The organism is Glaciecola siphonariae, from assembly GCF_042652645.1.
GTDB classification, from domain to species: domain Bacteria; phylum Pseudomonadota; class Gammaproteobacteria; order Enterobacterales; family Alteromonadaceae; genus Glaciecola; species Glaciecola siphonariae.
The window spans coordinates 287743-403085 of the sequence record NZ_JBHSGU010000005.1; the positions used below are offsets into that span (position 1 = coordinate 287743).

At 44.5% G+C, this 115343-nt stretch carries 91 protein-coding genes and 1 pseudogene (2 of these 92 only partly in view); 42 read left to right on the top strand and 50 right to left on the bottom strand.

What is annotated here, in order from left to right; genetic code table 11:
* Together ACFO4O_RS12455 and ACFO4O_RS12460 are read right to left on the bottom strand one after the other, a co-directional pair.
* Window positions 1–136: the beginning of an efflux RND transporter permease subunit gene (locus tag ACFO4O_RS12455; RefSeq protein ID WP_382409007.1), read on the bottom strand. It extends 3002 nt beyond the left edge of the window; the window shows 136 of its 3138 coding nt (coding positions 1–136); the start codon lies at window positions 134–136; its stop codon lies off the left edge, out of view.
* Window position 137: 1 nt separating this feature from the next.
* Window positions 138–1334: an efflux RND transporter periplasmic adaptor subunit gene (locus ACFO4O_RS12460; protein WP_382409009.1), complete on the bottom strand. Its 1197-nt coding sequence runs from the start codon at window positions 1332–1334 to the stop codon at window positions 138–140.
* A gap of 351 nt (window positions 1335–1685) precedes the next feature.
* Between ACFO4O_RS12460 and ACFO4O_RS12465 the strand changes: the two genes are divergently transcribed.
* From ACFO4O_RS12465 to ACFO4O_RS12475, 3 genes are all read left to right on the top strand, one after another.
* Window positions 1686–2705 (top strand): aspartate carbamoyltransferase, encoded by a 1020-nt coding sequence (locus ACFO4O_RS12465; RefSeq protein ID WP_382409011.1) that lies wholly within the window; start codon window positions 1686–1688, stop codon window positions 2703–2705.
* Between the two features lie 90 nt (window positions 2706–2795).
* Entirely contained in the window at window positions 2796–4082 is a 1287-nt protein-coding gene (gene hemL / locus ACFO4O_RS12470; RefSeq protein WP_382409013.1) for a glutamate-1-semialdehyde 2,1-aminomutase, read from the top strand.
* An 18-nt stretch (window positions 4083–4100) separates the two neighbouring features.
* Window positions 4101–5147 (top strand): adenylate/guanylate cyclase domain-containing protein, encoded by a 1047-nt coding sequence (locus ACFO4O_RS12475; RefSeq protein WP_382409015.1) that lies wholly within the window; start codon window positions 4101–4103, stop codon window positions 5145–5147.
* Window positions 5148–5165: 18 nt separating this feature from the next.
* Here the strand turns inward: ACFO4O_RS12475 and ACFO4O_RS12480 are convergent, their stop codons facing one another.
* Window positions 5166–6083: a Dyp-type peroxidase gene (locus ACFO4O_RS12480; RefSeq protein WP_382409017.1), complete on the bottom strand. Its 918-nt coding sequence runs from the start codon at window positions 6081–6083 to the stop codon at window positions 5166–5168.
* Between the two features lie 56 nt (window positions 6084–6139).
* On the bottom strand, window positions 6140–7870 hold the full coding sequence (gene ggt / locus ACFO4O_RS12485) for a gamma-glutamyltransferase (RefSeq protein WP_382409019.1): 1731 nt from the start codon (window positions 7868–7870) through the stop codon (window positions 6140–6142).
* Between the two features lie 192 nt (window positions 7871–8062).
* Here ggt and ACFO4O_RS12490 point away from each other — a divergent pair, with 192 nt between their 5' ends.
* Window positions 8063–10645, top strand: a complete 2583-nt coding sequence (locus ACFO4O_RS12490; protein WP_382409021.1) for a response regulator — start codon at window positions 8063–8065, stop codon at window positions 10643–10645.
* Window positions 10646–11023: 378 nt separating this feature from the next.
* Complete coding sequence (locus ACFO4O_RS12495; protein WP_382409023.1) at window positions 11024–12073, top strand: LacI family DNA-binding transcriptional regulator; 1050 nt, start codon at window positions 11024–11026, stop codon at window positions 12071–12073.
* Window positions 12074–12223: 150 nt separating this feature from the next.
* On the opposite strand, the gene ACFO4O_RS12500 is transcribed toward ACFO4O_RS12495, so the two are convergent.
* The 3 genes from ACFO4O_RS12500 to mrcB all read right to left on the bottom strand — a co-directional run bounded on the left by ACFO4O_RS12500 (window position 12224) and on the right by mrcB (window position 16405).
* The gene (locus ACFO4O_RS12500; RefSeq protein WP_382409024.1) at window positions 12224–13462 is read right to left on the bottom strand and encodes an ammonium transporter; all 1239 of its coding nucleotides are present in this window, start codon (window positions 13460–13462) and stop codon (window positions 12224–12226) included.
* Window positions 13463–13488: 26 nt separating this feature from the next.
* A complete protein-coding gene (gene glnK / locus ACFO4O_RS12505; RefSeq protein ID WP_382409026.1) occupies window positions 13489–13827 on the bottom strand; it encodes a P-II family nitrogen regulator in 339 nt (112 codons plus the stop codon).
* Between the two features lie 265 nt (window positions 13828–14092).
* Complete coding sequence (mrcB, locus tag ACFO4O_RS12510) at window positions 14093–16405, bottom strand: penicillin-binding protein 1B (protein WP_382409028.1); 2313 nt, start codon at window positions 16403–16405, stop codon at window positions 14093–14095.
* A 148-nt stretch (window positions 16406–16553) separates the two neighbouring features.
* Here mrcB and ACFO4O_RS12515 point away from each other — a divergent pair, with 148 nt between their 5' ends.
* The 7 genes from ACFO4O_RS12515 (at window position 16554) to ACFO4O_RS12545 (ending at window position 23521) form a co-directional block, all read left to right on the top strand.
* Window positions 16554–16817 carry a DUF6489 family protein gene (locus ACFO4O_RS12515; protein WP_382409030.1) on the top strand — a complete coding sequence of 88 codons (264 nt, stop codon included), beginning with the start codon at window positions 16554–16556 and terminating at the stop codon, window positions 16815–16817.
* A 39-nt stretch (window positions 16818–16856) separates the two neighbouring features.
* Window positions 16857–18632 carry a class I poly(R)-hydroxyalkanoic acid synthase gene (gene phaC / locus ACFO4O_RS12520; RefSeq protein ID WP_382409032.1) on the top strand — a complete coding sequence of 592 codons (1776 nt, stop codon included), beginning with the start codon at window positions 16857–16859 and terminating at the stop codon, window positions 18630–18632.
* A gap of 409 nt (window positions 18633–19041) precedes the next feature.
* Window positions 19042–19467, top strand: coding sequence for a polyhydroxyalkanoate synthesis repressor PhaR (gene phaR, locus ACFO4O_RS12525; protein ID WP_382409034.1), 426 nt, complete (start codon window positions 19042–19044; stop codon window positions 19465–19467).
* A 187-nt stretch (window positions 19468–19654) separates the two neighbouring features.
* A complete protein-coding gene (locus tag ACFO4O_RS12530; RefSeq protein WP_382409036.1) occupies window positions 19655–20413 on the top strand; it encodes a phasin family protein in 759 nt (252 codons plus the stop codon).
* Window positions 20414–20457: 44 nt separating this feature from the next.
* On the top strand, window positions 20458–20802 hold the full coding sequence (locus ACFO4O_RS12535) for a phasin family protein (RefSeq protein WP_382409038.1): 345 nt from the start codon (window positions 20458–20460) through the stop codon (window positions 20800–20802).
* 149 nt (window positions 20803–20951) lie between these two features.
* Window positions 20952–22196, top strand: coding sequence for a polyhydroxyalkanoate depolymerase (locus tag ACFO4O_RS12540; protein ID WP_382409040.1), 1245 nt, complete (start codon window positions 20952–20954; stop codon window positions 22194–22196).
* Between the two features lie 104 nt (window positions 22197–22300).
* On the top strand, window positions 22301–23521 hold the full coding sequence (locus tag ACFO4O_RS12545; RefSeq protein WP_382409042.1) for a lytic murein transglycosylase: 1221 nt from the start codon (window positions 22301–22303) through the stop codon (window positions 23519–23521).
* 87 nt (window positions 23522–23608) lie between these two features.
* Here ACFO4O_RS12545 and phbB read toward each other — a convergent pair whose 3' ends face one another.
* Together phbB and ACFO4O_RS12555 are read right to left on the bottom strand one after the other, a co-directional pair.
* On the bottom strand, window positions 23609–24331 hold the full coding sequence (gene phbB, locus ACFO4O_RS12550; RefSeq protein WP_382409044.1) for an acetoacetyl-CoA reductase: 723 nt from the start codon (window positions 24329–24331) through the stop codon (window positions 23609–23611).
* 213 nt (window positions 24332–24544) lie between these two features.
* Window positions 24545–24718 (bottom strand): hypothetical protein, encoded by a 174-nt coding sequence (locus ACFO4O_RS12555; protein WP_382409046.1) that lies wholly within the window; start codon window positions 24716–24718, stop codon window positions 24545–24547.
* A 128-nt stretch (window positions 24719–24846) separates the two neighbouring features.
* Here ACFO4O_RS12555 and purU point away from each other — a divergent pair, with 128 nt between their 5' ends.
* Window positions 24847–25695: a formyltetrahydrofolate deformylase gene (purU, locus tag ACFO4O_RS12560; protein ID WP_382409588.1), complete on the top strand. Its 849-nt coding sequence runs from the start codon at window positions 24847–24849 to the stop codon at window positions 25693–25695.
* A 399-nt stretch (window positions 25696–26094) separates the two neighbouring features.
* Window positions 26095–28281 carry a M3 family metallopeptidase gene (locus ACFO4O_RS12565; protein WP_382409048.1) on the top strand — a complete coding sequence of 729 codons (2187 nt, stop codon included), beginning with the start codon at window positions 26095–26097 and terminating at the stop codon, window positions 28279–28281.
* A gap of 110 nt (window positions 28282–28391) precedes the next feature.
* Here ACFO4O_RS12565 and ACFO4O_RS12570 read toward each other — a convergent pair whose 3' ends face one another.
* Together ACFO4O_RS12570 and ACFO4O_RS12575 are read right to left on the bottom strand one after the other, a co-directional pair.
* The gene (locus ACFO4O_RS12570; protein ID WP_382409050.1) at window positions 28392–28760 is read right to left on the bottom strand and encodes a type II toxin-antitoxin system VapC family toxin; all 369 of its coding nucleotides are present in this window, start codon (window positions 28758–28760) and stop codon (window positions 28392–28394) included.
* 3 nt (window positions 28761–28763) lie between these two features.
* Window positions 28764–28955 (bottom strand): type II toxin-antitoxin system VapB family antitoxin, encoded by a 192-nt coding sequence (locus ACFO4O_RS12575; RefSeq protein WP_382409052.1) that lies wholly within the window; start codon window positions 28953–28955, stop codon window positions 28764–28766.
* 248 nt (window positions 28956–29203) lie between these two features.
* Here ACFO4O_RS12575 and ACFO4O_RS12580 point away from each other — a divergent pair, with 248 nt between their 5' ends.
* Window positions 29204–29671 carry an energy transducer TonB gene (locus tag ACFO4O_RS12580; protein ID WP_382409054.1) on the top strand — a complete coding sequence of 156 codons (468 nt, stop codon included), beginning with the start codon at window positions 29204–29206 and terminating at the stop codon, window positions 29669–29671.
* Between the two features lie 352 nt (window positions 29672–30023).
* Here ACFO4O_RS12580 and ACFO4O_RS12585 read toward each other — a convergent pair whose 3' ends face one another.
* Both ACFO4O_RS12585 and ACFO4O_RS12590 read right to left on the bottom strand, forming a co-directional pair.
* Complete coding sequence (locus ACFO4O_RS12585; protein WP_382409056.1) at window positions 30024–33410, bottom strand: S41 family peptidase; 3387 nt, start codon at window positions 33408–33410, stop codon at window positions 30024–30026.
* Window positions 33411–33688: 278 nt separating this feature from the next.
* Entirely contained in the window at window positions 33689–34882 is a 1194-nt protein-coding gene (locus ACFO4O_RS12590; RefSeq protein WP_382409058.1) for a 3-deoxy-D-manno-octulosonic acid transferase, read from the bottom strand.
* Window positions 34883–35210: 328 nt separating this feature from the next.
* On the opposite strand from ACFO4O_RS12590, the gene ACFO4O_RS12595 reads away from it, so the two are divergent.
* Window positions 35211–38270, top strand: coding sequence for a sigma 54-interacting transcriptional regulator (locus ACFO4O_RS12595; RefSeq protein ID WP_382409060.1), 3060 nt, complete (start codon window positions 35211–35213; stop codon window positions 38268–38270).
* A gap of 53 nt (window positions 38271–38323) precedes the next feature.
* On the opposite strand, the gene ACFO4O_RS12600 is transcribed toward ACFO4O_RS12595, so the two are convergent.
* Both ACFO4O_RS12600 and ACFO4O_RS12605 read right to left on the bottom strand, forming a co-directional pair.
* Window positions 38324–41593: a ligand-binding sensor domain-containing protein gene (locus ACFO4O_RS12600; protein WP_382409062.1), complete on the bottom strand. Its 3270-nt coding sequence runs from the start codon at window positions 41591–41593 to the stop codon at window positions 38324–38326.
* A gap of 122 nt (window positions 41594–41715) precedes the next feature.
* The gene (locus ACFO4O_RS12605; RefSeq protein ID WP_382409064.1) at window positions 41716–43455 is read right to left on the bottom strand and encodes a S8 family peptidase; all 1740 of its coding nucleotides are present in this window, start codon (window positions 43453–43455) and stop codon (window positions 41716–41718) included.
* 303 nt (window positions 43456–43758) lie between these two features.
* On the opposite strand from ACFO4O_RS12605, the gene ACFO4O_RS12610 reads away from it, so the two are divergent.
* Window positions 43759–44601, top strand: coding sequence for a PDZ domain-containing protein (locus ACFO4O_RS12610; RefSeq protein WP_382409066.1), 843 nt, complete (start codon window positions 43759–43761; stop codon window positions 44599–44601).
* A 204-nt stretch (window positions 44602–44805) separates the two neighbouring features.
* On the opposite strand, the gene ACFO4O_RS12615 is transcribed toward ACFO4O_RS12610, so the two are convergent.
* Together ACFO4O_RS12615 and ACFO4O_RS12620 are read right to left on the bottom strand one after the other, a co-directional pair.
* Window positions 44806–45675 carry a spondin domain-containing protein gene (locus ACFO4O_RS12615; RefSeq protein ID WP_382409068.1) on the bottom strand — a complete coding sequence of 290 codons (870 nt, stop codon included), beginning with the start codon at window positions 45673–45675 and terminating at the stop codon, window positions 44806–44808.
* A gap of 13 nt (window positions 45676–45688) precedes the next feature.
* Window positions 45689–46558 (bottom strand): spondin domain-containing protein, encoded by an 870-nt coding sequence (locus ACFO4O_RS12620; RefSeq protein WP_417398458.1) that lies wholly within the window; start codon window positions 46556–46558, stop codon window positions 45689–45691.
* A 244-nt stretch (window positions 46559–46802) separates the two neighbouring features.
* On the opposite strand from ACFO4O_RS12620, the gene ACFO4O_RS12625 reads away from it, so the two are divergent.
* The 16 genes from ACFO4O_RS12625 to rfbH all read left to right on the top strand — a co-directional run bounded on the left by ACFO4O_RS12625 (window position 46803) and on the right by rfbH (window position 66802).
* Window positions 46803–47612, top strand: coding sequence for a thioredoxin domain-containing protein (locus ACFO4O_RS12625; protein WP_382409070.1), 810 nt, complete (start codon window positions 46803–46805; stop codon window positions 47610–47612).
* Window positions 47613–47678: 66 nt separating this feature from the next.
* Entirely contained in the window at window positions 47679–50711 is a 3033-nt protein-coding gene (locus ACFO4O_RS12630) for a hypothetical protein (RefSeq protein ID WP_382409072.1), read from the top strand.
* A 131-nt stretch (window positions 50712–50842) separates the two neighbouring features.
* Window positions 50843–52237, top strand: coding sequence for a hypothetical protein (locus ACFO4O_RS12635; protein ID WP_382409074.1), 1395 nt, complete (start codon window positions 50843–50845; stop codon window positions 52235–52237).
* Between the two features lie 25 nt (window positions 52238–52262).
* On the top strand, window positions 52263–53837 hold the full coding sequence (locus ACFO4O_RS12640; protein ID WP_382409076.1) for a hypothetical protein: 1575 nt from the start codon (window positions 52263–52265) through the stop codon (window positions 53835–53837).
* A complete protein-coding gene (locus ACFO4O_RS12645) occupies window positions 53827–54816 on the top strand; it encodes a sulfotransferase (protein ID WP_382409078.1) in 990 nt (329 codons plus the stop codon). Before ACFO4O_RS12640 ends, ACFO4O_RS12645 begins: the two co-directional genes overlap by 11 nt.
* Window positions 54817–54837: 21 nt before the next feature.
* A complete protein-coding gene (locus tag ACFO4O_RS12650) occupies window positions 54838–55515 on the top strand; it encodes a 6-hydroxymethylpterin diphosphokinase MptE-like protein (RefSeq protein WP_382409080.1) in 678 nt (225 codons plus the stop codon).
* A 189-nt stretch (window positions 55516–55704) separates the two neighbouring features.
* Entirely contained in the window at window positions 55705–56607 is a 903-nt protein-coding gene (locus ACFO4O_RS12655) for an SMP-30/gluconolactonase/LRE family protein (RefSeq protein ID WP_382409082.1), read from the top strand.
* Window positions 56597–57541 carry a glycosyltransferase family 2 protein gene (locus ACFO4O_RS12660; protein WP_382409084.1) on the top strand — a complete coding sequence of 315 codons (945 nt, stop codon included), beginning with the start codon at window positions 56597–56599 and terminating at the stop codon, window positions 57539–57541. Before ACFO4O_RS12655 ends, ACFO4O_RS12660 begins: the two co-directional genes overlap by 11 nt.
* The gene (locus ACFO4O_RS12665; protein ID WP_382409086.1) at window positions 57498–58181 is read left to right on the top strand and encodes an acylneuraminate cytidylyltransferase family protein; all 684 of its coding nucleotides are present in this window, start codon (window positions 57498–57500) and stop codon (window positions 58179–58181) included. Before ACFO4O_RS12660 ends, ACFO4O_RS12665 begins: the two co-directional genes overlap by 44 nt.
* Window positions 58178–59113 carry a phosphoglycerate dehydrogenase gene (locus tag ACFO4O_RS12670; RefSeq protein ID WP_382409088.1) on the top strand — a complete coding sequence of 312 codons (936 nt, stop codon included), beginning with the start codon at window positions 58178–58180 and terminating at the stop codon, window positions 59111–59113. Before ACFO4O_RS12665 ends, ACFO4O_RS12670 begins: the two co-directional genes overlap by 4 nt.
* The gene (locus ACFO4O_RS12675) at window positions 59103–59861 is read left to right on the top strand and encodes an SDR family NAD(P)-dependent oxidoreductase (RefSeq protein WP_382409090.1); all 759 of its coding nucleotides are present in this window, start codon (window positions 59103–59105) and stop codon (window positions 59859–59861) included. Before ACFO4O_RS12670 ends, ACFO4O_RS12675 begins: the two co-directional genes overlap by 11 nt.
* Window positions 59862–59939: 78 nt before the next feature.
* Window positions 59940–62324 (top strand): glycosyltransferase family protein, encoded by a 2385-nt coding sequence (locus ACFO4O_RS12680; protein WP_382409092.1) that lies wholly within the window; start codon window positions 59940–59942, stop codon window positions 62322–62324.
* Window positions 62325–62557: 233 nt separating this feature from the next.
* On the top strand, window positions 62558–63526 hold the full coding sequence (locus ACFO4O_RS12685) for a CDP-6-deoxy-delta-3,4-glucoseen reductase (RefSeq protein ID WP_382409094.1): 969 nt from the start codon (window positions 62558–62560) through the stop codon (window positions 63524–63526).
* 32 nt (window positions 63527–63558) lie between these two features.
* Window positions 63559–64332, top strand: coding sequence for a glucose-1-phosphate cytidylyltransferase (gene rfbF / locus ACFO4O_RS12690; protein WP_382409096.1), 774 nt, complete (start codon window positions 63559–63561; stop codon window positions 64330–64332).
* Window positions 64307–65416: a CDP-glucose 4,6-dehydratase gene (gene rfbG / locus ACFO4O_RS12695; RefSeq protein ID WP_382409098.1), complete on the top strand. Its 1110-nt coding sequence runs from the start codon at window positions 64307–64309 to the stop codon at window positions 65414–65416. Before rfbF ends, rfbG begins: the two co-directional genes overlap by 26 nt.
* 72 nt (window positions 65417–65488) lie before the next feature.
* Window positions 65489–66802: a lipopolysaccharide biosynthesis protein RfbH gene (gene rfbH / locus ACFO4O_RS12700; RefSeq protein ID WP_382409100.1), complete on the top strand. Its 1314-nt coding sequence runs from the start codon at window positions 65489–65491 to the stop codon at window positions 66800–66802.
* A gap of 136 nt (window positions 66803–66938) precedes the next feature.
* On the opposite strand, the gene rfbC is transcribed toward rfbH, so the two are convergent.
* The 3 genes from rfbC to ACFO4O_RS12715 form a co-directional block, all read right to left on the bottom strand.
* Complete coding sequence (rfbC, locus tag ACFO4O_RS12705) at window positions 66939–67475, bottom strand: dTDP-4-dehydrorhamnose 3,5-epimerase (RefSeq protein WP_382409102.1); 537 nt, start codon at window positions 67473–67475, stop codon at window positions 66939–66941.
* Complete coding sequence (locus tag ACFO4O_RS12710; protein WP_382409104.1) at window positions 67462–68397, bottom strand: NAD-dependent epimerase/dehydratase family protein; 936 nt, start codon at window positions 68395–68397, stop codon at window positions 67462–67464. Before ACFO4O_RS12710 ends, rfbC begins: the two co-directional genes overlap by 14 nt.
* A 167-nt stretch (window positions 68398–68564) precedes the next feature.
* A complete protein-coding gene (locus tag ACFO4O_RS12715; protein WP_382409106.1) occupies window positions 68565–69587 on the bottom strand; it encodes a glycosyltransferase family 2 protein in 1023 nt (340 codons plus the stop codon).
* A 795-nt stretch (window positions 69588–70382) separates the two neighbouring features.
* Between ACFO4O_RS12715 and ACFO4O_RS12720 the strand changes: the two are divergent.
* The 6 genes and pseudogenes from ACFO4O_RS12720 to ACFO4O_RS12745 all read left to right on the top strand — a co-directional run.
* A pseudogene (locus ACFO4O_RS12720) lies at window positions 70383–70556 on the top strand (integrase core domain-containing protein); the annotation flags it as partial.
* Window positions 70557–70998: 442 nt separating this feature from the next.
* Complete coding sequence (gmd, locus tag ACFO4O_RS12725; protein ID WP_382409108.1) at window positions 70999–72114, top strand: GDP-mannose 4,6-dehydratase; 1116 nt, start codon at window positions 70999–71001, stop codon at window positions 72112–72114.
* A 48-nt stretch (window positions 72115–72162) separates the two neighbouring features.
* Window positions 72163–74430 (top strand): FkbM family methyltransferase, encoded by a 2268-nt coding sequence (locus ACFO4O_RS12730; protein ID WP_382409110.1) that lies wholly within the window; start codon window positions 72163–72165, stop codon window positions 74428–74430.
* A gap of 65 nt (window positions 74431–74495) precedes the next feature.
* Window positions 74496–75458, top strand: coding sequence for a GDP-L-fucose synthase (gene fcl, locus ACFO4O_RS12735; RefSeq protein ID WP_382409112.1), 963 nt, complete (start codon window positions 74496–74498; stop codon window positions 75456–75458).
* A 91-nt stretch (window positions 75459–75549) separates the two neighbouring features.
* The gene (locus ACFO4O_RS12740; RefSeq protein WP_382409114.1) at window positions 75550–76023 is read left to right on the top strand and encodes a hypothetical protein; all 474 of its coding nucleotides are present in this window, start codon (window positions 75550–75552) and stop codon (window positions 76021–76023) included.
* Window positions 76024–76059: 36 nt separating this feature from the next.
* Window positions 76060–77271 carry a glycosyltransferase family protein gene (locus tag ACFO4O_RS12745; protein WP_382409116.1) on the top strand — a complete coding sequence of 404 codons (1212 nt, stop codon included), beginning with the start codon at window positions 76060–76062 and terminating at the stop codon, window positions 77269–77271.
* A 43-nt stretch (window positions 77272–77314) separates the two neighbouring features.
* Here the strand turns inward: ACFO4O_RS12745 and ACFO4O_RS12750 are convergent, their stop codons facing one another.
* The 16 genes from ACFO4O_RS12750 to rpsJ form a co-directional block, all read right to left on the bottom strand.
* The gene (locus ACFO4O_RS12750) at window positions 77315–78136 is read right to left on the bottom strand and encodes a type II toxin-antitoxin system HipA family toxin (RefSeq protein ID WP_382409592.1); all 822 of its coding nucleotides are present in this window, start codon (window positions 78134–78136) and stop codon (window positions 77315–77317) included.
* A gap of 21 nt (window positions 78137–78157) precedes the next feature.
* Window positions 78158–78478 carry a helix-turn-helix domain-containing protein gene (locus ACFO4O_RS12755; RefSeq protein WP_382409118.1) on the bottom strand — a complete coding sequence of 107 codons (321 nt, stop codon included), beginning with the start codon at window positions 78476–78478 and terminating at the stop codon, window positions 78158–78160.
* Between the two features lie 151 nt (window positions 78479–78629).
* Window positions 78630–81332 carry a glycosyltransferase gene (locus ACFO4O_RS12760; protein ID WP_382409120.1) on the bottom strand — a complete coding sequence of 901 codons (2703 nt, stop codon included), beginning with the start codon at window positions 81330–81332 and terminating at the stop codon, window positions 78630–78632.
* Window positions 81333–81374: 42 nt separating this feature from the next.
* Window positions 81375–82040 (bottom strand): hypothetical protein, encoded by a 666-nt coding sequence (locus ACFO4O_RS12765; protein ID WP_382409122.1) that lies wholly within the window; start codon window positions 82038–82040, stop codon window positions 81375–81377.
* On the bottom strand, window positions 82037–85630 hold the full coding sequence (locus ACFO4O_RS12770) for a glycosyltransferase (RefSeq protein WP_382409124.1): 3594 nt from the start codon (window positions 85628–85630) through the stop codon (window positions 82037–82039). The genes ACFO4O_RS12765 and ACFO4O_RS12770 overlap by 4 nt, the downstream gene beginning before the upstream one ends.
* Window positions 85631–85892: 262 nt before the next feature.
* Window positions 85893–86153, bottom strand: a complete 261-nt coding sequence (rpsQ, locus tag ACFO4O_RS12775) for a 30S ribosomal protein S17 (protein WP_382409126.1) — start codon at window positions 86151–86153, stop codon at window positions 85893–85895.
* Window positions 86153–86344 (bottom strand): 50S ribosomal protein L29, encoded by a 192-nt coding sequence (gene rpmC / locus ACFO4O_RS12780; protein ID WP_382409128.1) that lies wholly within the window; start codon window positions 86342–86344, stop codon window positions 86153–86155. The genes rpsQ and rpmC overlap by 1 nt, the downstream gene beginning before the upstream one ends.
* On the bottom strand, window positions 86344–86757 hold the full coding sequence (gene rplP / locus ACFO4O_RS12785) for a 50S ribosomal protein L16 (protein ID WP_382409130.1): 414 nt from the start codon (window positions 86755–86757) through the stop codon (window positions 86344–86346). The genes rpmC and rplP overlap by 1 nt, the downstream gene beginning before the upstream one ends.
* Window positions 86758–86759: 2 nt before the next feature.
* On the bottom strand, window positions 86760–87461 hold the full coding sequence (gene rpsC, locus ACFO4O_RS12790; RefSeq protein ID WP_382409132.1) for a 30S ribosomal protein S3: 702 nt from the start codon (window positions 87459–87461) through the stop codon (window positions 86760–86762).
* A 9-nt stretch (window positions 87462–87470) separates the two neighbouring features.
* Window positions 87471–87803: a 50S ribosomal protein L22 gene (gene rplV / locus ACFO4O_RS12795; RefSeq protein WP_382409134.1), complete on the bottom strand. Its 333-nt coding sequence runs from the start codon at window positions 87801–87803 to the stop codon at window positions 87471–87473.
* Between the two features lie 10 nt (window positions 87804–87813).
* On the bottom strand, window positions 87814–88089 hold the full coding sequence (gene rpsS / locus ACFO4O_RS12800; RefSeq protein ID WP_207611515.1) for a 30S ribosomal protein S19: 276 nt from the start codon (window positions 88087–88089) through the stop codon (window positions 87814–87816).
* 15 nt (window positions 88090–88104) lie between these two features.
* Window positions 88105–88929: a 50S ribosomal protein L2 gene (gene rplB, locus ACFO4O_RS12805; RefSeq protein ID WP_382409136.1), complete on the bottom strand. Its 825-nt coding sequence runs from the start codon at window positions 88927–88929 to the stop codon at window positions 88105–88107.
* 11 nt (window positions 88930–88940) lie between these two features.
* A complete protein-coding gene (rplW, locus tag ACFO4O_RS12810) occupies window positions 88941–89240 on the bottom strand; it encodes a 50S ribosomal protein L23 (protein WP_382409138.1) in 300 nt (99 codons plus the stop codon).
* A complete protein-coding gene (gene rplD, locus ACFO4O_RS12815; RefSeq protein WP_382409140.1) occupies window positions 89237–89842 on the bottom strand; it encodes a 50S ribosomal protein L4 in 606 nt (201 codons plus the stop codon). Before rplD ends, rplW begins: the two co-directional genes overlap by 4 nt.
* A gap of 14 nt (window positions 89843–89856) precedes the next feature.
* Entirely contained in the window at window positions 89857–90495 is a 639-nt protein-coding gene (gene rplC, locus ACFO4O_RS12820; RefSeq protein ID WP_382409142.1) for a 50S ribosomal protein L3, read from the bottom strand.
* A gap of 18 nt (window positions 90496–90513) precedes the next feature.
* Window positions 90514–90825 carry a 30S ribosomal protein S10 gene (gene rpsJ / locus ACFO4O_RS12825; protein WP_010179497.1) on the bottom strand — a complete coding sequence of 104 codons (312 nt, stop codon included), beginning with the start codon at window positions 90823–90825 and terminating at the stop codon, window positions 90514–90516.
* Between the two features lie 909 nt (window positions 90826–91734).
* Between rpsJ and ACFO4O_RS12830 the strand changes: the two genes are divergently transcribed.
* Window positions 91735–93879 carry an ATPase, T2SS/T4P/T4SS family gene (locus ACFO4O_RS12830; RefSeq protein ID WP_382409594.1) on the top strand — a complete coding sequence of 715 codons (2145 nt, stop codon included), beginning with the start codon at window positions 91735–91737 and terminating at the stop codon, window positions 93877–93879.
* 7 nt (window positions 93880–93886) lie between these two features.
* Here the strand turns inward: ACFO4O_RS12830 and ACFO4O_RS12835 are convergent, their stop codons facing one another.
* Complete coding sequence (locus ACFO4O_RS12835; RefSeq protein ID WP_382409145.1) at window positions 93887–95884, bottom strand: helix-turn-helix domain-containing protein; 1998 nt, start codon at window positions 95882–95884, stop codon at window positions 93887–93889.
* A gap of 212 nt (window positions 95885–96096) precedes the next feature.
* On the bottom strand, window positions 96097–96666 hold the full coding sequence (locus tag ACFO4O_RS12840; protein ID WP_382409147.1) for an HAD family hydrolase: 570 nt from the start codon (window positions 96664–96666) through the stop codon (window positions 96097–96099).
* Between the two features lie 144 nt (window positions 96667–96810).
* On the opposite strand from ACFO4O_RS12840, the gene ACFO4O_RS12845 reads away from it, so the two are divergent.
* Both ACFO4O_RS12845 and ACFO4O_RS12850 read left to right on the top strand, forming a co-directional pair.
* Window positions 96811–97095: a YebG family protein gene (locus ACFO4O_RS12845; RefSeq protein ID WP_382409149.1), complete on the top strand. Its 285-nt coding sequence runs from the start codon at window positions 96811–96813 to the stop codon at window positions 97093–97095.
* A 40-nt stretch (window positions 97096–97135) separates the two neighbouring features.
* Complete coding sequence (locus tag ACFO4O_RS12850; protein ID WP_382409151.1) at window positions 97136–97888, top strand: MBL fold metallo-hydrolase; 753 nt, start codon at window positions 97136–97138, stop codon at window positions 97886–97888.
* 91 nt (window positions 97889–97979) lie between these two features.
* Here ACFO4O_RS12850 and tldD read toward each other — a convergent pair whose 3' ends face one another.
* The 12 genes from tldD to ACFO4O_RS12910 all read right to left on the bottom strand — a co-directional run.
* Window positions 97980–99425, bottom strand: coding sequence for a metalloprotease TldD (tldD, locus tag ACFO4O_RS12855; RefSeq protein WP_382409596.1), 1446 nt, complete (start codon window positions 99423–99425; stop codon window positions 97980–97982).
* Window positions 99418–100245 (bottom strand): carbon-nitrogen hydrolase family protein, encoded by an 828-nt coding sequence (locus tag ACFO4O_RS12860; RefSeq protein ID WP_382409153.1) that lies wholly within the window; start codon window positions 100243–100245, stop codon window positions 99418–99420. The genes tldD and ACFO4O_RS12860 overlap by 8 nt, the downstream gene beginning before the upstream one ends.
* Window positions 100238–104095 carry a YhdP family protein gene (locus ACFO4O_RS12865; protein WP_382409155.1) on the bottom strand — a complete coding sequence of 1286 codons (3858 nt, stop codon included), beginning with the start codon at window positions 104093–104095 and terminating at the stop codon, window positions 100238–100240. Before ACFO4O_RS12865 ends, ACFO4O_RS12860 begins: the two co-directional genes overlap by 8 nt.
* The gene (rng, locus tag ACFO4O_RS12870) at window positions 104092–105558 is read right to left on the bottom strand and encodes a ribonuclease G (protein ID WP_382409598.1); all 1467 of its coding nucleotides are present in this window, start codon (window positions 105556–105558) and stop codon (window positions 104092–104094) included. The genes ACFO4O_RS12865 and rng overlap by 4 nt, the downstream gene beginning before the upstream one ends.
* Window positions 105559–105563: 5 nt before the next feature.
* On the bottom strand, window positions 105564–106142 hold the full coding sequence (locus ACFO4O_RS12875) for a Maf family protein (protein ID WP_382409157.1): 579 nt from the start codon (window positions 106140–106142) through the stop codon (window positions 105564–105566).
* Between the two features lie 5 nt (window positions 106143–106147).
* Complete coding sequence (mreD, locus tag ACFO4O_RS12880; RefSeq protein WP_382409159.1) at window positions 106148–106624, bottom strand: rod shape-determining protein MreD; 477 nt, start codon at window positions 106622–106624, stop codon at window positions 106148–106150.
* Window positions 106614–107501: a rod shape-determining protein MreC gene (gene mreC / locus ACFO4O_RS12885; RefSeq protein ID WP_382409161.1), complete on the bottom strand. Its 888-nt coding sequence runs from the start codon at window positions 107499–107501 to the stop codon at window positions 106614–106616. The genes mreD and mreC overlap by 11 nt, the downstream gene beginning before the upstream one ends.
* 27 nt (window positions 107502–107528) lie before the next feature.
* A complete protein-coding gene (locus ACFO4O_RS12890; protein ID WP_382409163.1) occupies window positions 107529–108572 on the bottom strand; it encodes a rod shape-determining protein in 1044 nt (347 codons plus the stop codon).
* Between the two features lie 133 nt (window positions 108573–108705).
* Window positions 108706–113739: a DUF6701 domain-containing protein gene (locus ACFO4O_RS12895; protein WP_382409165.1), complete on the bottom strand. Its 5034-nt coding sequence runs from the start codon at window positions 113737–113739 to the stop codon at window positions 108706–108708.
* Window positions 113739–114131: a type II secretory pathway component gene (locus ACFO4O_RS12900; RefSeq protein ID WP_382409167.1), complete on the bottom strand. Its 393-nt coding sequence runs from the start codon at window positions 114129–114131 to the stop codon at window positions 113739–113741. Before ACFO4O_RS12900 ends, ACFO4O_RS12895 begins: the two co-directional genes overlap by 1 nt.
* Before the next feature lie 70 nt (window positions 114132–114201).
* Window positions 114202–115089: a prepilin-type N-terminal cleavage/methylation domain-containing protein gene (locus ACFO4O_RS12905; RefSeq protein WP_382409168.1), complete on the bottom strand. Its 888-nt coding sequence runs from the start codon at window positions 115087–115089 to the stop codon at window positions 114202–114204.
* Between the two features lie 20 nt (window positions 115090–115109).
* A protein-coding gene (locus tag ACFO4O_RS12910; protein WP_382409170.1) for a type IV pilus modification PilV family protein crosses the window boundary here: on the bottom strand, window positions 115110–115343 show its 3' end. The gene runs 402 nt beyond the window's last position; 234 of the gene's 636 nt are visible here — the last part of the coding sequence; the start codon falls outside the window, past its right edge; it ends in the stop codon at window positions 115110–115112.

Consider the following 115343-nt stretch of genomic DNA (forward strand, 5'->3'; position numbering starts at 1 on the left):
GCGGGTCTTCAAGGCGAGGTAAATTCTGCACGGCGGATAAACCTGCCACCAGAATGATAATGATACTAAGGGCAAGCAAGTGGCCCTTACGGAAAAATGCGGTGTACCATGGCGGACGTTCGGTAATATTAGCCATACTAGCGAGCTTCTTGTACTTGGGTTTTAGCGTTATCAGGCGCGATTGTGCGCACCTGCAAAACTTTTTGACCCGGCGTAAATCGATGCGTACCGTTTACCACCACCTTATCGCCATCTTGTATAGCCCCTGAAATGTACGCCCGCTCAGCGTCGAGATGCTCAACAGATACCGTGCGGGGTGCAAGGGTGCTGTCTTCAGACTGATATACAAGCACCGTCCATAAACCGCGCACGCCATTTGCAAGTGCACTCAAAGGCACCCATGCGCCGGTTTTATCTACCTCTAGGTCTACCGAAATACTGACTAAATCTCCACTTACCAAGGCTAAGAGCTGGTCAGGAGATAAACTTGCTTGATCTATTGTAAATACCGCGTCAACCGTGCGCGTGGCTAGGGTGCGCAGCTTAGCAATAGACTTTACCGTCGCCATAAACTGCGTGTCTCCCAACGAAAGTGGATAACGCTCCCCAATTTGCAAACCAAACGCGGTGTTTTCAGGTAAACCAAAGCGCGCTTCAAGCGTGTTGGCTGAAATCATTGAAAAAACAGCCTGCCCCGGCCCAAGCACCGTGCCTTCATCAGCAAGCTGTGCAAACACCTGCCCGTCAAACGGTGCCAACAACTGAGACTTTTGTTTTTCAACCTGCACACTGGCCAAGCGAGCCTCTACTTCGGCCACTAAAGCATTGGCCGCATCTAGCGCTGCTTTCGCCTCATCTAAACGCTGTTGAGGTTCGAGTTTAGCGTTTACCAAATCGCGCACTCGATTTAACGACAGTGTTGCAAGCGTAGCGTCAGCTTGTGCCCTTTTTAATGCGGCATCTACTTCATTTGCGCTCGCCTCGAGCCTCGCTAAATCAAGTGAGGCTAATAACTCGCCTTTTGCAACGCTTTGCCCTTCAGTTACGTATAATGACTGCAATACGCCAGCAAGCTCAAAGCCTAGGTTCGATTGTTTGGCCGACTCTACCTGACCATACACAACACGCTGACGGCTAAAACGAGACTGCATGGTGATTTCTTGAACCTCTACCGCAGCATTTTGCACCACTAGCATTTCATCGGCGGTATAGGCCTGTGAGCTGTCACTCCCTGAAAGCAGCATCAGTAAAGCTAGTAAGGCAAAACATAGCGCAGCGAGTGCAATTAATAAACGTTTAGGTCGGCGCAAAATTGCATCCGTGAAGTTACTCATATCGTTTCCTTTGCGCTACTTGTTTACGCATATTAGTCGTGTAGCTCGTCTCGCATATTGGCCATGCAAATTAGCCATGCAGATTAGCCACGCTGTTTTGCCCAAGCAGACCTTAAAACTATTGTCTGATATCTCATTTCGATAATGCTAGAATATAAATACTAGACTGTCTAGTCTAGTATTGTTAAATTTTCGTAAGGCGCGTTTAAGCAGCTGTTCTAATAATTCGAGGGGCGTGCTGATTATTGAACATTTAAGATCAAAAAACAGTGTGTTTGTGAGCTCGAATATTCGCATCTAAACCATAAAATTTGCTACACTGCGAGCACTTTCACTTTATCCCATATCTTTATGTCAGGCTTTACTGGACAACATATTTTAAGCGTTAATCAATTTGACCGCAGCGCGGTTGAACAGGTATTCAAAGTGGCCGATATGATGCTGCCTTATGCCAAACGTGAGAAGCGCACGCAGGTGCTCGACGGTGCTATTTTGGGCAATTTATTTTTTGAGGCCAGTACGCGAACACGTGTAAGCTTTGGAACGGCTTTTAATCTGCTTGGCGGTGAAGTCAGAGAAACAACCGGCATGAGCAGTTCAGCGCTGGCAAAAGGTGAATCACTGTATGACACCGCCAGAGTGCTTAGCGGATACAGCGATATTATTGCCATGCGCCACCCGGTTTCAGGCTCGGTAGCAGAGTTTGCCCATGGTAGCCGAGTACCGGTGATCAACGGTGGTGACGGCGCCAACGAACACCCCACCCAAGCACTGCTCGACCTTTATACCATTGCCAAAGAGCGCGCCTCACAAGGCGCTGGCATCGATCATTTACATATCGCGATGATTGGTGACTTAAAGTTTGGGCGCACGGTGCATTCCCTCGCTAAAATGTTGAGCCTGTTTAACAAGGTTAAATTCACGCTCATTTCACCAAGTGAGCTGTGCATGCCGTCGAGCGTGTGCGACACAATAGTGAATGCAGGCCACGAACTGATTATTACCGAACAGCTCGAAGGCATAGTTGAGGCAGACATTTGTTATCAAACGCGGATACAAGAGGAACGTTTTCCGTCGCAAGATGAGGCCAATAAATACCGCGGTAAATTTCGCTTGAACCAACAGATTTACACGCAGCATTTTAAATCACAGACGGTCATTATGCATCCCCTCCCACGTGACTCACGTGCTGAGGCGAATGAGCTCGACAACGATTTAAACATGCATCCTAATCTCGCCATTTTTAGACAAACTGACAATGGCGTATTGGTGAGGATGGCGCTGTTTGCACTCACTTTAGGAGTTGCCGATAAAGTCAGCGACTTTGACCGACCCGTGCATTGGTTCAGCAACAAACCTTTAGGCAAATAATTCGTAAAGACTAATAGTTAGAAAATATAGCAACGAGCGCCCTTCGCCATTGCAATAGCACTCACAAGCAACGAGAGTAAAATACAATCTATGACAAAATCTGAAATATTGTTCGAACGCGCACAAAAAACCATTCCCGGCGGCGTTAATTCTCCGGTAAGAGCATTTAAAGCGGTTGGCGGCACGCCCCGCTTTATTCAGCGTACCGATGGACCATATATGTGGGACGTTGACGGTAATCGTTACATAGATTACATCCAGTCTTGGGGACCGATGGTTTTAGGCCATAACAACCCAGTTATTCGTCAAGCGGTGATTGACGCATCTGAGTTTGGCCTAAGCTATGGCGCACCAACCGAAGCTGAAGTAGAAATGGCGGAGTTGGTATCGTCTATCGTGCCGTCTATGGAAATGGTGCGCATGGTAAACTCCGGTACCGAGGCCACTATGAGCGCCATCCGCCTTGCACGCGGATACACCAGCAAAAACAAAATTTTAAAATTTGAAGGTTGTTACCACGGTCACGCCGACTCACTGCTTGTTAAAGCCGGCAGCGGCGCGTTAACTTTGGGCGTTCCGAGCTCTCCCGGTGTGCCCGACGATTTTGCAAAACATACTCTTACCGTTGAATTTAACAATATCGAGTCGGTTCAAGCTGCCTTTGACGAGCACGGTGACGATATCGCGTGCATCATTGTAGAACCTGTTGCAGGAAATATGAACTGTATCCCGCCGGTAGACGGGTTCTTGGAAGGCTTGCGAGCGATTTGTGATTCGTATCACAGCGTATTGATATTCGATGAAGTAATGACCGGATTTAGAGTATCTCGCGGCGGTGCACAAGAGCGTTTTGGTGTAATACCTGATTTAACCTGTTTGGGCAAAGTGATTGGCGGCGGCATGCCCGTTGGCGCATTCGGCGGTAAAAAGCATATCTTGACCCACATCGCGCCCACCGGACCGATTTATCAAGCCGGCACGCTCTCAGGTAACCCAGTTGCCATGGCAGCAGGCCTAGCGGCTATTAAACAAATCGCAGCAGACGGTTTTTACGACTCTATTTTCGAGAATACGCGCAATCTTGCAGAAGGCATGCGAGACCTAGCGCACAAACATGGTGTTCCGCTCAGTATCAACGTGGCCGGAAGTATGTTCGGCATTTTCTTCACCGATGTGGAAAAGGTCACTAATTACCAGCAGGCCATTAACTGCAACACAAAGCAGTTTAATCAGTTTTATCATGCCATGCTCGAAAACGGGGTATATTTAGCCCCTGCCTCCTACGAGGCAGGTTTCGTTTCAAAAGCCCACACTGCACAAATTGTTGCTGATACTTTGGCGGCGGCCGATAAAGCATTTGCATCAATAGATAAATAAACTGGGAAGGCGCGATTAGTGCTAGAAGTATTGCTAGGCCTCGTTGTTGTATATGCCGTGATCATTACGCTTGTGTATATTCGCACGTGGAATAATGCTCAAAGCGCCGAATTAACCCAAAAAGCCGCATTTAAAAAACGCCAAGCCATGATGGACGCAACCATTGAGGCAAAAGCAGACGAGGCGATGCGGCTGCATCAGACCTTTCAAAAATTTGTTCCGCGCCAGTTTGTTGAGCACTTCGCAAAAACCGGCGGCACAAGTCTTGAGCTAGGCCGAGCAGACGAAGACCGTGTCGCCATTTTATTTTGCGATATTCGCGGTTTCACTTCACTGTCTGAAAAGATGTCGCCACAAGAGCTGATGTACTTTCTGAATTCCTATTTTTTGCGCATGAATGCGCCCATCCACCAAAACAATGGCTTTATTGACAAGTTTATTGGCGATGCCATTATGGCCTTATTCGACCGCCCCCAGGGCGATGATGCCGACAAAGCCTACGATGCAGTGCGCGCAGCGCTGGAAATTCAAGTAGCGTTAACGCTTTACAATAACCATCGTGCGAGCAGCCAATATGCGCCTGTGAAAAACGGTATTGGTCTGCATTTTGGGCCGGTTGTTCTCGGCACTGTGGGCAGTGATGACCGCATGGACACCACCGTTATTGGCGACACGGTAAACGTCGCTCAGCGTATTGAAAGTCTGTGTCGTTATTTTAATTCAGACATTTTAGCAAGCCACAGCGCCATCTTGCTGGCCTCAAGCAAAACCGAGTTTGAGTACCGACTGCTCGACAATATCGTTTTGAAAGGTAAGTCGGTGGCTACCCCAGTAGTTGAGGTAGTATCGCACCTGCCTGAAGCGGTCAAAGAGCAAAAGCTGCTGGCTGGCGAAGCCATTAAAGACGGCATTAAACTGCGTGAAGACGGTTATCTAAAGACCGCTCTGAGCCACTTTGAGTCTTGCTTAAGTAGTTTTCCTAACGACAGCGCGATAAAGCATCACCTGCGAATATGTAAGCGCGCTGTTAATAATAAAGAATGGGACGGCATGGTTCGCCTTTAAATCAAATTAGCGCTTTGTTTAATCTTCAGCATGAGAGCGAATAAAGGCAATTGAAGGGGCAAAGAACGACGCACCTGTCTCCGCGTTTGAATAGTCTAGCAAACGGTCATAGTGTCCATTCTGATCGCCGTATATTCTGCTGTGTAGCAAGTTTTTAAAGGCATTAGGATGGCTTGCACAGCTCACAAAATACAGGCCTTGCACGCTCATATTGCCATAGGGCATGCTTTGATTGAGCAAAATAGGAAACTGACCATTCGCACCGGTAATTTTTGTGCGAAAGGCATGAGAAGACAGCCCAGAATCAACCACGGGCAAATTATGCTCTTTGGTTTTACCCATTATATCTTCTTGGCGCTTTTCAGACAGTGCCTGCCATCGCGTCATATCATGACGATAGCGCTGCACATGAATATAGCTGCCGCCGATAAAATCAGCATCTTCTTGTCCGACTGTCGCAATCTCAAACTTTTTCATGCCGCGAGGGTTATCGTCGGTAATCACAAATCCGGTCAGGTCTCGCCCGTCTAGGTATCTAAATGCCCGTATTTGTTCTACCAGTTCGGTATGTAAACGCAATATTTCCATAACGCGAATGCCCACCGCATGGCAAATATCGAGGCGGTCGGCGCGTATTTGCACAAACAAATCGCAGGGGATCACCGGCGCACATCTATCTTCTGACTGCATATCAGGAAACGGTGCCAGCGCATTTGGCATAGCCCCAGGATAGAGCTCTGCCCAAAAATTACTGCCCACGCCAATAACGCCCGACACCATCGCCTCGTAATGCTCGTCGTCGAAATGGTCAAACATATCTAAGCATGCTGCAAGCTTGCTGCGCACAGCCGACATGTCGTCGTCTACTACGTTAAACAGCAAGTACTGGGCATGTAAATTGGGCTCGGCGCAGATACCTTTTTGTGGTTGCGTCATAGTGATTAAACAAACTTCCTAATGTTGAGCAAATCTTTGGGCTGTATCGCAAAGGCTCAGTAGCCTGCGGCCTGACCGTCTTTTCGCGATTCTGAGGCTCCATAGTATACCTGATTTTTTGCGTCAAAGAGAATGGCCTGATATCCGCCATACGCGCCGTTTACATCTTGTATGGTATGACCCATTTTCATCAGCTCACGCCGCGTTTTATATGAAAATCCCGATTCCAAACTCACATAACCGCCGTCGGTCATAATGTCACCTTCGGGGGTGCTCGAGCCTGAGTGAAGAATCCGCGGGGCATCTCCGGCTTCTTGTAAGTTCATGCCAAAGTCAATCATGTTCACAATAATCTGCGCATGCATTTGCGGTTGCGTTCCCCCGCCCATCACGCCGAAGCTCATAAGAGGCTCGTTATTGCGGGTGACAAATGCAGGAATAATGGTATGAAACGGACGTTTACCCGGCGCGTATTGATTAAAATGGCCCTCTTTGAGTGCAAACATCTCGCCTCTATTTTGTAACACAAAGCCAAGGTCGGTGGGGATCATGCCCGATCCCATCCCTCTATAGTTACTTTGAATAAGCGAAATCATGTTACCAAACTTATCGGCCACCGTTAGGTAGATGGTATCTCCTTCATGTTTGCCAGCATCAACACGCTTTGCTGCAGTAGTAGGTGAAATGAGCGCTTGGCGCTGTTTTGCATATTCTTTTGAAATAAGCTTTTGGGTGGGGATTTTATTGAAGTTCGGGTCAGCATAAAATTTCGCTCTGTCTTCAAAAGCGAGTTTTTTGGCTTCCACAAATGTGTGCACAAACTCAGCCGAATCACGACCCATTCCTTCAATGTCGTATAGCTCCAGCACGTTTAAAATTTGCAGCGCAGCAATCCCCTGCCCATTTGGCGGAAGCTCCCATACATCGTATCCGCGATAATTGGCTGAGACAGGCTCAATCCATTCTGAATAATGCGCGGCCATATCTTCGTAGCTTAAAAATCCGCCCTGCTCCTGCATAAATGCACCAATCACGCGGGCAATATCGCCTTTATAAAAAGCATCACGCCCTCCTGTGGCAATTTTTTCATAGGTGTTGGCCAACGCCGGATTGCGGAATATCTCGCCCTTTTTGGGTGTTTTTCCATTAATGGTAAACGTCTCTGTAAAACCTGGGTATTGTCCAATACGCTTTTGGTTAAGCTCAAAATAATAAGCAATGAGTTCACTTACCGGAAACCCATTTTTTGCATATTCAATAGATGGCGCTAATAGCTCCTGCATAGGTTTAGTGCCAAAACGCTCCGACAGCATAAACCAACCGTCAACTGCTCCCGGCACCGAAACGGGCAGCGGACCAAACTTTGGAATTTTACTCAAGCCCTTGTCGATAAAATGCGACATTTCTAAGCTTTGCGGTGAGCGCCCAGATGCATTAAGTCCATAGAGCTTTTTGGTTTCTGCATCCCATACAATAGCAAACAAATCGCCGCCAATGCCGCAACCGGTTGGTTCAACTAAGCCCAACATGGCGTTTGCCGCAATAGCGGCATCTATCGCATTTCCGCCCGATTTGAGCACATCTAATGCAACTTGAGTGGCCAGCGGCTGACTGGTAGCTGCCATGCCGTTTTGCGCTATGACCTCAGAGCGGGTGGCAAAAGGCTCGCCGGTAATGCGATCATAAGACAAACTTGCTGCACTGAATGTTAACAACGCGCTAGCAATAACAAGCGGTTTAACAAAGTAATGCCGAAAACAAGGAGCAAAAGTAGATACTAAAAGCATGGGTGACTCGCTATATAAGGTTTGTTGCACTAGGCGGTTTTATATTCATCATTGAGTGTAACCTCAAGGGCTCAACAAAAGAAAGTATTCACGTGAAGATTGACTGTACACAGCGTCTGGTGTGTGTTCAACTATTAAACTAAAGTATAGAATTATTCGGGGTTAACCTTGCAACATCATCCAATGATCAGATTGGCCATATGGTCTTTTGCCCTTTTTTGCATAGGATTGTCGAGCTTTGCCGCCTATTCCTTATGGCGCAGCGAGCGCACCGCCACCGAGAGCGAATTTGTAGAGGAAAGCACCGAACTTAATTATCGTTTGACGACAAAACTCAACGACATTGTGCAAATTGCAGTAAACAATGCCTTTTTAGCGGCCAATAGCCCGCTTCTGTCGCAAAGCCTCAACACGCAATCAAATATTGCGCCGCTGAAACAAGCATGGCAAAACATGTTTTTATCAACACCGAGCCTCTACCAAATCCGCTACCTCAATGAAGTCGGCGATGAGATCTACCGCATGGAGCGTGCTAAAGGCGAGCTCGTTTGGATTGATGAGGACAACCTGCAGGCAAAAGGTGAACGCGATTATTTTCAAAAAGGCATGCTGGGCAGCGAACTGATATACGTGTCGGCCATTGATTTAAATTTGGAGCAAGGGGCAATTGAATTGCCATATCGTCCTACCATTCGCGCGACGGCAAAATACTACGATGGAGAAGTATTGTCTGGACTGGTAGTACTCAATTTTGACTTACGCGCAGCATTTGCGTTTTTCCAGCAGCAGCAAGCACGTTTAGAGCATTGGGTAGCAAAAGACAGTGGCTTCTTTATCTCAACGCCTTCACAAAAAGAATGGGGTTGGTTAATAGAAGAGCCTACATTTAACATCAATAATGTATTTCCCGATTATGCCAATTTAGCCTCACTTAACGAGCTCTCAACATCGCAACTACGCGAACAAGACCGATTTGTTAGCGTATCTAATATTGAGCCGCCCATAAGCAACGTGCGGCTTGAGGAAAGTCGCTTTTGGGTGTTTTCAGTGATGAGCAAGTCTGCGCTGAACAAACTTGAATCGCTCTGGTGGACCTTAGTGATAAGCTTAGCTGTTGTCTGTTTTGTGATTATTGCAGTAGCCCGTTACGTAACCATGCTAGTAAAGCGCATGAACGAAAGCCAAATACTGGCCTTGCAGTTGGCAGAAGATGCGCAAGCCTCAGAGAAAGCCAAAGCTATGTTTTTAGCGCAAATGTCTCATGAAATACGCACTCCAATGAACGGTCTGTTCGGAATGCTGCAATTAACCTATGGTGAGCGCGATCAGCAAAAAATCAATCATAACCTCAAACACGCTATGCGCTCTTTTGAAGGGCTAAAACGCATTATTGATGACATTCTCGACTTTTCAAAAATTGAGGCCGGTAAATTAGAACTCGTTCAGCAGCGTTTTGGACTGGATGTTGCCTTGCGCGATACTGCCCAGATCATGGGCCGTGCGGCGTATGGCAAAAACGTTGATATGTGGATAGACATTGACCCAAATTGTCCTAGGGAAGCGATTGGTGACGTAATTAGATTAAATCAAATCCTATTTAACCTAACAAACAACGCCATCAAATTTACCGAAGAGGGCGAGATAAAACTCATCGTCAAACTGCTGAGCGAGACTAACGATAAAATCAACCTAGGGTTTGTTGTTAAAGATACCGGTATTGGTATGAGTGAAACGCAAGCGGCCGAGGTGTTTAGCGCATTTACACAGGCGAGTACCGATACGCATCGAAAATTTGGCGGCACAGGTCTTGGTTTGAGCATTGTAAAACAGCTCATTAACCTGATGGGCGGTACCATTAGCGTAAGCAGTGAAAGCGCAAAAGGCTCTTTGTTTTCGTTCGATATTTGGCTCAACAAAGCGCCCAATGCCAAACTCTTCAGTCAACCGGAAGTTGGCAATGACAGTGGCTATATCGAAGCCGTTTTAATTACCCCATCGGAAGTCGCGCTGACCATTTTAAAACGAAGCTGCTCCACGCTTGGCTGGATTTCTAGCGCGTTACCATCTTTGAGCGAACTCAAGACACTGCGAACAGGACAAAACGCACAGCGCCAAGTGATTATTATCGACGATAAAACAAAACTAACAGCAAACGACTTCGTTTTACTTAAACGCTACAAGCAAGAAAATGAGAGCACCGTGAGTGTGCTCATTGCTAAAGACGGCAACTTTACCATCAGCCAAGCTGACAAAACTGCGTTCGACAGCATTGTGTCGAAACCCTTCACGCCCTCAACACTGTATGACGCAGTCGTCTCCTCCACAGGTAGCGACAACCTGCGCCATAAGCCGCAAGGCAACATTGTTGACGTCACCAGCAGTAGCTTGAAAAGCAATCATATATTGATTGTAGAAGACAATGAAATTAATCAGATGGTTGCCGCTACCATGCTAGAGAATGCTGGGGCGACGGTTGCGCTGGCCAACAACGGTAAGCATTGCCTTGAGATGCTAGCCGCGCATCCGGGAGCTTTTGATGCCGTTTTGATGGACGTGCAAATGCCCGAAATGGACGGGATTGAAGCTACCCGCTTTATTCGTCAACAGTCTATATATGACAAGGTGCCCATTATCGCATTGACGGCAAACGCAATGGAGCAAGAGCGAAATTCATGTATTGATGCAGGTATGCAGTCGCATGTGGCCAAACCTATCGATAGGGCCGAATTAATTCAAACGATTATGCGCATGATACACGACTACACTGCGCGCTAATCATGGCTTGTCCCTAGATTCCAAACGCTGACATTGCTGGCGCGACATACCGACACGCCACATCATATCGTGTTACTTAAACTTAAATACGATTCGGCGTTCTTCGAACGATTCGAGAAGTGAATTCATAACGAAATCCCTATATTGCAATTTACCCGTAAGAAACATATTAGTTTCTTTTTTCTATAGGCAATATATGAGTTGCTTTATTAAGCTTTAAGCATTTCGGTAGCAAAAAGAAGTTAATATGTTGCTTTATATGAAAGAAATAATGCTGCTTTTAGTGGTAATTAAACTTTTATAATTCAAAAAAGGATGCAACAATTTTTAACATCTTACGTCAGTACATCGGCGAACATTTTATAAAAGGGAGCATTGGTGGCTGCAAAAAAAGCGACTATTAAAGATGTAGCGGCTTTGGCACAAGTATCGATAAAAACGGTGTCGAGGGTGATTAACAACGAACCTAGCGTAGGCGAAAAGACCAAACAGCGAGTGATCGATGCCGTTGACAAGCTAGACTATCAGCCTAATTTGGCGGCACGAAATTTAGCGGCCACGCGCACCTATGCCCTTGGCTTTGTATACGATAATCCTAATGCGTACTACATCATTGATATGCAAAATGGGATCTTAAGCGAGTGCCGTGCAAAGGGCTACGAGCTGGTGATCCATCCATGCAAATCAGACAGCTTTAATATTGTAGAAGAGTTAACCAATATGGTGAGGCGCTCACAACTCGCTGGCATTATTATATCGCCGCCACTGTCTGAAAATGCACAGCTTCTGAATGCTCTCGAGCAGCAGAGCATTCCTTTTGTACGCGTTATTTCAAAAGGAGATGAAACGCCGAGCGCTGCGCCTTGCGTGATGATAGACGACCGTACGGCAGCTTTTAAAATTACCGAACATTTAATTAAGACAGGTCATCGTAACATCGGCTTTCTAAAAGGCGATGCCTCGCATATGTCAAGTCAACAGCGTGAACTTGGCTTCATGGATGCACTGAATAAGCATGATATAAAGTGCACGAGCGATTACCTTATTGAAGGGCAATTTACCTTTGAATTTGGTACCAAAGGCGTAAATCAATTACTTGATTTGTCACAACGCCCGACGGCCATATTCGCGTGTAACGACGAGATAGCCGCCGGCGCGCTGTTCGCGGCAAGGCTAAGAGGGGTGAACATACCTGATCAGTTGGCTATCGCAGGATTTGAAAACAGTCCGTTTTCTCGACAGACCTATCCGAAAATTACCACGGCGGCACAGCCTACTGACGAAATTGCGAAGCTAGCCACCGCATGCCTGATACAGCATATTAAGTCAGATATGGTGTATGTTGCGTCAAGCCATGAAAGCACTACATTTACACCTGAATTAATCGTGAGGGAATCGACATACATAGCATCTACTGGCGATGCATAACAACACCGAAAGTGCTAACGCTCGGATATAAAAAAGCCCCGCAAGTGCGGGGCTGATATTGTCCAACTGTCGTTGGTAGCTACTGTTTATTGCTTGTTGTTATTGTTTTTATTCTTATTATTACAGTAACCGTCTCCCTTCAAAATGGTTTTAAGAGCGCGACTGTGAAAAGTCAGGATAAGCTTCTAAGCCACATTCGCTTAAATCTACACCTTCAAACTCTTCTTCATCGCTGACTCGCACGCCCATTACAGCTTTAATAGCGACCCATACAATTAAGCTTGTCACAAATACCCAAACAAAAATTGTCACGGCACCAATCAACTGACCCGAGAAAGACGAATTGTCGTTTGTAAATGGAACAAGTAATAGTCCTAATAGACCCACTACACCATGCACTGAAATCGCACCAACTGGATCATCGATTTTAAGCTTATCAAGCGTGATGATGCTAAATACTACCAATACACCACCGATGGCACCAAATAAGGTTGCCTGCCAAGCCAATGGGGTTGAAGGCTCTGCGGTAATTGCAACAAGACCTGCCAATGCACCGTTTAAGGCCATTGTGAGGTCGGCTTTACCGAACATAACGCGCGCTAGTAATAGTGCGGCAACTGAACCACCGGCCGCTGCTGCGTTAGTGTTCATAAATACTACGGCTACTGAGTTTGCTGACTCTACAGAAGCGGTCGCAAGCACTGAGCCACCGTTAAAGCCAAACCAGCCCATCCACAGAATGAATGTACCTAGAGTAGCAAGAGGCAAGTTAGCACCTGGGATGGCGTTTATTTTACCATCGGCAGTATATTTGCCTTTACGAGCACCGAGTACAAGCACGCCGGCTAATGCTGCTGATGCGCCAGCCATGTGCACGATGCCTGAACCCGCAAAATCAGAGAAGCCTAAGTCGCCAAGGGTATACATACCAAATACTGGGTTACCGCCCCACGTCCACGAACCTTCCATTGGATAGATAAAACCAGTCATTACCACGGTAAACAACAAAAATGACCATAATTTCATGCGCTCAGCTACCGCGCCAGAAACGATAGACATTGCGGTTGCAACAAATACAACTTGGAAGAAAAAGTCAGCAGATGGCGCATAAGTCGCAGCGTCTTCAGCAACACCCGTTGCGCCGTCGCCATTAATGCCGGTGAGTAAGTAGTCGCCGCCATACATGATGGCATAGCCGCAAATCATATACATGATGCACGCTATCGAATATAGCGCGATATTTTTAGTTAGAATTTCAGTGGTGTTTTTGGCGCGCACTAGGCCCGCTTCTAACATCGCAAAACCTGCGGCCATCCACATAACAAATGCGCCACAAATCAAAAAGTAAAAGGTATCTAATGCATACCCGAGTTCAAATGTAATTTCCATGTTCATTCTCCAAAAAGGTTAAAGGCCTACAGCGCGTCTGAGTCTGCTTCGCCGGTACGAATACGCACCGCTTGCTCAAGGTCGTATACAAACACTTTTCCGTCGCCAATTTTGCCGGTTTTTGCGGCACCAACAATGGCTTCGACTAAACGTTCTACTTGCTCGTCTTGAACGGCAATTTCAAGTTTTACCTTGGGCAAAAAATCAACTTGATATTCTGCGCCGCGGTAGAGTTCTGTATGTCCTTTTTGACGTCCAAAGCCTTTTACCTCTGTGACGGTTAAACCATCAATTCCAATTTCAGAGATTGCTTCACGAACATCATCAAGCTTAAAAGGCTTAATGATTGCAGTGACTAATTTCATAGGTTGCTCCTGCTAGATTGAATGTATTGCTAAGTGGGTTTGACTTACACGGTGCAATACAAAAGCAGTGCCAAGTGCTTAAGCGCTTATTTTTCAGTGAGTTAAGCAATAGAGTATGAAGTATGCTCGAAAAAAACGCACCATTGCGGTGCGTTTGAACCAAATTGGACTGCTTACTCAGCGCGCTTTTTTCATTTTTAGCGCCCTTGTTACCAGCAAAATACGATCAGGCAGATACTGTCAGGCAGATCGTACCGGGCAGCCATTACCATCCGAAAAGCCGCTCTAAAAACGAACGCTCTTTTTTAGGTGGTTCAGGCGGATTGTCTTTTAAGGCTTGGCAGGTCAGTGCTTCACCGAGCGCATCTTTGATTGCCGGCACACTAACCAAATTTGGGCAACCGGCTTGAGTCAGCACGCCAGTATCTTGATTAAAATGCGCGATGGTAAGGGTTGACGGGAAACTGCGCGACAGCGTTTTAGGCGAATTTAGCTTTTGAAATGCCGCGAATATAGGCAAAGCACCGCTGGCTCCTGACATGTTGACCGGCGTGTTGTCATCGTGCCCAACCCACACAGTCGTGACCAAATTGCGATCAAAACCACTGAACCAGCTATCGCGATAGTCGTCGGTAGTGCCGGTTTTTCCGGCCATGTTGAGCGAACCAAATGCTGCGCCAAGTGCCTTGGCAGTACCCTCTTTGGTGACTTTATGCAGTGCGTAGTTTACTAAGTAGCTGGCATCTTCGTCGGCGCGGCGCTGAAAGCTATCGGTGCGCTTCCAAATGAGCTGATTATCGTGGGTGCTAACTGCATTAAGCGCATGTAGAGGTTTGAGCACCCCGGTATTGCTGATCACCTGATAAATCTGGTTCACTTCCAAAGGCGATAGCTCCACAGCACCTAACGCTAATGAAGGAAGTGGCTCCACAGTTTTGTTGTAACCTAAACGCTGCAGGGTTGCACCGACTTCATCAAAACCTATTTGGGCTGCCAAATTTACGCTCGGCACGTTGTAAGACATTACCAAAGCATCTAATAACGAAACTTCGCCGCGAAAGGTCTTGTCGGCGTTTTGTGGGCGCCATTTTTTACCTTCTCTATCGTCAAACTCAACCGGTTCGTCGACTAAACGCGTGGCCAAATGAAAATCATAGGGGTTTTCAAGGGCAGCTAAATACACAACCGGTTTAATAAGCGACCCAATTGGCCGATAGGCGTTTAGCGCACGGTTAAACCCTGCAAACTCTGCTTTTTTTGAGCCAACAATGGCTCTTATTTCACCACTGGCAATATCACTCACCACCATGGCAGCTTCTAGCGCCGGCAGGTTGCGTGCTTGAGACTGACGCGCCACTGTAGTGCTGAGCGCTTCTTCAGCCCTACGTTGGGCGTTAATATCAAGCGTAGTATAAACCTTTACGCCCGATAGCCTTGTTTCGGCGGCAGGCACCACCGAATACAGCTCATCACGCACTTTGTCCATAAAAGCAGGATGCTGACCTGAAGCTAAGCTCGGACTTGAGGAGGTAACGAGCGGCGCGTTAACGGCGCGCTCATATTCACTTCGCGACAGATATTGCCCGTCAAATAATATCCGAAGCACGAGGTTTCTGCGCTCAAGGGTGCGGTCTTTGCGTCTAACCGGATGATAAAAAGACGGTCCTTTTACCATGCCCACTAAGGTCGCGATTTCGGTGATGTCTAGCTCAACAAGCGGCTTGTTAAAATAAAAATGGCTCGCTAGACCAAAGCCATGCACTGCTACGGCTCCGTTTTGCCCCAAAAACACTTCATTAATGTAGGCATTTAAAATTTCTTCTTTACTGTAACGTGCGTCTATCACAATCGCCATTGCCGCCTCGCGAAGCTTGCGAATATAGCTTCGTTCTCGCGTTAGATAGAGATTTTTTACCAACTGCTGGGTAAGCGTGCTGCCACCCTGCACAGTTCGCCCTGCCACAATATTGGCAAATAAGGCCCTGACTATCGACAGCGGAGCGATGCCGTGATGCTCGTAAAAGTCGTTATCTTCTACCTGAATAAGTGCGACTTTCAACATCTCGGGAATATCAGCATCCTGCATGAGCATGCGGTCTTCTGATAAACCGCCTACTAGTCGAGAAATTAGCCATGGCTCAAGCATCACGCTGCGCGCGTTTTCTTTACTATCGAGCAAGCGCAGCTCATCAATGCGTTCACCCTTCCAGTTAATCTTTAAAATACGTTCAGGTGCGCTTAAATCGGCGTACTGGAACGCTCGTCGGTAGATTGTAAGGGTGTTTTTACCAACACTAAATTCGCCTACCGCAGAGGCGTTAGCGACTTGCCGATAACCAAGCAGCGCAAGCTCGTCTTTTACCTCGGCAACGTTAATTTCTTGCTTTAATGTAAGCCGCAGCGGCCGCGCATAAATTTGTGCTGGCACCTCCCACTTATTGCCGGAAAACTGTTTTTTAACTTGCGCATCGATATACACCAAATACGCCGCCACAATAATGAGCATAACAAAGGCAAGCTTGAAGAAATGGCGTTTAAACCAAGCAAAGGGAGAGTATAAAATAGCGGAAATTTTCAAATGTTAAACATACCTATATAACAAAGATTAAGAAACCAAGACGCCAGCGCATTGTAGCAAAACCTAAGCTGATACATTAGTCGAAAAGACTAGACATTGTTCAGGCAGATGCTTAGGCTGAAAGTTCAACAAATGAGCATTAAGGCTGATGATGAAAGTAACCATAGATTTTGACCTTACACCTGCTGAAGCCCGAGAAATCTTCGGACTGCCGGATTTTAGCGGCTTACATCAATCTTTAACAGCAGACATGTTAAAAAAATGCCAGCAAGACCCACAAATGGCCTTTGATACTTTTATAAAGCCTGCAATGGAGCAAGGAATAAGCGGGTTCTCGGCCTATCAAAACCTAATGGCGAGCTTTATGAATCCCCGAGCGGCGAAAAGCGGCACCGGAACAACGAAAGAATAACCCACTACAGTGTGAAACACCTCACAAAAGGATATTAGCATGGGCACTGATGAAGCTGAAATTTTGGCTTATCTCGACAAGTACGCCACCGTATTTAACAAAATGGCGCAAGACATATTAAGCCGCGCCAATAAAGAGGGCATTGACGCCTATCCTAACCCTTTTAATCAGGAGCGACTTGAGCACCTACTTAGCGGTGAGACTAAAATTGATGCCAATAAATTGATGCAGCATCAGTTTGCCTATATGCAAAAGCAGTCTGAATTATGGCAACAGGCCAGTAAGGTCATGTTGGGCGAAGCGGTTAATGCGCCAACTGACACGGCTAAAAAAGACCGTAGATTTGCGCACCAACAGTGGGATGAAAATCCGGTTTATAAGTATATTAGAGACTCTTATTTGATTAATGCTGAAATGGTAACCAATATGGTCGACAGCATTGAGTTTAACGACCCGAAAGCAGCTCAACAGGCTAAGTTTTTTACTCGCCAATATGTTAATTCTCTCTCGCCTACCAACTTTGTATTAACCAATCCTGATGTATGCGAAGAGATTTTAGCCACCAAAGGACAGTCGCTTGTTAAAGGCATGCAGGCTTATTTAGAAGACCTAGAACAAAGCCCCCTTGAAGCGTTTAAAATGCGCCAAACCGATGCAGACGCCTTTACACTCGGAGAAAACTTAGCTTACAGTGCAGGTAAGGTAGTGTATCGAAACGAGCTAATGGAGCTTTTGCACTACACGCCAAAGTCAAAAACCCAGCACAGCATTCCGATGTTGATTACCCCGCCGTTTATTAACAAATACTATGTGCTCGATTTAGAAGAAAAGAAATCGATGGTGCAAGGGCTGCTAGATAGCGGTTACAGTGTGTTTATGATTTCATGGGTGAATGCCGAAAGCGAGCTCGCCGGCAAAGACTTTTTTGACTACATGCGAAAGGGGCCGCTTGAAGCCATTGAGGTGATTAAAGAAATAAGCGCTCAAGATAAAGTTAACCTGACTGGTTTTTGTGTAGGCGGCACCCTTGCTGCGGTGAGCGCCGCTTATCTACGCGCCAAAAACGATGCTAGCATCGCCTCACTTACGCTTTTAACCACCTTGCTTGATTTTTCAGAGCCTGGAGAAGTTGGTAATTATTTTTCAGAAGATATGCTGCCCATGATTGAGCAAAATGCCCAGATGAAAGGCGTTTTTGACGGGCGAATTATTGCCATGAGTTTCAGTCTACTGCGAGAAAACGCCCTGTTTTGGTCCTTTTTCATTGATAACTATCTGAAAGGCAAAGACCCTGCTCCTTTTGATATTCTGTATTGGAACAGTGATTCGACGAATATTCCGGCCGCATGTTTTAAGCAGTATTTGCACATGACTTACTGGGAAAATGCCTTAAAAGATCCAGGCAAAATAGTGGTCGACGGCGTAGCTATTGATTTTGGCAAGATTGATATGCCTACCTACTTTCTTACCACCGTAGCCGACCATATTGTGCTATGGAAAGGCGCATATGCGGGCACTAAACTTGTGTCGGGCGACGTTAGATTTGTATTAGGTGGCTCAGGACACATTGCCGGGGTTATTAATCCAACCAAAGGCGGTAAATACCCACATTGGGTGAATGACGAACTCGGTGATACACCTGAACAGTGGCTCGTAGGAGCAAGCGAGCAGAGCGGTTCATGGTGGCAAGATTGGCATGCTTGGTTAAAACCCTCTGCTGGCAAACGCAAAGCGAGCCTGAGCCCGGGCGCGCATGAAAATTACCCGAGTCTGGATGATGCTCCAGGAAAATATGTGCTCAAACGCGTAGAATGACCCTATCAGACGCTGCACTGAAAAATGGCGGAGCTTTTTTGGGGAATGCATCAACGGTCGTCTTATGGTGCGTTTGTGCGATGGCGCGTTGCTGCGTTGTAGAGTTGTTGCGTTGCTGCATGTGTTCATGCGCCCGATTCAAGTGCTATACTCCAAAAAGAGAGAGCGCATGGTTTGTAAGCAAGTTTCTGTTTTACGGTTTTAGGTAACATTTGCCTTACTAATACCGCTTATGGTCTTGTTAGTTTCTAAGTTTCTGGTTTTTGCCTTTTGTTTTTTAGCTAAGGAGCAATCAGCATGCTCTCACATCAGTTTTTTATCCGTTAAATTTTTTACTCATGAGATTTGTTGCTCATTAAATGTTGTTCATTAAATGTTGCTCATAAAATAATAAAGGCTATCTGCACACGTGATCATTATTAAGAAGTATCCCAATCGACGCTTGTACGACACCACAAAAAGTCAGTATGTGAACCTTGAATACATTAAAACGCTGATTAATGAACGTGATGAGTTTTGCATTGTTGACTCAAAAACCGAAGCCGATATTACTAAGAGTGTTCTGCTACAAATTATTAGCGAGTCTGAAACTAATGAGCATCAGTCGTTATTAACCGACGCTCTGTTGAAAAGCCTCATTCGTTTTTACGACAGTGATATGCAGATTTACGTGCGCCAGTACCTCGAACAATCGCTGGTTCAGTTTATTGAGCAACAAGACAAAATGCAGGGCATGATGAAGAATATGGTCGATAACTCGCCTATGGGAATTTTTACCAAAATGATGGAAAAGAACCTCGAGGCATGGCAGTACGACAAAAGTCGTAAGAAGTAAATACGCTATATAAAACAAACACTTGAACATACTTCCTCTGCTCGATAGAGTATTTTCATAAAAAAATGTTGCACTGCAACAAAATATCTCTTGATCTTTCCCATAGATTGACTATTATTTGAACATTCGCGATGTTGCAGTGCAGCATATTGTGATTTCGCACCCTATAATATTCAATGAGGTCAAAATGATGTTTGGTAACTTGTCTCAACAAATGAAAAAATCTACACAACCAGTCAGTACTTTGCTCGAAATGAATGCGAAAACTCTTGAGCTTGTATCTGAGCAACAAACCGTATTTTTTTCAGGCTTAATGTCTGATTCGAAAAAACTCCTAGCATCTTTGGGCTCGCAAAGTGAGCTAAACGGTGTGTTGGCGGCGCAGTCTGTATATGCAGAATCAGTGCGCGAGCGGTTTACCAGTGCATCAAAAAATACTTACACCGCTATTTCAACGATGAATAGCCAAGCGGCGAGTGTTATGAAGAGCGCACTAGAGCTTGCGGGTGAAGATGCCAAACAGGCGGTCTCGTCTGCCATGACAGCAACTAAAGCGCCTGTCAAAGCGAGCACAAAAAAAACAAGCGTTGCAAAGCCAACTGCTGCTAAAAAATCTGTAAAGGGTAGTGCTGTTAAAGCAAGTGATACTAAGGCGCAAGCTGCAAAGACACTTGAAAAACCTGCGGCCTCAACATCACAAGCTACAGAAAGCAAAGCAAGCACAAAACCTGTTGCTAGAAAAGCGAGCGTTAAAAAAGCGCCCGCTAAAGCCACAACCACGCGCAAAGCTGAGGCGGTAAGCGCCAAGGCTGTAAAAGCAGAAGCACCAAATAAAACAACACAACAACAGGTTAGTAAACCTGTTATTGAAAAGACTCGTCCTCAAAAGGCGGTCGCCCAGTTGAGTCCTGCCGACGTGAAAGCAGACTCAAGCAAAAACGCATAACGCAAAAAAGCTTATATCTACCTTTAATATTTTGGAGAAAAATAATGATTGAACAAATGAACGAACAACTTAAAGAATCACTAAAGCCTGTTACCGAGCTTGCCTCTTTAAACATGAGTGTTTTACAAGAACTTGCTGAAAAGCAAAACGCTTTGTTTACCACCTTATTGTCGAGCGGTGTGTCTTTTGCAGAAACAGCCGGTCAGCAAAAAGATGTGATGAGCCTTGCAGAAGCTCAAAAAGCATATCTTGAGACGCTTCAAGAAACCATTACAACGTCGGCTAAAGAGACTTACACGCTAGTGAGCGGCGCGCAGCAAAAAGCGGGCGCCATGATCAAAGACATTAGCGAAGAAATGACTTCAAAAATGACTGCTGGCGCTAAATAAGTACTGGCATATTAACGTCATTTTTGATTCGGTAAACGTCTTAAATGTGCTAGCATCAAGAGGATTTTGATGCTGTTAAAAAACTCTAATCAGCTGCTCAGTAGTGGACGTTGATTGGAGTTTTTTTTATCACCCTTCGGAGATGAATTATGAACTATCAGGCTTATGATTACCTTGCTCGCACTGGCCAAATGATGAATGAGGGCCTGAGTATCGTTAACGATATCGTGTCACATCCCTCCAACCCATTTTCGTATACGTGGAGTGGACGTTTGACGAAGGCGTCACTTGAAACCGCTATGCGGCTGACCCGCCGATACGACAAGCTTGGCTTTAACATTGATGAAGTGAGTATTAATAATCAACTGTTCAAGGTACGAGAAGACGTGGTAGTGAGTAAGCCCTTTTGCGACCTTACACACTTTAAGACCATTGGGCATACCGACAAAGACAAGGTATTACTCGTAGCACCACTTTCTGGCCATCATGCGACCTTGCTTAAGGGCACGGTAGAAGCGCTTTTACCTGAGCACGAAGTTTACATTACCGATTGGGCAGACGCGCGCGAAGTGCCGTTAGACGAGGGTCCCTTCTCTTTTGATTGTTACGTCAGCTATCTCATTGAATTTTTAAATTATCTGGGTGAAGACACCCACATGATTGCGATTTGTCAGCCCACTGTACAAGCACTTATTGCAACCGCGGTAATGGCCGACGAGAAAAACCCCAATACGCCAAAATCATTAACACTGATGGCAGGGCCTCTCGACACCAGCAAAAACCCAACTCGGGTCAATGAATTTGCTCATCGCCACCCTATGTCGTGGTACAAAAATGTAGCCATCATGACTGTACCGGTAGGTTATCCCGGTGAGGGTCGTCAGGTTTATCCAGGCTTTATGCAGCTAGGCGGGTTTATTTCAATGAACCAAAAAACCCATATGCAGAAGTATCAAAATTATTTTCAAAACCTATTGTTTGGCGAAGATGAAGACGCCGACCGCTTTCGCGCCTTTTACGACGAATATATGGCAGTGCTCGACATGCCCGCAGAGTTTTACTTAGAAACCATTGACCGCATCTTTAAAAACAATGAAATTGCCAACCGCAGCATCACATATCAGGGTAAGCCGGTTAACTTTGACGCCATCGACAATACCGCGCTACTTACGGTTGAAGGCGCGAATGACGACATTTGTGGTTTGGGGCAGACTGAAGCGGCGCAGGATATTTGCACAAAGATTCCTAAACACATGCGCAAACATCACGTTCAGGTAGGCGCCGGCCACTATGGCATATTTAGCGGGTCGATGTACCGCAAAAATATTCGCCCTGTGGTTACCGAGTTTATAAACAAATACGGCGTGAAAGAACAGGCAAGTGTAAGCAATTAAATATCAGTAGCCTGATCAGTTTCAATTGTGTTGGTGAACTAAGTTAGTTAGTCTTTCTCTAACCCAATTCATCAACACAAACGCATGGATAAGGACTATCTACCTTGAAACGCTTTTCTTGCATTGCCCTGATTTTTGTCGCCTTCTCATTTGTAGCTAAAGGCGAGCAGTTGCAACAGTACATTGAGCAACAGCGACAGCTATTTCCCGAGTGCTTAAACGAAAAAGCACAGGCGGCACTAAACGCTGGTGTGAGCGAACAGCGCGTTGAGGCTGAGTTTTCAAAGCTCAACTTTATTCCGCGTGTTATCGAGCTAGACCGCTCACAACCTGAGTTTGTATCGACCTTTCCAGACTACTTCAGTAAACGCGTAAACCAATGGCGCATTGATAAAGGCCGCGAAAAATATCAAATCTATCGCGAATTTTTAGATGAACTCACACAAAAATACGGCGTGCCCGGGCACTATATCGTTTCATTTTGGGGTTTAGAAACCAACTACGGCGGATACAAAGGCAATATGTCGACGCTCGACAGCTTAGCCACCTTGGCCTGTGAACCCAGACGCGCGACCTTTTTTACTCAAGAACTATTTTTAGCGCTGAAGCTCATGGACAGAGAAAATCTTAACAAAGCGCAGATGCAAGGTTCGTGGGCGGGCGCGATGGGTCATACACAGTTTATGCCTACCGCCTATACAAACTATGCCATTGATGGCGATGGAGATGGCGTGATCAATTTATGGGAAAGTGAAAAAGACGCCCTGGCGTCGGCCGCACACTTTCTCTGGAAGCTTGGTTGGACACCGGGACTACGCTGGGGCAGAGAAGTCATGCTACCAGAAGGCTTTGACTATAGCCTTGCCGGTCAAGGCGCAAAAACCGTAAGCCAATGGCAGCAACTGGGCGTAAGCAAAAGCGACGGCACAGCACTTGGGGAGTCAGATATTGAAGCAAAGCTGCTTGTGCCGGCTGGCGCTAGCGGACCTGCCTTTTTAACCTACAAAAACTTTAGAACAATACTGCGCTGGAATAACTCCGAGTTTTATGGCGTGGCGGTAGGGCAACTAGCCAATCGTATCATTGGCGGTCCAGCACTCACAGCAAGCCTACCCGACTTGCCCAAATATAGCATCGCTCAAATGGCTCAGGTACAGCGCAATCTTAATGCGTTAGGCTTTGATGTGGGCGGAGCAGACGGCATCATTGGCCCTGCGACTCGCGCAGGCATTAGAGCCTTTCAAACAAAAAATGGACTGATTGCCGATGGTTTTCCGTCACCCGAAACGGTCACTAAGTTAGCAGAACTGGCGCAAGCACTCTAAATATACTGATGAGGGCAGCTACCAATAATTAGCACAAATGTACTCCGGTAGATGCTCTCATCGCGTTGAATACATCAGCGCAAGCGCTTAGTACATATGCTGGCCGCCGTTAATTGAAAGCGTGGAGCCGGTGATAAAACCAGCCTCATCGCCTACTAAAAAGGCAACACTGTTGGCGATATCTTCAGGTTTCCCTAAGCGCCCCACCGGAATAGTCTTAATTATTTTGGCCAGTACTTCAGCTGGCACCGCTCTTACCATATCGGTATCAACGTAGCCCGGTGCAATAGCGTTCACAGTAATACCCTTGCCTGCGCCCTCAAGCGCCAACGCTTTAGTAAAGCCATGAATACCCGATTTTGCGGCGGCGTAATTCACTTGCCCGTATTGACCCGCCTGCCCGTTTACCGAACCCACATTGATAATTCGGCCAAACTCGCGCGAGCGCATGCCTTCAATTACCGCTCTGCAGGTGTTAAAACAGGAGGCTAAATTGGTTTGAATAACCGCGTCCCATTGCTCAAAGCTCATGCGATGCATGGTCCCGTCGCGGGTGATACCGGCGTTATTTACCAATATATCAACCGGGCCGTAATCGGCTTCAATTTTTGTGATTGCTTCGCTAACAGCATCAAAATCAGAGACATCAAATTTTACTGCTGGGATGCCGGTGCGCTGTGTAAACTCTGCAGCTTTAACATCGTTGCCGCCGTAATTTGCTATTACCGTGTACCCCTTTTCTTTTAACGTGGTGCAAATTGCCTCGCCAATGCCACGGGTACCGCCTGTTACTAATGCTATTCTTGCCATCACAACCTATCCTTTAAAATGTGTGAAAAACTACCATATCACAATCAATGGTCATCAGTTATGGGTTATAGCGGGAATTATTCAAAGAGGTAATGAGACTTTAGTAGGTTAAGAATTAAACACCTCACAACTTTGATATATCGCAAGATTTGTAGGCGCTTAGATGAAAACTAAACCTAAAGCGCTTCAGCGTGCGGGTATAGGTAAAACTCTTTATGCGGCAAAAAACATAATAGGCAGACTGTCAGGCCCGTTTTTCAGAACGAATTGCAAATCATCCGCTGTAAAACCCGCATTGGTCAGGGTAGTATAGGCAAGCTGTCTGGCAATGACTGTTTGCGAGTGATCGCAGTAAGTTTCAAGGGCCTTTTGAATGTATTGATTCATGATGATGCACACATTTATCAGACTAATTTAGAAGGTGTCATTTGATACGCAACATCTGTGCCTGAGCTCAGTATATTTTTTAATCGATTTGTAGATAATTGATTTAATTAGAAATTGGAGTGAATAATTTGTCCGCGTCTATTCGTTTAGTGATTGATTGCCCCGATCAAGTAGGTTTGGTTGCCGCTGTATCTGAATTTCTTGCCGCCCAAAGCGTGAATATTTTAGAGGCGAGTCACCATACCGACCAACATCTAAACCGCTTTTTTATGCGTCACGAAATAGAGGCAGACTCTGTTGCCTTAGATATCAATGAGCTGAGAGAGGCTTTTGCAAAGGTTGCAGCAAAGTACGACATGGAGTGGTCACTGCGTCACTCTAGCGAAAAACGTAAAGTAGCCTTACTTGCCAGCCATGAATCGCATTGTTTAAACGATGTACTGCATCGCTGGCACAGCGGTGAACTTTATTGTGATATCCCATGCATCATCGCCAATCATGAGGCTATGCGCGAGTATGCAAGTTGGTATAAGGTCCCTTTTCACTATATTGATTTTAGCGATAAACCAACGGCATTTGCTAAAATAGATGAGCTACTTAGCCACTACGACATTGATCTCACGGTGCTCGCGCGCTTTATGCAAATTATTCCAGAGGCGATGTGTCAAAAGCATGCGGGTAAAATAATCAATATACATCACAGTTTTTTACCCTCTTTTGCAGGAGCAAAACCCTATCAACAGGCCTACGATAGAGGCGTTAAACTCATCGGTGCAACCTGTCACTACGTAACGTCTGACTTAGATGAAGGACCCATCATTGAACAAGAAGTAATGCGCATTAGTCATAGCGATAGCGCCCAAGATATGGTGAGAAAGGGCAAGCGTTGCGAGGTAAATGCATTGGCAAATGGAATTCGCTATCATTTAGAAGACAGAGTGATAATTTGTCAGCACAAAACGGTTGTGTTTGATTAAGCATATGTTGCTAGCAAGCTTCATTGAGTAGCAAGGGACTGGATTTGAAAATCGCTGTGAACCCATCCATGGGCGCTCGGCAAAATCATCCACGATTTCGATGCTGTTAAACAGGAGTTAGCAATTGAGTAGCAAGGGACTGGATTTGAAAATCGCTGTGAACCCATCCATGGGCGCTCGGCAAAATCATCCATGATTTCGATGCTATTAAACAAGAGTTAGCAATTGAGTAGCAAGGAACTGGATTTGAAAAACGCTGTGAACCCATCCATGGGCGCTCGACGAAATCATCCATGATTTCGACGTTTTCAAATCCAGTCCCTTGCTACTCTTATCATTTGATAATTAAGAAACAAATAGATTTACAACAATAATAAACGACAGAAGGGTTCTAAAACGATGAAAAAACCAATTTACGGCGCCATTGCAGCGTCGGTAATTCTAGCCTTAGGCGCATGCTCTGATGCTGTGCAAAACTCGGCTAACAACAATTCAGTCGCCGATAGTGCGCAGACTCAAAGCATCGATAACGTATTGATGGCCGAGTTTAAAGGCCCGTATGGCGGCGTACCTGCATTTGACAAAATGGATTTGGCTCTGCTTAAACCTGCCCTTGAAAAGGGCATGGCACTGTCATTGGCTGACTATGAAAGCATCGCTAATAACCCAGAGCCGCCCACGTTTGCTAATACCATCGTTGAAATGGAGCGCGCCGGTAAAGAGCTCTCTACGGTGTTTACCTATTGGGGTATTTGGTCGTCAAATAAATCATCGCCAGAATTTAGAGAAATTCAGCGCGAAATGGCACCACAGCTCTCGGCTTACCGCTCAAAAATCACTCAAAACAAAGCCCTTTTTGAACGCGTAAAAGCTGTTTATGAGAGTGAAGAGCTCAGCACGCTTACCGACGAAGAGCAGCGCATTACTTGGATGGCGTACAATAGCTTTGTGCGCAATGGCGCTTTGCTCAATGATGCAGACAAAAAACGCTACGCCGACATAAACCAAGAGCTTGCCGCCCTACATACTCAATTTCAAAACAATGTGCTAGCCGATGAAGAGAACTACGTTTTATACCTAGATGAAAGCCAGCTCGGTGGACTGCCTGAGTCGTTTGTAAAAGCATCTGCAGGAGCCGCTAAAGAAAGAGGCCAAGAAGGTAAGTATGCGATTACTAACACTCGCTCGTCTATGGATCCATTTTTAACCTACTCGACCGACCGAGCCTTGCGTGAAAAAGTGTGGACCACGTACTATAACCGCGGCGACAATGGTGACGAGTATGATAACAACGAATTGATTAAACAAATTCTCACGCTGCGCCATGAGCGCGTTAAGCTCCTTGGTTACGACAACTATGCTCAATGGCGCTTAGAAGACCGCATGGCAAAAAATCCTGAAAACGCAATGGATTTGATGGAGCGCGTATGGCCAGCAGCCATAGCAAGGGTAGAAGAAGAAGTTGCCGATATGCAGGCCATCGCCGATGCACAAGGTGCTGATATTACCATTATGCCTTGGGACTACCGTTTTTACGCTGAGCAAGTGCGCCAAGACAAATATGCACTCGACTCCGACGAAGTAAAACAGTACCTGCAGCTCGACAAACTGCGAGAGGCGATGTTTTATGTAGCTGGCCGTTTGTTTAATTTTGAGTTTACGCCGGTGCCAGATGGCAAAGTGCCTGTGTTTCATGAAGATGTGAAAGTGTGGGAAGTAGCCGATAAAACCAGTGGCAAATTTATTGGCCTTTGGTACTTAGACCCCTTTGCCCGACAAGGCAAGCGGTCTGGCGCGTGGGCAACAACCTACCGCGGCTACACCACCTTTGACGGCGAAAAATCGGTGCTTTCGTCAAATAATTCAAACTTTGTAAAAGGAGCGCCGGGCGAACCTTCTCTTATTTCATGGGACGATGCTGAGACTTATTTTCACGAATTTGGGCATGCGCTTCACTTTTTAGCAGCCGATGTGGAGTATCCATCATCTCACTCTGGTGTGCGTGATTATACTGAGTTTCAATCGCAGTTATTAGAGCGCTGGTTGCTTACCGACGAGGTAATCAATCAGTACCTTGTTCACTATCAAACGGGCGAGCCTATTCCTGCAGATTTAGTGGCAAAGATTAAGCAGGCGTCCACCTTTAACGAGGGCTTCAAAACCACTGAATATATGGCATCTGCCATTATGGATTTGCTCTATCACACTACCGACCCTGCACTTATTGAGCCCGATAGCTTTGAGCGCGATAAGCTGCGTGAGCTCGGGATGCCTGAAGAAGTGGTAATGCGCCATCGTTCAACGCAGTTTGGTCATGTATTTTCTGGTGAAGGTTATGCCGCTGCCTATTACGGCTATATGTGGGCAGAGGTATTAACGTCTGACGCTGCAGAAGCCTTCGCTGAAGCGCCTGGCGGCTTTTACGATAAAGAAGTGGGCGAGCGCTTGGTGAAATATCTGTTTGCTGTACGAAACGCTATGGACCCTGCTGATGCGTATCGCGCCTTCCGTGGCCGAGACGCGAAAGTGGAAGCGCTTATGCGTGACCGCGGTTTTCCGGTAGTTGAAGACGATAAAGGCGATTAAGCCTTAGCGCCTTTAAATAAAAATTAGCCCACAGTAATGAGCTCATATATCTGAGCTCATTTTCGTTAGGTTGTGTTGGGCTGTTTCGCTGGGGTCTTGGCCATGATCTCTCACTTCATATAATTAATATTAAGTTCTTCGGCGAGCTCAGCCAATCTCTTGTCTAGCGTCCAAAGTGTTGTCTCTTCTGATAATAAGGTTGAGGTGAGTAAGGCGATGTCAATATACCCGCAAGCCCTTCCATATAGCTGCTTTTGTTCTATGAAGGTGAGTACTTCATCCATTGTTGCAATGGTAGCGACTCTTAAAACAGATAAGTCGCTTAATGTCTTTTTTCTTGGTTCAGGAGGCGTTCCGCAGGCTAATTCCGCGATTACGAATGGATGGCAACAAACATTGTCTGCATTCAGTAACTCAATCAATTTAACGTTGGAACATTTGAAATGATCTACCCAGACGGATGTATCTACCAGAACCATGATTTAACCTTTGCGTCTTGGTATATTTTTAATCTTTGGGGCCGCTCCACCAAGTTTTGCAAGGCGTTTTGCAGCCTGTAACCTAACAAATGTTTGCATGGCTTCTCTAATGACACTAGCTTTGTCGCTGTTGGGCGGACAAAACTGAGCAGCTTGTTCAAAAAGCTCATCTTCTATGCTTATTGTTGTTCTCATATACTATGTCCATCACGCATCTTTATTGATGCTACACTGTATCATAAATGATGCTAAAATAGTGAGGAGAATAGTCATCATCGCAACGAACATCTAGCCAAACTAGAGCCCGCTGTAACGAAAGGTAGCGTATAGCCTTAGTTTTACTTATACTTTTTTAAACAAAGGCAATGACAAAAGAACAAAATAAGCCGTGATTGTTGGATGAAAAACGGTGTTTGCTGAAACAAAAGGCTAAGGATGGGACCATGTACAGAATGATTTTGTTTATCACGATCTTTGCCCTGTCGGCATGTCAAACAACAGAAGCACCACAATCATCTATTGAAAAGGAGACCGGCGAAGTACCGAAACAATACATTGATCTGACTTCTCCCAATCCAACTCACGCTATCTTGGACTATTGGCAAATAAAGACCAGAGTCGACCCTAGATACCCTAGTACTGCCGCTCGGGATAAGCTTTCTGGTTGCGTTGAAACGATAGTGGGGATTGGCACAGATGGTCGTGCAGCAGAATTAGCCATCAGATTCTCTTATCCTCAAGGCGTATTTGATTCTAGTGCCGTGAAGGCCTTAAAAGAGTGGCGCTGGACGCCTGCGAATACGAATCAAGAAAGACATCCCGTGCTTGCCGTGGTTAAATTATATTTTTCTGTTGCTAATTCTAAAAACAAGAAAGCGGTAGAAACGTATTGTGGGGACAGTGGCCTCTAGCTTGATTGTTTAAGCAATTTTGAAGGTAAAACATTCAGCTTCTAATAAACGTAAAATGCACCTTTGCCGAACGCAAGTGTGGATGAATAGGCGAAAACAAAACTGATGTAAATTCGCAGTTTTTGCCAAGTAATTGTGTTGATGATTAGCTTGCCGACATAAGATGTTTTTATCGTTATGATGTTGAAAGCGGCGTTTGCGAAAACTGCATGCAAGGTGAACAAGCCATTGCTGGTTGTTCGGAAATGTCGTCTTTCGAAGGCATGATAAGGGGCGGAGATGCCGTCTTTCGACGGCATGACATGGGGCACACACCCGGTCGCTCTACACTACTTTTTTCATGTGCTAAGTCTTAATTTGTATTATTTAATATGTCGTCAGCCGCTTCCTTCACCGGCGGGAAAGGCTTTGGTTGTAATTCTGTTACAGGTGATTCAGCAATTTTCGTTTGCAACAGAGCAATTGCTGCTGCAAGTTGAGCGTCTTCACCTTTGTAAGTGGCATGTGGTAAGTTATCAACTTCTATATGGGGTGCAATGCCCTCTGCTTCTGTGATCCAACGCCCGTCCATCGCGAAAACTGGGAATTCAGCCACGCGGGCAATACCGCGGTCTACCAAACGATTACCACCCGACAACCAAACGCCAGCACCTGCTGTTTGCTTACCAATTACGGTGCCCAAATCAAGTGCTTTTATGCCTGCAGTAAAGGTTTCACCGTCTGAATAAGTAAATTGGTCTGCAAGTACAACTAAGTGACCTCTGAATGCTTGTTGCATATTGGTGCTTGTGTACCCGTTAGGCCAACGCCAAAACGACCATGCTCTGCGCATGAGTTTTTCAATAATCACACTGTCGACGTTGCCACCTCGATTACGGCGAACATCTATAATCAAGCCCTGTTTTTCATATTGAGCGTAAAAATCTCGGGCAAATGACGCAATGTCACCGCCGCCCATGGCATATAGGTGTAAGTAACCAATGTCGTTATCAGTAGATTGAACTTTTTTGAGATTTTTATGCACCCAATGCTGACGGCGGTATCTAGTTTCGCGATTTGCTGGTGCAGGGACGACAACGGTTTCAATTTTTTCGGCCTTTCGTCCTTTACCGCGCTGAATACTTAATAATACTTGCTGCCCTTGTTGGTTGTATAAAGCTTGCCGAAGTTGCGCCACATTGTTGACTGCTTGCTTGTTAACCGCGGTGATAATATCGCCATTGGCGGCATTTACGCCGGGTCGAGCAAGTGGTGGAGCTTGATCAAGCAGTTCCGTATCAAACATATAGATAGTGTCAATCAACACACCGTCTTTACTGTCACGTAAACTTGCGCCCAATACCGATGGGTTTGGCGCATTAGGATCGTCTTTGAGGTCGCCGCCGCGCACTTGGGAATGTAGCGAATTAAGCTCGCCCATCATTTGTTCAAATATATCGTTCAAATCTGAGCGCTCGGTCATTCTTGCTAATAAAGGCATATACTTTTCTTTGGTTTTTTGCCAATCAAGTCCGCGCATATTAGCGTCATAAAATGAGTCTCGATGCATTAACCAAGCGTCTTTGAACAACTGCTGCCACTCTTGTTGTGGCTTTATCGTTAGCTGCCATTTACTCAGGTCAATTTTGTGGTCATTCGCTTCAGAGGGAAAAGTATCACTTGCTGGAATGCTAAAAATTTGCGCTTTTTCTCTGGCGCCTTTGAGCACCATGACGTGTTTGCCATTAGCAGAGGCTTCAATGTAATTCACACCGTCAGTCATGTCTTTTAACTTGGCATCATGTTCATAAGCTAGGCTTTTCAGGTGCTGTTCTTGCCGTATGAGCAATGCTTTTTCGTTGGCAATTAGCTGTGCGTAATTGTCGGCAGGGACGTCGACTTTCCATAGCCGCTTGTGTATTTGGTCAAAGTCGATTTCTACTGATTTAGTTTCTTCTTCCTCTTCCTCATCTTGTACATCGCCGCTTTTGTCTTTAGTTGCAATTACACTCAGTTCAGTAGGTGCGGCAAAAGGAAATTCTGCATCTTTGTTAAGGGCTATTGCGTATATTTCTGTGCGTTTGTCAAAAGCTTGCCCCATATTTCTATCACCCCAAGGGCTGCCAGGACTCGGCGTAAAGGACCGGTCAGATAGAAAATAAAGCCACTTAGTATCATCACTAAAACTTGGTGAAAAGGACTGGTATTTTTCACTTGTTAGCAATGCAGCGTTTTTACTTTGTGTATCTTTTAAAAATATACGAGAGCGCTCTTGAGAAAATAAAGTCACTTCAAATGCAAGATAACGGCTATCTGCTGAAAAGGTAAGATTACTGATGCCATTATTGGGTTCATCATAAACCACCGTACTTTTGCCGCTTTTTAAGTTTAAAAACCAAAGCTGACCCGACTTTTCGGTATAAGCCAGTGTTTCGCCGTTTGGCGATAAGTAGAGGCTAGTTTTTAACACGTCGCCGTTAGAGGTGAGCTGTTTGGATTTATTACCGCCTTTTGCGTCAAAACGCCATATCTCATAGTCACCGCTTGCATCGCTAATAGCATAAACATATTTGCCATCATTGCTTATAACGGCGTCACGATTTCTAGAAACAGGGTCGCTTGCAATATTAACTAAGCGAGTCGATTGGTTGTTGGCAAGCGCCATTTTTCCGCGAGCAATCACAACGGCCGATTTGCCGTCGTTGGCGATGCTAGCATCCTCAAAATATTCCATGGGTTTGTTGATGTAGCGTGTGCGCAAATCAACAAAGTCAGATTGCAGGCTAATATCTATATTGCTCACACTTTCATTATTAATATTAAACAATTTAAGGTCAGCACCATGTTGAAATACGATTGAATCGCCATGAATACTGGCGTCTCGTACGGCCCAGTCTTCAAACTGGGTATGTTGTTTTTTATCACTGCCGTCGAGTTTCATCGACCAAATGTTGTCGATGTTATTTTGATTGCTGATAAAGTAAATGCGGTTTTGTGCTTCATTACTTGCTTCAAATAACATCACTGTGCGCGCCGAGCCTTCATGATCTGTGGTCAACCGTGTGGCTTCGTTGTTGCTATTGCGAAAATGTCGAGCTTCTAAATTGAATCGCCAAATCTCCCCCGCTGCACCGCCTTTATAATGATTAGCATTATCAGTAGATACTTGCAGGCCATGTTGTACAAAAACAAGGGTATTTCCATCGCTAGAAATAGAGCCTTCAACAGCATCAGACAATGGCAGGCTTGTGCTTACTAGTGTATTAACATTAACTTTTTTGAGAACCCAACTTGAATGCATACCCGTATCGTGTGTGGTACTAATTAACAGGTGCTCATCATCAATCCAGTTATGTAATTTTGTCGCGCCGAGTTCAAAGGTAATTTGTTTGGCCACGCCACCATTTGTAGGGATAAGGTGCACCGCTTGCATATTATTATACCGTGCGACAAAGGCAATTTGCTCGCCGTTTGGCGAAAAACGAGGACTACTTTCCATATTGGGATGGGTAGTTAAACGCATTGCTGGCGCAGTGCTACCCAGTTGACTTAACCACAGGTCGCTTTGCGCGACAAACACAAGTTTATTGCCATGACGGTTAGGGTCCCGAAAATATCCTATGCTTGAGCTTGAAAATGTACTTTCTGTGTAAGTGTTTGCATTTGCTTGAGCAGTTGCTGACGCTTTAACTGATGTCAGAGTGAGTGAGAATGCTAACAGGGTGAAAACTGCGAGTATTGAGTTGAAGCGAATTGACATATAACTCCACTTTAAATTGGTTGTGATAAGCGCCTTTTGTTATAATATATCAAAGTCTTTTAATAAAATCTTGTTTGTGTAGAACCGTTCATATTACTTTGGTTAATAGACTTCCAAAGGTAATGCAAGGTAAACAAGCTATTGGTGGAGGTCATGCATATGCCATCTTTCAATGGCATGACAAGGGGCAAACGTCCGGTCGCTCTGCACTCAGTGTTCAATTGAATTGACTAAGCCTTTTAAATGGCTGGGTTAAAAGGAATGATAATTCATCCAGCTTATTGCAAAAGAGACGTCACCAAATCAAAGGTTTTATCTACCGCCCCCCCATTTTCTTCGAGCACCTTTTTACCGGCTCGCCCCTGCTCAATCGCTCGCGCTGGAGACGCCATAAAGTCGAGCAGTACACGCTCACAGGCTGCCTCATCTTCAATCAAGATGAGCGCCGAGCGCTGAGTGAGCAGTTCAACAATACCCGGATTATTAAAAATACTGGGCCCCATCATCATAGGTTTTGCATACATCGCTCCCTCAAGGGCATTATGTCCGCCTTTGTCTGCAATACTGCCGCCAATAAAGGCAAAACTGCATATCCGATAACAAGGCGTTAAATAGCCCATCGTGTCTATTAATATGACCTGACTATCGCTTGTTAGCTCATCACTGAAGCGGGCAACACTTAAGCCCATTGATTTAATAGCAAGATAAACTTGCTCAAATCGATGAGGGTGGCGCGGCACAATAACGAGTTTCAGATGCGGGTGCTGCTTAAGCGCTTTTTGATAAACCGACAGCACAAATAACTCTTCGGGCTCATGCGTGCTTGCGGCAAGCCATGTAGCATCTGGCGCTAGCTTATAACGGCTTAGCAAGTGTTCTGCTTTTTGTGCATCGTCGTCACTTGGTGTTAAATCAAATTTCATGTTGTTGGTTAAACGAAGCTGCGACTTATATACGCCCAGCGCTTTAAAGTTGTCGTATGCGTTTTGACTTTGTGCACATATTACATCAAAACTTCGCAGCGCCGGACGCAGTAAAAAACCAAAGCGTTTGTAGGTAGGTAAGGACTCACTAGAGATCCTAGCGTTAATAAGTGCGGTGCGAATACCATGGCGGGCGCAGTAGCGCAGCATATTAGGCCATACCTCAACCTCGGTCACAAGCACCAATTTAGGCTTCAGTTTGGCTAAAAATCGATTCATAAAAAACGGCAAATCGAAGGGTAAGAAAGCATGCTGCACACTGTCTTTATAAAGATTATAGGCTAGCTGGGCTCCCGTGGTAGAGGTTGTAGTGAGGGTAATACTCATCGATGGATAAGCTTTCATGAGCTTGTTCACAAGGTGTACAGACGCATTAAGTTCACCAACTGACACGCAATGAACCAAAATGCCCGAGCCCTTAAAACTTGCAGGTAGCATACCGAAGCGCTCTGAAAAACGTCTTGGCGCGCTACCTGAACTTTTGGGCATGCTAAGTTTCTTTCTGAATAACAGCAATAAGAGTGGCAATGCCAGTGTAAGGAGCAAGGAATACACAAAGCGATACGTGCTTTGCAAGAGAGTTTCCGATTTATTGACTAGCATGATGGCGGTTTAAATATTGGGTAAGCCGAAGATACAAAAATATCGCATTAGCGCGCACTGCAAAGATACCGAGGATATTGATACAACACACCCAAAACGTTAGGTTCAACACGTCACAAGCATATTACAAAAATGCGCATTTTGCTAAGTAAATGAGCTTGTTAGCCGATAGCCAGAGAATGGAAATGACCTTTAGCTCGGCATATCACTGGCGATGAAATTAACTGAAAGCGCTGTATCGCAATTGCTTGCTAGTATTCGTGTGCTTTGCGAATGCGATCATGTGCAAATAAACGACAAAGGCATCCAAAGCTTAGAATATGCTTCAAGCAGCACGGCTGAACATATCGCCATTGAAAACATTCGAAAAATTCAGCATCAGCAAAGCACTCAATTTATCAGCGAGATAAACCACTCACACGGCGAGTATAGTGTGGCCATGTCGATGCCTTGCGATGAACAGATATTAGTCAGCGTTCAGGCGCATGAATCGCCCGAAACACCAAAACATGAACAACGTAAACACGTACGACCTGACTTACAAGATAGCCGCCAACTCGACATTGAGTTAGTTAGCTTAAAAGGATTTCCGCCTTGGTTAAATGCGCTATGCTCCGAATCGCACATCGGCACTGAGTCGCAAACTGGCAGAGAGCGGCAAACAGACAACTCGCAACCCCTCATATTACTGCGCTTATGCGCAAGCTTGTTCAGCAGTTTGAAAGTATTTTCACAATTTCATCTCTTAACTGTAGACGGTTTAACCAAACTGCAAAGCCGAAGTGCTTTGCAAAGAGCCATTGATGAAAACATTGATGTCTCGGGTATTAACCTATGCATGATTCACTGTCGTGATTTTCAAATCGTGAATCGTAAATTTGGCCAAGCTAAAGGCGACCAAGTACTCAACGAAATTGCCAGTATCATTTCACAAAATATTCGCTCGGGTGACTTAGCCTGTCGCTTCGGCGGGGCTTTGTTTGGCATCGCCAGCCATGCTCAAAGCGTAGATGAGGGCCTAAACCTTGCTCAAAAACTGCAGGGAGAGTTACACAACCGCCCGTATTTACAAAACGCTATTCGCCTTTCGTTTAATTTAGGCGTGTCGCATGTTAGCCAAACCGATATCAGCGACGAAGACAGCTCCGCCTCCTCAATGTTAATCAGCCGAGCTGAGCAAGCGCTTAAAGCAGCACAAACGTCTGACAAACCCAGTATCGTGCACTGGGAGGCCGACAAGTTTAAGCACGATGAAAACGAATTTAACTACATCGGAGGGATTTTCACCCCCGACAACGTTACCAACTATCGCAACATGCTTCTGCTTTGGGACATATCCTCCATCATTGCCGATGAACATGAGTTTAGTCGTTTATTGCTGCATGTGGTTGAGCGTTTGGCCTATACCTTTGAGTTCACCGCTGCTGGCATTGTGAGCCTTGATGATGACAAAAGCATTGAACAGGCAATTGCAGTATCCAAAATGGCTGAGGTTAACAACATCGAAGTCAATCAGCTTTCGCACCTAGACAGAATTAGAGAAATTGCCGAGGAAGCGATTAAGCAAAGCCAATATGTTGAGCAACAATACAACAGCGACCGTTTTTTACTTGTGCCCTTAGGAGCCGATTTAAAAGCGTGTTTTTTCTTGGTAGGGCAGCATGCAAACCTTGATTTAACCCGCGATTCAATGATGTTATTTGCGGGTTTTGCACGACAAATTGGCAAAGCCTTAAAGCGTAGTCAGTTAGAAGATGAACTCAACAAGCGTTTAGAGCTACAAAACGCCGAATTAGCACAAGAGCTCAGCACACTAAAATCTGGCCTGCAGTCGAGTGCGCTTGTATATCGGTCGGTGGTGATGCAAAACATTGTTAACCAAACCCAGCGTGCAGCAAAAACAGACACCACAGTGCTTATCACCGGAGAAAGCGGCACGGGCAAAGAAAAGCTCATTCATGCTATTCATAATTTAAGTCCACGTAACAAGCAGCCGCTAGTCATTGTTGATTGCGGCTCTATTCCTGAAACATTGATTGAGTCGGAGCTGTTTGGCTACGTAAAAGGTGCTTTTACCGGCGCACAAAACCACAGCACCGGAAAGATTCAGGCCGCCCACGGCGGTATACTAGTGCTCGATGAAATTGGTGAACTGCCAATGTCGATGCAGCCAAAGCTTCTGAGATTTGTACAAGAAAAACACTTCACGCCGGTGGGCGGCACTAAAGCCAACAAGGTGGATGTAAAAATAGTAGCGGTGACAAATAGAGACTTAGCTGAAGAGGTCAATCGCGGACATTTTAGACAAGATTTATACTATCGCTTGAATGTCCTCAGCTTACACAACCCTCCCCTGCGCGAACGCTTAGAAGACTTGCCCTTATTGTGTCAGCATTTTCTGAGCAAATTTGCCAGTCAGTTTGAAACCAGCCGCAAGTTTGTGCGCCCTGAAACCATTGAAAAAATGCAGCAATACCCATGGCCGGGGAATATTCGTGAGCTCGAAAATAAACTGATGCAGGCGAGTTTAATGTGCCAAGGCGATGAAATTCAGTTTGACGACATCAACATCGAAACTAATGTAACAAACGTCAAAATAGACGTATCCGAACGAGTCAATTTAGTTAACAACAAGGCCTACGACCCTAATCGGGCCGATATGCATGCCCATGACTATGCACAAGAGCATTCCAAGGTTCATGGGCCTTTTCATCAACAAGGCGATAGACCAGGCGATAGACCAGATCATGCACAATCTCGCCAGCAAGAGCATGCAGCAGCATCTTTAGTCTTTGCGCAGAATGAGCAATCTCATCTGGCGCAAACCAGCCTTGAAACATGGCAACAGAGCTTTGTAAAAAGCTTACATGTATTGCTTGATGAAATTATTAGCACGCCCAGTTTGTACCAGTTTGATATAGGGTCGCAGCTCGAGAACGACTTGTTCGCACTATCGCTAGACGCATGCAAAACCAATAAGGATATTGCCAGCCGCCTGCGCATTCCGGTCAGTACCGCAAGAAGAAAAGTGTTAAAGGTAAAAGATGTGAAGCGTCAGAGCGTTTCACCCGCACTGCCGAAGTGCTGGAGTGACGTGCACGCGCACCTTAGCGCGCTCGCTCAAGGGAAAGTGTTGGTAGACGCACCGCTCGATTATTTAAAACGCGCATTGCTCAGCGAAATCCTAAGAAAAAATATGGGTAATATGAGCCATGCGGCGCAGTTGATGGGCGTAAGCGAACCTACACTCTATAAATTAAAACGCCAGCTTTAGGGTTAGCAAGCGCTTCGAACAACATCCTCACGCTTAGCATCAAACACTCACGATTATTTTTTATTACTCACTACCTGAACGTGTCCGTTTTCAATGGCACTTTCAATATTGGAAACGAGCGTATTCATTACAGTAAACGGCACTGACTCCGGCTGCGGCAAGATACCCGTCCAAGCATTACGTCCCGCATCTTTCGAGCGATAAAGAGCAATATCTGCTAGCATATGAGCCTGCTCCCAGCTCAGTGAATCTGGTGAATGATGACTAAATGGATAGGCTGCAAAGCCAATTGAGCTAGACAAATGCATGCGCTGAGAGAGGCCAATATCAAAGCCCTCTTGCTCGATGCTGGCGCGAATGTTTTCTGCTAAATCTAAGATTTCCTGACGAGAGCTTACCTCGCCAATCACCAAAAACTCATCCCCGCCCCAGCGGATAACGATGTCGTTAATGCGGCAGACATTTTTCAGAAGATTGGCCACTTGCTGAATCATTTTATCACCCGCATCATGGCCGTAATTGTCGTTAATTGGCTTAAATCCATCTAAATCAAACATTAAAAATAGCAGGCGCGGACCTAACTCACTGTCGGCTTGCTTGCGCTCAAGCGCTTTTGTGAATTGTCGGTATATTTTACTGGATTTTTTCTCAATGATATCTGTTAAATAGCGCCGATTAAACAAGCCTGTCAATTGGTCGGTGATACTTGCCTCTAACAGCTTATTGTTTAATTCACTGAGCTCTAAGGTACGCTTGCTTACTTCCTTTTCAAGAGATTGACGATAGCGCGTTTCAGCCTCTAGTTTGTTTTTATACGAGCGATACACCAACAAAATAACCGTAATCGCCAGCAAAGTGTACACAGCATATGCATACATTGATGCCCATGGCGCGGGAGTCACGCGCAAATCTACATATGCAGGCTCCATATTCCATACACCATCGCTGTTTGCCGATATCACTTCAAAGCGATATTCGCCAGCGGGTAAGTTTGTATAGGTCGCTCTGGGCACATCCTTAACATCGACCCATTCATCTTCAAACCCCTGAAGACGGTATCGATACAAGTTTTTTTCAGGCGCCACATAATGCAGGGCGGCAAATTCAAATCCAATTAAATAATCACTGTAGTCAACAACGATGTTGTTTTCTTCGTTGACCACCGCGTTTATGTCGCTGTACTTGTCTAATCGCTGGAATGTACTGATGACTGTCTTGGGCTTATTCGCATTCAAGGTAATGTCTTTTGGATAGAATGCAGATACACCATTTGGCCCACCGAATAGCATCTTGCCATCGTGCAGTTTAAGATACGAACCTGAATTAAACTCGTCGCTTTGAAGACCTTGCGCATAAGTAAAGGTTGTCATTTCCAATGTATTAGGGTCAATTTTGCTCAAGCCCTTGTTAGAGCTAGCCCACACATAGCCATTTTCATCTTGCAGCGCACCAAAAACAGCGTTCGAAGTCATGCCGTTTGCTCTTGTTAAGCGCGTGAACTTTATATCCGCTTTATCTAAATCTGACTTTCTCAGCAGATGAATGCCACCGCCTTGAGTACCAATCCAGAAATTACCGTCTTTGTCTTCAAGCACGCTCCAAACAAGGTTTGAGCTCAAACCGGTCTTATCGTCTCGATCAACGCGAATACGAAATGCCGATTCGGTTTGTGGGTTGAATATCGACAAGCCCCCATCCCACGACCCGAGCCACAATCGACCGTCTCGGGCCTGCGTGATAGACATAACGCGGTCACTTGATAATGAATAGATATCGTCAGAATCAAAACGATAGGTTTTAATGGTATCGGAGGGCACATCTAACTTAGAGAGCCCGCCTCCGTAAGTTGCAATCCAGACGGTTTTTTCGTTTTCAGGGTAAATTGCTGTGATGCCATTTACCTGTAAACCCTCGTATGGGTTGTCTGAGGCTCGGTCAACGGTATAGTTTTTGAAGGTTTTTGTTTCGAGATTATATGAATAAAGGCCCGCGCCTCGCGTGCCAAGATAGACCGTATCAGATGATGTACCTGCTATTGACATAACGCGGTTGCGAGATTTAGGAATATCGTTTTTTTGTGGCAATGCCAGTGGCGTAATATTTCCTGTACTTAAATCAAGTATGTCGAGTCCGCTCAAACTAGCAATCCATACTGACTGCTCGCTGATTTGTGCAAGCGCGGTAATATTATTTCCCGTGAGGCTCTTTTGTTTGTCGCTATTTACGTAATAATGATCAAATTGAGTGGTGGCGGTATTCCACTTGTTAAGGCCCTTGAATGTGCCTATCCAAAGCACATCACTGTTATCTTTCATAATGCTAAGTACGGTAGTGTCCGACAGGGAAAACACCTCTTCTTTTTGGTGATTAAACACGCCCGTGTTGCCAGATTTATCTGCATAATGCAGCCCTTGGTCTGTTCCAAACCAAAGCACACCTAAATTATCTTGATAAATATCTCTTATCGAGAGGCCACGCAGGGGCACAAACTCTGTTAGCAACGAATTGAGATTTTTCGCGCGTGGCTTGGTTAAATCGAGCACATGGGCTCCAAGACCAGCCGTGCCAATCCACAGTTGCTGTTGACTATCGATATATAGCGCTCGAATGTTGTCCTTTTTCGTCACACCGTTAGCGGTAAATTCTTTGATGACATGCGTGAACGTTTCATTGCTTGGGTCAAATCGGTAAACGCCGTTTCTGTCAGAGGCTAACCACAATCCTCCTGTGATGTCTTCGGCTATGGCAAAAATATCGGCATCTTTACCGTCGCTACCCGTCAGATTAAAAGGCTTAAACCGCTCTACGCTTGGAAGATATTTATTGATACCTTTACGTGTTGTAACCCAAATTGTACCTTGGTGATCGCGCCATACTTTGCGCACTACCGAATCATTGATGCTGGTATCGCTGCCATCTGAGGTGAAATTTACAAAGGTAGATGTGACTGGGTTAAAGCGGCTCACACCACCACGACTTCCTACCCAAATGTGCCCCTGGGCGTCTTCGGTAATCGATGAAATAAAAGAGTTGATAATGGCGTTAGGATCGTCAAAAGACTGCGTAAACGAGGTGAACTTTCTTCCGTCGTAGCGATTGAGCCCTTCTTGAGTGCCAAACCACATGTAGCCTTTAGAGTCTTGATATATTGCAGTAACGCTCTGTTGAGATAAGCCTTGTTCTACATAAAACCGCTCAAAGCGCACATTTTCTATTGATGCATAAGAGAATTTACACAGTAATAGCGCACATATTAGTGAGCATGCAAGCTTGATTAGAAGGTGCATGCGTTTAGCACTGAAAACGTGTTTAACAATCAACATGATAAAAAGTCTTATGGTTGGCGCGATTCAACGGTATGTAAGGTTAACGGCATAGAGCATCACAGCTTTAACAAAAAAGCCATCTGTAAGACGGCTTTGTAGTCACGACTTAGTGTGCGAGCTTATTGCCACCCTTCTGTCTCAATTGGCACATCGTCACCTTCGGCTTGTGAGTTCGCTTCGGCACTGGTTACCGCTACATCTAAGCCTGCGCTATGCAGTCCTACGCTTTCACTTGTCCAATGCGAGCCCATCGGTTTAACCATTTCATTACTCCAATGTGCACTGTGCATACCTACGCTTTCATTCGACCAATGTGAACCCTCAAGCTCAATTACTTCATTACTCCAGTGAGCGTTGTTTGTATTAACCTTTGAATCGTTCCAATGTTTACCCTGATTTAATACCTTGCCGTTGCTTAACGATACCGTCCAGTAGTTGCTTTTCTTGCCAACTGAGCCTACAAAGTGTTTGCTCCCTGTTAAGTCGCTTCTGATATCAAGACCTTGGTTGGCGCACGCTCTAGCGCTAGTTCTTACTGCATCTAGCGCATTTACCATACCGCTGCCTTGGATTAGTGGCGAGTAAGCATATTTGCTCTTATTGCGTGCTACTTTGGCAGAGTGCAAAATTTTGCATTTCACATCGTCAGGACTAATACCCGGATATGCTTGAATAATTAGTGCGGCAATACCTGAGACGACCGCGGCTGATTGAGACGTACCCGACACCTCTGAATAACCTTCACCGGTGCTGCTTTGTCTTAACTTTTTGCTTAGGTATTTATCTTCTATTTTAACCGCGATATTAGTGCCAGGCGCGACCACATCAGGTTTAACAAAACCTTCGTAGGTAGGTCCTTGAGACGAGAAGCTTGCCACACGGTCATCGCTGGTATTGTAAGGCGAATCGTTATGCGATGAGCTTCCAACCGTGATCACATAAGGGTTATTGCCAGGTACCGTGATCCCCATTTGCTCGCCGTTGTTGCCTGCTGATGTCACTACCGTCACGCCTTTGTACCACAAGTACATAACGGCCTGATTGATGGGGTCATTCCAGTAACGCGACTGAGCTTGTGCGCCTAACGAGAGGTTAACCACTTTTATCTTGTATTTGCTTATATTCTCAGCAATCCAGTTTAATGAATCGAGTATAGCCGAGTAGCTGCTGTTACCGTTTTTATCAAATGCTTTAACCGATACCAAATAAACATCAGGGGCAACGCCGTTAAAATCTCTAGACGCGTCTTGCAGGCTGCTCGCAATAATGCCTGTAACGTGAGAGCCGTGCCCGTTATTGTCATCGTTGTAGTAGTAGGTTTCTTTACTTTCAAAGGCGTTATATTTAACCGCGATACGTTGCTCGCCCTCAGAATCGGCAAAAAGATACTGGCCTGAATCGCCGCCCATATTACTGCCGCTATCGACTACCGCCACCGTTACCCCGCGCCCGGTAATACCCATATCGTGCAATTCGTTGGCGTTTATCTGGGTGGTTACATAGGTGTCGATTGCGTATTTTTTGCTGTTAGACATGGTTTTTACTGTGCGATCATCAAGAATGCGTACGCCGTTTACTGTTTTAATTTGGTCTGCCTGTGCTGGCGTAAGCATCGCGCTGATGGCGTTTATGATAGGGAACTGACGGCTCACATCACCGCCCGCCTGCTCAACAACCGCTACTAGCGTATCGGCGTTACCGCCTTGAATAATGTATGACTTTGGAGCCTGCTGTTCACTGGCAGCCTGCGTGCCCATAAACATCGACGATTCTGACCATAGACCCGTTATTGCACCTACAGAAATACTCGCAACTGCTACTGTCGCGACAATCAAATTAATACGGCCTAAATGTTTCATACGTTTTGCTCCAATCTTAATAAACACACATTGATGTTTAATTCTGCAGAGGGTTTAGCATGATGCGTGCCAAGCTTATAAGTAATTTATAGCGTTGATTTAATTGAATTTTTTTGGAAATAGATTGAATTTAAAATATGAACTTAATAAATGAACCTGATATGTTCATTTATTTAGCCAAATGCGATGTTCAATATTTAATTCACATTCATTTTTTAAGTTTACATTTTAAGTAAACGAGGTATTCAACGTTCTGCTTTTGCCGCCGATAACCTGCCTATTAGGAAAATTGAAGGGGGCAGCGTGGGGCAAAAATTCTCAACCGCAGGTTTATTGCTGTGCCTACTAGCAGCGGTAATTTACTCCTTGGTGTCTTTGCACGAAGACGAGCAGCGCGGTTTAAGCTATTCCTCTTACTCGGGCTCAACGGATGACACCACACGCAGCGCGCGCTTGTCAGCCTCTAGACCGACGAGCGCTCAATATACAGTGCCCGCAAATACTGGCAATCGTGCGGGCAGCGCTAATAACATCGCAGCAAACAACAAACCTGAGCAAAATTCTAATGCCCAATCGCAAAGCAGACTGCCCATTTCTTTGAAGCTCATTGGCACGAATCAAAGCGCACGCAGCTCAGCGCTCATTGAGTCGCAAGGAATTGCGGAGGAGTTTGCATTAGGTGAGTTGATTTTTAACTGGCCAATTCAGCTCGTTACGATTGAGAGTGAGCAGGTAAGTGTAGGCTTTGATAACCAGATTTTTGTTCTTAATCTTGTAGGGCCTAATCTACTAGCAAAGGAGACGCAAGAAGAGGCCTTTGATTTTTATAGGATGAGCGCCGAAGACATTGGCACCCGCCCTAAAATTATTGAGCATATTGTTAACCTAACCCCTACCGACTTTATTGCTGATGGCATGATTGCGTCGGTGGGTATGAACCCAAGCTTGTTTGCACAAGCCGGTTTACAAGAAGACGATGTCATCAAGATGATAAACGGTAAAAGAGTTACGGTAGAAGATGAGCTTGCGGATGTTCAAAGCAGTCTGCAGCATTCAAGCACTATCGTATTTACAGTAGAGCGCAAAGGTCGCATGATTACTCTATACCTCGACATTCCCTCAGAAGCGCTCACCATTACTCGATAGGCCCTTACTTAATATATCTGTCAATAGGCCAGTCGATAGGCCACTCGCGAGGCCGGCAACACGCGCTCAGTAAAGCCTTGCGAACGGTGATCTTATTGGCCTCGCTTACAAAATATAAAAAAGCCGTCCACTGATATTTTATTCAGTTTGAACGGCTTTTGATCTTCTGACTAGGTTCCAGCGCTTTTTTTAGCGAGTCCGGGTTTAGCGGGTACGGGTCACAACGAGCTGTGCGCTAGGGTTATCAAATCGGTCGCTCTGATTGAGCACCGACGTGGCTAAGCCTTCCTTGCTGGCATCATTAGCGTTTGCGTTAGTAACAACACCTGCATGAATTCTAACCGCATCGACCAAATCATCTCGCGCAGCATCAAAACCTGCGCTTGCACCACCACCGCCTGCACCTGATGCTGCTGGTCCCGGCATTGTGGCCGCGGTTTCGGTGTTAGCCTCAGTGCCCGCATCCCATGTTAGCAGGCTGACTATCATGGTTTGCCCAACCGTCATATTGCTAATATCGACATTGCTCATACCAGCAAATGCGTCGTTAGTGTCTACTAGCATGCTGGCAACGCTTAGCCGTAAATTATCTGCATCGAGCGTGGGCACTATAAGTGATACACCGTCACTAGTAGCGCCTGGGCCTAACAGAGCGCCGTTTGTGGCCGCATCTAAAAACTGTACGGCGTCGGCTGCCTCAGACATCAACATGCTCGGGTCGCCACCTTCTGCAAGAATTTCTACGCCTAAACTTGCAGGCTGCGCCGCAGCAAAGGCCTCAAATCCGGGCTCATGGGCAATAAAAGCGGCAGGTGCAAGCGGCTGACCATGGGTTAGATTGGTGATGCTCACCGTATAAGCGGCAACTGCTGATTGCGGACCTTCTGGACCTTGCGGGCCCTCTGGTCCTTGTGGGCCTTCTGGACCTGCCGGACCTTGTGCGCCGGTATCGCCTTGCTCACCCTGAATACCTTGCGGTCCTTGAGGACCTTGCTCTCCATCGTCACCACTACAACCAGCTAATAAGGCAACGCCAATCACGACGGTAAGCGCTTTCAAATGAAATGTTTTCATAACTTACTCCTTATTATGCTGCAGGAACCACAATCGTGACTTTAGCCACAGGGTTTAACCAGCGATGTACGGTTGAATTAAGGTCGCTGGCGCCATCGGTGGCCGATGTATCTCCTAAAGTATTGCGGTGGATATGGACAGGGCCATCGGTGCCGTCAACAACCTCATTAGCGCCAATGGCATTGCCATCAGCATCTTGACCGACTTGCACGGCAACACCTAAACCACCAACACTCATGCTAGGCGCAATCGGTGGAGCGCCTGCTCCAGCTACGCCAGGCGCACCATATCCGCCAAGCGCCGTGCCGCCTACACCAGTAATATCCGTGCGCGTACTGTTTAACTCGTCGTTAAGCTCGGTGCCAGCGTCGTAAGCATTTAGATAATAGCTATAGGTGCCAGGCTCAGTAGGAATTTCAATACTGTCGAGACCCACAAAAGCGTCGTTGGTGGGAATAAGCATAGACGCTAACGACAGCAGAGGCTTATCCATAGTGTCAAAGGTATAGGTGAGCGTGGTGGCAGGTGCAACTAAACCACCAAAGCGATGCCACGTGTTTGAGCCATTGTCGGTATCAGCCGGACCTAAGACCGCTTCAAAATTTTGGCCGGCAGAGGCAGGCTCTTGTGCATCATCAATTACCCCTGCTTCTGCTAGCCATGCTAGCGCAGTGGAGGCCGGCGTGCCTACTTCAAACACATCTGCTGCATCGGTATGTGCAACTACTAAACGCGGAGTAAAGTAATTGCCTTGAGTTAAATTAGTAATGCTTATTTCAAGCTCAACTGCATGAACGCTTGAGAGTGTGCCTAGTGCCAATGCTGTCAAACCTGCGATTTTAGTGACTGCCATGCCGGTGCGTTTTACGTGAGTGTTTTTCATAGAAATTCCTTGTTAGTCGGTTTTGGATACAACAAGGACTACTCTAAAAGCCAGTTATCACTAAAGTGTCACAACTTGTTAACAATTCAACATTGATTTACAAGGTTCCATTCACCGAATTTTTAAGGCTAGTACAGAAGCTAATGCATCGCTGGTGGGCAGTAAGTTTCTTTTAATCTGAGCAAATGTCAGTAGAATAGGATGTGCGCTTATCATCTGCATTTGTTAACTGAAAGGACGCCACATGCAAGCAAGCATCAGCCTCAATGCTCACATTAAACCTCTGTTTTCACTCCCTCTTATATTGCTCAGCTGCGTATTACTATTTTCTGGATGCGCCAGCCATGATGATCAGGCATCACCAAAAGTATTTGTTAGCTCCAGTAATGTTATGGCTGATGTAGATGCCGCAATTTCGCGCGCGCAAAACAATAACACCCTTTTACTCATTGCCATCGGCGCACAGTGGTGCCACGACAGTCGTGGACTTGCCAGTACGTTTGCACAAGCCGACATGGCAGGCGTACTCAAACAATACTACGAAGTGCTTTATATTGACGCAGGTTATTACAAGGATTTACGCCCCGTGAGCCAACGCTTTGGACTCGCCAATTATTATGCAACACCCACCGTGATGATTATTGACCCAAAAACACAGCAGCTCATTAACGCCAACGACATGGCCATGTGGGGCAGCGCTGACTCGGTCGAATTAGACACGTATATTGACTACTTCACAGCTTACGGCAAAGGCGAGCGAGGGAGCTCGCTGCTTACCCAAAATATGAGCGAAGCAAATATCGCCCTAATCAAAGACTTTGAAACTAAGCAAGCAGAGCGTTTGCAATATGCCTACGGCATGCTTGTGCCTGGCATGCTGCGAGAAGATCTACGCGGTGAAACCACCGAAGAATTCACTAAATTATGGTTTGAAGTAAGAAATTACCGAATGCAGTTACAAAATGATATAAAAAGCCTGTATGAACAAGCGCAGCTCTCTCCCGAGAAAAAGGTCAAGGTGCCGAACTACCCCGCTTTTAGCTGGGAGCAGTAACTGAGTGTTAACACCATGCCTGTATACGGTTAATAAGACTTACCGCTCGCCAGTTAGCAAAGAGGCTTGAGCGTGTTTTATTTGTGTACTGGGTTTCATCGTAGCGGCACTTCTTTGTTAGCACAAACGCTGCAGCATAACGGTGTAAATATGGGCGGCGACCTTATGGGCGCCACCTACAGTAACCCACTAGGTCATATTGAAGACATGCCCGTAGTGAGGCTGCACGATAAAGTGTATAAGCTCAACGGCGCCGACTGGCGCTATCATGACTCAAGCCCGCTAATAAAACCGGTATGGTTACCTAACTATATTCAGTCTTACATGCAAAAGCGCAAAGACGAAAGCAGCACAGAGGACGAAATATTAGGCGTTAAAGACCCACGTGCAGTGCATTTTTTAAAAGACTGGCAGGTGGCGTCAGACGGCAAAGTTCGCTACATCTTTATTTTTAGGCACTGGCGTGAGGCGTGCTTTTCATTGTTAAAACGCCATTCTAGACAGTTTTTAAACACTGCTAACCCAATGGAGCGCTCGTCGCTACACTTATCATTTTGGCGCCAGCACGATTTAGCATTCAAAATGTATAAGAGTGCAAATAAGCGGATATTAGATTTTTATACGGCCAACAAAGACAAGGCTATTTTACTATCGCAGGAGGGATTTGTTGCCCTCGCTCAACAAGCAGACACTCATGCTTTTGCTAAGTGCGCGAGCAAGATAGGGCTTGATACTCATTATTTTAATGCACAAACACTGCAAGCCGACCTGCTCACGCAACAGTTACCACCCTACGCAGAAAACGGCATTGACCAAAACCTTGTAAAGGAACTCGATGCCCTTTACGAACGGCTCAATAACGCGGCCGACATTAAGCATTGCTTGAGTATAAATGAGATACAAACACGAATAAGCCCAAGCGCCTATGCATTGCCTAAGCATTTAGCACTTGCGCTTGGCGATGATAAACAAAGCCTTGAGTCTGGCGGCAACGATGCCATTAACGGAGCATCTTCGCCCATAGACAATATTTTTGCCAACGCAGAATTTGATTTTACTGAGCTAAAGTGGGCCGAGTTCAGCGGGGCGCTGTTGCGCTTGCCCATCCCGCGTATTTCCCCTAAGCCATTTTATGCTGCCCTAACCTGCGATTTAGATTTTAGCGGCAACGATAGCGAAGTAAAACCGGTGACTGAGCGCACTGGCGAAGATTATTACAGCCTAGCCAAGGTTGCCCACTACAAAGGGGTATGGCTAGTAGCGTATTTATTCCAAATGCGGGCCATGCTGTGCGATGCTTTTGTAAAAGGCCATGCCCTATGGGATGTGGGGGCTTGGACGATGTTTGCCGACGAACAGCCCGGGTGGTTACATGTGAACGACAGCGAGCTTTTGGGCAACAATCCGTTTAAATTGCAAAAAGCGCATCATTTGCATGAGCGGCAAATAGAAGCAGTGCCTCACTATTTAGATATCGCACACTTATCAAGCGAGGATTTATTTATAGCGGAGACGGAGGCTGGCACTCAAGGCGGCTTAGATGCATGCGCTACATTTCGTTTAAGCATTGATGAAACGCATACGTGGCTAATAACCAACGCTGGGCAAAACGCGCCCGAAGATAATGCGCGTATGTATATGCAAATAGCGAAGCAATGCACTAACAACATGGAGGTGCAGGAGTTTTGTTATATAAAAGCGCTCAGAGCGGCCCACCTGATTGCAGATGCCGGCACTCAAAGGGCTACTGTGCAGCAATGCTTAGCTTTGCTTGCCGCGCTTTACGTTAAAAACAATATGTTTAACTATGCAAAGGCAACATTTAATGCGCTTGGCGCAGCCGAGAACGAAGATGTCTGCGAAGATACGCAAAAGCCTGTGTTTAAAGCGCTACATTTTTTAGTACAAGAGCATCATTTTAGCCTATATGCAGAATGCCTTAATACGGTGACAGGAAAATTAAACAACGCTCGTAAAGCCGAACTGCAAAAAGAGTTGGCGCAGCAAAAGGCTTTGCTCCGGCCTGCATTAGGGCTTAAACACCGCTTTGCGCTGCTGCCCTGCAATCTCTCATATGAAAACATATTGCTTATTGGCAAAGAAAATCCTGAACGCTCCATTAAGCTTGATTTGCTCAACAGGCGACTTAACTTTTTGGCCAAAGATAATATGCAGTGGCTAATGGAGGGTACCCATGGCTTGCCCACCAATGCAAAATACGCTCTGTATCAGCTTATTAGCAAACATTGGCAAAAGCTCTGGCCTGAGGAGGTTTACCAATATGCCTTTCATGAAGCTCCTTCTGTAAGCGCATCGCTGCAAAAAAATACTCGTGTAGACAAAAATACTCACGTGAACAAAAACAATATTGAGGCTACATCGGTTTATACCTTATTAGTGTTTATTAGTGATCTCGACAGCTTTACCGCTTTTTTAGCGCTCCTAGCGGCAAGCAACACATTAACCAACACAGTAAGCAACGCAGCACCCAGCACAATAAATAATACTTCAACATCAGATTCTACACTGCAGTTACACTGCAAACTTATGCCCAGCGCTTCAAAACTTAAAGAAAGCGTAGAAGATACGTTGAGCCAATTTAATGTGAGCGCTTATATGGTTGATACACTTCCCCCGCAACGTGTGCATGAAAGTGTAAAGCGAGAGATATTGGCGTTTAGCGAGCCTAGCGAAAATAGGCCTGCTGAGCCCACCCATAACAAATTTGTTGGTGTTACCTTTTGCGAGCGCCAGAGCAGTCATATTCAAAGGGTAAAACAAATAACAAACTGGTACTGCATGTTAGGCTTTGAATTTAGTGTTAGCGCGATGCTCAGCAACACTCAAGCTGATATGGTAGTGCCTAATTATCACCCAAGTGAGCTGCACAGCATTCAAGACAAACCACTTTTTTACCCCCACATGTATAGCGCATGGTTTAAGCAAACACTCACAAAACACTGCTCAAGCATACAAGCGCCCGGCATAGAGATATTCTGGCGGAAGTTCTTGATGGAGATAAAAAAACAGCAGGCCATTGTAAAAATGAGCAATCAGGCATGTGAGGGTTTATTTGAGAACTCGCACAGCGACGATTAGCTTCTTGATTTGGTGGTATTTAATCATTAAGTTTAGGCCATGAATGCGGTATGCTTATAGCAGTGTTTTGATTTAGCTAAGAAAAAGGCGCGAGGCCTTAAGTAGCGTCGATTGAATTGGAGAATAAGTTCATGCAAAAGCAGGTTTTGCTTTGCCCCGACAGCGTGGTACTAGAGCGTGCTGCAAAAAAAAATGCAGTTGTTAGCGAGGGCGCACTGAGCAAACAATTAGTGTATGCCGAACCAAGCGAAAAGCTCGACCTAGGCAAACTTGTAAATGCTACAAACGGCGAAGTAAAAGTATTCCTTGCTGATTATAGCGAGCAAGCAAAGCTCCCTGTTCATCTCATCATTCCGTCGGTTGCAAGCTATCTTGCCCTGCACATAAGCAACAATGAAGTTGACGCGCCACAAGTAAATACCCTATTAAAAACATGGCAAAGTTACTTTGAGGCTTGTAAACAGCTTTTACTCATGCACCCCGATGCTTTTGTGGCTAAGGGGATTAGTGTCAGTGCCCACATCAATATAAGAGAAGCCGCCCAGCACGCGCTAAATAACGACGATGCCCTACTGCAACTGCACGAAGACTGGTCGACCTTTGTAGCGAAAAAAGACAGAGCACTGCGACCGCTTAACAAATATTTGAGCGAGCTTGGTGCGGACTTGCGTGAAGTCGCGCGTTTGCGTAGTGAGGTGGAGAGGCTTTGTGGGGAGCGGGATGATATAGAGCGTAAGTATATCGATGAGCTGAAATTAAGCGCTTCTGAACTTGCTGAGCTTAAATCTGAGAACGAATTGTTGCTTTTGCAAATTGCGCAATTGCAGGAAGAGCTTGAAGAAGTATATCTTAAAGGCCAATCTCGGGAAAAAGAGGCCCAAGGAGAGATTGCTCGGCTGGAAGCTGAGATAGAGTCTAGTTCTGCAAGTAAAGGCAAACAAGATGAACTCGAGACAGAAAATGAGCTACTTTTGCTACAAATTGCCCAATTGCAAGAAGAGCTAGAGCACTACTTCTTAGAGTACAATAAAGCTATTGCCGGTTCTAAACCGAAAAAACCTAAAGGTCCCAAGAACCAAATAATGATTTTGCAAAGCTCAATTGAGCATGGAAATGAGCGACTTACAATCCGCATTAAAAATTTACATGTGGGCGAACGCACTTTTAACTTGTTCGATTTAAGCATTGGCGCAAAGCGTGTGAGAGACGACGGCTTTAGTAACCTTGGTGTTTTAGAGTTGCGAGTACTTCCGGGCAAAAAAGCGCCTCTACAAGATTGGAAACCGAATAAACGTGACCGTTGGGGGCGGAAGCTTTATTTGGAGGTGAGTAAGCAGCCTGAAATACATCAAAAGACGCAAGTAGAAAAGCTGTCTTTGCAAGACCGTAAGTTCTTGAGGGAGTTACTCGCTCTGATCAGCGAAGGAGCAGACAACATTAGTTTGAACGGAGCTAAGCTGAACCGACCTATGCAGCATTGGCAAAGCCTATTGTTAGACATGAGCACGGCACTTGATGCAAATTAGTTTTGCGACCGTTAGGAGATAGATAGTGAGCGAATTGCTTAAATTAATTGGTGGCTTGCATCAGTCGTTTGATACAGTGGTAGTTGCTGGTAGTACTTATACTAGTAATTTAAAAGCACTTGAAAAGCTCAGTGCAGAAAGAATTATAATTCTAGAGCCTGATAGTAGAGCTTTTGCGAAGCTTGAAAAAGAGGCTAGTAAGCTAGATGCGCCATTAGAAATTAAACAAGTTGCCTTAACAACGAGCAGTGAAGAAAAAGTTTCGTTTCATCAAGCAAACGCTGTTGGATTTAGTTCGACAGAGCTTCCAAATAAAATAAAAAAGTTAAGACCTGGGCTTACGTTCGACAAACAGGATGTTTTTAATATCGATGTTAAAAACGTAAAAAACAGTTTTTCACTAGACGAAAACGCTGCCAATTTACTTATTCTTGACGTGAATGGTGCTGAAGGTGATTTGCTACAGCAGTTAAATCCTCATTTATTTGCAAGTGTTATTGCCCGAGCCAATACACAAGCTTTGTATGGTAAAAGCGAATCAATTAGCAAAATTAACGCTATTTTTTCAGAGAATAGGACGCCAACATTACTTGTCGCCGAAACTATACCTCCATTTGTTAACTGCGTTATTGCTAGGCCAGCCCAATGGCACGGGCTAAAGCAACAATCTGTTTTAAGCGAGCAGGAAAAACAAATAAAAGCTCTAACAACGGAACTAAATGAAGGCCGAGAAGCACGCTTAATCGCTGAAAAACAATTGAGAGAAGAGTTAACGCAAGAGCGCAACAACGCTGAAGAGGCAAAGCACGAAAGCCTAGCTGCAAAGGAAACAAGCGAGAAAAAAATAAAAGAATTAGAGCGTTCGATCGACTTACGGAACGATGAAATTAGCGAATTTAAGAAAAAGGTAACGGAACTTACGTCGTCTAAACTAAACCTTGAGCACGAACATGCTGAACATTCAAAGTCACTTTTAATAAAAATAGATAGTCTATCGACTCAGATAAATGAGCTACAAAGCAAGCTCACTGATGCGGAAGAGAAGAACAGTCAATTACACTTGGAAATTCAGCAATGCAAAAACGAAAATGAGAAGTTAGCGGTTAATGTTGAGGCTTTACAATCGGAAAATGCGACACTGATAACGAATATTGATAGCGAAACTAGTCGCAGTGAAGAACTCCAAGAGAAACTGAAAGAAGAACGAAACATCCAATCGAAACTTGTTGAAGAACACGATAAATTACAAAATGATTCAAAAAACCTGACTCATCAGATTAAAGAGAAAACTACGGATTTAAGTAAGTCAGAATCGCTTGTCGATTCATTGCAGAAAAGAGTCGATACACTCTCACAAAATTTAAAAACATCAAATGAAAAACAAGAAAGTGCGCTACAAACGCTGTCTTTGAATACCAAATTGATGACTAAACTTGAGTTAGATGCAAAAGATTTAAGAAAGCAAATAAAGAAAAAAGATAAAGAACAAAAAGAATTGAAAGAACTTATTCGTGAGCTTCATGAAAAATTAAAACTTGCCTCCGCTTTTTATCAGCACATTGAGCAAAGTTATCCAGAGTTGATTACCGATGGCACGTGACTTACGAGAATCCAAGATTAATAGTATTAATAACTTTAAGGAAGAGTTGACGGCTGCATTGGATCTAATAGAAAGCAGCAAACTTTCTGGGATTAAATCTAGAATCACTCCATCCCTATCACTCAGCGAACAGGCTAGAGAGACTGACAGTTTATTAGCTCGATGCGCGTCAGTAATCGATAATGAAAATAGAAAAGATAAACCTATTATGCGTGTCGTGCATCATTTTGCATGCAGTGGGGGCACGCTGATCTCAAAGTGTATTTCCACGTTACCTAACGTTTATCTTATGAGTGAAGCTCATCCTTGGGTCCCACAACATGTAGAGGGAAAATTAAGATATTCACCAACCGATATTACCTCACTCGCAAGCTATGCTGGCATCCCTTTTTCCCATTTGCTCGCCAAAAAGCTTTTCACTCAAAATCTAAAGATTTCGCATCAACATGTGTCTAAGTACGGAGGAACTCTTGTAGTAAGAGAGCATACCCATTCAGACTATTGTGTAGGTAAGAAGGTAAATCTTAAACTTACTGTGAACTCTTGCTTACAAAATGATTTTTTACTAAAGCACCTAGTTACTGTGCGAAACCCTGTCAATTCATACTTGTCATTGATTAGCAATAGATGGGCTCATTTCGAACCTCAGAGTTTTGACGAATATTGCCACAGACTCCTCAAATTTGTTGAAAACTATCCCAACAATTGTATTGTCAAGTATGAAGATTTTGTCGAATCGCCCAAAAAAACCATGAAAAAAATCTGCAAAATACTTGACCTTGAATACACTGATTCATTTCAAAGCATTTTTGACATTTTCAAAGTAACTGGGGATAGCGGCAGAACAAGTAATAAGATATCTCAGCGAGAAGACAGACCGATAAATAATGATTTAGAATATGCAATTAAACATTCACCATATTATGAACGTGTCGCTAAACTTCTTAGTTACTCTCAAGATATACTTACTAATGATTAACGGTATCCTTAGGTCATACATGTGATTTCAACGCTCAAGAACCGCCATTTAGGTGAGACTTGCGTAGTAGTCTGTAATGGCCCGTCTTTGAACCAGACTGATTTTACTTTGATTAGAGAGTTTACTTGTATTGGTTTAAACAAGATATTTCTAGGGTTTAGAAAATTCAGGTTTTATCCAAAATACTACGTAGCCGTGAATGAAAAAGTATTACGCCAATCTGAAGCTGAAATAAAAAAACTCAACTGCGTAAAGTTTTTAAGCAATCGATGCCCAGAATTATTTTCGGGTAACGCCCTAACGCATATTTTGAACACTTCCAAGCCACATGCAAGATTTTGTAAAGATCTAAACCTAGGTTGTGAAGAGGGGTGGACCGTCACATATGCCGCTCTCCAAGTTGCATATTACCTTGGATTCAGAAAGGTCATTATTGTTGGCATGGACCATCGCTTTACTTACACAGGTAAACCAAACGAATCGGCTATTATGAAGGGAGACGATATTAATCACTTTGCGCCTAGCTACTTTGGTGGCGGACAGGAGTGGGACAATCCTGACCTTTTGAATTCTGAGGAGTCATACAGAATTGCGCGTCAAGTTTTTGAAGCAGATGGACGCATTATTATCGATGCTACTGTGGACGGTGCCTGCGATATTTTCGAAAAGTTAGATTTGGCCTCTGCGCTTAAAGTTTGAAATAGTTATAAATAAACCAACGTGACCGTCTGTGGCTCGAAAAAAAAGGAATGGCTTAACCGAGAAACGAAGGGGATTTAATCATTGAGAACACATAGAATAGATACTACAATCCGAGGCTGACTCAACGCTTGTGTAACTGCGATTTCAAGGGAGTTAAGTTTAGATTTTGAAGTGGGCGGGATATTAATGGAATTCACATGTATACACAGAGTAACGATTGACGATGTGTCCTGCGAATTGGGTGAAGGGCCGATTTGGCATCCAGTTCGAGGTTCGTGGTGCTGGTTCGATATCCTCTCTAATTGTTTGTACGAGTATCAATTATTCTCATCTAATGTTGCTAAGTTATCTCAACACCCCTTACCATTTTCTGCAAGTGCCATGGCAGTTTGCTCTAACGGACAACTTTTAGTTGCACTTGAATCATGCCTTGCAAGCTATTGCCTGGAAACAAAAAAGTTTACTCCATTAAAGGAACTAAAGCTTGCCGAGGGTTTTAGAACAAACGAAGGCGGTATTGGCCCAAACGGCGATTTCTGGTTTAGCTCCATGGAAAAAAAACCAAGCAAACCTAATGGAGAATTATTTTCTATTGATTCCAACATGCAGCTAGCAAATCGTTTTAGCGGGATTGGGATTGCGAATACAATGGTTTTTGACAAGGTTCGTCAACGCTACTATGTTTCCGATTCCATGAAACAGCAAATGTTTGTGTGCGACGCTCAAGCTACTCAAATAGTATTGGATAATGTGTTTTTTGATGCCTCAAATACACCATTTACTCCAGATGGTGGCGCTCTTGATAGTAACGGTAATCTTTGGGTAGCCTTATGGGGCGGGCATAGAGTAATTTGCCTATCGCCTGAGGGCCAGCAAGTCCATGAAATAAAACTTCCCGTTCCTCAACCCACAAGCTGCTGCTTTGGCGGACCAAATGGCAAACACTTATTTATCACTTCAGCACGTCAGGGCTTGAGTGCAGACGAACTAAAGGAATATCCGCTTTCAGGCTCATCGTTTATCATAGAGCTAGATGTTGAAGGAGAAGTATTACCTATGATAGAGCTGAATTTAAAAAATGCTAGCTAGTGTAGTTATTCGAACTTACAACGAAGAAAAGTACTTAGATGAGCTACTAAGTGCCGTCAACAAGCAAAAATGCGCTGTGGTTGATTTAGAGATTGTAATTGTTGATTCAGGCTCAACTGATAAAACTCTAGAAATTGCCAACAAGCATCATGCAAACGTAACCCACATCAAAAAGTCTGAATTTACATTTGGACGTTCTCTGAACGTTGGTTGTGAATTCGCAAACGGCGATATACTTGTATTTGTGAGCGGGCACTGCATCCCTGTGGACGAAAATTGGCTGGATGAGTTGTGTAAGCCACTTATAAATAACGCAGTTGTATATAGTTATGGGCGACAGCAAGGACGAGATACCACGAAGTATTCTGAGTACAGACATTTCGATAAATGGTTTCCAGAGTATTCCAAACTTCCCCAAGAGGGATACTTTTGTAACAACGCGAATGCAGCGATTACTAGAGATGCCTGGCAAAAATTTAAATTTGATGAAGATTTATCTGGTTTAGAGGACATGCATCTGGCGCAGAAGCTTGTAGAAGCAGGCGAGAAAGTGGGCTATGTCGCAAGTTCGTCAGTGTTTCACATTCATGATGAAACTTGGCGTCAGGTTAGAGTTCGTTATGAGCGCGAGGCATATGCCCTGCACCAAATTATGCCTCAGGTACACTTCTCGTTTTCGGACTTTTGCCGTTTTTTCACTTCGAGCGTACTTACCGATTTTGGTGCGGCTCTCAAAGATAAAGTGTTTACTTCTAAGTTCGTTGAGATAGTACTTTTCAGATACAATCACTATTGGGGCACTTACAAAGGACATCATGAGGTTAGAAAATTATCCTCATCCTTGAAACATCATTATTTTTATCCAAAAGATTTAGACAAAGAGACTTATCATGAAACGGAAAATAGTAGCTCTGCTACCAATGAAAGCAAATAGTGAGCGTGTAAAAGGGAAGAACTTTCGTGATTTAGCAGGTAAACCCCTTTTTAAATGGATACTTGATTCACTGCTTAGAGTAGATGAAATAGACCTCGTTGTAATTAATACTGACGCCCGCCATATCCTTGAAGAGAATGGCTTAGCAGAGTCAGAACGGGTAATGATCCGTGACCGCAAACCAGAGATATGTGGCGATATGGTAAGTATGAATCTGATACTTGCAGACGACATGCAAGCAGTTGCGGCAGATCAATACATTATGACTCATACAACTAACCCACTAATTTCAGCCGCGACGATTAAACAGGGCCTTAAAGAGCTTGCTGCACAGCCTGATAAAGACTCACTTTTTACTGTGAATAAAGTCCAAACTAGGTTTTACAGAGAAGATGGCAGCGCCGTTAATCACGACCCTGCTAATTTGATTCGTACGCAAGATTTAGAAGCTTGGTACGAAGAAAACTCTTGCTTGTACTACTTCACATCAGAGTCGTTTAATAAAACCAAAGCAAGAATAGGCGAAAATCCCCTAATGATGATTACGCCTCCATTGGAGTCGTTAGACATCGACGAACCCCATGATTGGGAAATGGTTTACGCTTTGGCGCAATATTCAAACGCGCAGGAGAATCAATGAAAGTTTTAGTTACATGCCCACCTATGTTGGGATTGTTCGACGAGTTTGTAAAACCAGCAAAAGACTTAGGTCTAGAACTGGTCGCTGCTAAAACGACTCAAGTGCTTTCTGAGGCAGAGCTTATCGCACTACTCCCCGACTATGACGGTTGGATTATTGGAGATGATCCAGCTACCGAAACAGTTTTTAAGGCTGGTAAATCAGGTAGACTCAAAGCAGCAGTAAAATGGGGAATTGGGGTTGATAATGTCGACTTTAAGGCATGCGAGCAACTGGGCATACCCATTACCAATACTCCTGACATGTTTGGTGGAGAAGTCGCTGATGTTGCTATGGCGTTTTTGTTGGGGCTAGCGCGACAAACTTACTTTATCGATAGAGAAATCCGCGCAAACAATGCATGGCCAAAGCCGGCTGGAATGAGTGTTTCGGATAAACATATTGGCGTCGTCGGTTTTGGCGATATTGGAACAAGTCTCGTCAAACGCCTGTCAGGATTTGATGTTTCTGTTACCGTTTACGACCCTGGCGTAGAGGGAAATAAAGGTTTTTCATTTGTGGAGCGGGCGAGTTTTCCAAACGCTATTGAGAAGTGCGATTTTCTAGTCTTTACTTGTTCACTGAATAAACACAATTTTCAAATGCTTAACAAAGAAACACTCAGCATGATGAAAAAGGGAGCCATGGTAATTAACGTGGCAAGAGGACCTTTAATAGATGAAGCAGCTCTAATAGAGGCTTTACAAAGTGAGCACATCTTCGCAGCTGGATTGGATGTTTTTGAAGAAGAGCCTTTGCCAAACAATTCTCCGTTAAGGGATATGCCCAGATGTATTTTTGGATCGCATAATGGTTCGAATACAAAAGAAGGTGTTAGGCGTGCCACGTTAAAGGCTTTAGAGACGATATCGGGCTATTTTAATGGAATGTAATGGAAGGTGGGCACTAATTACTGGTGCGGCTGGTGGAATTGGCAAAGCCTTAGTTGAAGAGTTTGTCGATGAGGGTTACAAGGTAATATCTGCTGATATCGTCTTTGCAGAATCAAAATTTGTTGGTGAAAACGTATATGAGCTTCAACTAGATTTGGCTCAAATCGTTGATAACGCAAATGCGCTAGGTAGCTTAAAAGAGCAAATAGCAAACATAACTGGTGGTGAAGGAATAGCGGTTCTGGTAAATAACGCCGCAGTGCAAATTTTAAGTTCCACACAAGATATGACTATCGACCAATGGAATATGACATGGACAATAAACCTGCACGCTCCATTTTTGCTAATACAGACTTTTTTAGAAGACCTATCTAAAAATAAGGGTGCTGTAGTTAACATTAGCAGTATTCATGCTAAACAAACAAAAAAGCGTTTTGTGGCTTATGCTACATCAAAAGCTGCGCTTAGCAGTTTAACGCGTAATTTGGCGGTAGACCTTGGAGACAAAATTCGGATTAATGCAATTGAACCTGCCGCTGTGGGCACAGACATGCTGTTGGCGGGATTTATCGAAAGTCCAGAGCAATTGGCTTCATTAAACGAATTTCATCCTTTAGGGCGAATAGCAAATCCGAAGGAAATAGCTGAACTTGCAGTTTTTTTGTGCTCTGAGAAGAGCAGATTTATCCAAGGGGCTAGCATTAGTGCGACCGGCGGGATTGACGGATGTTTAAGCGACCCCGGCTAGACAAAGCTTATTGATTAATTGCCTGTTTGTAGGGTGTGGCAACAACAGTTGAAATAAGAATTTAAACGAGACTACGCATTGAAAACAATAAAATTTTTGCCCGCAGTTGAAACACAAGAACAGTTAAATGACTTGATTGCAAGAGCGTCTTGGCATCTCACTCTTTTAGACGATTTCTGTTTCAAAATTTATTTAGCTAACCATACTCTCAGCATCGAGAATGCCACACTTCCGTCTGGATTCGATCCACAAGTCAAAAGTAAAATCCATAGGTTTTTATCTAGGTGCAATTTTGTTCCGTCACAAGATTATGAAGAAGTGATAAAGGAAGGGGCTGCAGCATTTATCAAATGGGAAGAAGATAATTCTGACTTAAACGACCTAATCAAGAAATATGCTCGTTCAACCGTTTATAGAACCGACCCTACTCTTGTGCGGCAAGAGGGTTCATTTTACATTCAATGTGCCTTCGACCTCTCAGAAAACGACACGGCTTTAATATCTGAATCACAGAACAAATTTACTGAACTATACGCAGAACTTGGTAAATTCGATAATTGCTGGGTTCTTGCCACCGGTCCAAGTGTGGAGAAATACGTTGAACATGATTTCAATGATTCATTAACCATAGCATGTAACAGCACAATTTTTGATGAGGCACTAATTAAGAGGACACAACCGAAAATTTTAGTGTTTGCAGATCCCATATTTCATTTTGGAGTGTCTGAATATGCGGGGAAATTCAGAGACAAAGTTAACGAACAAATGAATACGTTGAAACCGTTTATTATCGTACCATTCAAGTACTATCGCTTGCTCGTTTCAATTTTCCCTGAACACAGGCATCGCATAATCGGGGTTCCGTTCAATAAAGTCTTAGATTTCAATCTGAGCCTTCAGAAAGAGTTTTATGTAAAAACCACCTCAAATATTTTAACTTTGTTATTGCTGCCTTTAGCTACAAGTTTTTCGGATAACGTCAATATTTTGGGTTGTGATGGCAGACCATTTGAAAATGACGATTATTTTTGGGGTCATGGTAAAAACGTACAAATTAATGACAAAATGAAAAATATCAAAATCGTCCATCCTGGCTTCTTTGATATCGATTATAACGAATATTATTTTGAGCATTGCCATACTCTCAAACGTTTATTCGAAACAGGCGAGCGCAATGGAAAGCGCTTTGCTCATCATGCTAGCTCTTACATTCCAGCCTTGAGAGACCGACAGCCTGCACTCAAGGAAAGGTCAACAGCAGAACAAAGCTTGTGTATTCTGGTCGAACCTGATGGCTTAGGTGAAATGGGACATTACGTTGATTGGCACAATCAATTAATCACTGAGCTTAAGGCAGACAATCGCGACGTAAGAATTCTGTGCAATAAAAAACAAGATATTGATTTATATAATGCTCCAACGACAGCTATTTTTACATCACATAGCTGGGGTATCAGTCGGGGAGACTGGTGCTTTGCAAAAGACTTCGACAAGCATCCTTCGTTTATACGTTTTTTTAGCGAGTTAAAAAGTAATATAGAACATCAGTGCAATGATTCCAAAGTATATGATGTTAGATTGTTCATGTACTACGGCTCAATTCAAATCCTCGCTGGACTTCACAAATTACGAAAAGACCTGAAAGAATCAAACATAGAGCTACATGTTTCCCTTTGTCTTTTCCATGAATCCGTAATTTTAAATGATAAAGCCAATGAACCCCGGCTGCCCTATCACGCTAGAGAGATTTTGTTAGAAGCATTAGCTCAAGAAGATAATTACACCATTACGAGTGTTACTGAGGAGCTAAAAAGTAACCTTCTTTCTCGTTTAGAAGTTTCGACAGGTGTTATGCCTAACCCGATCCCAGCAGGTCAACACAAGAGGGAGCAAACTTCGTCGAAGGACCGGGAAAAAACACATTTGAATATACTCATTCCTTGCGCCCTCAGAGCAGAAAAGGGCGAATCAGAAATAGTCGCGTTACTACTTGATGTGAAGTCTGGGGCTATAAACTTGGAAAAACAAGGTTTGAGAATAGTATGCAGAAAGCCAAAAGGCTTCACAAACATCGAAGGGGTTGATTGGATATCTGAAAAGACCTCTCAAGAAGAATACAGACAGCAGCTCGAAAGCTCAGACTGCATCATTATCCCTTACTTGGCGCCACAATTTAGCTATAGAACTTCGGGCATCATAGTAGATGCTATGTTTGCAAAGAAGCCGATAATAGCTATACAAGATACTTGGCTCTCTTCAATAGTAGCCAAGTACCGCTGTGGTTTAACCGTGAAATATAGATCATCAGCATCGTTTATGTCAGCAGTTAAAATAATTTCAAGAAACAAGAAATTTTTCGATAAATACTGCTCTGAGAGCTTCGAAAACTATCACAAAGAAAATAGCTGGGATAATTTATATCGCATGATGTTTAAGCCCAAAAAAGTTTTAGATTACGAGTAGAAAACCATGTTTGCATCGCAGTGTTTAATGATGGCTTATTTACATCACCAACTTCTGTATTTAGCTTATCTCACTGGCAATCAGCAACTGAACTGGTTTAATATTTGAGTGCACTCGAGAAATCGTTTTGACAGAAAATCGTTACTCCAATTTGACTGTTTAAAATTATTGTTGACGATGAATAGAATTAGTGGTGAAAAAACGGTTCAAATAAATTCACAGTAGAGAGATAAATGAAGAAGTTTTCAATTGAGATTCGACCTGCGGGTGTTAAGTATAAAAGCGGTACAAATATTTTATCCGATGCACTTGCAGAATCTATTCATCTTGAACATAGCTGTAAGACTGGAGAATGCGGCGTATGTTCAGCACAAGTTGTCTCTGGTTCGATAGAAAACGAACACGGTGAAGTAGTGACTGATGGAAGGATTCTCACCTGCCAATCTAAAGCAGTTTCAGATGCCATTATAGAAGCAACTTACTACCCTGAGCTTGCAAATATTAATGAACAGACATTACCTTGCAAAGTCTCGAAAGTTGACTACGTAACGGATGATATTGTCCGCTTATCGTTTCGATTCCCTCCGAATGCTACATTGGACTATTTAGCTGGTCAATATGTAGACCTGTGTTTTAAGGGCGTAAAGAGAAGCTACTCTATTGGAAATGCACCAAGCTCTTCCAGTTTTGTTGAGTTGCATATAAGAAATGTGGAAGGTGGTAAAATGTCAGAGCTTATTTTCAATGACTTAAAAGAAAATGAGTTAATGCGCATTGAAGGACCAAAGGGTACTTTTTTTGTGCGGGACAGTAACTTGCCTCTCATTTTAATCGCAGGAGGGACTGGTATTGCACCAATTAAAGCAATCGTTGAGGACCTCATTGCTAAACAAGACAAGAGAAAACTTTATATCTACTGGGGAATGCCTTCAATCGATGGCTTTTATTTAGATTATTTTCAGTCAATTGAGCAAGTGTACTCCAACGTTCACTACGTCCCCGTGTTATCAGGTGAAGAAACATGGGATGGGCGAAAAGGCTTTGTCCATAGTGCAGTATGCGATGACTTTGAAACATTCGAGCAGTATCAAGTGTACGCTTGTGGTTCTCCACTTATGATAGACGCTGCAAAAGCAGCCTTTATTGAGAAAGGGTTGCCCTCTGATGCATTCTTTTCTGACGCGTTCACTCCGGCAAAATAAGCAAATCAAAACAAATTATTGGAGACAGAAGTATGAAAGCAATTATTTTAGCAGGAGGCTTGGGTACGCGCTTAAGTGAGGAAACTGCTCTTAAACCAAAGCCCATGGTTGAAATCGGAGGAAAACCGATTTTATGGCACATTATGAAACAATATTCAGCTCATGGAATAAACGAATTTATAATTTGTTGCGGATACAAGGGCTATGTAATAAAAGAATACTTTGCGAACTACTTTTTGCACATGTCAGACGTTACGTTTGACATGACCCAAAACGAAATGAAAGTTCATCACAAAAGAGCCGAACCATGGACCGTTACACTTGTTGATACTGGCGATACATCAATGACCGGAGGACGTTTGAAACGCGTCTCTGATTATGTCAAAAACGAGAAAGCATTCTGTTTTACCTACGGTGACGGGGTCGCTGACATTAATATTTCAGAAACCATTGAATTTCACTTCTCACATGGAAAAAAAGCGACACTTACCGCCACATTTCCTCCAGGACGTTTTGGTGCTCTGGATATCAATGACGGAAAAGTGATAAGTTTTGAGGAAAAGCCTAGGGGTGATGGAGCCATGATAAACGGTGGCTTTTTCGTCTTATCTCCAAAAGTTCTAGAGCTGATTGATGGTGACGACTGCACTTGGGAGCAAGAACCACTAAGAAATCTCGCTAAAGACGGTGAACTCATGGCGTATAAGCACTCAGGATTCTGGCAGCCTATGGATACTCTTAGAGATAAGATCCAGCTAGAGAAATTATGGAACTCGGGCAATGCCCCTTGGAAAAGTTGGGATTAAAATTATGGTAGACTCGAGTTTTTGGCGCAATAAGAAAGTGTTTGTCACTGGCCATACTGGTTTCAAAGGTGGGTGGTTATCGTTGTGGCTACAAGACATGGGCGCTGAAGTAAAAGGATACTCTTTAGATGCACCAACTCACCCTAGTTTGTTCGAAGAAGCTAGTGTCGCGGATGGAATGATATCCGAACAAGGTGATATACGCGATTTAGAGAGCATGAGAAAGTCAATGATAGCGTTTCAGCCAGAAATTGTGATTCATATGGCGGCGCAACCACTCGTCAGGTTGTCTTATGAAGCACCTGTAGAAACATACTCTACTAATGTCATGGGAACAGTCAACGTTTTAGAATGCGTCAGAAGCCAATCTGGTGTAAAAGCTGTTGTAAACGTTACCAGCGATAAGTGTTATGAGAACCAAGAATGGTTGTGGGGCTATCGAGAAAACGAACCAAAAGGCGGGTATGACCCATATAGTAATAGTAAAGGCTGCGCTGAATTGGTGGCCGATGCTTTTCGTCATTCGTTCTTCAACCCCAAAGACTATAAAAGACACGGTTGCGCTGTGGCCTCTGTAAGAGCCGGTAACGTCATCGGCGGTGGAGACTGGGCTAAAGATCGCTTGATCCCAGACATTCTGAATTCGTTTGAAAGAAAAGAGTCTGTTAACATCAGAAGCCCATTTGCTGTGAGACCATGGCAGCATGTTCTCGAGCCACTTTCTGGCTATTTGATCGTCGCGCAGAAGCTTTACAATGATGGATGTGATTTTGCAGAAGGTTGGAATTTTGGTCCGGATGACAAAGACGCACGACCTGTTAAACACATAGTAGAAGAACTAGTGCGCTTATGGGGAGATGATGCAAGCTGGATACTTGATGAGTCCCCCCATCCTCACGAGGCCACTTATCTCAAACTGGACTGCTCTAAAGCCAACTCGAAACTTAATTGGAATCCCGTTTGGAATCTGGACAGCACCTTGGAAAAAATCGTGAAATGGCATAAGGCCTGGTTAGCAAACAAAGACATGAAAGTGTATTCTTTAAGTGAGATAAGAGAGTACATGACCAATCTCAGCGCTTAAAACAATTGATACCGTTAATTGACGCTGTATTTCGTATAAGTAACCTCACTTCACAACACATTGGAATAATTAATGAGTTTAGATAAATTAAGGGCTGAAATTGCCACACTAGTAGATAGATACGCAGCTATTGCATACGCCGAAAAAATGTTTATACCAGGTGAGACAGTGATCCCACCCTCAGGTAAGTTAATCGGTGCAAGTGAACTTAAAAACATGGTTGACGCGTCATTGGACGGTTGGCTCACAGCAGGAAGATTCAATTCTGAATTTGAATCTAAGCTTGCAGATTTTTTAGGCGTTAAGCATGTATTGACAGTTAACTCTGGTTCATCAGCGAATTTAGTTGCATTTAATACACTGACCTCTCCAAAACTCGGAGACCGAGCAATTAAAAAAGGGGATGAAGTAATTGGAGTTGCTGCAGGTTTTCCCACAACTGTTAATCCAAGTGTTCAATTTGGTGCGGTCCCTGTATTTGTTGATGTTGACATGAAAACACACAATATAGATGCCGACCTAATTGAGGCAGCTATATCGCCAAAGACAAAGGCTATAATGTTGGCACATACATTAGGTAATCCATTCAACTTGCGCAAGATCAGAGACATATGCGACAAGCACAACTTATGGTTGGTTGAAGACACCTGCGATGCGCTCGGTGCAAAGTACGATGGAAAGCTCGCCGGAACATGGGGAGACATTGCTACATTAAGTTTTTACCCTGCTCATCATATGACGATGGGTGAAGGTGGAGCTGTTTTTACTAATAATTCAAAACTCAAGATGATTGCGGAATCTTTTAGAGACTGGGGCCGTGACTGCTATTGCCCACCTGGTTGTGATAACACTTGCGGTAACCGCTTCGGTCAAGATTTTGGATCTTTGCCACATGGCTATGACCACAAATACGTATACGCGCATCTCGGCTACAATCTTAAAATCACAGACATGCAGGCCGCGTGTGGTCTCGCACAAATTGAACGGCTAGAGTATTTTATTGAAAAGAGAAACGCCAATTTCAAATACTTCAGCAATAAACTGAGTAGCTTGAGTGATTACTTAGAAGTCGCAGAGCCAACTCCGAACAGTGAACCGTCTTGGTTCGGTTTCCCCCTTACTCTAAAAGAAAGCTCTGGTGTGAAGCGAGTAGACCTCCTTAAATATTTAGATGAGCATAAGATTGGATCTAGACTGCTTTTTGCTGGAAATTTAATACGGCAACCGTATTTTGAGGGGGTTAATTATAGAGTCTCCGGTGAGTTAACCAATACTGAACGCACCATGAACCAGACCTTTTGGTTAGGCGTTCAACCAACGCTAAACGAAGAGCATTTTGATTTTGTGGTTGAGAAACTTGAAGAGTTTTTTGGATTAAACTTTTAGTTAAAATGGCATCAAGATTCGCAAGTCTGTGCTACTACGCAGACTTGCGCAAATCAATTATGTACGATAAGTCGAGTTGACTTATATCTATCTTCCCTGCGACAGAGCCTCGATGTATGAAGGGGCGAATACCCTATTAACAATCCTCACTAAGCTGCGCAAACGAAGGAAATACTTCGTCCCGACCAGAAATAATAGGATTTTGAATACCCCAATCAAAATTAAATGAGTTCCACAAAACACCTGAGTCTGCTTCCGCAGAATGTACAGTACTTGTCGAGTAAACAACCGTCGCTGAATTACTAAGGGTCAGAAATCCATGGGCGCACCCCTTTTCTATGTATACAGAACGACCATTTTCCGATGATAATCTGAAACTTATACTTCTGCCGTATGTGGCAGAATCCTTGCGTATGTCTAAGACGACATCCAAGATTTCACCACTTGTAACATAGACTAGTTTGGCATGATCGTGAGGCGGTTTCTGAAAATGCATTCCACGGATTACGTTTTTAGCTGAAACTGAGTAAAAGCTCTCTTTAAAATTCGTACTTAACCCGTTTTTTTCAAATGTTTCCTCATGAAAAGTTTTAACAAATAGACCCCGATGATCCTGAAACATTTTATTTTCTATTTCAAAGACACCGTTTATCACTGATTCATTTATTTGCATTGCTATCTCTGTAGTAACTGACTGTTCTATTGATACCATCTTGTATCGAGAAAGAAGGGCTCCAATCTAACATAACTTGTGCTTTCGATATGTCAGCAAAGGCAATAGGGATGTCTGACTCAGACCTCGCTCCCCATTTAACATTTAATATCATCGACAAGCTGCGCTCAATCTCCGAAATAACGTCTCGAATACTCAAAGCACTACCCGAGCCTAGGTTAAACAGCTCATATTCATTCTGATGTTCGATAGTATTGAACCTCTGAACAGCCCTTATATAAGCTCCAACAATATCTTTTACATAGATAAAATCTAGTTTTTGAAAACCTTCAGACAAATTTATTGTCTGACGCGAAAGCGCCTGCTTGATAACAAATGGGACTAGTTTATTGTTGTCCTTCTCTCCAAAAGGCGTAAATAACCTAAAGGTGTTTATTAAAATTTTGTCAGAATAAGTTTTAAGAAGGCACTCGAAAGCTGTTTTAGTTTTTGCATAAAGATTAAAGGCTGACAAGGGAGCATCTTCGGTGACAGGTAATTTTCTACAATCGTACTCAAAAAATGTTCCCGTGTTAATAAACGCCTTAAGACCATTGCTTACACCGACCTCAAGTAGTTCAAGAGGGAACGTTATGTTTGTTTCTACCATGTCAGCCACATCAGAGCTCTTTGTAGCTTTTCGATAACATGTAGCCAAATGCACAACCAAATCAATTCTGTTTGCTTCAAATATTGACTGAATTGATTGCTCTCCAATTACATAATTCTTTACTCGTGGACACACATCGTGGATTCGCCAGAAGTCTGTTGTATTCCTCGTCAAAATAACAACCGAGTAATTAGCACTTAATAGCTCTGTTAAAAGGTGGCTACCTAGAAAACCAGTTGCTCCAGTTACGAGAATCGTTTTAATTGTTTGCATAAACTAACCACATAATAGATGCTATGTCCGCTCGATACTTATTTTCTAGTAATAACATAGTGAAAAGTCCTCGCTGTTTACATATAGGTTGCAAAACCAAGAAATCTGAGACTTTAATTATCACTGCCGTAAAAATAATAGATTATTCTGTTAAAATAGATAATGTGCTAAAAATCAGGAGAGTTTCTAGCTTTTTGCCTTAAGACAGCAACTGGGCGCTCGTAGTTTTGTTCAGTTTTCTTTCCGTGTTCTTGCAGGAAATACGCCATCTCAGAGAACATAGAGCAGTTTATAGCCTCAGCAAATCGTGGATCCTCTGCCGCGACTCCTGTTCTAATACTACTTAAAAGAGTGCTGCAGTGGTACGTAATAAGAGTGTTTATTTTTGACAGATCGCTTTTGGAAGTTGCCTTTACTCGCATTAGAAAGTGTAAACAAGATTTCCACTGCTCCCATCGCTCTGGAAGAGTCGAAAACTTTAAAACCTCTTTCTGTGCGATATTTTCTTTCTGCAATTCATTTACTGTAACTTTCTCCAGAGCTGATTCTTTCTGCGCTTTTCTTTCAGAGAGTGGGGTTGAAACCGAGGTGCAATGGTTGTTCGCGAAGGCATGAAGTGCAATTGCGCGATGAGGATAGAGCTCAACAAAATTGTTAGTATTAATAGAATCATTTACAAGTTGTATTGATTCCCTTAACTCACTAACCTTATAAAGAAGACCTGACATGTAGTTTGTTTCGTGTACGTCGCTTGCAGTTGCAACTCTATCGACTTTGTTACGGAGAAAACCGGTCGGATTACCTTTTGGAGGGAGAACTGAGCCTATTATTAAGTCACAATTTTCCTTTTCGTAATATTCATTCAGCAGTCTCTTATGTTCGTCAAGAAGAGGTAAATCTTCATCTGAGGAAATAGCAAGCCATTGCGTTTTCACCTCGTTGAACAACCGTAGCATATTTCTTCCCAAGCCAATATTTTCGTTGTTCCGCATAATGGTTAAATTTGGGAAACGAAACTCGGACGTTAGCAAGTCATACGTTCCATCAGTTGATGCATTGTCAATCACTAATATTTCGAAGTTGAACACATCTTTATTTTTGTACAGCTCGGTTAAACGGTCTCTTATTATCTCTTTTCGATTATACGTAGGAAAACCGATCGTCATCAATTTTTCTTGGTGAGTACCCATATGTGTCCTTTTTTACAGTTGCGCTTGTTAATATTGCATTATTGAATGCAAAAGTTTGTCAATTTCCATAATCACTTAAGATTTAATTCGAATCCTTTCTCGATTAGATAGGCGTACTCAAAATGTTCGAGTCTCTAGTAATTTGTCCATGTGAAGGGAAAAGTACATTGCGTAGAAATGTTCGAAATAATTCATCGCTGCTTTCTTAAGTTGTTTTAATTATAAAACAGATCAACATATACGACCACCCTTATGAAGCCGCAACAGACTTTCCACCAAATCCAAAAAAAGCCAAAATATACATTATCTAAAAACGAAAATACTTATTTCGTCTTTTTCATGGCAGCATCATCGCTTTCTGGTGTTATCTGCTTACGCATTATTTCTTAAAGCCTCGCCACGTCTTTCACTGGCGTTCCTGATGAAATAATTCGCCACCAAAAATTTATTGTCAGTCTATAGCGCCGTTCGTCATTATAACTTTTACTATTTCGACGTTCTAGATGAGTCTTATTTCATTGGTGCAATTTAGCACTATCCGACGTGTCTTTTTCCCATTCTTCAACGATAATGACGTCAAGTAGCTTATATGCATCGTCTAAAGGCGTTGATCGAATAATAGGTACACATCCATATAAAAGAGTTAACCATGCTTTAGGGCTGGGGTCTAACCCACCACCTTGAACACACAGAGTAAAAGCGTGCTTTTGAATTTCTGTTAAGAAGTCAGAATGGGATAATTCTTCGGCAATATATGTACATTGATGCTTCCAGTGAGTCATAGCCAGGCTCGATTCAAATGGACTTGTGATGTGGGCATATAATCACCAAATTACGTTGCTCTATATACAGCCTGGCAAGCCAACACAAAACTTTTATATAAAGCGATTTAATCGCACAGGAAGATATAAATGGCTCAACATGCATATGCTTGAAAGTGTCGCACAGGTGCAAGAATTAGCCACACAGTGATTATGGATATACAATAAAACACGCTTTCGATTTGCCAGTTTAAGTTGGTCACCAAAACATGATTATTTCTCACCGACATAAGTTTATTTTTATTAAAACTCAAAAAACCGCAGGCACTAGCATAGAAGTATTCCTATCCTCTATCTGAATCAAAAGGGTAAAGAAAACAAACTCAGTTTACTCCACGATATAACTAAAACAATACTGCCTTGCATTTTTTTGCAAAATGCAAAAAATGCTGATTAGGACCGCGTTGGTTTAGTTCTGCTGTTATTGATATTCTTAGCATGAGATGATGTGTATAAGGTAGTAAAGCGCTCAAGACATTGAGGTTTATGCGTATTTAAAATTTGAACAGTGAAATCATGTGGAGCCAATGCTTGTAATATTTAGCAATACCCGGTTCGACTTATTTTTAAGAAAAAAGAGAAATTGATTAATGAAAAAAGCATTAATAACCGGTGTAACCGGCCAAGATGGCTCATATTTAGCCGAATTTTTATTGGATAAAGGCTACGAAGTCCACGGAATAAAACGCCGTGCCTCATTGTTTAACACTCAAAGAGTCGACCACATTTACGAAGACGTACACATCGAAAACGCTCGATTCAAGCTCCATTACGGCGACCTAACCGATTCATCTAACCTAATTCGCATAATGCGCGAAGTAAAGCCCGATGAAGTTTACAACCTCGGTGCACAATCACACGTTGCGGTCTCTTTCGAAGCGCCAGAATACACCGCCGACGTAGATGCACTTGGCACCTTGCGCCTACTCGAAGCAATCCGCTTTTTAGGCCTCGAAAAGAAAACAAAGTTTTACCAAGCGTCTACATCAGAACTCTACGGTGAAGTGCAAGAAATACCACAGAAAGAAACCACACCGTTCCACCCACGTTCACCTTACGCGGTTGCCAAAATGTACGCTTACTGGATTGCCGTCAACTACCGCGAATCCTATGGTATTTACGCTTGTAACGGCATTTTGTTTAACCACGAATCTCCACGCCGTGGTGAAACCTTTGTAACCCGCAAAATTACACGCGCCATAGCCAATATCGCTCAAGGTGCTGAAAGCTGCTTATATTTGGGTAACATGGATGCGCTGCGCGATTGGGGTCATGCTAAAGATTATGTAAGAATGCAATGGATGATGCTTCAACAAGAGCAGCCTGAAGACTTTGTTATTGCAACTGGCAAACAAATTTCGGTACGAGAATTTGTTCGCATGTCGGCACGAAATGCGGGGATTGAGCTAGAGTTCAGTGGCAGCGGAGTTGACGAAATTGCCACCGTTGTAAAAGTGACGGGCGATAACGCGCCTGCGGTAAGAAAAGGTGATGTAATTGTTAAGGTTGACCCACGCTACTTCCGCCCTGCCGAAGTTGAAACTCTTCTAGGCGACCCTACAAAAGCAAAAGAGAAGTTAGGCTGGGTACCTGAAATCACTGTAGAAGAAATGTGCGCCGAAATGGTTGAGCACGATTTAATTCAAGCGAAACAAGTGGCGCTTTTAAAGCAACATGGATTCACTGTTGCACTATCTAAAGAGTAAAAATGTGCTTCACCTTGACAATACTGAGAATGGTTGGAACTTAAATTGTTGAGCCAGCATGTATCACATATTTTCGTTCTATCTTTGCCAACAGATGTTGTTCGAAGGGAGCATGTTAGAACCCACTTTCAAATAAATGAGTTATATAACTATTCATTTGTAGATGCTATTGCTCATGATGCAATAGAAGTACAAGAAGCATATTTAAATGGTCAGGTGCAAACATATCCCGACTGCTTTAGATGTGGTAAACACGATTGCAATTGCACAAATAATATTTTAATTCCTCAACAAATCGCAAACTGGTTATCATTCAAGAAAATTTGGAAAATTGTTGCTAATTTAGATACTCCAGTCATGATTTGCGAGGACGATGTTTACTTTTACAATGGCGGTCTTAAATTACTGTCGAATCAATTGCATGAATTGCCTAGTCTAAAATCTCAATCTCCAACATTGATTAGGTTAGGCCACTCAGGAAGACAAACCGATATAGACTTGTCAACTACTAACAAGCTAGATTTTGTTTCTGCTGTTGTAATGAGCAACGTTGCTCACATTATTAACCCCTCATTTGCTAAGTTATTGCTAAAAGAGTTTAATCAAATTAAAACAACTTCGGATATTTGGGTACACAATGAGATAGGCAAGCGAACCGATGTAGTTGCTCTTACTACGTCCCCTGAAATTGCAACTGACCTCTCTTTCAATAAGAAATACGCCAAGTTTCCCTCTCAGATTCATCCTAAAGGTATAGATGAAGCTGACATTACAAGAGCAAAGAACCATATCAAAAGAGTTGATTCAGATATTGAATACCACCAAACCCTAGAAACTTGGCTAGGCAGCAAAGAAGCAGTGAAAAAATGCTACACATCTAGTGTTTTTCAGGCGCTTAAAGACAAACAGATTAGCTTGATTAAAAAGCAAAGTCCTGCTCAACCTAAAAGGCAATTAAATAGTCAACTACAGCAAAGCATTGAACAAGAATATGGTTTTAAAAATACATATGAGAATTGGTTGAGTGTAGACAAGGATGGTTCACCTATACCATGGATGACTTATAGTGCTATTTTTTACCTACAACAACTAGATTTGCGTGACTGCAGCATATTTGAGTGGGGAAGCGGACAGTCTAGTTTATTTTTTGCGCAACACTCATACAAAGTTATTAGCATCGAGTCTAACCCTGAATGGTATGAGCACATCAATGATGAAAAACTGAAAAATCAAACCGTTTTGTTAAAGTCTCCAACTGATTATTGCGAATGTATAAATGAGATGAATGAAAAGTTTGACGTTATTTCTATTGACGGAGATATTTTTCGTAGACTTGAGTGTGCTGTTTTTGCGCTCTCGTACTTAAAAGAAGGTGGGATAATATTACTCGATAACTCTGACTGGCTTCCAAATACTACTGAATTTCTCCGTTCTTCAGGTTTCACTCAAGTAGACTTTGCCGGCCCCGGCCCAATTAATAGCTATCTTTGGTGTACGTCTATTTTCTTCAAAGGGTCTATATCTATTAAGCACAAACAGCAAGCAAGTCCGGGCTTCCTTGCAGCTGGAATAAAACAAATTCGCGATCAAAGCATAAAGTTAACCCCTGCCAGTCAGCCAACAAGAGAGAAACTATTCAATGAGAACTATGCCCACTTTAAAAAAAGTATATTGCCCTCGTTTACTGATGTATTTGCTTCACAAGAAGGCGAAGACGTTTTACTAAGGCGTATTCTGAAACACCATTATATGAGTGCGGGATTATATGTAGATGTTGGAGCTCATCACCCAGTACGTTTTTCAAACACTTACCATTATTATTTAAAGGGTTGGCATGGAATTAACATAGACCCGACACCTAACATGAAGTCTCTATTTGATGAAGTAAGACCTAAAGATATCAACCTTCAACTTGGAGTATCAGATCAAGAGACTAGTTTAGTTTACTATCATTTTAAAGAACCTGCTTTTAATACATTTGATGAATCAGGCGTTGACTATGCGCTCACTAGAACACAATTAATCAGTAAAACTAAAGTACAGGTTGTTAAGCTATCCTCTATTTTGGATAAGTATTTGGAACATAATCAGAATATTACATTTTTCAGCATTGATGTTGAGGGCTTAGAGCTTAAAGTACTTAACTCGAACAATTGGACAAAATATAGGCCACTTGTAATTATTGTTGAAGCATTAACCAACGAACAGCTAAAGGAAATTGAAATGTTTTTGGAACATCATCAATATATCCGTGTTGCATCTACTAAAAATAGTTACTTTTTTTGTGAACTGAGTTTTTGGGATAAAGTAAAGTAGGACAAAGCGTACGTATAGTTAAGTGGGCAAAAAAAGCAAAAATAAGTATTGGGAAGAACTTCTAAATGAAAAAAGTATTTGTAGCAGGCCATCGCGGTATGGTCGGCTCAGCCATCGTCAGGCAACTAGAAAAAAGAGATGATGTGCAGTTAGTACTGCGCACACGCTCACAACTTAACTTAAGCAATCAACAAGCAGTTGCAGATTTTTTTAACACGCACGATATTGATGAAGTGTATTTAGCGGCGGCTAAAGTTGGCGGCATTGTTGCTAACAACACCTACCCTGCCGACTTTATTTACGAAAATCTAATGATTCAATGCAATATCATTCACTCTGCTCACAAAGCGGGTGTAAATAAGCTGCTATTTTTAGGCTCTTCTTGCATCTATCCTAAATTGGCCGAACAGCCTATGTTGGAGTCTGCCTTGCTGACCGGTACTTTAGAGCCTACTAATGAGCCTTATGCCGTTGCAAAAATAGCAGGCATAAAGTTATGTGAGTCGTATAGCCGCCAGCATCAACGAGATTACCGAAGCGTAATGCCTACCAATCTATATGGCCCTCACGACAACTTTCATCCTGAAAACTCGCACGTGATCCCTGCTTTGCTAAGGCGCTTCCATGAGGCAAAGCTGAATAACGACCCAAAAGTCGTGGCGTGGGGCAGCGGCAAGCCCATGCGTGAGTTTTTGCATGTTGACGACATGGCGGCAGCGTCTATTCATGTAATGGAGCTTGAACCGGAAATTTACGAAGCCAACACTGAGCCGATGCTAAGCCACATAAACGTGGGAACAGGCGTTGACTGCACCATTAAGGAATTAGTAGAAACCGTAGCGCGTGTTACAGGCTTTAAAGGTGAGATTGAATTTGATACCACCAAGCCAGACGGCGCTCCACGTAAACTAATGGACGTAAGCAGGCTCAAAAGCTTAGGCTGGGAATATTCTTTTTCACTCGAGCAAGGTTTAGAAGATGCTTATGAGTGGTTTTTACAGAATCAACACGATTTTAGACAAGCGTAAGGTATGAAATTGATTTACCATATATAGATTAAAGAGTTAGATATTAAACAACAACCATATTAATTTGTATCGCGGAAAAGGTCGTAAATCGATGAAAAACATCCTTTCAGGCAAAAAAAAGCAAACCACAAACAGCGAAACGGCCGCTGTGGCAAAAAAACACCCCGACATTGAATACCACATCGATGCAGTCAACCCACAACTCATCGCTGGTTGGGTTTGCAGAAAGCACGGTGAAGAATTTAAATCGTGCAAACTTGCACTGCGCATTAATGGCAAAGATATTAAAGATATGACAAGCAACATGCCGCGCGAAGACCTTGCAAAATTGGGTTACGGAGACGGCCTTCATGGTTTTGAAGCCTCGCTTAACTGGCAGAAGTTTGAAGTGGGTCACAACGAGTTGGAGTTAATTGTTGATGATACTTTAAGCTCCATACATGAATTTACGCTAAGCCAAAAAGAGATGATGGTAGCCATGTCGGACCATATTTGCCGACATGTAGACGAATCTATGATGCAGCTGATGCGCAATTTAGCCGATACCCTCGACAACCGCAATTAAGTGCAAGCGCTAAATTGCCTGAGTAGGTAAAAGCAAATGCGCATTGTGGTTCTCGACCCCGGCTTTGAAGATATAAGCTCGCATCACGCCAATGTGAATCGCGAGCTTTGTGAATCAGCAAGCGCGAAGCAAACTAAGGTCCTGATACTTGCATCAAAGCGCTTATCGCACATAGCCGATATTGATTTGCTTAGCGCTAACACAAGCGCATGGTTTGAAACGCCTTGCTACACCAATAAACTAAAAGCACTCACACCTGAAAAAGAAGAGCAGTTAGCCAATCAGTTTTGCCGTGAGTTACAGGCAGCGTATCGAGCTAAGCATATAACTAATTCAGATAGCCTATTAATTCATTCCTGTTTTAGCTTTCATATATTGGGCATAGCCAAATGGTTGCTTCATGCTCAAAATAGCTTTGCAGGAAAGATTTTAATATGCGGCATGTTTTATCCTGGCAAACAATTTGTAGGTAATGCCGACCAGCTCCAATATTTTCATTGGTATGTGAGATATCGTCTAGCCTTCGCGCTGCTAAAAAACGCGATAGCAGAGACTTCAGCAGATGTAAAATTAGCCACAAGTTGCCAAGACTACATTGATGCCTTTACCGCATGTTCAAATATGCAATTTATGCTGCACCCAGCAATTACATACACCCGCCCTACACCACGAGTTAAACAAGTACGCAAACGCGTAATTTTATACATCGGCACATTGAAGTTCGACAAGGGCATCGATTTTTTAATGCAGTGTTTGCCAGACTTACTCAGCAAACATCCAGAAATTGACGTTTTTATCCAGTTTAACGAGGAGTCGCCAAGTGCAAGTACGTTCTCGCATCATGGCAATACGCTTCGCGATTTAGTAAATAAACACGCTAATCTTAAAGTACATTGGGAGCCTTTGAGCCAAAGCGAATACGAACAGCAATTTGCCCTCAGTGATGCATTGGTGCTGCTTTACGACCAAGCCGAATACAAACACAAAACCTCAGGCCTGCTTTGGGATACGTTGCGTTACCCTCATATGAGCTTAATTTGCTCTGATGGCATATGGGCCAGTAATGAATATATAAAAGCTGGAGGGGAGCCGATTTTGTTTGGATACAACAATGGTGAGGCCTTTATTGCCGGTATCGATACATGGGCGAAAATGCCGCAAACGCAAGCAAAGTTAAATACCTACGGGAAAGAGCTAACTTCTTCTTTTGCTAGTTGGTGTTGTCAGCTGATCCTGCCAAATAGCTAAATCCACTGCAGTTATAAATGCGCTTTGATTTTTTCTTTGAGCTCTAATTGTAGTTGTTTAGGTGTATATTTTTTCCAATACTTTTGGCAAGAGGTACCGGAACACCATGCTTTTTAGCGAGTTCAGGCCATTTGGAAACCGCCTCAACAACCCTATCTATAATATCATCGATATCCTTTCCTGAAATTTTTGGCAAATGAATTTGTGCTAACGCTTTAAAATCAGCTCTCGTATGGCCAGAGCGTTTGCCATTTAACTTCATCCAGTGTTGTTCTACCCAAGGATTGCCTGGCTTGTAACTAAAAGCAACATCGTAAGCTGGCGTTAGCCGCCATTTGTTTTGCACCAACATAAATGCAAAATTTTTACTATGATCATCATGGTTGGTTGCTACATGATTAAACACCATACGGCGAAACAGCTCCAAGGCATCCTCTTTTGGTAGACGCAACTCTCTTGCAACTTTAAAGAGTTCTTCATAAGAATACTTTCCCACATCTTGATAGTTAACATGAGCCATGGCAGTAAGTGTTTGTACATGAACTTTTTCATTACCAACTCGGTCAAAACGTTTGGTAATAAAATGGCGACGATTACCCTCTTCAAGTAAACGGCATGGCATCATATTGATACCAGCCTCGCTAGCCATCAAATAGTAAACATACTCCATTGCACCATAACCGAGTGGATCACCAAAAGTTTGCTCTGTCGGGTCACGCTCCTTTACACCGTCAAACTTAAGCAAGTAGTGCGTATAGCCCGGTGGTACTTCTCCTTGCCCAGACCGAACGGTTTTGAAATCGTCGTCAAAAGCCAGAACGGCTTTAGGTCTTGCCCCACCTGCACTTGTACCAACAGCTAGTATAGTTAACTTCTATGGTCGCAACTACCAGTCTAACTCCTCTTCATTTAAAGTTTGAATCACTGTTTTACCACTTGCGCGTTTCTTTTGATTATCTTTAGCTTTTAGCAGTTGAATAGGAGACACGCCATAATCGGGGAATGCACTTAGAAATTGCTCGGTAAGATCTAGAGCTTTCATAATCGACACGTAAGTCTCTAGAGTACTTTTACCTGCTTCAGCTTTTTTAATAGCATTTAGCGAGAGCGATGCTAGAGTAGCTAAGTCTTCTTGCGTTAAGTCTCTATTTAATCGGTATTGTTTGACTCTGCTGCCGATGAGCTCGGCGATTTCTGCAACCGTCATAAAAGCCCTTACGAAGTATATTAAAACTTAAAAGTAGCATAACAGACTTTATAAGGACAGTTAAATTAAAAGCCTTTAGATATGCTATTAAGCGACAAAAAGCAATTAATAGCCCTTATTTAGAATATTAAAACTTACTTAAAACCCCTAGCTAAACCAAAACCCCATCAAAAATCCCCTTCATCGCCTCTAAACCATGCTCAAAAGAGTAGCGCTCCTCAACCAACTTGCCTGCCTGAGTAGCAAGCTTATTCCACAGCATCTCATCGTCGTATAAGCGGATAATTTGTTCCACCCATAGCTCTACTGAATTCGCCAGTAAGCAGCTCTGTTCGTTTACGAGGCCGGTTCCTTCGGCTGCAACATCGGTCAGTACAGTGGGTAGCTTGTACGACATCGCTTCGAGTACCTTGCCTTTTATTCCCGCACCAGATAACAGAGGCGCGATAAATACTTTATGCTCTAAAAATACGCTATCTAAAGACTCCACAAAACCAAGCATTTTGATGTTGTCGCATTCAAGCTGCTTCATGTTTGCGGGCATTTTACTGCCATACACGTATAAAATAATGTCGGGGCGTGCCTTGTAAAGCGCGGGCATTATGCTGTTACATAGGTACTCTAGGGCTTCTAAATTTGCGTTGTGAGTAAAGCTACCTAAAAAGGATATGCCGCTGCGCTCGGTAAAGCTTGTAAACTGTGCTTTAGGCTCTAAAACCCATGGCGTGATATACATTTTTTCACGCCCGCCAATAAAAGAGGCGATCACCTCGTGTTCAATGGGGTTGTAGCAAAGCACCGCATCGGCTTTTTTGCACACTTCTAATTCGGCTGCTCGGGTTTGTATGGCTTTTTCCATCAATGCAGCGTCGTTGGGTTTGTTTTCTGCTAATCGCATCTCGCGTAAAAAATGTAAATCGGCATTGTTAAACAGCACCTTGGCCCGCGATTTTGCTTGAATGTAGTCGATATACTTTTCGGCTACGTAGTAGCGCAATATATAAACCGCATCAAACTCCGCAAGCCGTTTTTGTAAAAACTCCCCTACCGACATATACATCGGCGCATAAATCGCTTCAACACCCATACGCTGCAACTTGCTAGTAAGCTTGCCAAAGTGGGCCATGTTTTCGGGTAAGAAGGTGAGCTTTGCGCCCATTGCTTGCATGAGTTTCATCTCTTGGAGCATGGCATAACTGCCGGCGTCTCGACTTGTGTCGGGTGAAATATAGTCAATAATTAAGACCCTGCTAGATACCTCACGATCTTTTTGCAGTGCCACATTGCGATTTTTGGCAGAACCATTGTTCTCAAGCATCTCAAGCCATTTGTGAGCTACCCGCAAAGGCTCAACTGCGCTTTGCTCTTGCAAGGTTTCGCCATTCCACAGCAGGACTTGCGAAAAGGGGCTGTAGTAGGTGTTAAAACCTGCAGCTTTGGCTTTTAACGATAACTCTACTGCAGATAGCTCTAATGAAGAGCAAGCCTCTGCTTCACCAAAGCCCCGTAACTGCTCCCACAGGGTTTTGCGAATACAAAGTACTTGTGGCCCAAGCGCATCTACGTAGCGATTATAATTGTACTCGGGCGCTAAGGGGTTATCGCCCTGCCCCACTTTATCAACTTCGCCATTGGCCCACACAATATTGCCCGCTGCGGCCAATTGGCCTTTTGCATTGGTCACTTTAGGGCCCGTTAAACCGATGTTGGCATTGCTTTGCATGGGGGCGATGAGTTCATCAATCCAATACGAACTTACTTCGGCTGAATCATCTACAAAAATAAGATATTGTCCGCAGGCAAGAGATGCTGCTTGATTGCACAATGCGGCATAACTCACTCTCTGTTTTTGACGCGATACAACAAGTCCTTCGATATAACTTTCAGCCTGTGCGGTTTTATCCTCGCAAGCGTTGTCGGCTAGTATCACTTCAAAGGGCGTTTTGTTAAATGCCAATATTAAAGACGCAATACAATGATATGTGCGCGCAAAGTCTCCTGAGGCAACAACAATTACCGATACAAGTGGGCTCGCTTGCGCTACTAAGCTAAGCTTTGGGAAGTCGCTTCGTGCTTGATAGCTTTGGCATAGCACATCGTGTGCGCGAACTATGTTGGGAAAATAGCTGTAATCTTGTGAGGCCGTTGCTGCATCAGTTTGATACTTGAGGGATTCGTAACGGGCATCTGCGCTGCGTGCTAAACCTAAAAATCCAGGCTCGTTATAAGAGTGTTTTAAATTCTCCCAAGCTGTCACAATAGGGTCAACAATGTAAGTTGCCGTAGCTAAAGCTAGCGGTGTGCCTTTGCTTATTAACTGAAAAAGATGGTGATGCTTGTCGGCCAAATGATTAGGTAATAAAAAGCGAATAGTGTTATTGCTAGCAGGAATGTTCGCGCTGGCGGCCACTTGCTGAGTTTCATCAATTAATAAGGAAAATCGACTTAAATCCTCAGCCGCACCGCCGTCTAACTCAGCGTACAAATAGCCCTTTGTGATGCCGCTAAACCTAGCTCGAAAACTTAAGGGCCGGTATTGCAGCCTAAACTGATTGGTCGTGATTGGACTAAGCGAATGACCTTCTATTAATACTAGCGCAGCGTCCATAGCAATGGCTGGGTCAATATCGAGGGTAATCTTAAAACTATGACGACCTTGATGAATGCCGTTAGTTTTTAAATCTTCTCGATATACATTGGCTAGGCCCTCGCCTATTTTTACGCCATCGGCCAATACTATAATAGAGAGCGCTTGATCATCTTCTCTTGCAGCCGCCCAGCCATACAAAACGCCTGCTCGTGCCTGCTCAATAAAGCCATGAAATGATCGTTGTGGTTGTTGTGATGGCGTCAAAAGTTAGCTCGACTCTGCATAATTAACTGACTCAAGCTAGGCTCATTCAAGCAGTGCTTGGTCAATACTTTCAATATCGGGAAGATACAAATACTGCGTGTTTTCATCTTCGTATAACTGCGCAATCGCATCCTCTAAGCCATCAAAAGATTCACAGCTTTTTAGTGCTTCTTTAAGTGATGATGCCATCGACTCGCTAAACCAGTTAAAAAACAAAGGAAAGCGTGTAACCGCGCGGGCATGGTCCGCCGAAGGCGAGCATAAATCTACTACGTGATCTGCAATTGCCCGAGGTGTTGCATCAAAAAACTTAAAACCAAGCCTAGCGTTACTCACCACGCCCCGCCCTTCAATAGGCGCTAAATACCACCTGCCAAAGCAAGATTGCATAGAGCGATAGCGGCTTTTCATGTTCGTCAGTGTGGTGAACCAGTTAGAAAGTGGCACAATGTTATCGCGCACAATAATAAGCTCTTTATTTATATCGAGCTGCTCCGACGCGGCTTTGAAGGCTTGCTCTAAATCACTACTGCTCGCAATTTGCGCCGACACAGAGCTAAGCATCGTGCGCTCACTTTGCGTTAAGCGTTTGTTCGGGAACAGACGAATATCCAAACCTGCTGTGTTGTCGTCAAGCTTTACATTCAGCGCATTATAAACGCGCATCGCCCGCTTGGCTGATTCAAAAAACACAAATACCTGCATCATTTAACCGCCTCCAGCAACTTCAAAATATTGCTCTCGTATGGCTCAACAGTGGTAATTTGATTGTCAGCTAGGCCAACATAGTACTTATTCAGCAAGGCCGGAATAAAAACTGGTGGGCGCTGTTCGGTATATCTTAAAATTAATTCCCAATCGACTAAACGCCGCATATCTTCTCTGAAAATGCCATATTTTTCCAAGGCGCTGCGGGTGTGACTAAATACGTTTAAATCTATAAAGTTACCGTTTTCTAAAGAGGAGCGGTTAAAGGGTAGTAGGCGAATATTGGTTCTAAATTCTTGCTGATTATAAGGGTCTACATACCAAACCTCTTGCCCTGCATAAGCCGATTCAGCCTCAGGATGTTTGAGATAATGATCAACGGCAATAGCCAAATAGTCAGCATCCCATTCGTTGTCGGTGTCGAGATACGCGATTATGTCGCCCTTAGAGGCTTTCAGCCCAGCATTACGAGCGGCCGACACGCCGAGATTCACGGGCTGTTTTATTAAGTTAATCGTTTGCGCTTGGGCGTTGTTTCTGCAAATTTCCTCTACCACGTTTGCGGTTTCGTCGGTGCTGCCGTCGTCTATCACAATCAATTCGTAGCGCGTGTACGACTGATTAAACAAAGACGTAATCGCCATCTTAATTTCTGATTGTCGATTAAACGCAGGCATGATCACCGAAACTAGAGGGTAGTTGCTATTATTAGCATCACAAAGATAGGCTGCCTGCTCAATAAGGCTGAGTTTTTGCGCTTTAATTTGAGCTTTGAGGGTTTTAGAGCGCTCGAACACACCGTAGGGCGTCATGCCGTTTACGTACGACCATTTAAAAAAGCTTTGGAGCTCGATTTTGGTATCAAAGTTTTTGGTATTTTTTCTTAATTCAAAACTACGTGACAATAAAATCCCGGGCCGACCACGCACTCTGATCACGCACTCACTAGCTTTCTTTTTCATCATTGCCGGGTCGATATGAAAAACAAAACCACAGTTTTCGTTGATGCCTTTTTGCCTAGCAAGCTCTGGCCTAAAATGAGAGGCAATCGCAATCGCCGCGCTCGAGTCGTTAATAAATAGCTCAAGTTCAACCGGAATATCTGGATGCTCGCTGTCACATGCCCAGCCCACTAATTTGCCGTCGCTGTACCCATCGATAAAACCTTTGACTTGATTGAGTTGGAAGCGCTTTTTGATGGTGTACTGATAAGGCTTTGACGGCGTTTGCAAAAAGCCCCCTAGCTTACCTAATTTTTTAAGCGAAACCGCGTTGATTAGCTCAACATTATTGGCATTAAATGCATGCTGAATGTCAATATCAAAGCCGGCTTGCACGTTGTAGCCAAGCTGATTCATATCATCGCGTCGCTTGTCGCAAGTAAAAGACTTTACAAAACGCTGGTTGATCAGCACCAGTATTTCGGCAGGCGCTGCATTTACCCCTGCATCACTTACTGCCCAGCCTACTAAGCCTTTTTTACTCCGCGCTTCAATATAGCCATCGGGTTTACCTTTATAATCCGACAGCCGATGAATTTGAGATAAAAAATCTTGCTCGCCCTTAACGCCATCGTATCCATGCTCGAAAGCAAGTTGGCAAACTGCTTTAAAACAGGCCACTAAACGAGGCGCTCGTTTGTTCAGCACTTCTACCCATGGTTTAACAAAACTGCTTTTGTATTTAGCTTCTGTTTTGCCGATGTCGTAATTATGTTTACGAGCAAAATGCAGTGCATTACGCAGCAAGTAATAGACGTAAGACAGGCTTGGTACACCGCCTGCCTGACTTTCTTTTAAGTGCAGCAGCGACACCCGTGAATTTACCAATAGCTGAGCGCCTTGTTGCTTGGCACTGCTTGTCCAGTCGGTTTCTTCAAAGTACAAAAAGTAATCTTCAGGAATATAGCCATAACGCTCTATTATATCGGCATGAAAAAACAAGGCGCACCCGTTCAGGGTATCGCTTTCAAACATGCCTTTAGGTGCAAAGTCTTTAGGTGCACCATCGAGTTCATGCTCAATCTCAAGCTTGCCATCGTTAGAGCGAATACTTGCTTTGAAAAAAGAGATGCTTTGATTGTTTCGCAAAATGAGCGGGGAGTATATTGCATTGGCTTGCTCGACGATGTTTTGCGTAAGCGCGGAAAATACATCGTCGCGTATTTCAATGTCGGGGTTGAGTATGCTGAATATTTTGAAGCCTTTGGCTTTTGCAATACTAATAAGCGCATTATTGCCACTGGCATATCCTAAATTAGATGCGCTTTTAAAGCTGTAATCAATATAAGGATTTGAACACAGTGCAATGTATTCTTGTTCATCTACCGAATTGTCGAGCACAAAGAGTTTAACGCTTTTCTTGGTAGCCATGCTTATCGAACGGCTAAGTGCGCGTACCTGTGCATGAGAGTAAAAGTTAACTACACATACTGCGATGTCGTCATCCGACGGTTGCTCAACGGTATTGTTGCAACTTAGATTAACGCGCTTGTTCTCATATTCGGCAATATATTCATTATGTTTCTGCGCTAAGATTGTTTTTGCTAGCGCCACTAATTGCTGGCTAGACTCTTGCCAATCGAGTGTTTTTGCAAATTCAAACGCTTGCTCACCTAACAGAGCAAGTTCAGGGCGAGAGACTTTACTGACCTCTTTAAGTACATGCTCTAATCCATGAACACCCTCTTGCTCGTAGGTAAAAACAAAGGGTAAATCAAACCACGCCCTAAAACTGTCAACTTTGGGGATGACTACAGGCCTGCCAAACGACAAACTTAATATAATGCTGCCTGAGGTTAGGACTTCTTTGTAAGGAAATACTAGTACATCCGACGCGTTCAAATATAGTTGTAAGTCAATATCGGCAATGTAGGTTTCAAACACATGCAAATGCGGTAGCGCACTGCACATTTGATTCACTTTGCCTATGTGATAAGGCCACACCGGTTTACCCGCAATTAAGCCACTCACTCTCTCTTGATGTGTGAGGCCATAAGATGCATCAACAAAATCGTCTAAGCCTTTGTAGGGGCGCAACTGCCCAATAAAGGAATACACAAAATGGTCGTTAGGTATCGACAGTTTCTCTCGGGCTTCAGATTGTGAAAGCTCGTTGGCGTAAACGTCGATGTAGTGACCATGCTTGATGTATCGCACCTTTGAAGGAGCAATGGCATAGGTCTGGTTAATCAGCGCGAAGGTGTTTTCATCATGCAGTAAAATAACATCAACGGCATTCGACAGGCTCTGATGAAACTCCAACTCAGCGCGCTTAAATTTAACATCGTGTGGCAGTTTATTATGGATAGTCCAAACGACCTTTCCGCCTAGCCCCTTAAATATTGCTAACTCGCTCAAAAAAGCCTTGGCCAAAATGCGATGCTCATGAGCACTTTGAGCAACACCAGTGATCACATTTTGCCAGTGCAAATGAAATATCGCCTGCTCGCCCGCATGCTCTCTTAAAAAGGCAATGGCACTGGTAATATCGGCATAAGAGGTGGTCAGATTATTTTCGGCACACTCACAGTACAGCAATCGTTGATAAGGATTGGTAGATGTGTAGTCTGGGAAAAAGAATAAATGCATGCAGCCTTCTATGTTGGAGACAAAATTGAATGACGTTTGTCACAGACGAATGCCTGAAGATTGAATTACCATCCGTGTACTAACTCATCGCTACTAAAGAATAAGTGGAAAGCAATGACTATGCAATAGTGGCAGAAGGCTTTGGGCGAACAACTGATAATTAAGTGAACTATTGCTCAAGCACGGTCATTAAATTTCAGCAAAAAAAAACGCCATCCAAAAGGACAGCGTTTCTAATTTTTAAGACTCAATTCAGTTTATATTAAACTTCGCGAGCTTTCTCTACTACGTCTACCAAAGTCCAAGTTTTGTTCTTAGACAAAGGACGACATTCTGTAATAGTGACGATATCGCCTTCGTTGCACACGTTAGCTTCGTCGTGAGCGTGCATCTTAGTTGAGCGCTTAATAAACTTCCCGTAAATCGGGTGCTTAACAAAACGTTCTACCACAACCGTGATGGTTTTATCCATTTTGTTGCTTGATACACGGCCTTGTAGTGTACGGATTTTCTGTTCACTCATTACGATTCAGCCTTCTGAGTTAAAATAGTTTTAACACGTGCGATGCTACGACGTACCGTTTTAAGTTGGTCAGTTTTTTCAAGCTGACCGGTAGAGTGCTGCATGCGTAAGTTAAATTGCTCTTTAAGCAAGCTTAACAATTCAGCATTCAACTCTTCTACACTCTTTTCTTTAAGTTCAGTCGCGTTCATTACATCACCGTCCGAGTTACAAAGGTTGTCTTAAACGGCAATTTAGCTGCAGCTAATTCAAAGGCTTCACGTGCTAACGCTTCAGGAACACCTTCCATCTCGTATAACACACGGCCTGGTTGAATTTGGCAAACCCAATACTCAACGTTACCCTTACCTTTACCTTGACGAACTTCAAGAGGCTTTTGAGTAATTGGCTTGTCAGGAAAAACTCGAATCCAAATTTTACCTTGACGCTTAACATGACGAGTCATTGCTCGACGTGCCGCTTCGATTTGGCGAGCGGTCATGCGACCACGGCCAATAGCTTTAAGGCCAAAAGTGCCGAAGCTTACTTTGCTACCCGCAACAGCAAGACCACGGTTACGACCTTTATGCATTTTACGAAATTTCGTACGCTTTGGTTGTAACATGATTAGCCCTCTCGCTTAGCGTTACGGCCTTTCTTCTTAGGTGCTTGAGCTGGCTGCTCTTGTTCAAGTGGTAATCCACCTAACACTTCACCTTTGAAGATCCAGACTTTAACGCCAATGATCCCGTAAGTGGTTAATGCTTCAGATGTCGCGTAATCGATATCAGCACGGAATGTATGCAAAGGTACACGACCTTCACGATACCACTCGCTACGTGCGATTTCAGCGCCACCTAAACGGCCACTTACTTCTACTTTTATACCTAATGCACCTAAACGCATTGCATTTTGTACCGCACGCTTCATAGCACGACGGAACATAACACGACGCTCTAGTTGGCTAGATATTGAATCGCCTACTAGTTGTGCATCAAGTTCAGGCTTACGTACTTCTGCAATGTTTACTTGAGCTGGCACACCGGCAAGCTTAGTAATGTGATTGCGAAGTTTTTCTACGTCTTCACCTTTTTTACCAATAACCACACCAGGGCGAGCAGTGTGAATAGTCACACGAATGCTTTTAGCTGGACGCTCAATCACAATCTTAGAAAGTGAAGCGTTTTTAAGTTCTTTAGTCAGATACTGACGAACTTGGTGGTCGCTATATAAATTGTCGGCATACTCTGCAGTATTTGCGTACCAGGTCGATGTCCATGGTTTGCTGATACCCAGGCGTATACCGGTAGGATGAACTTTCTGTCCCATAATCTACTCCTAGTTATCCGCGACAATCACGGTAATGTGACTGCTACGCTTAAATACGCGATCAGCACGGCCTTTGGCACGTGGCTTAATACGCTTCATAGTTGGGCCTTCATCAACAAAGATTTTAGCTACTGACAACTCGTCAATATCTGCGCCTTCATTGTTTTCAGCATTCGCAATGGCAGACTCAAGAACTTTCTTGACTAGCGCTGCGCTTTTCTTAGGGCTGTACGTCAAAAGCTCTAACGCTTTTTCAACGTGCAATCCACGAATTTGATCTGCAACTAAGCGTGCTTTTTGAGCCGACGTACGAGCAAAACGGTGTTTAGCTAATGCTTCCATTATTGTCTCCTTAACGTTTGGCTTTCTTATCCGCGACATGGCCACGGTAAGTACGCGTAGGCGCAAATTCGCCCAACTTGTGGCCTACCATCTCGTCACTGACAAATACAGGAACGTGTTGGCGACCGTTATGGACCGCAATGGTCAACCCAATCATATCTGGGATGATCATAGAACGACGAGACCAAGTTTTAATTGGCTTCTTGTCGCCTTTTTCCACTGCAGCCTCTACCTTCTTCAGCAAGTGCAGGTCAATAAAAGGACCTTTCTTGAGAGAACGTGGCATGGTGAATCCTCGCTTTTACTTGTTTCGACGACGTACGATAAGTTTATCAGTACGCTTGTTGCTTCGGGTTTTCTTACCTTTGGTAGGAACACCCCAAGGTGTTACTGGGTGGCGACCACCAGAAGTACGACCTTCACCACCACCGTGCGGGTGATCAACCGGGTTCATGGCAACACCACGAACTGTTGGTCTAACACCACGCCAGCGAGTAGCGCCAGCCTTACCTAGTGAACGAAGCATGTGCTCTGCATTACCTACTTCACCGATAGTTGCACGGCAGTCAGCTAATACTTTGCGCACTTCACCTGAACGCAAACGAAGTGTCACATAAGTGCCTTCACGCGCTAAGATTTGTGCATACGCACCAGCAGAACGTGCAATTTGTGCACCCTTGCCAGGCTTCATTTCAATCGCGTGTACTGTTGTACCTACTGGAATGTTACGCATTGCCATAGCATTACCAGGTTTAATAGGTGCACCAGAACCAGATTGGATTGCGTTGCCCGCTTGTGCGCCCTTAGGAGCCAAGATGTAGCGACGCTCACCGTCTGCATATAGCACAAGTGCAATATTCGCAGAGCGGTTTGGATCATATTCTAAACGCTCAATTTTGGCTGGAATGCCGTCTTTGTTACGTTTAAAGTCAATTACACGATAGTGTTGCTTATGACCACCACCGATATGACGAACTGTGATACGACCGTTGTTGTTACGACCACCGCTCTTGCTATTTTTTTCTAGCAATGGAGCGTATGGTGCACCTTTATGTAGGTCAGGGTTGATTACCTGAACAACGTGACGACGACCAGCAGAAGTAGGTTTAGCTTTCAATAATGGCATGTCTAATCCCCTTACTCACCGGCACCGACGAAGTCGATGTCTTGGCCTTCTTTAAGTGAAACGTAAGCTTTCTTCCAATCGCTACGCTTGCCAAAGTTCTGGCCATAACGCTTAGTTTTGCCTTTGCAGTTAACGGTACGAACATTTTCAACTTCTACTTCAAACAACAATTCAACTGCTGCTTTCACTTCCGCTTTGTTCGCATCTTTAACAACTTTAAACACAAATGTATTTGCGCCTTCAGCAGCTAAGGTAGCTTTTTCAGAAACATGAGGTGCTACTAGCACTTTTAATAAACGCTCTTGGTTCATGCTAAGGCCTCCTCAAGTGCTTTCACTGCGTCGGTAGTCATCATTACTTTTTCAAAAGCAATTAGGCTTACCGGGTCAATGCCTTGAACGTCGCGTACGTCTACTTTGTAAAGGTTACGAGAAGCTAAGAACAAGTTCTCATCTACTTCAGCCGTTACAATTAATACGTCTTTCAGTTCTAATTCATTTAGTTTAACCAGTAGCTCTTTAGTTTTAGGCGTATCTACACCAAACTTCTCAACTACGATTAAACGATCTTGACGTACCAATTCAGATAAGATGCTTTTAATTGCACCACGGTACATCTTTTTATTTACTTTTTGCTCGAAGCTACGAGGCTTAGCAGCGAATGCACGACCACCGCCAACCCAGATTGGGCTTCGGATAGTACCAGCACGTGCGCGGCCTGTGCCTTTTTGACGCCATGGCTTCTTACCGCCACCGCGTACTTCAGAACGAGTCTTCTGCGCTTTAGTACCTTGACGAGCGCCAGCACCGTAAGCCACTACGACTTGGTGAACTAGAGCTTCGTTAAATTCACGACCAAAAGTGGCGTCTGATACTTCAAGAGCGCCTTTGGCGTCTTTCAATGTTAATTCCATCAGTTCACTCCCAGTTACGCTTTAACAGCTGGTCTGACGATTACGTCACTACCAGGTGCGCCAGGTACGGCACCTTTGATTAATAAAAGGTTGTTTTCAGTATCAACGCGTACAACTTCTAAAGACAGGGTAGTCACTCGCTTGTTACCAAGCTGACCGGCCATTTTCTTGCCTTTAAAAACTTTACCAGGTGATTGGTTTTGACCAATTGAACCCGGTGCACGGTGAGATAGTGAGTTACCGTGAGTCATACGTTGGTGGCTGAAGTTCCAGCGTTTAATACCGCCTTGGAAACCTTTACCTTTTGATGTGCCTGCTACGTCCACTTTTTTGGTATCGTTGAAGATTTCAACAGTGATTTCACTGCCCACTTCCATTTCGTTACCTTCACCGTCTTCTAAACGGAACTCCCACAAACCGCGACCAGCTTCTACGCCAGCTTTAGAAAAGTGACCAGCGGCCGCTTTATTTACACGATTTGCTTTTTTGGTGCCAGCGGTAACTTGAAGTGCACGGTAACCGTCAACTTCCTGAGTACGTAACTGAGTCACACGGTTAGGGGTCGCTTCAATAACAGTCACAGGGATTGATACGCCATCTTCTGTGAAGATGCGAGTCATGCCCACTTTACGACCGATAAGACCAATCGACATTGTTATTACCCTCTCTTGTTAGCCTAGGCTGATTTGAACATCAACGCCGGCGGCCAAGTCCAATCTCATCAAAGCATCAACTGTTTTATCAGTCGGTTCAATGATGTCTACTAAACGCTTGTGTGTGCGGATTTCGTATTGATCACGCGCGTCTTTGTTTACGTGCGGAGAAATCAACACAGTGTAACGCTCTTTGCGCGTAGGAAGTGGAATAGGACCACTTACCTGAGCACCAGTGCGCTTAGCTGTTTCAACGATTTCCGCTGTAGACTGATCGATCAACTTGTGATCAAACGCTTTTAAACGAATACGAATTCTTTGATTTGGCATCGATTAAGCTCCAATCGAAAGAACAAAAAAATTCATCTTTTCACGCCCCTTTATTTCGTTTGAAATTAGGCTGAAAAGATGTGCGTAAACCGGTGATCCCCAATCGGGATCCTGTTCATAGTTAGCGTGCTAGTGTTCATTTATACATCGAAACACATAAATGAATACGTCGCGCGGTGCTTTCTAAAGGAGTGACACTTCAGGTTGTATAAACCATGAGAAGGCACTGATTGACCTAGACAAACACCCGCTAAACACGTCCTTGGGCTTCTTTATTACAACAGTTGCTTTGGACAGTGGGCGCGAATTATACAGAGATTTGACATATTGACAAGAACTAATGCAGATTTAGGCCTGAGTATTTACAAAATTCAATATCACCCGTTAATTTGTGTATTTTTTAATCAAAACTGATAACATGAACAGGTGTAAGCTGAGTTTTGTTCTCTTATTATGCCAGCTTCTTTGTTGGCCTTCTTCCTTTATAGCTTCTTCTATAGCTTCTTTATTTATAGAAAGAACAGCAGAGAAAAGACAACAAGCTAGCAAAGCGCCACTGATTAACCGGCTGCCAGCAAAACACCTCGCATCATTGTTAACGATGTTAAGGAATTAAATGACATCGATTAAAAAGCGTCGATGACAAGCTTGCTGAAGCAAAGATGTATATCTGAACAAGCGACGCTAAGAAAAAACGTAATAAGATGTGGACACATTGTTTAAGGAAAAGATAGGCTTAATGGATTTATGCATATATGATAATTAATCAATTAATTGTCTCTGCCGATATATCTACTAGCCAAATTTATTAATTTACGATTGGAATGTTGACTTTATATGTTCGATAGCGCTCCTAACTCTCCTTTGTTGCAAGCTTTACAGAAGCAATTAAAAGAGTTTCCTAATTTGATGGCAGCTTACGAGAAGCTCGAGCCACTTATTTTGGAAGCCTTTGGCGCTTCGCGAATGTCGCTATTCCAAAAACGCGCACAGCAGCAAGACTTGGTCGCCCGTTATAAAACAGGTGCTGAAACACGCGAAATTAAAGTGCCAATTAGCCCGGCATCTATCGCCGGTTATGTGGCGATGTCGCAACAGCCGCTTATTATTAATGACCCTTACGACGATATGCAGTTGCTGAATATTCATCAGCGTCTGCGCTTCGACAAAAAGTTTGACCGTGCAAGTAAATTTAAAACAGAAAATATCCTGTGTATCCCAGTTATGAATGCTGGGGTGATGATGGGCGTTATGCAAATCATCAACAAAAAGGGCGGCGACTATAACCAGCAAGACCTTGAAATGGGTATGCAAATAGGTGATATGCTCGGCGACAAGTTTCGCTACGAGCTCGGCGGCACTAAAAACCCCTTCGATTATTTGGTATTACGCGGCTTAGTATCTGAAAGCGTCATCCAAGAGGTCGTGAAGCTAGCTGATGTTAAACAAATAGTCGCGAAGCTTAACACTGAGCATCGTGTAGGCGAGAGAGACATTGGAAGTGCGCTGTCAGTACATTATCAGGTACCGTTTATTGACTACTTGCCCGACACATATCACATGTATCAGAGCAACAGTCGCCTCAACCTTTCTTATTTGAAACGAAATTTTGTTGCCGTTATTGCTGACGCACATGAAAACGCTGTCGTGTTAATGGCCGAACCTAACAATGCAGCACTTTTGATGGAAATCGAAAGCGCACTTGGTATCGATAGCTATGATATTGCCGTAGGTTTGCCAAATCATATTCTTCAGTATCTTGGAGAGAATGTTGGCGGTTCTGGTCCTGGCGACATGGACGACATTCTCGACGAAATCGGCACTACCGGTGATGAGTTAGAGGACCAAAGCGACGACTTAGCTGAAGATGCACCGGCGGTTGTGCGTTTGGTGAGTCGAATATTGCAAGACGCTAAGCGTTTGAATGCGTCAGATATCCACATCGACCCCGAAAAAGGCGCGCCCACGCGAGTGCGGATGCGTGTTGATGGTGTGGTCAGAGACATAAATCAGGTTCCAGCTTCGCACCACAACGCCGTTATTGCCCGTATTAAAATAATGTCGAGCCTGAACATTGCTGAGAAACGTATTCCACAAGATGGCAAGCTTGCGTTTAAGCTAAGCGGTCAGGCGGTAGAAGTCCGAGTGGCGACTATTCCAACCGTTGCGGGTGAAGGCGTAGTCATGCGGATTTTGGCTACCGGCGGCGCCATGCCCATTGAAAAAATGAACTTGTCACCCCGTAATATGGGGATGATTGAAAGCATGATCAAAAAGCCACACGGTATCATGCTGGTAGTAGGACCAACCGGTTCGGGTAAAACCACAACATTGCACGCAATACTTGGCTACTTAAACACGCCAGACAAGAAAATTTGGACCGCCGAAGACCCTGTAGAGATTACCCAAGCAGGCCTACAACAGGTGCAGGTTAGCCCTAAAATTGGCTTTACCTTTGCTAATGCGCTTCGCGCGTTTTTGCGTGCCGACCCAGACATTATTCTGATAGGTGAGATGCGTGATAAAGAAACCGCGCATGCAGGCATAGAAGCCTCACTAACCGGGCACTTAGTGTTATCTACTCTGCATACTAACTCTGCACCTGAAACTATCACTCGATTGTTGGATTTAGGCTTAGACCCGGTCAACTTCTCTGACGCATGCGTCGGAATACTTGCACAACGACTCATTCGTACGCTTTGCAGCTGTAAGGAAGCTTATCAAGCGAATGAAGATGACATCGCCTTTTTGAAGCGCCAGTACGGCGAAGATTACTTTGACGAACTGGGACTCGGCGATACCGTTACGCTGTATCGGGCAAAAGGCTGTGATAAGTGCGGCGATACAGGATACAAGGGCCGTACCGGGGTTCACGAGTTACTCGGTATGACTAACGAGCTTCGCTCGATGGTTTACAAAGAGGCGGCTGTGTCACAAATGAAAGCGCAAGCGATGAGCGATGGCATGCGGACCTTGACCCAAGACGCCGTGCTAAAGCTTATTAAAGGCGATACCGACATTGCGCAAGTGCAAATACTAGGCGGTCACGACTAGGTATTGGCTAGCTCTGCATCACCATGGATGGTGGGTAACCGTATTCCTTTTTAAAGCACTTACCAAAATGTGACGTTGAATTGAAGCCTACCTCGAAAGTGACATGTGTGATTTCGTGTCCTTCTAGCAGCAGTTCTCGCGCTTGTGAGAGTCTAAACCTCCTTAAACACTCCCCAAACGACATATGCATATGTTTTTGACACCTCCTTTGCAAAGTTTTCTCACTTACGTGCATTAGCCTTGCCGCATCAAACCGGCTGAAGCCTTCATGGCGATAATGCTGACTTAATATTTGCTCAAGCTGCGAACTGAAACTCTCGCTTGGGGAGTCTATTTTATGATCGTTAGCATCTAGACTTTCATTCAAGATTACGTCTTGATGAAAGCCTTGGCTTTCGCTGCCCTCACTTACTTTATTAAGCATGGCTGACTGATTGTGCTGAGCTACCTGATATACACCCGTGTGCGAATGTACTTGCGCATTGAAATTTTGCCCCTCTCGTGCCTGCTTTAACTCCCCTTTTAACACATCTCGGTTTTGTAATAAGTTATCAGTAACGGTTTTTAATTCGTTGATATTTAATGGCTTTTCTACTATGGCAGACACACCGCTAGCATACATTTTTACCCTGGCGCTTTGTTCGTTTGCCCCACAAATCATCAAAAAAGGAATGGTACTGGTCGCTTGGTGTCCTCTTAGGAATTTAACCAGTTGAATGCCCAGCGCAAACTGCCAGCTAAAATCAGCCAACACAATATCGGGAGTATGCTCAAATATGCTTGCCATCGCATCGTCAAAACCCGCACATACCGTAACATCATATTGTTGCGCAAATTGAGATTTGAGCAGCTCCTCTGCGTGTATATGCTTGCCAATATACATCACTTGCTTCTTGTGATTGTTTTTCGCCCGGTCCTGCACTTTTGAGTTTTCTTGCTGCCTTGCGGCAAAACGTTTACTTAAATAAATAGCAGGCCGACAAATTCGAGCGGGCATTAACAATCTAAGTCTTGTGCCATAGCCTAAAGCTGACGTTAGCTCTAGGCTCCCACCATAATAGCGAAGCAAGCGGGCAATAGAATACAAATTAAAGGCGGTTTCAGCGTCTGACAACCGTCTATTTCGGGTATGGCGCTTTTCTTTTGCGTATTGCGCAATCTTGCTGCACAACGCACTGCTCAAGCCTTTTCCTGTGTCGCTGACCTCAAAACACGCGAACTCATCGGTAAATGAAATCTTAAGACTTATCTGACACCCATCACAGTTATGCACAATGGCATTGAGCAAAACTTCTCTTAACATTTTTTCAGTCATGCCCTTTGGCATACTTACATATCCATGAGCGAGTTCTTCTACGTTAAGAGACTTATTCTGCTCTACCGCATAATCTTTAATCGCGGGTAATATGTCCATGAACACTTGAGCGGTATTAACATCACTTATTAGCTGATGCTTGTTAGGTGAATTTTCATTACGCTTTGACATAGGCGACACTAACTTTGGCATGGGGTGGCTTGAATGCTGCTGAGCGTGCTCAGGGGGCGCATCTAACAGCGCGCTCTGCCTGAGTTCTTCAGCTAAGGCCTTAAGACTAATGATGTTGGCTTTAGCGGGCGTTTGAAATATCGACGGGTATACCGTTTTGTCTTTCATGACGTACTGCGAGCGCACCATGGTGTCGACTACGTCTAAAAGTGAATCAGAAATATTGGCTAAATGCCGACGCGGGAGTGCTTTTGCATTTGAACGCTTAGGTTGATGCCAGTGTGCTGACACACCAGCGCTGGGTTTTTGATTTTTATGACCGCAATGCTGATTGCGCTCTTTATGCCGAGCATAAAAAGTATAACCAAAGCGATAAAAGCGCAGCAGCGTAGCGTAACTTAAGGCCATTGCGCTTATGATTATGAGGGTTATTGCAATATCGTTTATTGATATCACCTTTGCTGAGAGCCGCTCAAATGACAAAAGCTCTAACAGCAAGACTACGTGAACTGCATCCATTGCTTATCCTTAATTGCTAATCCATTATTTGTTTCTTATCTCGCTTGTTATTTTTGTTATTGTTTATTCATTCTTGGATGCCGGCTTATGAAACAAACCTAACATCGATAGTTAACGCCCATTCAGCGTATACAATTGTCTGTTTTTTCGACTAATCGATTTATTCGTATGAAGCTAAAAATTATCTTAAAAGCTTTTTCTCGTTAGCATTTTTATTGTGCTAACGGCGCAGGAATAAATCGTAGCGCCTTTTCATATTGCGTATTTTTTGAACAATACTCAAACAGCCATGCCTGCATGCCTGCGTTGTGGGCAGCTTCAATGTCGTATTTATAGTCACCAATGTATGCGATGCGCGCCTCAGGTATTTGCCAATCATTTGAAATTTTTAGTAGGGCCTCTGGATGAGGCTTCGGTAAGGCATCTTCGCGGGTTAACACGTGCTCGATAGGTATTGCATTTAGTTCAAGCTTTCGCTGCGTGGCCCTTCGGCAATTGCGCGTCACAATAGCAAGCGGTATGCCCGCCTCAATCGCTCGCTCAATGAAGTCTTTTGCGCCGGCGATTAAGCGGGAATTTTCAGCATCTCTTAATTCGTGCATGAGCACAAGCTTCGTCGCTTCCTCGCGCTTCTCGGGGGCGAGGGTGTTGATATATTCTAAAATGTCGTCGTCGTGTGGACATGCAATTTCTTGCTTCATGGCAGCAAAATCTAGTTTTGCGTGAACAAGGGTATCGTCTAAGTCAAAAATGATACCTTTTACTCGAGTGAAACAAAACACACGCCCTCCTCAGTTATTAACAGCTATCAAACCATCTACATAACTTATAGTTGTGTTCATGATTTTTAGACCAATAGCCTGTTTATTTATACAGCATATGGCGGTATAGTGTGGCTACTCTCTTTCATTAACGAGGAAATGTATATGGCCATTATCACGCAGTACGTTGTGCAACATAAAGGAGTCGATAAATTGGTAACCACCGACAAAAAAGAAGCAGACCAATACGACAAAATGTTAGGCATAGCCGACAATCTAAGTGTTTACATACAACAAAAAGGCATTGAGTTAGACGATACACTTGCCGAGGAACTTTCTATTTTGCTTGCCAAAAATAAAGACTCTGTGGGCAAATTACTTCGCGGTACCGATGCAGACAGTATTTTAGAAGCTGAAAAAGCAGACGTCGTTGAGATGAAAAAAGCGTAAAGACTGGTACGAGGAGTGAAACACTCTTATACTGCTAGTCATGCAATTACATACGCTTCGCGGATATATACAGAATATCTTTTTGGCAGAATACCCTCACGGTTTGCTTCTGCTGGATGGTGCCTGTAGAGCCGATTTTACTCTCATTGAAGATTTTATTGTCAACACACTTAATCGCCCGCTGTCCGATTTAAAAGCGCTAGCAGTCACGCATATGCATCCGGATCATGCAGGCTGCGCCCACTACTTACGTAAGCGCAGCGGATGCAAAATTGTGTGTGGTTTATTTAAGCAACAATGGTATAGCGGAGTAAGTGGGCGCTTATCTCATTTAGTAGACATTTATCTCGCGCTTTGGGTAGCCAAACGCCTTGGCAGAACCCGCAGAAACATTTGGTATCAAGCGCACCTGCGTCCAGATATCATGCTAAATGACGGTGAAGCAATTCCTGGCTTTGAAGACTGGCGACTCATAAAAACGCCGGGACATACGGCAATGGACGTCTCATTACTTAATGAGAAGCGCAATCTATTGTACGTAGCCGATTTAGTAGTGAAAGTAAAAGGAAAGCTGAGCCCTCCCTTCCCCGTTAACTTGCCTGAACAATACGCGTCGTCATTGCAAAAGCTCAAACGTTACACTCACTGCGATGTATTAATGGCGCATGTGCCCCAACAAAAAATAACACGCGACGAAGTAGATAATTTATTGGCATTAGCTCCCGAGAAAGCGCAAAACAATCGCCAAGTTCTGACAGACCTTGCTCGGCGATTAGCGCGCTTTAGGCCTTGAGGCCTCCAAGCTGTATCAAGCTATGCTTAACATCCTATTTATAACTTAAAAGTCGCTAACAGTAGCCCGATCACCACAGCACTCTGTACAATTAAGCCGTACCGCCTACCGTAATTTCGTCAATTTTAAGCGTGGGCTGCCCTACACCAACAGGCACTGACTGACCGTCTTTGCCGCATACGCCCACGCCAGCATCAAGGGCTAAGTCGTTTCCAATCATTGAGATTTTTTGCATCGACTCTGGGCCATTTCCAATTAAGGTCGCACCTTTAATTGGTTGAGTAATTTTGCCGTTTTCAATCAAATAAGCCTCAGAGGTTGAAAACACGAACTTACCCGACGTAATATCAACTTGCCCGCCGCCAAAGTTAGGCGCATATATTCCCTTATCTACCGACGCGATGATCTCATCAGGCGAATATTGCCCACCTAGCATATAGGTATTGGTCATGCGGGGCATAGGTAGGTGCGCATAAGACTCACGCCGACCATTGCCAGTAGGTTTTACGCCCATCAACTTTGCATTCATCTTGTCTTGCATGTAGCCACTTAGCTTGCCATCTTCAATCAACACGTTGTATTGGCTGGGCGTACCTTCATCGTCTATGCTGAGCGAGCCGCGCCGGTCAGCCAAGGTACCGTCATCAACTACGGTGACCCCTTTTGACGCCACCTGCTCTCCAATACGTCCGCTAAAAGTAGATGCACCTTTGCGGTTAAAATCACCCTCAAGACCATGACCTACCGCTTCATGCAGCAACACGCCGGGCCATCCGCTTCCTAGCACCACAGGCATAGCCCCTGCTGGCGCTGGCACCGCCTCAAGATTGATGCGCGCCATGTGCAAGGCCTCATCAGCTAATTGTTGATAACGTGGTATATCACTCTCAACAGGCGCACTAAAAAACTCATAACCGCGGCGCCCACCACATCCTGAAGCACCGCGCTCGCGCTTGCCGTCTTTTTCAAGCAATACGCTACAGTTTAAACGAATCAAGGGCCGAACATCACTCGCAAATGTACCGTCGGTTGCGGCAACTAGGATTTCTTCATATACACCGGTTAAACTAACCACCACTTGACTCACCGACGGTTCTTGTTTGCGAACATAGGCGTCAACCAAACGCAATAGCGCAATTTTTTCATCGTCAGACATGGCAAGAAGCGGGTTATTAGGGCTGTATAGCGCTTTAGTATCGCTATCGACAAAGACCGCCACTTTTACTTTTCCATTTGCTGGCGCAATGGTTCTTGCCGCCAAACATGCCTTTTGCAAAGCGTCGGTGTTTATTTCGTCTGAATAAGCAAAACCTGTTTTATCTTCGTTAACGGCGCGCACGCCCACGCCACGCTCAATGTTGTAACTGCCGTCTTTTATAATGCCGTCTTCTAACACCCAACTTTCGTGCTGACTCGACTGAAAATACATGTCAGCAAAGGTGTTTTGATGTTGCATAACCTGCTCTAAAAAGCCAAAAATTTTCGCTTTATCAAGTCCAGACTGATGCAATAAATGTTGTTCCACGGCCTTATTCAAATTCATATCTCTCTTTTTTATGTGAAGCAATCGGCATGTTTGCTCGAATGTCTTCTAATTGTTTCTTGTCAAAGCGTGCCGAGGCCCAGCCCTCGTCTTGTTCAATCACCGACAAACACTCTCCCCAAGGAGAATACACACATGAATGCCCAAAGGTTTTTCTGCCATCTGCGTGAATACCAACTTGATTGGCCGCCACAATATAGCATTGCAGCTCAATACTTCTGGCTTGTAATAGAGCATGCCAATGCGCTTTACCGGTGGTATAAGTAAACGCACTAGGCAATACCATCACATTTGCGGGCATTAAGGCATCAAACATCTTTGCGAAGCGCAAATCATAACACACCGCCTGACCCACAAAGCCCCATGGGCTATCAAATTTTGCTAAGTGCTTACCGGCAAGGGTGTACTTTGATTCTTTGTACGACCGAGTATTATCATCTACTTCCACATCAAATAGATGCATTTTATTATATTGGCTAATGCATTTACCGCTGGGATCATATACTAAACTTGCTGCATGATATCGATGACTGTTATCGCCTTTTAGCGCAACGGTGCCGCCAATCAAATACAGATTGTAGCGCTTTGCTAGCGCGCTTAAACGGGCCTGGACAGTTGCATCGACTGATTTGGGTTCAGCATGTTCAAGCATGCTTGCGCCTGCACAACCAAATTGACTAAAGCACTCAGGCAGCACTAATAAAGCAGGATGTTGTGTATTTACTCTGGCTGCAGCTATCAGCCTTTCAGCTTTATCTAGATTCTCAGCAATAGACGCGCTTGACGTCATCTGCAGTGCAATTAAGTCAACCACCGCCCTGCTCCATAGGCAACAAATCGTCTATTGTGGGAGGTAAAAAATCTCCCTCAATTGTGTCGGGCTCCACATTGCGCCGTGTGGGTAGTTCAACCTCAGTGCTTTCTCTTCCTGTTTCAATTAAAACCGGGTCATCAATCGTGCCCGAAACCGAATAGTTTACGTTAGAAATCACCTTTGTTGAGGTTAAAACCTGGTCAATGGCCAGTGCTGCTAAGGCCGACGGCGGGCTTACCGTGAAAAAGTAAACCAAAACGGGTAAGTTCCCGGTCACGTTGGGTGTAAAGCTAACATTATAATTTAGCTCTTTAGACACCAAGTCTGTATAGCCATAAATTTCAATATCGCCTGCGGCGCCGTCAATAGCGGTGTCTCGCGTATCTGCCTTACCGTCGGTAATCTGAATGCTGCCATTCATGTCGTCGTAGAAAAATCCTTTGGCAAATACGTCTCTAAAATCAAGCGATAGCTTTCGCACGAGTGAATTCAAGCTAAGCAGAGTAAAAATACGCGAGCCTTTATCGCTCACTTCGGTCAGGTAGCCGTCGGTAAGCGCCCAGTCGATTTGCCCGTCGAGTTGCTCAAATCCAAAATCCATGGGCGAGTCTTTCCAGGTTACCGCAAAGTCGATGTTCGCCTGAGAATCCTTAATGCCTGAATCAAGTCCGAAATCACTCAGCAGCCTACCAAATTCGGCACTACGTAAATCCCCTGCTAGAAAGGTGTAATGATCTTCATGACGCTTGTACCACTGTCCTGAAGCATTAATGGTTCCGTTATCTGTCTGCATTTGTACCCGCGTAATTTCCAAGCCGTCATCATTTGGCTGGGCCTGCAGGTTTATGCGCCCGAGTTTTGTATTGGCAATTTCACAGCTTTCACATGAAAAATCTATTAACGGCAGCGATTGCGGCACTATGGAGCGCTCAGTTTTGGTCGCATCCAGACTAAAATCAACGTCATTTAACTTTACGTAATCGGCATCTATACGCACACCCTTGGACACCCAATCATCGCTGATATCCATGGTGCCTCGCACTTGGTCGGCATCCACTTCAATGCGCCAGTCTCTATCAAGGCGTTTGGCCGTAAGGTTTACGTCGGTAACGCGGGTACCCGATACCAGCAGTTGGTCGGCCTGCGCAAAAATACGCTCCGGTACAGATAAAATGGCACTGCCCGAGTCTTCTAAACCACCTACTAAGGCACTCACCGACGCTATCCATTTTTCAGTGTCGATTGACGGCAAGTTTGCACTGATACTAAAGCCAACGCCCATTCCCACAAAATCGGTTTGCCCCAATGCAAGATGTGCGCGACTAAACTGCCCTTCTTTATGCGGCAAAACACCTTCAAACGTCACGTCACTGCCCAGCTTTAACTCAACCGTGGAGGCCATATTGTTGCCATTTGCTTTAACACTTAAGTCCAACACACTGTCTGCATGTTTTTGCAGCGGAAAGGGCAATTCAGAACCTAAGCGTAAAAGCTCACTATCGAGTTCCGCGGTATAATAATAATCTTCCCCCTGTAGCGATACATCAAGCGACAACTGCCAATCGACACCGCCACTAAGGTAGTCGTTAAGCTTACTCGCATGCATATCAAGAATAGGCGCGATATCCCAAGCGCCTACAATATCGATATCTAAGTCATAAGCGTCTTCGCTTTGCTCTGAGCCAAGGGCGATGCTCACGCTTTGATCAAGTAACACAGCATCTATACCGTCAATGCTCAAGGTTTCATTATCAAACGCAATGACCCCTGTAGCCTTCGTAAAATCAAGGTCCAGGGCTGCAATGCGAACATCACTGTTAGACAGTATCGCTTCGCCTACCGCTCGGGTATCGTCAGGTTTTGACAAGGGAATATACAAACCAAGCTTTGTGCTCACCGGCCCCGACACAACCACATCTTGTGATAACACTCGCCCTAGTGAGTCTTTCAAACTGCTTTGGCGCATTAATTTCGCCACCGCAGCGCCATCACTTGTGCCATCAGTTAAAATGGTGAGCATAGAATTGTTGGTAAGGGAGGGAATTTCGGCGCGCAGATTAGACAAGTCCACGCCTGCCAACACACCAGAATCCGCCGTCATGTATAGGCTTTCATTTTCAAACAGCAGGTCTATGCTTAAATTCGACAGTTCAGGCCACGCGTCCGAAAACACAAAATCGGCGTTTTCAATGGCCACCGCGGCCTGAAAGGTACCGCTGAAATCGTCAAATGGAAAGTTCGATGGCTTTCCGTGCCATAAAATATGAGCATGTTTAACGCTGCCTTCGCCAACAAAGGCATCGCTTAAATAACTTTTTACGTCATCTCCCATATACTGATTAGGCAGCAAACTGGGCACCTGCTTTAAGGGCAGCGCGCCGATGTCAGCCATTATCGATAGCGTTCCGGACTCACTGGCGTAACTTAAGTTTGGCCGCATGTTAATGCCGTCTACCAGCACCTGACCACGTGTACTGCTAAGCGACCATGTGGTGTCGGTCACCTTTATGTTAATTGGAATGTCGAGCTGCTCTAAAGCTAACGCACGATCAAACAGGCTTTGTGCTTCCAGCGCTGTATCTTTGCTACGTAAGCGCACCAAGCCGTGCTGTCCTGACCAGTATGAATCAACATACAGTTGCTCAATGCCCGGAATATCACCAACTTGATGCCACGACAGTCGCGTATCATTTGCGACCACCTGTAATTTTTGTTGCGTGAGATTAACAAAGAGCTTGGGCATCTCAACACTAGGATGAGATTCATTTAAAGGTGAATCTGCCGCGAATACTAAAGCGCTTAGCGGAAGCAAAGAACTTAAATTAAGCGGCTTTTTGTTATGTAAAGACACGCCTAAGGCAGGAGAGAATGTGCCTAACCATTCGCTGTTAAACGACTCATTATTGGTTTGCACGCTAAAGTCTTTAATTGCAAAGCGCCACTGGCTACTTTGATCATCGTCTAGAGCGGCAGCAAAACTCGCCGATACTTGGGTATTTATTTGTTGTTCTGTGTCGCGAGTTCGCCAGTCAAACTGACTGGGCTGAACCTCACCACGAATATCCGTGAATTGCCCTTGGTCTATTTGCGCCCAAACCGCAATATTCCCCTTACTAGTAACCAAGTTACTATCTAAGTTGGTAAACTCATTTATCCAAGGAGATATGTCTAAGTCAGTGCCCTTCGCATACAAAGTGCCGTCGTAACTATCTACATCACCTTCTAAATCGAGTACAAACGACGCGGTGTTAGAAGCAAAACCTTGCAATGACAGCTCGCCTAAACCCTGATGGCGATTACCAATATTCAGCCATGAAAGCTGTCGTATACGAATAGTATTCTGATTGGCATTATTAACTAGGGTAATCTCGCTATTGGTCACCGAGAAGTTACTTAACTGCTCGAGGAAAATACTTTCTAAGGCCTGTAATATCGGAAAATCCGTGGTACCGCCTTCTATGCGCTGAAGGTCTAGCAAAAGGTGTAAATCAGATAAATTAACATTGCGAGACTGCAGTTTGCCGCTAAATACTGATGACCAGAATTTTACCGACAAATACACATCACCCACTTTTAACGCAACCGGTGACTGCTCACCTTGGCGCAAGTGCACGTCGCTTAATTGAAGACTCGGCCCACTCGACTGCCAAGTTGCCGACACTGACCCTATCGACAAATCTAGGCCATACTGTGTTGCAACATAGTCTTCAATCACATGCTTTCTATCATCTAGCAGGGGCAGTGAATACCTTAACAGGCTGATGAAAAGCGCCACAAGCACTAAAAGAACCGCAATAAGGGTCCATAGCTTTCTGATGCCTAAAGCGATGATGCGATTGCTGCTGCTCACATCATTACCACATCAAACTTATCTTGATGATATAGGTGCTCGGTATGCACTTTGATTTGTTTCCCCACAAAGGCTTCTAACTCAGCCAAAATATGTGACTCTTCGCCCATGAGTGCCTCGGCTACTGGCACCGACGCATACACGACAAACTTATCTGCATTGTAAGCGCGATTTACTCTCACCACTTCTCGCGTTATTTCAAAACAGATAGTTTCAATGGTTTTAATTGTACCCCTGCCTCGGCAGGCCGGACACTCACCGCAAAGCTGATGCTCTAAAGACTCACGGGTGCGCTTGCGCGTCATTTCAATCAGGCCGAGCTTAGTAAACCCATAAATACTCGATTTAGCACGGTCTTTACTCATCGCTTGCTCTAATGAATGTAAGACTCGTCGCTGATGATCAGGTTCCATCATATCGATAAAATCAATCAGGATCATGCCGCCCAAATTGCGCAAACGCAGCTGCCTGGCAATTGCTAGGGTGGCTTCAATATTGGTATTGAAGATGGTTTCTTCTAAATTCCGATGCCCTACAAATGCCCCGGTGTTGATATCAATCGTGGTCATCGCTTCGGTTTGGTCAAGTATGATATAGCCGCCTGATTTAAGGTCTACGCGGCGTCCAAGCGCACGCTGCAGCTCGTTTTCAACATCGTATTGATCAAATATTGGCAGCTCGCCCTGATAATATTCTAACTTGCTGGAAAGCTCAGGCACGTACTCTTTGGTAAAGGCAACAAGCTCTTTATAGGTTAATTTGGAATCTATGCGGATGCGGTCAATTTCAGTGCCAACAAAATCACGAAGTACGCGTCGAGCCACTGGTAAATCTTCGTATAGCATATTAATTTTGTTAGATTTTTTACGCGAGGCAATTTTTGCCCAAAGTCGGCGTAAAAACTCTGCATCTTGCCGAAGTTCTTTACCGTTAACACCCTCGGCGGCAGTGCGTAAAATAAAGCCGCCGCTCTCATCACATAAATCGGCCACAAGAGACTTAAGACGCTCACGCTCGGCATCATCTTCAATTTTTTGAGACACGCCCACGTGGGTTACGCTGGGCATAAACACCAAATATCGAGACGGAAGCGTAATATCAGTAGTAAGCCGAGCACCTTTGGTGCCTAGCGGGTCTTTGACCACCTGCACCATAATATGCTGACCTTCACGAACCAATTCGCGAATGTCTTTTTTCTCTAGCTGATTGGCAGCGACTTCATCTTTAAGTTCGTCGTATACAGCAATATCTGAGGCATGCAAAAAAGCGGCTTTATCTAAGCCAATATCCACAAAGGCAGCCTGCATACCGGGCAAAACACGGCTTACTTTTGCGTTATAAATATTGCCAACGATGCCTTTTTTTGTGTGCCGCTCAATGTGCACCTCTTGAAGGATACCGTTTTCAATCAACGCAACTCTTGATTCTGAGGGCGTGACGTTGATGAGTAGTTCTGCGCTGATATCCATTATTTGTATGTCTCCAGCATTTTTTTGGTTTCGTACAAAGGAAGCCCTACCACTGCACTATAACTGCCGTTGATGCGTTTCACAAACTGTGCACCAAGCCCTTGAATTGCATACCCGCCAGCTTTGTCACTCGGTTCTTCGGTCAGCCAATAGGCGTGTGCTTGCTCAGGCGTGATATCAGCAAACTCGATGGTCGAACTTACAAGCTCAATAGATGTATGCTCTTTGCTTAAGCAGGCCACGGCGGTATGCACTTGATGCTCGCGTCCCGAAAGGCGCGCCATCATATCCAAAAAATCGCCTTGGTCTGTTGGCTTACCTAACACCTCACCGCCGCACTCAATGAGCGTATCAGACCCAAGCACGAGCACTCTGTCATCGGCTTGCTCGGAATTAATATGCGATGTTAAAACAAGCTCTGCCTTTTGCTTAGCTAAGCGCAATACTAAATCTTTCGCTGACTCACCTTCGAAAGGGCTCTCGTCCATGTCTGCAGGCTCAATTGCAAAATCCTCACAGATAATACGCAATAATTCGGCGCGTCTAGGCGATGCCGAGGCCAATATCACTTTTGCCATTTGCACTACGACACTCCGAGTTTACGACGGAATTTACGCAATAACCAAAATAACCAAGGCCATAGCAAAACGGAGGTCACTGTGGGCCACAAAAACTCTACTCTAAATTCGATGCTGGTGAGCCAGAACTGAAGCCAATAAATCAGAAGATGATAAATAAAAGAGAGCACGCCTATGGTGATGGCCAGCTGTAGAATCGACTGGTTGCGCATGCGCTGATAATTTGTTGCCACAATGAAAATGGGCACCGCTAGCGCAAAACTGTGGACGCCCAGTGCAGTCCCATAGAGTAAATCGAGAATAATGCCCGTTAACCCGGCAATGCCCACACTCACGCGATTAGGCAGCGCCATCGACCAATAGCATAAAATGAGCAAAAGCCAATCTGGACGATACATATCGGCCTGTGCAGGCATAGGAATGATTTGTAAAATCAAGCCAATCATGATGCTCGTAAAAATGAAGGTACGGTTACTCTTCATTTTCAGCTCCTAGGCCATCGAGCACTTGCTGATTCGAAATTGCCTCTTCAGGCGCTATATCTTTAGGCCATAACAGCAGTAAATATTTAATTCGGTCTAACTTTGCCAAAGGCTGCGCTTTCACTTGGGCGAAGGGCTGGCTTTCGTCGCGCACAATGGAGCTCACGCGGGCAATGGGATATCCTTGTGGAAATACATTGCCCAAGCCCGATGAAATTAAAATATCGCCCTCACGAATATCAGTACTGTGCGCAACGTGCTCTAAAGATAGTTCGCTCACATCACCAATACCCGACACAATCAGAGTAACGTTATTTCGGCTTATGCGAGCTGGAATTGCATGGGTAACATCTGAAATCAGCAGCACGCGGCTGTTGGTGGTGCCTACTTCAATTACCTGCCCTAAGATTCCGCTTTCATCTAGCACCGCCTGTCCGGCATAAACGTTTTCAAGCGCGCCTTTGTTAATAACGATTTGGTGGCTATAGGGGTTATTATCAACGGCCATTAGCTCCGCAATCATTTTGTGCATTTCCTGCTGTACCGGAGCGTCGAGCAGGGTTCGTAAGTTTTGATTTTCTTGCTGCAGAGTATTAAAGCGCTGTAGCTGCTCGCTCATCAGCGTGATTTGTGCGGTTAGTCGCTCGTTTTCATCTAAAAGGAATTCACGTGAAGTAAAGCGTGAAGCGCTCCAGTTGAGCACCGCACCTGGCATATCGGCAATATATTGTAAGGGGCTTACCAACGAGGTGAGGTACGCCCGGAACGTGCTCACGCTCTCTACTTTTGTATCAACGAACATCGCAATAACTGAAAAACCTAGCACGAGGGCTAGGCGAGTCAGTAAGGATGGGCCTCTTGGGAAAACTTCATTCATGGTAAGCGAGCAACGTCATGCTACCTTTTACTCGTAACTAAAGAGGTCGCCGCCGTGCATATCTATCATATCGAAGGCTTTACCGCCGCCCCGCGCCACACAGGTTAATGGGTCATCGGCAATCACAACCGGGATGCCCGTTTCTTCCATAAGCAAACGGTCTAGGTCTTTAAGTAATGCACCACCACCGGTAAGCACCATGCCGCGCTCTGAAATATCAGAGGCAAGCTCCGGCGGTGATTGCTCAAGCGCAACCATTACTGCACTCACAATACCCGATAAAGGCTCTTGCAGTGCCTCGAGTATTTCATTGCTGTTTAACAAAAATCCACGCGGAACACCTTCGGCAAGGTTACGACCACGCACCTCAATCTCTTTCACTTCTTCACCTGGATAGGCTGCTCCAATCTCATGTTTAATGCGTTCGGCCGTGGCCTCACCAATGAGCGAGCCAAAATTACGACGAATGTAGTTGATAATCGCCTCATCGAATTTATCTCCGCCAATACGCACAGACGACGAGTACACCACCCCGTTAAGAGAGATAATCGCAACTTCGGTTGTACCGCCACCAATATCAACCACCATTGAGCCGGTCGCTTCTGATACCGGTAAACCAGAACCAATTGCGGCTGCCATCGGTTCGTCTATCAAATACACTTCTCGGGCACCGGCGCCAAGCGCAGATTCACGGATAGCGCGGCGTTCAACCTGTGTTGAGCCACACGGTACGCACACAAGCACGCGCGGACTGGGGCGTAAAAAGTTGTTGTCGTGAACCTGTTTTATAAAATGCTGCAGCATTTTTTCGGTCACATAAAAGTCTGCAATCACGCCGTCTTTCATCGGGCGAATGGCTTTGATATTACCAGGCGTGCGGCCCAGCATTTGCTTGGCCTCGTGGCCAACTGCCGCGACGCTTTTAGGTCCACCAGCACGCTCTTGCCTGATAGCGACTACCGATGGTTCGTTTAACACAATGCCTTGATCTTTCACGTAAATCAGCGTGTTTGCTGTGCCGAGGTCAATAGAAAGGTCGTTTGAAAACATACCTCGAAGCTTCTTGAACATGGAATGCCTTTATTATTGTTAATGTAGGATGCGTTTGTCACTGTCTTAAATTCGTGACACGTAGTGACGACATAATTGCGTAACTTTACCAATGCACCGCGCTTTGAGCAAGCGCGCTTATTGGTTTTATTGCTTAAAAGGCCTCACGCCAATGGATTGTTTTATCGTTTGCTCGATAAAGTCCAAAACTTATTGCTGCAGAGGGTGTATCGTCAGCATCAATATCGCCGTCACCGTCCCAGTCCATATTTAAATATGCGGCCCAATCATTTGCTGCTGACGTGGGCGAGAGCGTGACAAAAAAACTGCCCACCTGAGCAGAACCCGAAGCTAAGACTGGTGCAAATAGAAAATCGTTCCCTTGAGAGTGTCCACCGCTAACAATATTGTTTGCCGTTACACCACTGACCCCCGCAGTTATATCATTGGGGCTTTGTGGGTCGTGCAAAATATCGATGTGCCCCGCGCTTTGCGACAGTGCCAACACGGTTGAGTTATCTTGCGTGTTTGTTTGCCAGCGGCCGTTCATCAAGTACTGCGTTTTGGCCTGCATGCGCAGTGCTTTGTCTTCGGGTCCAAAGGCATTTTCTAAAAACAAGCGCCCATAGCGCATCTGCGTGCCCGAAACATTGTTTATGCTAAAGCTGTCGCAGCCGTTCGGATAATTGCTTTGAAAGCACACTCCGTCTAAATCAGTAAAAAAGGCCGCGGCATAATTGATATTTACCAATGCATCGAACGGACTCGCGTCAGCACCTTGCGGCGAGGCCACTTTCGTGTAGGCCAAGGTCGGCCCTTTTAACCTCACCCACGAATTACCATTAAACTCGCTTTGCTTAGTTTGCTCAATGTTGGCAGCCTTCACTTTAGCTTGAATATCGCCAGAGTAGGCAGACGCATCTGTATAGCTCACATAGCTATCGACCTTGCTCGTTGTCATGGGTAAACGCCAAGCTGTACCCGAGTAATTTCGAGTAACCTGGCGTAAGTTGTTATAGGCAGTAATTTGCACTACGGGTTCAAAACCAGCGGCAAAACCATAGTCTTGCCCCACGTAGGTAAAGGTGCCGGCAGCAGGGCTTAATTGCGGCGTAAGGGAATTAGGAATATTCACATACAAGAATGCGGGAATGACCTGTCCAAAATTCATCGGCGTAGAGGCTATGCTTTTTCCTAAATAGTCGGCATCTCTATAAATAAGTTGGTAAGTGCCTACTTCTTCAAAAAATGCAGTGGATGAGCTAAACGTGCCGTTGACAAAATTCGTTTCACTCATGCTTCCGAATGCTTCGACAGCACTCGTTTGTACGGTATTTTGCGCATTAAACTCAAAGGCCGCATCTACTGCTTTTGAATTGATCGGCGCAATTCGCTTAGCGGCAAGTTGGGGCACATTGCTTCTATAGCTTGGAAGCACGCCTCCTGCAGCACCGAGCGCCTGAATTTGCACATTATATGTTTGCCCCGCAGTAGGTTTTGCTGGCGCATTAGTACTCAAACCAAAAGAATCGGGCACGACTTTTATCTGTGTACTGGCAGCGCCAATTTCGGCGCCGTTAATGGTTGCATTAGCCGTGAGATTGAGCAGCCCAACATCAGCATATGAAAGCGCGCTTAGCGAGGCCTCGCCATTAGCGTCAAATACTACGCTAATTGTTCCGCTGTGGGGTTCACTGCCGTCAAAGGGTATACCGTTTAATGGCGTAGCGCAGCTACTTGGTGAATAGTCGCTTCCAGCTTCACTCACGCAGTCGTAGCTGATGGTGACATCTTGCGCCTCAGACACCAATGCGTCGCAACTTTGCCCGTTGCTGCCAACGGCGCGCAGGCCAAGTTGTGCAAAAGGAGTTTCGGCGGTAAACGGCAGTTCGCTGAAATTTGTTGCGCCACTAGCGACATGAAAAAACTCCAAGCCTGCGTCGTCAAAATCAATGGTGCAATCTGGCGAGCAGGTCACAGGGGCCACCGGATTTTGTCCATTACTGCCAAATGTGAGGGTCGAGCTGGTATCACCCCCTCGGCTTAACTGCACCTCGGTAGAGCCGGTAAAGGTCACTTGGCTTTGTACAAATGACGCCGCTGGGAAAAGCTGCACGGTGGTCGGATCGCCGCTTAGTTCTGAACAATCCAGATTAGCACAGGCCTTTATCACAATAGATGGGCTGCCACAGACAAGTGCACTCTCTGGATGTTCTATCACATACCCTAGGGTAGAATTACAGCGCGTCGCTTCTGACATATCCTGAATCGCTTGCGCTTCGGTAATATTCTCACGGTAGATGCGAATGTCATCAAAAAAGCCGTCGGCCGCATTACCGGTCATTTCGTATACCAAGTAGCTGCTTTTATTGTCGCCAAAGGTCAAGGTGCCGTAGGGCGCTATATTGTCAATATTACTGTTAAACGTGCCGCTGTAATGCTCCACCCCATCCAGCAGAATATTCATTTTATTGGTGTCGTAGTTCCAATTCAGCGTAATGTGTACCCACTGCCCGGCCTGTATATTTGTGTCACTGGTGATAAAACGAATATCTTCGTCGTCTTCATCTTCGGCGCCAAATGACAGGGCGCCGGTACTGGTAATCGATAAATAAAAGAACTTATTGCCGCGGGTGGCATCGAGAAGCTGCTGTGGCCCGGCACTGCCCCAATCTTTATTCGAACGATACCAAAACGATACCCCGCCTTGATTGCCAATCTCATTTAAGTCGATACGGGTATCAAAGTTTTTAAAGCGGGTAACGCTGCGGTCGTTTGGCACCGACAGCGCTCTACAAAATTTGTTGTTACTAGGAAGTTCAATAGAGAGGTCACGCTGGAAGAAACCATCGTAACCGTTAGCCGTTGTATCTTCTACCACATTGCCGGTAATGCCTTCACTGTCAAAAGTATAGCGCGCTACCAAGCTTGAGCACGACTTGCATACATAGTCACTGTCGTTATACCAGCTCACCACATCTGCGCCAGAAGGCTGATTTCGATAAATCTTTAGGTCATCGATGTCACCCTTCAAGAAATTACTGAGCGCGCCTTCAAAATCGTCTGCCTGATTCCAGCCCCGTGAGCTTGCGCCAATGACGATATCGGCCAAATTGTTTTGCCAGCCGTTGGTAACCGTTGGCAAGCTGTCAACTAAGGCGCCGTCAAGGTAAATTCGCACCCCGTCACTGCCAAAGCTGTACACCAAATGATGCCACGTGTTTTCGCTTACCCTTGCTGAACCTGAGTTAAATGAGTCGGTGCCGCTGCTGTATTGGTGCCGACCTCTTACCCTGCCATTTTCGTCTATACGAACGTCGATATGACCATCATCCACACCATCGCGCACGTCTTTAGTAAACAGTACATTGCCATCGATAGTGCCAGAGCCCACAGCAAGAGCTTGGCTGCTATGCGATAAGTCTGGGATGTTAAACCAAAGCGACACCGCGCCGCCGGCGTTTTCAAAATCACGAGAATGAGGCACCCTTGCGTATGCGCTTGTGCCATCAAAGCTCAAGCCTTGACAAAAGCGGCTGCTGGTATCGGTACTCACACCATTATGTGTGCTGCCGTTGTTCTGACTAACAACATCAATCACCTCATTGGCGTTAATGCTGCACACGTCATTACTATAGTGCGAAATCAAAACGGGCGAATTCGAGCAGCTAGTACAGCTTTGTTCGGCTAAACCAAATAAGCGCTCAATCTGCAGAGGATTTAGCTGCGTGTCGAATATTTTAAATTCGTCAAAACTACCTTTAAAAAAGTCACGCAGTTGCAAACCGCGCTGGCCGTTTGACGATAGTTGAAAGCCTCTAGCATTCGCGCCAATAGCGAGGTCTAGGCCATTAGGGCTTAAACGAGCCGTGGTGTTATTAGTTGCGCTTGCTTCTTGGTCTCCATCGACGTAAATGTATATACCGTCGGGTCCCCAGGTAAGCGCCACATGATGCCACGTGTTCTCGGTAATCACCGCCGAAGTTGCAAGATAGGTCTCCTGTGCACCTAAATAGCGAAAATCAAATTTACCAGCGGCATCAACTAACAGGGTCATCCTATCGTCAATACTTTCCCAAGTGTCTTTTGAAAACAAACCAATTTTGTTGTTTAGAGGGTTTCCTCTGAACGTGAGATCTTCAACGTTCACCCAAAACGAAATTGCGCCTTGCTGCAAATCGAATAAGCCTGAGTCTTGAATGTCGATAAAGGTTCTGTCACCGTCAAATCGTGCACCTTGGCAATATTGCGCCATAAAATCTACTTCAATGCCGTTCCAAGCATCGGCATCGTTGCCGCCAACGCTGTCTTTTATTCCGCGGTCTTGCGACGGTGTTAAGCACATATCCATTGTGTATTCCATCACCGGTGTTGGCAACAGCGCGTTAAGACCACACGCGCCATTAAAGTTCGCCTGCTCTATATTGGCCACACGATATGAAATGCTAGTGCCGGTGCCGAGGGTTATCGTCTCGCCATTTACCGCCCCATAAATATTCCCGTTTGCGCCGATATTAATCGCACTTAGTGCATAAATGTAGGCGCTTGTATTAGTACTTTCGCCAATGCTCACGTCATTGAATGCGGTGATCACAAGTTGGTCAGCATCACCATTCGCGTTAATCGCTACGCCATCTTGTATGGTCAAATCGTTCACATACACTATGGCTCGCTGGCCGTTTTTTACCTTAATATTTGCGCCGTCAGCTAGCAGCATTGTGTTGATGTAATATACGCCGGCCGACAGCTTAATTTCTGCATTTGAGCTTAAATCAAGCTTTTCAATGCGCACTGTACCGCCCTGTCCCATCACGGTTATCTTCGCGTTTGACTGCAACACGAGATTATCAAGGTCTACCTGCTGCATGGTAGATGAGCTATTGATACCTACCGTTACGTCGGCTGAACTGGTGCTAATTTGAAAGCTCGGTAAATCAAAAGCGGGCGTATTAGTGCCCGACGAAACGCAGCTTTGGGTTTCGCAACTCGCGCTAGAGTCATCGAGCAAAATACCGATATCGATAGTTCCGTCACTGCCAATCAACTCACTATTTGCGGCAAATGAAATCGTGCCTACAGACGACGAAGTAGACGCAGGGTCTGGAAAGTAATTTAAGCACACGTTTGCAAAAACACTCGCGCTTAACATCGAAAGGGCTATAAAACTAAGCGCTCTATACATTCTCATTAAGGTACATCCTCCTGCATGGCGTCTACATAGAGGGTGCGGCTAACCACAGAGTCTCCGGTGTCGCAAAATCCTGTACTTGAATAGCGATAATATCGATAGTTGGCGTCATTAAAGTCAATATCGCTCGATGAGCACGACGCGCTATATCGGCAATTGGCAAAGCCGTTTACATTTGAAAAGGCTGCGCTGCTGTTTAAAGAGGTATCGCACGCTTGAGCCACACCGCCCACTGGGAAGCTTGCAGCAATGAGCGCTTCAATACCCGCGTGCGCTGCCTGCTGAGCACGTAAGCCATACACTTCATGCACCACGCTTTTGTTTGACCCTGAGATAATCGTGATCATGGTGCCTGCCAGCATAGTGAGCACCACTAAAACAAACAGTGCCATTACAATCATGCTCCCACGCTGGCTTGTTAGCGGGCCAGCGCTCGTACGTGATACATAATTAATTTGAGATTTATGGCACATTTGGAATATGCACCTCTTTAATAAAGCTTATCTGCTCATCGTCTCGGGTAAAAATAAAGCGAGCTTGGGTATATGCATTGCGCCTGAGGGCACTGTCTAACAATCGAAATGGGTCTTGTGCGCCAGCCACTAGAGCCGGGCTTGGCGATAAGACATTGCTAAGATGCTGCGCCATTAAGCTGCCGCCGCTGGTAAATAAGGGCTGAGTCGCACTGATGGCACTTTCATGGCGATATACGGCACCGCCGCGCACACAATAACTCACCGAAGAATCGGCAATATAAAGGCGCCGCGCAGGCGAATCAGTAAAAAAGCCGTCATTTACGGTCAACTGCACCACGCCATCGCTGTCTGCATTTGTTGCGCAATCGGAGTCGTCATCGCTACAGCTTAAAATAGAGCGTACGCGCACATCGTCGGCATTGGCAGGATTACTCACCCCATACACATGGTCGGGGGTTAATGGAAATACAATGGCAACATCATTGTTGTCTGGCACATAGGTGAGGCCTTGCAAATCATTATGCATTTCAACAAGGTCTACCACTGCCGGCGTATCGCCCACTTTGGGTATGTTTAAGTAATAGGTATTCCAATTAAGGGGCACAAACTGCAGGCAGTGGGTGTTGGCGTCGCCGGTAATTCTGACTGAATTAGGCACTGAATCGGCTAATTCGCGAGTAAAGCGCTCCACAAAAAAGCTACCCTCTCGCAACAGAGACTCGCGCTCGGTCATATCGATATAGGCAAACATGGCGCTTCTTACAAATCCAGCCACGCCAACACTCACAATGCCAAGAACAATAATCACCAGAATAAGCTCCACTAAGGTGAAGCCTTTAGCACCTTTTACGTTTAATCCAGTATTAGATGGCATTGAATGACAGGTGCGCATCATCAGTAGTTATCTCGGTACATCGCAAAATACATGGTGTCGCCAGAGGGTGTTTGTACAGCAATGGTAATCAGTTTGCGATTTCCCGTGTAGGTACCGGTGTCTAAACTGTCGTCGGCGTCAAGGTCATCGTCATTTACGCCATCGGCGTTATTGTCGTACACAACGCTTACCGCGGCGCTGAATCCCTCGTATACATCTAGGCCCGAAAAGTTCGTGCTAATACCTAAGGAGCT

Coding starts and splice junctions, on each gene's coding strand:
- ACFO4O_RS12460 (WP_382409009.1), bottom strand. CDS start 1,334: ATGAGTAACTTCACGGATGCAATTTTGCGCCGACCTAAACGTTTATTA.
- ACFO4O_RS12465 (WP_382409011.1), top strand. CDS start 1,686: ATGTCAGGCTTTACTGGACAACATATTTTAAGCGTTAATCAATTTGAC.
- hemL (WP_382409013.1), top strand. CDS start 2,796: ATGACAAAATCTGAAATATTGTTCGAACGCGCACAAAAAACCATTCCC.
- ACFO4O_RS12480 (WP_382409017.1), bottom strand. CDS start 6,083: ATGACGCAACCACAAAAAGGTATCTGCGCCGAGCCCAATTTACATGCC.
- ggt (WP_382409019.1), bottom strand. CDS start 7,870: ATGCTTTTAGTATCTACTTTTGCTCCTTGTTTTCGGCATTACTTTGTT.
- ACFO4O_RS12500 (WP_382409024.1), bottom strand. CDS start 13,462: ATGGAAATTACATTTGAACTCGGGTATGCATTAGATACCTTTTACTTT.
- glnK (WP_382409026.1), bottom strand. CDS start 13,827: ATGAAATTAGTCACTGCAATCATTAAGCCTTTTAAGCTTGATGATGTT.
- ACFO4O_RS12515 (WP_382409030.1), top strand. CDS start 16,554: ATGATGAAAGTAACCATAGATTTTGACCTTACACCTGCTGAAGCCCGA.
- phaC (WP_382409032.1), top strand. CDS start 16,857: ATGGGCACTGATGAAGCTGAAATTTTGGCTTATCTCGACAAGTACGCC.
- ACFO4O_RS12530 (WP_382409036.1), top strand. CDS start 19,655: ATGATGTTTGGTAACTTGTCTCAACAAATGAAAAAATCTACACAACCA.
- ACFO4O_RS12535 (WP_382409038.1), top strand. CDS start 20,458: ATGATTGAACAAATGAACGAACAACTTAAAGAATCACTAAAGCCTGTT.
- ACFO4O_RS12540 (WP_382409040.1), top strand. CDS start 20,952: ATGAACTATCAGGCTTATGATTACCTTGCTCGCACTGGCCAAATGATG.
- phbB (WP_382409044.1), bottom strand. CDS start 24,331: ATGGCAAGAATAGCATTAGTAACAGGCGGTACCCGTGGCATTGGCGAG.
- ACFO4O_RS12555 (WP_382409046.1), bottom strand. CDS start 24,718: ATGAATCAATACATTCAAAAGGCCCTTGAAACTTACTGCGATCACTCG.
- ACFO4O_RS12565 (WP_382409048.1), top strand. CDS start 26,095: ATGAAAAAACCAATTTACGGCGCCATTGCAGCGTCGGTAATTCTAGCC.
- ACFO4O_RS12570 (WP_382409050.1), bottom strand. CDS start 28,760: ATGGTTCTGGTAGATACATCCGTCTGGGTAGATCATTTCAAATGTTCC.
- ACFO4O_RS12575 (WP_382409052.1), bottom strand. CDS start 28,955: ATGAGAACAACAATAAGCATAGAAGATGAGCTTTTTGAACAAGCTGCT.
- ACFO4O_RS12580 (WP_382409054.1), top strand. CDS start 29,204: ATGTACAGAATGATTTTGTTTATCACGATCTTTGCCCTGTCGGCATGT.
- ACFO4O_RS12585 (WP_382409056.1), bottom strand. CDS start 33,410: ATGTCAATTCGCTTCAACTCAATACTCGCAGTTTTCACCCTGTTAGCA.
- ACFO4O_RS12590 (WP_382409058.1), bottom strand. CDS start 34,882: ATGCCCAAAAGTTCAGGTAGCGCGCCAAGACGTTTTTCAGAGCGCTTC.
- ACFO4O_RS12595 (WP_382409060.1), top strand. CDS start 35,211: ATGAAATTAACTGAAAGCGCTGTATCGCAATTGCTTGCTAGTATTCGT.
- ACFO4O_RS12600 (WP_382409062.1), bottom strand. CDS start 41,593: ATGTTGATTGTTAAACACGTTTTCAGTGCTAAACGCATGCACCTTCTA.
- ACFO4O_RS12605 (WP_382409064.1), bottom strand. CDS start 43,455: ATGAAACATTTAGGCCGTATTAATTTGATTGTCGCGACAGTAGCAGTT.
- ACFO4O_RS12615 (WP_382409068.1), bottom strand. CDS start 45,675: ATGAAAACATTTCATTTGAAAGCGCTTACCGTCGTGATTGGCGTTGCC.
- ACFO4O_RS12620 (WP_417398458.1), bottom strand. CDS start 46,558: ATGAAAAACACTCACGTAAAACGCACCGGCATGGCAGTCACTAAAATC.
- ACFO4O_RS12625 (WP_382409070.1), top strand. CDS start 46,803: ATGCAAGCAAGCATCAGCCTCAATGCTCACATTAAACCTCTGTTTTCA.
- ACFO4O_RS12635 (WP_382409074.1), top strand. CDS start 50,843: ATGCAAAAGCAGGTTTTGCTTTGCCCCGACAGCGTGGTACTAGAGCGT.
- ACFO4O_RS12645 (WP_382409078.1), top strand. CDS start 53,827: ATGGCACGTGACTTACGAGAATCCAAGATTAATAGTATTAATAACTTT.
- ACFO4O_RS12655 (WP_382409082.1), top strand. CDS start 55,705: ATGGAATTCACATGTATACACAGAGTAACGATTGACGATGTGTCCTGC.
- ACFO4O_RS12660 (WP_382409084.1), top strand. CDS start 56,597: ATGCTAGCTAGTGTAGTTATTCGAACTTACAACGAAGAAAAGTACTTA.
- ACFO4O_RS12665 (WP_382409086.1), top strand. CDS start 57,498: ATGAAACGGAAAATAGTAGCTCTGCTACCAATGAAAGCAAATAGTGAG.
- ACFO4O_RS12670 (WP_382409088.1), top strand. CDS start 58,178: ATGAAAGTTTTAGTTACATGCCCACCTATGTTGGGATTGTTCGACGAG.
- ACFO4O_RS12675 (WP_382409090.1), top strand. CDS start 59,103: ATGGAATGTAATGGAAGGTGGGCACTAATTACTGGTGCGGCTGGTGGA.
- ACFO4O_RS12685 (WP_382409094.1), top strand. CDS start 62,558: ATGAAGAAGTTTTCAATTGAGATTCGACCTGCGGGTGTTAAGTATAAA.
- rfbF (WP_382409096.1), top strand. CDS start 63,559: ATGAAAGCAATTATTTTAGCAGGAGGCTTGGGTACGCGCTTAAGTGAG.
- rfbG (WP_382409098.1), top strand. CDS start 64,307: ATGCCCCTTGGAAAAGTTGGGATTAAAATTATGGTAGACTCGAGTTTT.
- rfbH (WP_382409100.1), top strand. CDS start 65,489: ATGAGTTTAGATAAATTAAGGGCTGAAATTGCCACACTAGTAGATAGA.
- rfbC (WP_382409102.1), bottom strand. CDS start 67,475: ATGCAAATAAATGAATCAGTGATAAACGGTGTCTTTGAAATAGAAAAT.
- ACFO4O_RS12710 (WP_382409104.1), bottom strand. CDS start 68,397: ATGCAAACAATTAAAACGATTCTCGTAACTGGAGCAACTGGTTTTCTA.
- ACFO4O_RS12715 (WP_382409106.1), bottom strand. CDS start 69,587: ATGGGTACTCACCAAGAAAAATTGATGACGATCGGTTTTCCTACGTAT.
- gmd (WP_382409108.1), top strand. CDS start 70,999: ATGAAAAAAGCATTAATAACCGGTGTAACCGGCCAAGATGGCTCATAT.
- fcl (WP_382409112.1), top strand. CDS start 74,496: ATGAAAAAAGTATTTGTAGCAGGCCATCGCGGTATGGTCGGCTCAGCC.
- ACFO4O_RS12740 (WP_382409114.1), top strand. CDS start 75,550: ATGAAAAACATCCTTTCAGGCAAAAAAAAGCAAACCACAAACAGCGAA.
- ACFO4O_RS12745 (WP_382409116.1), top strand. CDS start 76,060: ATGCGCATTGTGGTTCTCGACCCCGGCTTTGAAGATATAAGCTCGCAT.
- ACFO4O_RS12755 (WP_382409118.1), bottom strand. CDS start 78,478: ATGACGGTTGCAGAAATCGCCGAGCTCATCGGCAGCAGAGTCAAACAA.
- ACFO4O_RS12765 (WP_382409122.1), bottom strand. CDS start 82,040: ATGATGCAGGTATTTGTGTTTTTTGAATCAGCCAAGCGGGCGATGCGC.
- ACFO4O_RS12770 (WP_382409124.1), bottom strand. CDS start 85,630: ATGCATTTATTCTTTTTCCCAGACTACACATCTACCAATCCTTATCAA.
- rpsQ (WP_382409126.1), bottom strand. CDS start 86,153: ATGAGTGAACAGAAAATCCGTACACTACAAGGCCGTGTATCAAGCAAC.
- rpmC (WP_382409128.1), bottom strand. CDS start 86,344: ATGAACGCGACTGAACTTAAAGAAAAGAGTGTAGAAGAGTTGAATGCT.
- rplP (WP_382409130.1), bottom strand. CDS start 86,757: ATGTTACAACCAAAGCGTACGAAATTTCGTAAAATGCATAAAGGTCGT.
- rpsC (WP_382409132.1), bottom strand. CDS start 87,461: ATGGGACAGAAAGTTCATCCTACCGGTATACGCCTGGGTATCAGCAAA.
- rplV (WP_382409134.1), bottom strand. CDS start 87,803: ATGGAAGCATTAGCTAAACACCGTTTTGCTCGTACGTCGGCTCAAAAA.
- rpsS (WP_207611515.1), bottom strand. CDS start 88,089: ATGCCACGTTCTCTCAAGAAAGGTCCTTTTATTGACCTGCACTTGCTG.
- rplB (WP_382409136.1), bottom strand. CDS start 88,929: ATGCCATTATTGAAAGCTAAACCTACTTCTGCTGGTCGTCGTCACGTT.
- rplW (WP_382409138.1), bottom strand. CDS start 89,240: ATGAACCAAGAGCGTTTATTAAAAGTGCTAGTAGCACCTCATGTTTCT.
- rplD (WP_382409140.1), bottom strand. CDS start 89,842: ATGGAATTAACATTGAAAGACGCCAAAGGCGCTCTTGAAGTATCAGAC.
- rplC (WP_382409142.1), bottom strand. CDS start 90,495: ATGTCGATTGGTCTTATCGGTCGTAAAGTGGGCATGACTCGCATCTTC.
- rpsJ (WP_010179497.1), bottom strand. CDS start 90,825: ATGCCAAATCAAAGAATTCGTATTCGTTTAAAAGCGTTTGATCACAAG.
- ACFO4O_RS12830 (WP_382409594.1), top strand. CDS start 91,735: ATGGCAGCTTACGAGAAGCTCGAGCCACTTATTTTGGAAGCCTTTGGC.
- ACFO4O_RS12835 (WP_382409145.1), bottom strand. CDS start 95,884: ATGGATGCAGTTCACGTAGTCTTGCTGTTAGAGCTTTTGTCATTTGAG.
- ACFO4O_RS12845 (WP_382409149.1), top strand. CDS start 96,811: ATGGCCATTATCACGCAGTACGTTGTGCAACATAAAGGAGTCGATAAA.
- ACFO4O_RS12850 (WP_382409151.1), top strand. CDS start 97,136: ATGCAATTACATACGCTTCGCGGATATATACAGAATATCTTTTTGGCA.
- ACFO4O_RS12875 (WP_382409157.1), bottom strand. CDS start 106,142: ATGGCAAAAGTGATATTGGCCTCGGCATCGCCTAGACGCGCCGAATTA.
- mreD (WP_382409159.1), bottom strand. CDS start 106,624: ATGAAGAGTAACCGTACCTTCATTTTTACGAGCATCATGATTGGCTTG.
- mreC (WP_382409161.1), bottom strand. CDS start 107,501: ATGAATGAAGTTTTCCCAAGAGGCCCATCCTTACTGACTCGCCTAGCC.
- ACFO4O_RS12890 (WP_382409163.1), bottom strand. CDS start 108,572: ATGTTCAAGAAGCTTCGAGGTATGTTTTCAAACGACCTTTCTATTGAC.
- ACFO4O_RS12895 (WP_382409165.1), bottom strand. CDS start 113,739: ATGAGAATGTATAGAGCGCTTAGTTTTATAGCCCTTTCGATGTTAAGC.
- ACFO4O_RS12900 (WP_382409167.1), bottom strand. CDS start 114,131: ATGGCACTGTTTGTTTTAGTGGTGCTCACTATGCTGGCAGGCACCATG.
- ACFO4O_RS12905 (WP_382409168.1), bottom strand. CDS start 115,089: ATGCCATCTAATACTGGATTAAACGTAAAAGGTGCTAAAGGCTTCACC.